Source organism: Teichococcus globiformis (assembly GCF_042646265.1).
GTDB classification, from domain to species: domain Bacteria; phylum Pseudomonadota; class Alphaproteobacteria; order Acetobacterales; family Acetobacteraceae; genus Pseudoroseomonas; species Pseudoroseomonas globiformis.
Map to the genome: position 1 here is coordinate 55,551 of NZ_JBHRTN010000007.1, position 111,599 is coordinate 167,149.

Sequence of the window (111,599 nt, forward strand, 5' to 3'; positions counted from 1 at the left end):
GTTGCCGTCGCCGCCACGACGCAGCGGCGCCCGGCCCGTAAGGTACATGGCGATGCCGCCGCCATCCCGGGACGCTTCGGCCACCATGAGGTTCTGCGGTGGTGAGGTGATGCGGGACGCGGCGGCCCTGGCCTCGGCCAGGGTGGTGGCGCGGTTCAGCGCCAGCAATCCATCGGCCGCCGTGTCGCCCTCAGCCAGGTTGGCCATGGCAACGGCCAGCACATGACCATCGGGCGCAGCCGACACCCCGGCCAGGTCGCTGACCACCGGGCCATGGCGCGTTTCGCGAACCTGCAGCACCTCATCCTCCTGCCCGCGGATGGCGATGCGCTCTTCCCTCGTGGCGAAGGGGCGCGGGCCGCCCGGCGTCTCGTAGCCACCCCCCACCAGCCGCTCCACGAAAACGTCCTGGGTGTCGGAATGGGTTGTGGTGAAGCCCCAGGCGATGCGTTCGTTGCGGCCGATGACGATGAAGGGCACGCCGGGAGAGGATGCGCCGGTCCGGAAGCGACCATCCGGCAGCTCGATCCTGACCAGGTACCACAGGATCGGCGCGCTGAAGCCGAGATGCGGGTCGGAGGCCAGCAGCGGTGCACCGGTGATCGAGCGTGACCCCGCCACCGCCCAGGCATTCGAAGCCGATGCCGGAAGCGGTGCGTCGACCGGGAAGCGCGGGATCGCGTCGGCCAGCCGCGCCAGCATCGAGGGATCGAGGGCGGCTCGCCGGTCCGGCTCGCCGGCGCTCTCATCCGCGGGCCACAACTCGGCCAGGCGCTCCGGCGGCAGGGTGGCGGCCAGCCGCGCCCGGTCGATCTCCGTGCGCCAGTTCCCCGACAGCCACAGCCCCATGGTCTTGGCCCAAAGCAGCGCGTCCGAAGCGCGCCAGGGTTCGGGCGTGCCGAGGGCGATGAATTCCGGTGCCGCCATGCGCCCGCGCGCGCCGATCCAGGCATTCACCCCGGCCGCATAGGCTTCCATCAGGTCGCGCGTCGAAGCCGGCAACGCGGCGAAATCGGCTTCCGCCCGGGGCGCCAGGCCCAGCGTGCGGTTCATCCGGTCGAGGCGCAGCGCCGCCGGCCCCGCAATCTCGGCCAGCCGGCCGGACGCGTTTCGGCGCATCAGCTCCATCTGGAACATACGGTCGCGCGCATGCAGCCAGCCCAGCGCCGTGGCGGCATCGTGCTCATTCGCGGCGGTGATGCGGGGGATGCCGTGCTCATCCTCCAGCACCGTCACCTGGGCGGAAAGGCCGGGAAGCGCGATCTCCCCTTCGCGCGGCGGCAGGCTGGCCCAGAGCAGGGCCCCGGCGCCAAGGACCAGGGCGGGGATCAGGATGGCGGCGGTGAGGAGGCCGCGCCGGAAGAAGCGGCCCATCCGGCCGGGGCGTTTCTGCATGCTCCGGATTTAGGGGCGATGCGGTCCCGGCACAGCCCTGGCCATGTTAAATCACCTGCCATGCGCGACGCCACCCAACGACAAGCCGCAGAATCCCGTGGCCGCAGCGCCGAAGACCGGGTGGCCTCCCGGCTGGAGGCCGAGGGCTGGACCGTGCTGGCCCGCCGGTTCCGCAACAAGGGCGGAGAGATCGACCTGGTCGTGGAGCGTGACGGGCTACTGGCCTTTGTCGAGGTGAAGGCGCGCGCCGCGCTGTCGGACGCCGCGCTGTCCGTTTCGCCGCGGCAGCAGGCGCGACTCCTGGCAGGGGCCGAGGCCTGGCTGGCGATGCATCCAGGCCATGGTTGGGCAGGCATGCGCTTCGATGTGGTGCTGGTGGACGGGCAGGGGCGCATGCGGCGCATTGCCGACGCGATCCGGGCGGGTTGAGGCTGCACAGCGGGGGCGGGAGCGCTTATGACCGGACCATGCCCCGTTCTGCGATTCTCGGGCGCCTGCGGCATGCGGCGTCGATTGCCCTGGGACGCCACCTTTGGCGTCCACCCGCCCAGTCTTCCCGAGCCGGGCACCCGGCAGAGGATGGCTTCCTCTGCGTCATTGATCGCTTCTCCTTGGCGCAGGGGCGGCTGCGCCTGGCCGGCTGGACGCACCATCCGGGCAAGACCCTAGCGAGGATGACCCTGAGGCTGCCCGGCGGGGCCGCCCATCCGGTGGCTGCCACCGGCCTTCCAAGCCCAGATCTGGTGCCGAGACTCGGTGCCGGTGCGGGACGGGCGCGGTTCGACGAGACGCTCAGCCTGTCCGGCTCTGTGGGCGAGGTGGCCGACGCGGTGCTGATGCTGCGTTTCGCCGATGGCTCCGAGCGGGGGGTCACCGGTTTGGGCGCCGCCGAGGACGATCCGGCCAAGGCGCTTACGCCACGCTTTGCCGCCATGTTGAAGGAGCAAGGGCCGGGCCAGCTGCTCGAGGTCGGCTCGCGCGCGCGGTCTGGCAATGTGAACCGGCATCTGGTGCCGGAAGGCTGGGGCTACACTGGCATGGATGTGCTGGCCGGACCCAATGTCGATGTGGTGGGCGACGCCCATCGCCTGTCCACGCTGTTTCCCGAGCGGCGCTTCGACGGGGTGATGGCCTTCTCGGTGCTGGAACACATCCTGATGCCCTGGCGCTTCGCAGTGGAGCTGAACAAGGTGATGAATCTGGGCGGCGTCGCCCTGTTCACCACGCACCAATCCTGGCCCATGCACGATCAGCCCTGGGATTTCTGGCGCTACTCCAACACCAGCTGGGCCGCGCTGTTCAACCACGCCACCGGCTTCGAGGTGGTGGCCGCTGGGCTGGGTGAGCGCGTTTTCCTGACCGCCGAGCGGCTGCATCCGGTAACGGCCTTCACCGACACCGACCTGCATTCGGGATGGGGCATGTCGGCGGTGCTGATCCGCAAGACGGGCGAGACAGCCCTGGAATGGCCGGTGGAACCCGAGGACGTCATCCAGTCCAGCTATCCGGCCTGAAGGGCGTCCCGCTCCACAGCCATCAGTGTCTGAAGCGCCGAATCTCGTAGCGCATCGGAAAGGGAAGGGAAATGACGGCGCCGTGCTCCAGCAGGGAGTCCGGCGGGGCAGGGTATGGCGCGGCGGGGAGCACGGCGCTCAGGGCCGCGGCATCCAGCAGCGGGCTGCCTGAGCTTCGCGAGATCCGTGGCGTGAAGGGCCGGCCTTCCCGGTCCATGCTTGCGCTTAGCATCGGCGCCTTGAGGGCGCATCAACAGGAAATCAATCTGTGCCTTGCCGTGATGTCAGGCCGGCACGATGCGCACCGCCGAGATGATCACCACCGCCTGGGCGTATGGGTACTCGTCGGTCATCGTCAGGCTGACCTGCGCGCCGTACCCGTTGGGCGTGATGGCGTCGAGCCGCTTCGCCGCTCCGCCGGTGAGCCGCAGGGAGGGCTGGCCGGTGGACAGGTTCACAACACCGAGGTCGCGCCAGAACACGCCCTGGCGGAAGCCGGTGCCGAGCGCCTTGGCCGCCGCCTCCTTGGCCGCGAAACGCTTGGCATAGGTCGCCGCGCGCAGCTTCTCCGTCCGGCTGTCAGCCTTTCTGCGTTCCAGCGGCGTGAAGACGCGTTCCAGGAAGCGCTCGCCATAGCGCTCCAGCGAGCGCTCGATGCGGCGGATATCGCAGATGTCGTTGCCGAGGCCGATGATCATGCGGAACGCCTAGCGCCGGGTGCGGCGCCTGTCATCCCTTGTTGCGCTCGACCTGGATGATGCCAGGACAGGCACGTAGGGCGGCAACCACGTTGGACAGGTGCCGCAGGTCGGATACCTCCAGATCCACCACCACCTCGGCGAAGTCGGCGGCGCGATGGGCGAAGCGAAGGTTGTGGAGCTTGCCGTTCTGCTTGGCGATGGCGACGGTGAGCGCGGCGATCGCTGCATCCTCGTTGCTGGTCACCACATCGAGCCGGCCCAGATGCGCGCCGCCGGAGCCGGCCTCGTAATCCCAGTCGATGTCCAGGAAGCGCTCGGGCGTCGCCGCCAGAGCCTCGAGGTTGTGGCAATCATGCTGGTGGACAGTGACGCCCTTGCCGGTCGAGACAATGCCGACGATGCGGTCCCCTGGTACCGGATGGCAGCAGCCGGCGAACTGCACCGACATGCCGGCGATCAGGCCGGAAATGCCGTGACTCGCCTCGCGCCGGCGCTCGGTGCGCATGACGGTGCTGCCGGGCTTGCCGCGGGCGCGCGCCAGCGGCAGGTGGTCCATCGGCCTCGGTGGGCCACGCAACTCCGGAATGGCTGCGTGCAGCACTTCCCGCGCGCCGATGTTGCCGTTGCCGACAGCGACGCAGAGATCCTCGAAGCTCGCGTATTTCAGCGGCTTCAGCGCCGGCTCCACCAGCTTCTCGGCGAAATCCACCCCCTCCTGGCGGAAGGCACGGGCAATGGCGGAGCGGCCGGTCTCCTGGAACTCGGAGCGCTGGCGAGCCATCGCGAAGCGCTTGATGCGTGCCTTGGCCTTGCCGGTGACGACAAAGCGTTCCCAGGCCGGGTTGGGCGTGCCGCCGCGCGCAGTGATGACCTCGACCTGGTCGCCATTCTCCAGCTGGTGGCGCAGCGGCACGATGCGGCCGTTGATCTTGGCGCCGACACAGGCATCGCCCACCTGACTGTGCACCTGGTAGGCGAAGTCGATCGGCGTGGCGCCGCGCGGCAAGGCGATCAGGTCGCCCTTCGGCGTGAAGCAGAACACCTGATCCTGGTGCAGGGCGAGCTTGGTGTGCTCCAGGAAGTCCTGCGGCTCGGCAGCCGTTTCCAGGATCTCCAGCAACTCTCTGACCCACGGGTAGCGGCGCTGCTTCGGCACCTCGGCGCCGGGCGAGCCGCCCTGCTTGTACATCCAGTGCGCGGCGACGCCGTATTCCGCGATTTCGTGCATGTCCGGCGTCCGAATCTGCACCTCGATCTTGGCGTTGCGTCGCTCCGGCACGGTGACGCCGGTGTGCAGCGACTGATAGCCATTCGGCTTGGGAGTCGAGATGTAGTCCTTGAACCGTCCCGGAACCACGCGATAGGCCGAGTGGATGGCACCCAGCGCGGCGTAGCAATTCGCCTTGTCGGTGGTGACGATGCGGAACGCCATGATGTCGGAGAGCTGCTCGAACTCGACCTTCTTCTCGTGCATCTTCATCCAGATGGAGAAGGGCGACTTTTCGCGTCCCGTGACTTCCAGGATGGGAATGCCGGCTTCGCCGAGCTGCGCCTTGAGGTCGGTGGCGATCTCGTCGATCAGGTCGGCGCCCTGGCCGCGCAGAAAGGCGAGCCGCGCTGTGATGGTCTGGTAGGCGTCCGGCTGCAACTCGCGAAAGGAAAGCGACTGCAGCTCCGTCTTCACGGCATCCATGCCGATGCGCTGGGCCAGCGGCGCGTAGATCTCCATCGTCTCGCGGGCGATGCGGGCGCGGCTGTCCGGCTTCGGCTTGAAGTGCAGCGTCCGCATGTTGTGCAGGCGATCGGCGAGCTTCACCAGCAGCACGCGAATATCCTCGCTCATGGCGAGGACCAGCTTGCGGAAATTCTCCGCCTGCTTGGTGCGCTCCGATTGCAGTTCCAGCCGCGTCAGCTTGGTGACGCCATCGATCAGCCGGGCGATGTCGCTGCCGAAGCGCTTCTCGAGTTCCGCAAGGCTGTAGGTGGTGTCTTCCACCACGTCATGCAGCAGAGCGGTGGCGATGGTCGCGGTATCGAGGCGGTATCCGGCCAGGATGCCAGCCACGGCCAGCGGATGGGTGATGTACGGGTCGCCATTTTCCCGCGACTGCGAGGCATGGGCGGTGGCGGCGATGTTATAGGCCGCCTCGATCAGCGGCATGTCGGCGCGCGGGTCGTAGGCAGCGACGCGGCGGGCCAGTTCGGTGCCCGGTGTTTCCACAATGGGAGGCTTCGCCGTCAGGTTCTCCGGCGCCGTGCCAACGCCTGCCGACGACGCTGTGGGCGGCAGGGCGGGGGCATCCGGGGCCGGTGCGGCCAGCCCCGTTTCAGGCGCGCGGGGCGCCGGGGTGTCTCGCATCCCCGCCGCCGCTTTCAAGCGCCCCTCCCGTTCAGCGGCGGCCGCCCCCGAGCTCGGCGGCAATCGCGGCCTCGATGTCGTCGCCCGAGAGATCGTCGCCGGCGGCATCCGGCAGCGGCTCGTCGTTCACATCCATCACGCCAAAGATGTTCTCGTCGGTGGCGATCAGGTCGATCACCTCCTCTTCCACCGGCTCCGGCTCCGGCGCCCGCAGCAGGGACTTGATGATGTCCTGCTCCAGCGCAGCGGTTTCCACCGTTTCGTCGGCGATCTCGCGCAGGGCGACAACCGGGTTCTTGTCGTTGTCCCGATCAAGGGTCAGCTCTTCGCCGCGGCTGATGTTGCGGGCACGCTGCGCCGCGATGAGCACCAGCTCGAAGCGGTTCGGGATCTTCAGGATGCAGTCTTCGACCGTGACGCGGGCCATGGGCGGCCTCCAACTTCCAGAAATGCGCTGAACCCGTGAGATAACCACCGCACCCGCGAAAGGCAAGGTTTACGGGGCCGCTGGCCTCAAAGGCGGCGCATGGCCGCTTCCGGCAAGGCCGCCAGCAGCGCCTCCACCCCGTGGCCCAGCACGGGGTGCACCCAGCCCGGTGCCACCTCGGCCAAGGGCTGCAGCACGAACCGCCGCAGATGTGCGCGGGGATGCGGCAGGATCGGATCGGGGACGTCCCGCACCATGTTGCCCATGGCGATGATGTCGAGGTCCAAGGTGCGGGGCGCATTGGGATATGGGCGTTGACGCCCCGCTTCCGCTTCCAGCGCTTGCAGGGCGGGAAGCAGCGCCTCCGGTCCGATGTCGCCACGGCAGCGGGCGACTCCGTTGACATACCAGGGCGAACGCGGATCGGGCGGGTCCGGCTCGGTCAACCACCAGCCGGACACGGCCTCGACCATCAGTCCCGGGATCGTGCCCAGCGCCGCCGCCGCGTCACGGCAGGTGGAAAGGGGGGCAGTGCCATCCGCCCCCGGCAGGTTTGCGCCCAGGGCAATCAGGATCATGGGCGGTTGAAGTCGGGGGCGAGCTTCAGCGCGTCCGTGGTGTCGAAATCGCGCAGCACGGCGTCGTCCGACATTTCAACCTCCACCACCCGGTCGGCGTACTTGCCGGCCAAGTGGCGCGCACCGACATCGCCGGTGATGGCCAGCATCTCCGGCAGATATTCGCGGGACCACAGCATCGGATTGCCTTGCTTGCCGCGAAAGGTTGGCATGACGATGGAGCGGCCTTCCTCGGGGTCGAAGACGGCCAGCATCCGGTCGAGCATGGCGCCTGTGACCAGCGGCATGTCGCCCAGGCAGATCAGCACCCCTTCCGCTTCCGGCGGCAAGGCAGCGAGGCCGGCCTTCAGCGAGCCGGAAAGGCCGTCGGCATAATCCTCCGTCTGTACGATGCGAACGGGGCGGCCGGCCAGCGCCTCCTCCACCCGCGCGGCCTCGTAGCCAGTGACGGCGATCACCGGCCGGGCGCGGCTGTCCAGCACGTTGGACACCACCCGGGCGACCATCGGCACCCCCGCCTTGTCGGTCACCAACAGCTTGTTCAGCGGTGCCATCCGCCGGGAGCGACCAGCGGCCAGGATCAGCGCCGCCACCTGGCGCGGACGGCGGGGCGGGGTGCCGCTGGAGGGCTGGCTCGCCGCTTGCTCGCGCGGCAGCGGCCGGGTCTCGATCTCCTTCAGCAAGCCGCCCACACCCATGCCGGCAATGTCGCGCCCCGTCACCGGCAGGCCGGCGAAGAGGCGCTGCAACACCCAATCGAACCCGTTCAACTTGGGAGAACGGGCGCAGCCGGGGAGCACCATGGCGGGAATGCCGCCGAGTTCGCCCAGGCAGATCAGGTTGCCGGGATCGACCGGCATGCCGAAATGCTCGATGCGGCCGCCGGCGCGGGTGATGGCGCCAGGGCCGGCGTCACGGCGGTCCACCACCGCCGAGGCCCCGGCCACCAGCAGCAACTCTGCCGCCTGGCGCTTCAGCTTGCCCAGTGCCTCGGCAATGGCGCCTTCCTCATGCCGGCAACGCAGCGGCGGAAGCAGAGTGCCGGACAGCGCGGTGATGCGGTCCTGGGTGGCTTCAATCGTGCCTTCCAGGATCGAGTCCTTGAGCCCCGGCAATTCGCTGAGCACCAGCCCGACCTTCAGCGGACGGAAAGGATGCACGGCCAGCGCACGCCCGCCCCGCGCCACCATCTCCGCCAGGCTGAGCACGCTCGCAGGGGCGCTGAAGGGGATGACTTTCACCGTTGCCAGCATCTCCTTCGCCGAGACGGGTGTGTAGTTCGGCAAGGTGGCAATGGTCAGGCTCTCATCCAGCCGGTTCAGCCGGTGGATCATGGACTCATCCACCACGAACAGCCCGGCCGCATCGGCCAGGATGTTCACCCGGCCAGTGGCGGCGCGCGAGCGCGCCAGAAGTGGGCCGAGCAGCGCCTCGCCCAGCCGCTGCGCCGCCTCATCCTCCGGCACGTCGCCGGATTCGAGCCGGGCAGCGATCACCTCGGCGCGCCCTGCCTCTCGCAGCGTGGCCAGGGCGGAGGCGTCGAGCGTGGTGCCCTTTTTCAGAATCTTGGTGCCGCCGCCGGTGGAGAGCCGCAGCGTGTGCGCCAGGATGCAGCCCTCGGCCTCGGCGAGGGGAACCGGCCCGAACCTCATGGCCGGTCCGCCACGGAAGCGCCACGGCGCCGGGCGACGATCTCTGCCAGCACGGACAGCGCGATCTCGGGCGCGGTGACGGCGCCGATCGACAAACCCACCGGCGCGGCGATGCGCGCGGTGTCCGCCGGCGTCAGCCCGGCTTCCGCCAGCCGTTCCAGCCGCTTGGCATGAGTGCGGCGGCTACCCAGAGCGCCAACATAGAAAGCAGGGCTTTTCAACGCGACCTCCAGCGCCGGGTCGTCCAGCTTTGGATCATGGGTCAGGGTGACCACCGCGGTGCGGCTGTCGGGCTTGAGCTGGGTCATGGCATCGTCCGGCCACTCATCGACCAGGGTGATGCCGTTGCCGAATCGCTCTTCGGTGGCGAAGGCGCGCCGCGGGTCGATCACCGTGACGGCGAAGCCCATCTGCCGCGCCATGGGCGCCAGGGCCTGGGCCACATGCACCGCGCCCACGACCAGCAGGCGCAGCGGTGGGTTGTGCGGCTGAATGAAGAATTCAGCGTCATCCTGCGCCAGATGGGCGGCGCGGTCGGCGCGTATGGCCGCATCAGCGGCTTCCGCCAGAGGAGCGGGCGCCGTGTCATCAGGGTGCAGCCATTGCGTTCCATCGGCCAGCCGGGTGATCAGGGCCACCGGCCGCGTCGCCTCGCGCGCCGCCTGCAGCCGGCTCAGCATCTCCGCCTTCACACCAGCTTCTCCACGAACACCTTCAGCTTGCCGCCGCAGGCCAGCCCGACCTCCCAGGCGCGCTCGTCGCTGATGCCGAAATCCAGAAGCTGCGGCTGGCCATCCTGCATCGTCTTCTGCGCGACCTCCGCCACCGCCCCCTCAATGCAGCCGCCCGAGACGCTGCCTGCCATGCGGCCGCTGGCGGTGACGGCGAGCTGGGAGCCTGCCGGGCGGGGCGAGCTGCCCCAGGTTTCCACCACCGTGGCCAACGCCACCGTTTCCCCCTGGCCGAGCCATTCGGCGGCCGTCCCGAGGATGTCCTCCTGATCGCTCATCACCGTCGCTCCGTCCCTGGATGCCGCGCTGGCCGGGCCGAGAGCGTCTCGACCAGGGCACGCAGGCTGTCGATGTTGTGGACCGGGCGGTGCTCATGCACCAGCGGCAGCATGACCCGGATGCCCTGGGATTTCGGCCGGAAGCCGGCATAGCGCAAGAGCGGGTTCAGCCAGATCAGCCGCCGGCACGAATCGCGCAGCCGCCGGGTCGCGGCGCCAAGCCGCTCCAGCTCGCTGGCGCCGCCCCGCTCCAGCCCGTCCGTGATCAGCAGCACCACTGCGCCCTGGCCCAGCACGCGGCGCGACCATTGCTTGTTGAACAGGTCCAGGGCCTCGCCGATCCGGGTGCCGCCCGACCAGTCGGGCACGATATGGCTGACCATCTGGAAGGCCGCCTCGGGGTCGCGGTGGCGTAGCTGGCGCGTGATGTTGGTCAGCCGCGTGCCGAACAGGAAGCAGGAGACGCGGTCACGATCGTTGGTCACCGCGTGCAGGAAGTGCAGCAGCACCTGGGCGTAGCGGCCCATGCTGCCGGAGATGTCACACAGTACCACCAGTGGCGGCGGACGCGTGACCCGCTGCAGGCGCCGCAATTCCAGGATTTCGCCACCCTGACGCAGGCTGGCCTTCAGCGTGGCGCGCAGGTCGGTCCGGGCGCCGGACGGGTGCGGGCGGAAACGGCGGGTCGGGCGGGCATCCAGCGGCAAGGAAAGCTTGCGGATCTCCGCCTTGGCATTGGCGATCTCCTCCGCGCCCATCGCTTCGAAATCCATGCTTCGCAGCTGCTCGGCGGCGCTGAAGGACAGGGCGGTGTCGGTGCGGCGCGATTCGCCTTCGGGCGGAGGCGGGGCGCCGCCAGTCAGCGCCTCGCCCAGGCGACGGGCACCGGGGGGTGGCGGCGCGCTGTCCGGCGCGGTGGCATCGGCACCCTGCGGTCCCCCCGCTGCCGGGTCGCGCCACCACAGCAGAAAGGCCTGGTCGAAGATCGGCGCATGCTCGTGCCGGTGCACCATGGTGGCGCGCAGCGCCGCGCGGAACTGATGCCGGTCGCCGATCTCGATGTGGCGCAGTGCCTCCGCCCCGGCCAGCAGCTCGGTCGGCCCAACAGGCAGGCCGGCGCGGCGCAGCAGCCGGCCGAAGCCCATCAGGTTCTCGGCCAAGGCGGGGGCGGCGGTGGCCATGTCAGAGGGGCAGGGCAGGGCGTGGGCTGGCGGCCTGTTTCGCGGCCTCGACCAGCCGCGCCGCCTCCTCGCCGCGCAGCCGGGCGATGTCGTCCTGGTATTTGAGCAGCGCGCCCAGCGTTTCCTCCACCAGCACCGGCTCCAGTTCCCGCGCCTGCAACGCGGACAGCGCCGCCGCCCAGTCGATGGTCTCGGCGACGCCCGGATACTTGAAAAAATCCCCCGCCCGGATCGCCTGCACGAAGGCGACCACCTGGGACGCCAGGGTATCCGCCAGACCGGGAAGGCGGCGGGACAGGATGGCACGCTCCCGCATCGCGTCGGGGTAGTCCACCCATTGGTACAGGCAGCGGCGACGGATGGCGTCGTGCACCTCCCGCGTGCGATTGCTGGTCAGCACCACGATGGGGGGTGTATCGGCGCGGATGGTGCCGAGCTCGGGGATGGAGAGCTGGAAGTCAGCCAGGATCTCCAGAAGGAAGGCCTCGAAAGGCTCGTCGGCGCGGTCCAGCTCATCGATCAGCAGCACGGCTGGCGGACCGGAGAGCGCCGCCAGCAGCGGCCGTTCCTGCAGAAAGCGGCGATCGTAGATCCCGGCCTCCAGCGCGGCGCGGTCGCGTTCGTTCCTTGTGTCCCCGGCGGCCTCCGCCAGGCGGATGGCCATGAGCTGCCGCGCATGGTTCCATTCGTAGGCGGCAGCCGAAAGGTCGAGCCCGTCATAGCATTGCAGCCGCACCAGCCGCCGCCCAAGGCCGCTGGCCAGCACCTTGGCGATCTCGGTTTTGCCGGTTCCGGGTTCGCCTTCCAGAAAAAGCGGCCGGCCCATGGCCAGCGCCAGATGCACGGTGGTGGCCAGTGCCCGGTCGGCCACATAGCCGCCGGCCTCCAGGAGGCGCTGGGTTTCTTCGACCGAGGTGGGAAGCGCGGCCACGCTCAGCCCAGCACGAACAGCAGGAACAGGATCACCAGGAACACCGCCGAGCCACCCCAGAACAGGGTGGGCAAGCCGAAGATCTCCTCCGGGATCAACGAGAAGGCCGAGAGCGCCGGAGCCGGACCGGGCACCGGCCGCCGCGCGGGCGGAGCAGGGTGTGCGGCCGCGCCGCTGGAGGGCTCCTGCTGGCGGCCACCCGGCGGCACCTCGCCGGCATGCTCGGCCAGTCCTGCACCCAACAGGGTCGCCGCTCCGAGCCTTTCGGTGGTGGAGGCATCGCCGATCTCGGTGCCGGGGGCGGGGGTGGGCACTGTGCCCTCGGGCAGCACCGGCTCGGCCGAAGGGCGTGGAGCGGCGGGCTGGCCGCCAGGGCCCCGCGGGGCTTCGGCGGTTCCATCGGCACTCCCGGCAAGGGCGGCCGGGTCGGCCGCGGGGGCGACATTGGCGGCGAAGCGGTCGAAGAACTGGTCGGCCATCTGCTTGGCCGTGCTGTCGATCAGCCGGGCGCCGAGCTGCGCCATCTTGCCGCCCACCTGCGCCTTCACAGCGTAGCGCAGCAAGGTGGCGCCGGGGCCGGATTCCTCCAGGCTGACATCGGCACCTCCCTTGGCAAAGCCCATGGCGCCGCCATTGCCCTCGCCGCTGATGGTGTAGGAGGTGGGCGGGTTCAGGTTCTCCAGCTTCACCTTGCCGTTGAAGCGGGCAGCCATGGGGCCGATCTTGATGGCAACGCGGGCGGAGAAGCCGTCATCCCCCGTCTTCTCGATCTGCTCGCAGCCGGGGATTGAGGCGCGCAGGATCTCCGGGTCGTTCAACCCCTCCCATACGGTCTGGCGTGGGGCCGCGATGTTGCGTTCGCCTGTCATTTCCATGCTGCGTCTCTCCCTGCTCACCCGGTGCGGCGGCGCGCGGCAGGCGCCCACCCCGGCGCCAAGCTAGGACGCATGCGCCCCGGGGGAAAGCCCGTGCCTGACGGTGGCGGAACCTGTCTGGCGCCTGCGGGGGCGGTGGTGTAGGCCGAGCTCCAGCCCGTTCGGCCCGCCCCTTTTGTCCGGGTGGCATGATGGAGAAGAAGTTGCGATGCCCCATAACCCTCAAGCGCGGTCCAGCCGCTTCAAGGACGGGTGGGGCACGGCGCGGCGCATCGGTCTCGCCGCTTCGCTGTTGCCGATGCTGCTGGACGCGGCGCCGGCCTTTGCCGCCGCATCAGGCAGCGCCGAGGGGAACGCGGCGCCAGGGCTCATCTGGGCGCTGCCCTTTGTCGGTGTTCTGCTGTCCATCGCGCTGATGCCATTGCTGGCGGCACGGCTTTGGCACCACCATTATGGCAAGGTGGCGCTCGGCTGGTCGCTGCTTTTCCTTGTGCCCTTCGCCGTGTTGATGGGCCCTGCCGCCGCGTTCGGGGAGTTCACCCATGTTCTGATGGGCGAATACCTGCCGTTCATCACCCTGCTGTTGGCGCTTTACACGGCAGGGGGCGGGGTGCTGCTTCGCGGAACGCTGGTTGGCACACCCGCCACAAACACCGCGCTGCTGGCTGTGGGAACGGCCATCGCCAGCATCATGGGAACCACCGGTGCCTCCATGGTGATGATCCGGCCACTGATCCGGGCCAATGCCGGGCGCCGGTACAAGATGCACAGCTTCGTCTTCTTCATCTTCCTGGTCAGCAACATTGGCGGCAGCCTCACGCCCCTGGGTGATCCGCCGCTTTACCTCGGCTTTCTCGCAGGCGTGTCGTTCTTCTGGCCGACCACCCACCTGTTCAGCCCTTTCCTGTTCTGCGCCGTGCTGCTGCTGGCGGTGTACTGGGTGATCGACCGCTTTGCCTACGCACGGGAGCGCAAGGGCCTGATCGCTGCAAAGGCGGAGGAAGCAGCCGAACGCGACCATGTGGAAAGCACCCCGCGCGAGCCCCTGGGCATCGACGGCTGGGTGAATGTGGCCTTGCTCGGCGTGGTGGTGGCCACGGTGCTGATGCAGGGGATTTGGCTGCCCGGCAGCGTCATCGTTCTGGGGCAGAGTGTTGGCATCGAGCGGCTGGTGGCGATGGCGCTGTTCCTGTTGGTGACGCTGGTCTCGGTGCAACTGACCCCCAGCTCGCTGCGCGCGGCGAACGGCTTCACCTGGGCCGCGATTCTGGAGGTCGCCAAGCTGTTCGCTGCCATCTTCGTGACCATGGCACCGGTGCTCGCCATGCTGCGCGCCGGGCCGGACGGGCCGATGGCGGGGTTGGTGGCGCTGACCACCGATGCGGCCGGCCAACCGATTCCAGCCATGTATTTCTGGCTCACCGGCGCCTTGTCGTCCTTTCTCGACAATGCGCCCACCTATCTGGTGTTCTTCAACCTGGCCGGTGGCGATGCGGCATGGCTCATGGGCGCCGGCGCCCCGGTGCTGGCGGCGATTTCCTGCGGTGCCGTGTTCATGGGAGCCAATTCCTATATCGGCAACGCGCCCAACTTCATGGTCAAGGCCATCGTGGAGGAGCAGGGGGAGCGGATGCCGAGCTTCTTCGGCTATTGTGGCTGGGCCGCGGTGTTTCTGATCCCCTGCTTCGCGCTGATGACGCTGGTCTTCTTCTAGCACCGGAACAGGACCCGGCCGGCCGTTGGCCCTGGTTTCGGATCCAGGGCGCCAGCCTGTATTCTGCGGCAGCCGCTCGTGGCGGCGCATCAAGAAAGGACCGTCCATGCCCTATGTGATCGCCGATGACCTGACCGACGCCCCCGCCGGCCTGCGCTTCCGCGCGCTGCTCGACCGGCCGCAGATCCTGCGCATGCCGGGAGCGCATCTGGGCATCGCCGCATTGCTGGCCAAGCGGGCGGGGTTCGAGGCGTTGTACATGTCGGGCGCGGCGATGTCGGCCACGATGGGCCTGCCCGATCTCGGCATGATCACGGTGGATGACGTGTCCTGGCACATCCGCCAGGTCAGCCGCGCCTCTGGGCTGCCGGTGCTGGTGGATGGCGACACCGGCTATGGCGAGGCGCTGAACGTGATGCATATGGTGCGCTCCTTCGAGGAGGCCGGTGCTGGCGCCGTGCACCTGGAAGACCAGCTGCTGCCCAAGAAATGCGGGCACCTGAACGACAAGAAGCTGGCCGATGCGCGCGACATGGCGGCCAAGATCGCCGCGGCCCGCAAGGCGCGGCGGCACCTGTACCTGATCGCCCGGACGGATGCCGCCGCCAGCGAAGGCATGGACGGCGCGGTAGCACGCGCCAAGCTGTATCTGGAGGCGGGGGCGGATGCCATCTTCCCCGAGGCGCTGACCAACCGCGAGATGTTCGAGGAATTTGCCCGCCGTATGCCGGGGGTGAAGCTGCTGGCCAATATGACTGAATTCGGCCGCACACCCTTCTTCACGGACCAGGAATTCGAAGCCATGGGCTATGCCATGGTGATCTGGCCGGTCAGCCAGCTTCGCGTCGCCGCGAAATCCATGGAGGAGCTCTACGGCGCCATCAACCGCGATGGCGGGACGCACAAGATGGTTGACCGCATGCAGACCCGCGCCGAGCTTTACGAGACCATCGACTACCTGGCCTATGAGTCGCTGGACAAGACGCTGGTGCAGACCGTGGTGCCCGAGGCCATGCCGCAGCGAGGATAACGGGGTCCGCGAACAACCCCCAGGATCGGGGAGGCGGGTGGTGCCCCGGCCCGCCCTGCGGCCATGGGCCCGCGCGACGAGCCCTGGCACCATCCTGGCTGGATTCCGCCAGGGCTCTGGCAGGAAGGGACAGGCTCCATGCCGCCTTCAGGCTTCTGCCACGCCCAGCAGGCCGAGCACCGCGTGGTCGATGCCGCCGGCGGGCGACAGCCCGGCCTCGGCCCGCAGGGTGGCGAGCGCGCCCAGGCTTTCCCTGCCGATGATGCCATCGACCGAACCGCTGTAGAGGCCGCGCTGCCGCAGTGCCGCCTGCACCGCCTTCAAGGTGGCGACGGGCCACGCGCCGGGAGCCGTCCAGGGAATGAAGCGTTGCGCGCGTTGCAGCCACGCGAAGCGATCCTGCAGACCGATGAGCCCGCCATTGATGCGGCGCGTCAGGGCCATGTAGTCGCCGGCGTCGCACAGGGTGTTCAGCCGCTTCCAGCTCCAATAGCCGCATGCGACAGCCAGGGCGTGGCGGGGATGGTTCACCTGGTCCGGCTCAGCTTCCAGCTCAAGCCCCGCGCGGCGACCGACCTCCCGATAGGCTTCACGGCCGGTGAGCTGGATGTAGCCGCGCCCTCGGAACCGCCAACCATCTCCGCGCTCCGTGTTGCCCATGCGGCTGCCATAGACGCGCTCGGCCAGGGCCTGGGGGTTGCCGGCATAAGGCGCTGCGGCGGCCAGCGAGGGAAAGCGGCTTGGCCAGACCTGCATCAGCCGCGGTGCCGAATAATTCAGGTTCTCCGAGCGGGTCCGCAGCCCCTCCGACTCGTGCCCTGTCTGGGCCAGAAAGAAGTGACAGCGCTGCGGAGACACGTCGAGCCCCGTCTGCCGGAACAGGTCGGGAGCCTGTTCGGCAAAGGCGGCGAGGTGGTCCGGCGCGGCCTGGGGATAAAGGAGGCGAAGTTGGGGGAGGGCGAACATGGCGAGGGCTTCCGTCGCAACAATAGGTCGAAATACCTATAGCAGCAGCAACCTCAGCAGTAAAGGAATAAAAACCTATATAGTTGCGGCGCAAGCCTTGCTGCTTCTGCCGACACCTCGCCCCTGGACCTTGCCAGCCCCCTCAGGCAGCCGGCAGTTCCGCGGCATAGCTGGCCAGCGACGGCACTGAACGGATCATCTTCCGCCCCTGAAGGAAGCGGGCGAAGCGCTCGTAGCGATTGGCATCCAGCGCCGCCGGGCTCAGCGAGAAGCGGTTCAACGTGTCGCGGAAGGCGCGGCGGTTCAGCTCGTTGTCCAGTTCGCGACGGGGCCCGGCAATGAACATGCGCCAGGATTCATCCGGATTGTTGACCAGAAAGGCAGTGGCTGCTTCCACCGCATCCATGAAGCGGCGGAGCACCGGGTCCTTCACCCGATCGCTGTGCGCGACATAGATCAGCTCGTCATAGATCGGCATGCCGTGCTGCTCGGGATAGAAGGCACGGCCGGGCCGGCCCTCGATCTCCAGTTGGTGCAGCTCGAAATTGCGGAAGCCACCGAGGATGGCGTCAACCTGCCCCGACATCAGCGCCGAGGACAGGCCGAAATTGACATTGATCAGGGTGACATCGCGCGCCGACAGCCCGACCGTGCCGAGGATGGTGTCGATTGCCACCTCCTCGAATCCGGCGGTGGAAAAACCGATCTTCCGGCCCTTGAGGTCGCCCAGCTGCTTCACCGGGCCGTCGCGCAACACGGAGAGGGTGGAGAGCGGTGTCGCCACCAGCGTGCCGACACGGGCCAGAGGCAGGCCCTGATCGACCGCGAGGTACAGGGTCTTCTGGTAGTACACCCCCAGATCGGCCTGCTTCGCCGCGACCAGCCGGGGCGGGTCGTTCGGGTCGGCCGGCGCGACGATCCGCACATCGAGGCCGGCGGCCGCGAAGTGCCCGCCCTCGCGCGCCACGATGATCGGCGCGTGGTCCGGGTTGACGAACCAATCCAGCATCAGGGTCAGCGGCGCGGGTGTGCCCGGTGCGGCAGGGGTTGTGGGCGCCGCGGCGGGCGCCTGTGCATGGGCCACGGCCGGCAATGCCAGAGCGGCCAGGCCAGGCAGGGCGCGTCGGGTGATAGTGGTCATGCGATTCCTCCGGAGTTGCTTTGCGCGTCGCGGTCGGCCAGTGCATCGGGCTGCCAGGGCAGGGCGGCGCGCAGGATGCGGTCGATGACGAACCACAGCGCCATGGCCATGCAGGCCAGCACAGCCAGCGCCGCGAACATCATGTCGGTCTGGCTGCGGCCATTGGCCTGCAGCATCACGTAGCCCAGTCCGGCGGAGGCGCCGACCCATTCCCCGACCACCGCGCCGATCGGCGCCACGGCGGCGGCCACGCGCAGCCCGGAGGCGAGGCCGGGCAGCGCCGCGGGCACGCGGATGCGCCAAAGAACGGACAGGCGCGACGCGCCCATGGTGGTGGCGAGGTCGAGCCAGCCAGGCTCCGTCCGGCGCAACCCGTCGTAGAAGGCGGTGGCGACGGGAAAGAAGATGATGATGGTGGCCATGGCGATCTTGCTGGCCAGGCCGAAGCCGAGCCACAGCGTCAGCAATGGGGCAATGGCGAAGACTGGCACCGCCTGGCTGGCCACCAGCAGCGGCAGCAGCCAACGACGCCCCTCGCGCCAGATCGTCAGCGTCAGCGCCACCGACACGCCCAGCAGCGTGCCGAGCAGCAGCCCCAGCAGGATCTCCGACCCCGTGATCAGCGCGTGGCCCCACAGGATGTCCCACCGTGTCACCAGCACATCCGCCACCCGCAGTGGCGAGGGAAGCAGAAACGGCGGCACGGCGCTCCAGCGCACAAAGCCTTCCCACAGCAGCAGCAGGCCAAGGGCGGCCAGGAGCGGCCTCATGCCGCCTCCGCCAGCCGCTCCAGCAGCGCGGCCTGGGACGCCATCAACGCCGGCTCGTGCGCGGCACGCGGCGGGACGCCGTGCGGGAGGGGGTGGTCCTCGGGCCACGCACCACCCGGGGCCGGACGCAGCACCAGGATGCGGTGGGCCAGGCGCAGCGCCTCCAGCGGATCATGCGTGACCAGCAGCACGGTGCGGCCGCGCAGCAGTCCGGCCGCCAGACTCTGCAGCCTGTGGCGGGTGGGGGCATCGATGGCGGAGAAAGGCTCGTCCATCAGCACAAAGGGACGGTCTTCCATCAATGTGCGGGCCAGCGCTGCCCGCTGGCGCATGCCGCCGGAAAGCTCGGACGGACGGGCGGCTTCTCGCCCATCCAGCCCGACGGAGGCAATCAGCGCCCGGGCTCGTTCCCGGTCGGGGCGCCGGCCTCGCAGCCGGGCGCCGAGGGTGACGTTGCCCAGCAGGTCGAGCCAGGGCAGCAACAGGTCCTGCTGGCCCATCCAGGCGATGCGTCCGGCCAGCCGCCCACCATCCGACGCTTCGAGCCGCGCGCCTTGCGGTAGCGGCATCAGGCCGGCCACCAGGCGTAGCAAGGTCGACTTCCCGACACCGGAAGGTCCGAGCAGCGCGGTGGTCTGGCCACCGGCAAAGTCGAACCGTGCGGCACCGAGCACGGCACGGCCGCCGAGGCGCAGTCCAGGCAGGGAAAGGGCGACAGAAGGCGCCATGCGAAACCACCGATCCCTTCGCCGGCATGACCCGGATCAGGTTCAAGGGGTCGCAGGGCCCATCCCTGCCTCTCAGCCCAAGCACGGGCTCCCCCCGGAGACAGATTCACTCCTATGGCCGGGCGCGGCTCGTGGCAAGAGGGGCCATGCTTGGAAGCGCATGAGGGGAAGACTGGTAAGAAAGGGTTGACCGGACGTAGCTCCGGGCCACAGTCAGCCGTTTAGATGAAGATGGTGCCGATCCGCTCTCTCAGGTTGAACTTGCCTGGGCGGCAGAACACGCCGCCACCGATCAAAGCCACGCCCTTGGCGAACTCCCGCTCGGCCACCTTGAAGGGTGCCAGGGGAGCGTCACCGCGCTTCTCTAGGTCCGCCTTGCTGGCGATGCAGATCACATCAACATCGTGCAGCGTGTAGAGCAGTTGCTGCATGGCGGCGAAAACGGGGCCACCCACGGGCATGGCGCTTCGGGTGATGTAGCAGAATGGCGGCTCCGCCCAGTGGCCATAGGCTGTGGCCGCGAAGCTAGCCAGAGCCGCCTCGATCTGCTTGGCATGCTCCGGTTCATCGCGGGCATTGAACAGCCCCTCCGGCAGCAGTGCAGGGTTGACGATGTGCGAAGGGCTGAGGCGTCGCGCTTCCTCGAAGGTGACGACCTCGTGGCCGGGGTCGAAGGCAACTTCCTGACGCGGAAAGGCGCTCAGCATTGCCCATTGATCGACGGTGATGTCACGACGGCGTGCTTCGCGGAAGGCCGCTTCGTCGAACTTGTCCAACAACATCGGCTTGTTCGGAGCATTGCGAACATTGCTGTACCAGTCGCGATACTTAAAACACCATTTGTCGTCGTCGGTTTGACTGATCCAGAGGGTGGGCTTCCCGAGCGCTTCCGCGTAGATCAACCCATGCAGGCTCTGTGAGATCACGATGTCTGCATCCGCGATCTGCTCGATCGGTTTCATGGAGCTGTCGCGCATCTCGACCATGACAATCTCAGGCGTGTGCGAGAGCTTCTTGAACACCGGCATCCAGGCTGACGCCCAGTGCGGGATGATGGCGGCGCGGTAGCGTGGACGTCGGCCCGCCAGATGACGCAGTGCCGGAAGTGCGGCGATAAAGGAGCCAGCATCGCCCTGCGGCACGTCACCAATCTTGATGCCGCGAGAATGCAGCCAATCCCGCGTCAACGTTCCCCGGACCGCGCGCACCTTCTTTGCGTCCAGATCCGGCGTATAGGTCGAAGGATCGATGACCCCGCTGCCCCAGACATAAGAATTCTGGTTGGCCATGAACATGATGCTGCCGACACCCAGAACATGAGGGCGGTTGCCCGGCACCAGAAAAGGCTGAGTGCCGACGAGGTCGCGGATCAGCTCGGCCGTGATGGTGTCGCCGTTGTTAGGCACGCCGTTCCAGAAGCGGTAAGCGGCGAATGGAGGCCTCGGCATGTCGAGATGTCCTTATGCGGTCCGCAACAGGGACTGGCTGAGAGCCAGTGTCTCAGGGGAAGGGATACGTGCTTGCGCCCATTCGGCCACTTGCGGCTGGCTTGCGGCATCGAGCTTGCGGGCGAACAGAGCGGAGCTGGCCGTGAGCTCGGGAATCAATGACTCCGTCAACGTCACCGGGTCGCCATGGCGGAACCGCATGTTGCTCTCCACGATCTTGAGCTTCAGGCGTTCGCCTTCATTGCGGATCCAGGTCTGCACGAATAGCTCGTCGCCGCAGAACATGCCGTTCAGGTAGTTCTGGAGCTCCCGGGTGAAGGGGCTCCGGACGAACGCCTCGACGAAGCGGCGGCTCAACACGTACCAGGCACGCCCGCCATGGCTGCCATGACGCTCAAGAAAGGCGCGGCGGTACTCGATCTCCGCGATGGATGGCTTGTCGATCCGCAATTGCTTGCGGGCGTAGTTGTTCTGACAAAGAAAAAGCGGTCGGCAGTAGTACCGCATCTCGGGATCGGTGGCGTCGTCGAAGAAGCGGCGGCGAGCTTGGCGCGAGAACTGCGCCATGACACGGCCCTTAAGATGGACATTCTCGAAGTCGTTGGGGTCGCTGTCGGGCACCCCGTCCCAGATGGAGAACCGTTCTGCCACACCAGCCATCTGGCCGTAGTAATTGATGAAGGCATCGTGGCCCCGCGCTAGCGCGCGACGTTCGAAGTCGGCGAGTTGAGCCGGCGTTTTCAGCGGAACGTCCTGGCCGGACAGGTTGATGAGGTAATTCCACCTGTGGGGTAGGCTCAGGGCGTGGGTAAACATTTCCAGCAGCGCCGTGACCTGGCTTCCGCCGCCCCAGGTGATAGGGCCGGAACTCCGTAACATCAGGCGTGCTGGCAAGTTCGTGACGTTCGGCCACGGTCCGGGACAGTCATAGGATATGACGCAGGCAGATCCCTCGCTACGCAGAACAGAAGCCAGGTAATCGACCCATGGGTTCACCTGATGAATCTGGACGTAGTAGAGAAGCATATGCACTCCATGGGCGCTGGATCGAGCGAATGAACCTAGTTTTTACTCAAATCCGACGAACTTCTTTCGTGACGCCCCTTGTGACGCGAACAGCTGTCTTCAAAGCAAGCCGTCGCAGAACCGACATTATGCAGATGCAGCCAGCCAGCCGGTTCTACTTATGCGGGTAGGAGGTCCAAATGGCAAGCAAAGTGATCGCGCGTTCTTGAGCGATGCGCCGGGCTTGCAGATGCTGTAACTCGGCCGATGCTGAGGAGGTGACCGTCCGTGCCCCAATCCTCATCGGCTCCGAGATCTACCGCCGCTCCACCTATGGGCCGAAACACCCGCTGGCTATCCCACGCGTTTCCACGGCGCTCGACCTGATCCGTGCCATCGGCTGGCTTGATCCGGCGCGCTACCTCGACAGTCCCCGCGCGACCCCGGCGCAGCTCGCGCGGTTTCATCACCCTGACTACATCGCGGCGCTGGCGGCGGCGGAGGCCGATCAGTCGGTGCCTGACGAGGTCCGCTCCCGCTTCAACATCGGTGCGCAAGGCAACCCGGTCTATCGCGAGGTATTCCGCCGTCCCGCCACCGGGGCGGGCGGCACCATGCTGGCGGCGCGCACCACGGCGGAGAAGGGCGGGGTGTTCCACGTGCCCGGCGGCGGCACGCATCACGGCCGGCCGGATCGCGCCAGCGGCTTTTGCTACCTGAACGATGCGGCGCTGGGCCTGCTCACCTGGCTCGACCATGGCCTCACCAACATCCTCTACCTCGACATCGACGCGCATCATGGCGACGGGGTGCAGGACGCCTTCCACGACGATCCACGCATCTTCACCCTGTCCATCCACGAGGCCGGGCGCTGGCCCTTCACCGGCGGGCTGGAGGATCGCGCGGGCGGCCATGCCCGCAACATCCCCGTGCCGCAGGGACTGAACGACAGCGAGTTCGCCTTTCTCTGGCGGCAAGCAGTGATGCCGGTGGTCCGTCACCTGCGGCCCCAGGCCATCATGCTGCAATGCGGCTCCGATGCGTTGGAGGAGGACCCGCTCGCGCGGCTCTCGCTGTCCAACAACGCCTACTGGGATGCGGTGCGCGCAGTGATGGGTCAGGCGCCGCGGCTGATCGTGCTGGGCGGCGGCGGCTACAATCCATGGTCCGTCGGGCGCTGCTGGGCCGGAATCTGGGGCGTGCTCAACGGGCATGAGCCGCCCGAACACCTGCCGCCGGCTGCGGAGGCAGTGCTGCGCGCCCTCAGCTTCCACCGCGCCGCGGGCCGCAATCCGCCGGAGCACTGGTTCACCACCTTGCGCGACGCGCCGCGTCCGGGCCCGGTGCGCGGCGAGATCCGCCACCTGGCGGCCGCGACGTTGGAAGGGCTGCCCGAGCCAGGGCAGGTCATGGCATAAGGGGCGCCATGCACCGACGATTGCTTTTCGCCCTGCTGGGCCTCGCCGCTTCCGCCGCTCCCGTCCTCGCGCAGGAGGGACCGCAGCCGCGCCTGCCGACCGAGCCGCTGGCCATCGTCACCCGGGAGGGAACCCGGCATGACTTCACGGTGGAAATGGCGCTGACACCGGACCAGCAAACCGTGGGGCTGATGTTCCGGCCCGAAGTGAAGCCAGACGAGGGCATGCTGTTCGACTGGGGTCGTGCACGCGAATCGACCATGTGGATGCGCAACACGATTGCCTCGCTGGACATGCTGTTCATCGCCGAAGGCGGCCGCATCCACCGCATCGCCGAGCGCACCGTACCGCAAAGCCTCGCCACGGTGGAAAGCCGCGGCCCTGTGCGCGCCACGCTGGAGCTGGCGGCCGGCACGGCGGAACGGCTGGGCCTGCGGGTCGGGGACCGGGTGGAAAGCAGCATCTTCGGCAACCTGACCGCTCGGTGAAGCCGATGCGGGGGCTGGTCCTGGCCGCGCTGCTGGCCCTTGGAGCCGCTCCGGCCGGCGCGGCGAGCCTTGATTGCAGGCGTGCCGCCACCGCGGCGGAGCGGATGATCTGCGCCGATCCCGTGCTCTCGGCGCTGGATCAGGAGATGGCGGCGGCGTGGTGGGTGGCGGAAGCGAACCGGCGCGCGGGGCAGCGCGAGTGGCTGGCCAGGCGGGACCGCTGCGCCGATGCCGCATGCCTGGCGGAAACCTACCGTGGCCGCATCGCCGCCCTGCGTCCTGCCGCGACCTGCCGCGAGGAAGCCGGCACCGATCAGGCAAACGAGTGGGTGCGGCAATGCATCCAGGTCTCGCCGGCGACCCATCCGCCCTGCAACATAGCCAATCGCTGCTCGCTGATCACGGATGAGATCGCCCGGGGCTGCGGCATGATCCCGGCGGCGGAACGGCCCGCCTTTTGCGGCCGATAGGTGACCGAGACCATAGGCGGGAGCTGTTAGCCCGCGGGTTCCACCAGAAAGCTTTCCCCGTGGCCGGGCACCATGAAGCGCCGCGGGTCGATGCCGGCGGCGGCCAGCGCCTCGTGCAGCCCCTGTGCCGGCGCATCGATGGCTTCCTGGGTCAGCTTGAACGTCCCAAAATGCATCGCCAGGGCGCGGCGCGCGCGGAGGGCGGCGAAGGCCTGAACCGCTTCCTCGGGATTGATGTGCACCGCCCGCATGAACCAGCGCGGCTCGTAGGCACCGATCGGGATCAAAGCCATGTCGAACGGCCCGCACTGCGCGCCGATCTCAGCAAAATGCGCTCCCCAGCCCGAATCGCCAACGAAGCATAGGGAGCCGCCGGTGGCGTCCCGCAGGGCGAACCCGCCCCATAGCGAGTGTGCACGGTCATGCAGCCCGCGCGCGGCGAAATGCCGTGCCGGAAGGAAGCGTGCCACGACGCCGCCAGGGAGTGGGGCGTCCTGCCACCAATCCAGTTCCACCACGTCACGCAGGCCATGTTTCGCCAGCAGCCGCGCATTGCCGAGACCGGTGACGACGCGCGGCGCATCGCGCCATGCGAGCCGCTTCAGCGTCGGAATATCGCAGTGATCGTAATGATTGTGACTGAGCAGCACGGCATCGATCTTCGGCAATGCGTCGAAGGCGAGGCCCGGCGCCCGGACCCGTTTCGGCCCGGCAAAGGCGACTGGCGAGCAGCGTTCGCTCCAGATCGGATCTGTGAGCAATGTTGGTCCTTCCGGATAGCGGATCAGGAAGCTGGAATGGCCGATAAATGTCACGGCCACCTGCCCCCGGGCGGGTTCCGGCGGAGGCGGGAAGGGCGGATCCTCGATCCGGAGAGGCCATGGCGTTCCCTTGCCCTCGCGCATCATGCGCCAGACATTGCGCAGCGGCTGGCCGGGAGCCGTGCCGTCCGGGTTCAGAAAGATCCGGCCGCGCCTCGTGGCGCCGCGGGGTGGCGCCTCGGGGGCTGCCCGCCGGTGTTCATGTCCAGGCAACACACTTGTCCTAGCTCGGTTGAGGCGAACCCCGGAGGGCGATTGTGAAGGCCATACCGCTTGTCATTCTCGGCTGGCATCTGGTGATGCTGCCGGCTTCTGCAAAGGCGCAGCTCCGCTGCCAGGTGCCGGTGCAGCCGGCCTGCGCGGCGCAGTTCGGCGGCTTCTTCGACGAACGCGACCTCGGCCGCTGCCGGCGCGAGGTCGAGACTTATCGTGACGCGGTCCGAAGCTATCTGGCCTGCCTGCAAGATGAATCCGCGCGCGCCATGGATGATCTGGATGAGGCGATCGGAGGCTTCAACCGGCGGGTGCGGGTGGGTTGAAGCCGCGCGAACTGCTCAGCCCGGCAGCGCTACCCCAAGCCGCCCGGCGAGGTCGGTGATGAACTGCCACGCCACGCGGCCGGAGCGTCCACCGCGTGTCACCGACCATTCCACCGCCTCTTTGCGCAGGGCCTCCGCCTCCATCGGCAGGCCGAGAGCCTGGGCATAGCCTTCCACCATGGCGAAGAAGGTGGACTGATCGGCGTTGTGGAAGCCGATCCAGAGGCCAAAGCGATCGGAAAGGGATACTTTTTCTTCCACCGCCTCGCCGGGGTTGATGGCGGTGGAGCGCTCATTCTCCATCATGTCGCGCGGCATCAGGTGTCGGCGGTTGGAGGTGGCGTAGAACAGCACATTGGAGGGCCGCCCCTCGATGCCGCCATCCAGGACCGATTTAAGGGCCTTGTAGTCCTGGTCCTCGCGCTCGAAGGACAGGTCGTCGCAGAAGACCAGGCAGCGTCGGGTACCGGCCCGCAGAATATTCAGCAGCTCGGGCAGGGTGCGGATATCCTCGCGGTGGATCTCGATCAACGCGAGGCTGGCCGGGTGCGCCGCGTTGGCTGCCGCATGCGCGGCCTTGACCAGCGAGGATTTTCCCATCCCCCGCGCGCCCCAGAGCATGGCGTTGTTGGCTGGCAGGCCGCGGGCGAAGCGCAACGTGTTTTCCAGCAGCAGGGCCTTCTGCCGCTCCACCCCCTGCAGCAGCCCGATCTCCACCGCCGCCACCCGTGCCACCGGAGCAAGCCGTGCCGCTTCCCCGGCTGCTGCAGGATGCCACACGAAGGCGTCCGCCCCTTCCGGTGCGGACGGCGAGACCGGACGTGGCGCCAGACGGTCCAACGCCTCGGCGATGCGCGTCAGGACAGGGAGCAGGTTATGATCGTCGGACGAGGACAAGGCGGGGAATGCTCCTGAACTTCTGGAACCATGCTAGGCAGGGGCCCGAACATGACGGCCATGTCATGGCTGGGTTGACGGCAGGGTGGGGGAGGCTAGTTTCGCGCGCCGGACACGGCAAGACACACGGCAAGACGGAAGCCCCTCGATGTTCATCTCCCCCGCCTATGCCCAGGACGCCGCAGCCGGCGGCGCCACCGCCATGATCATTCAGCTCGCGCCGCTGATCCTGATCTTCGTGGTGTTCTATTTCCTGCTGATCCGCCCGCAGCAGAAGCGCGCCAAGGAGCACCGCACCATGCTGGGCGCGCTGAAGCGCAATGACCGCATCATCACGTCGGGCGGCATCCTCGGCACCATCACCCGGGTCAAGGAAGGCTCCGAGGAGATCGAGGTCGAGATCGCGCCCAACGTCCGCGTGAATGTGGTGCGCGGCACCATCGCCAGCCTGGTGAAGCCGCCTTCCGCGGCCAATGACAGCAAGCCCGCCACCTGAGGCGCGCAAGGCGTAACGGAAAAAGGGCGCCGGGGTCATCCCCCGGCGCCCTTTTTGCTGGGCGGGAGCGGCGCGCGCTCCCCGCCACAATCGATCAGGCGCTCTGGCCGGATTTCAGCCCGCCACTGAGCATCAGCTCCTCGACCTTCTCCCAGTTCACCAGCTTGTTGAGGAAGTTGTCGAGGTAGTTCGGCCGGACGTTGCGGAAGTCCAGGTAGTAGGCATGCTCCCAGACATCGGCACCCAGGATCGGCGTGCCTTCGCCGGTGGAGAGCGGGTTGGCGCCGTTCGGGGTCTTGGTGACCTTGAGCTTGCCCGAGCCATCGACGACCAGCCAGGCCCACCCGGAGCCGAACTGCGTCACGCCCGCCTGCTTGAAGGCGTCCTTGAACTGCGCGAGGCCACCGAAATCCTCATTGATCTTGGCGCCGATCTTGCCGGGCAGGCTATCGCCGCCGCCATTCGGCTTCATCACCTGCCAGAACAGGATGTGGTTCCAGTGCTGCCCCGCCTGGTTCAGCACGGGCAGGCCATCGGCGCCAGCCTTGCCGGCCTCGGAGACGATCTGCTCCAGCGACTTGCCGGCCAGGCCCTTGCTCTCCACCAGCCCGTTCAGCGCGGTGACGTAGGCGTTGTGGTGCTTGCCGTGATGCAGTTCCAGCGTCTCCTGACACATGCCGGAACCGGCGAGGGCGGAAGCGTCGTAGGGAAGCGGCGGAAGGCTGAAGGCCATGGTGGCTGTACTCCCGTAGGTGAGAATCGGATCGTCGATTCAACAGCGGCGCCGAACGGCGCCGGGCGCTCCACAGCTAGGGGTGCGGTCGTGGAGCGTCAACCGGGGCCGGGTTACATTCGGGCCGCAACGGTTTGCGTGCGCCTGTTCCGGCGGCATAACCCCGCCATGGCCGAACTTCCCCCCATCGCCGAGGCTGCACGCCGGCATGACCCGGACCGCTTCCTGTGCACCCTGTTCGCTCCCCCGGCGAAGCGCGAGGCGCAATGGGTGCTGATCGCCTTCAACCACGAGATCGCACGGGCGCGGGAAGCCGCCACCAACCCGATGGCGGCGTTGATCCGGCTGCAATGGTGGCGGGACGCGGTGGAGGAAGCGCGCAGCGGCGCTCCCGTCCGCAAGCATGAGGTGGCCGAGCCACTGGCCGCCGCTATCCGGGCCGGCGCTCTGGATCCGGATGACCTGCTTGGCATGATCGACGCTCGCGAGGCCGAGACGGAGGAGGAGATGCCTTCTCGCGGCGCGCTCCTGGCCTATCTGCGGGGTACGGCAGGCGGATACGCCGTGACTTCAGGCCGGGCTCTGGGCGCATCGCCGGACAGCCTGCCTGCGCTGCAGTCACTTGGCGCGGCCTATGGCATGGCGGGGCTGCTGCGCTCGATCCCAGCCATGGCGATGCGGGGCCGCTCCCTGCTGCCCGCCGACATGCTGGCCGAACGGGGGCTGACGCCGGCGGATGCCGCCCGCGACCCCCGACAGAAAGGCATTGCGGCGGTGGCGCAGGCACTTGCGGCGGAAGGGCTAGGCTTGCTGCCCCCGCGGCGCCCAGGTGGAGCGGCGGCACTGCCCGGCGTGCTCGCGCGGCGCGATCTCACCCGGATGGCGAGGTCCGGCTTCGATCCTGCCGAGCCGCCTCGGCCGCGCGGGCTGGGCGACCGGCTGGCCATGTTCTGGGCCGGGTTGCGAGGTTAAAACGGGCGCGGACGGGCCGTCGATCTTCCCTGTTCAGACGGTGGAGGACACTTCCCGCCGTCGAACCTGTTCAATCCGCCGCGAAGCAGTAGATCAGTCCGGCCCCTCCGGTGGTTCTCAACGCGGGAAGGCTGCAGCCGCGGCTGGCATGGGAAGAGTTCCAGGACCTGGCCGGCTCATTATCTTGCAGCCCCAGCCGGTCATGATGGCCAACCATCGCTGAGCCCTCTGCGCCGCCGAGGGTCCAGTTGCCGCAGCTCCGGTCCTGTTCCCCGGCGAAAGCGGTTCCGTCGGGCTGCGAGCCGGTCAGGATGTCGTGGTTGTTCGGAGTGTCGCCGCGGCCGTTCACGGGCTCGCCCTTTTCCGTCAGCGCCGTCTGCTTCGAAAGGCGGTTGCCGGGGCCGTGCAGCGAGGCGACGTCCTGCGCGATCACCTCACCCTTGGCATTGCGCCAGGGGCCGGGCCCGATGCGGTCCCGCGCGTGCACGGCCGGGGCGTTGCCGGTGGCCGAGCTGCTGAGATACGCCCGCCATCCACGGTTGCCGGCCCCTGCCGCCAGTGCCAGGGACTGGCAATGTGCATCGGCCCCGGCCAGCCCACCCAGATTGGCGCCCTCGCCAGGATTGGCCGAGGTGACAAAAAACGTCATCTCGCCCGCGCCCTGGCTACGGGCATCGGGCGCGGCGACAAGCAGGGCCGCAGCCAGCCCGAGCATGGCGGTGGAGTGCATGGTGTGTTCCCCCTGTTCCTGGACCCCGGACAGGACAAGGCGATTTTTGTCCTGCGGCAGGCTCCGTTTGGCCAGCTCCGCGCAGAGAACCGGCGGCACAGGCGGGTACGAGGCTACAAACCTCAAGCTCCCTCCGCCATCAGTTTCGCCACAGGGCGGGGGGAGGTGCCCTGTCATGCGGGCACCGTTTCCGCCGGGAAATCCACAACGGCACGGATGCGCGCTTCCAGATGCTCGTGCCCGGCGAAGACGGCATGGATCAGCTCCATGTCTTCCGGGTTCCAGGGCTGGAGCACTGCCCGGCATCAAGATCCGGCTGCACCAGGAACTGTCCCACCCGTACGAGTCCCGCGCCGTCGAGGCAGAGCTGCCGCAGGATGGTGCCGTTGCTGGCCAGCACATTGCCCTGCGTCGCCTGCAGCCAGCGCCGCCTGCTGGCGGGGCCGTGGAAGGGCCAGCCATCCAGGCTGCGGCGGAAGTTGAAGCCCAGACAATGATGCTGTGCCAGCTCCTTCGGCTGAAGCGACGTGCCGTGCGGCAATAGGTAGCTTGGGCAGATCGGGCTGCTGAACGAGGTGCGGCAGGCCGGCATGACGCGGCATATCGGCGTCAGCAACTACAGCACCGCGCTGATGGCCGAAGCCGTGGGGCTCAGCGCCGCTCCGCTGGTCACCAACCAGGTCGAGTACCATCCTTACCTGAACCAGGGGCCGGTGCTGGCCTGACCGCTTATTACGCGATGGCCGACGGCAAGGTGCAGCTGGACCGGTGCTGCGCGAGATCGGCGCCTGATACGGGAAGTCGGCGGCGCAGGTGGTGCTCCGCTGGCTCGTGCAGCAGGAGGAGGTGATCGCGCTGTCCAAGACGGTGACGCCGGCACGGCTGGCCGAGAACGCGGCCATCCTCGACTTCGCTTTGTCGGCGGACGAGATGACGGCCATCCACGCCCTGGCGCGGACGGATGGCCGTATCGTCAGCCCGGCCGGCCTGGCACCGGACTGGGACTGTGACCCGCCCGGGCGCGAAGCTACCCACTCGCGCCCATCACTCCTCCACCCAGGCCGGCGCCGCGCCTTGCACCACGGTGCGGATGGCGAAGGCCGACTGGATGCGCGACACCCCCGGCATGCGGGATAGCTGTTCCTTGTGGATGCGCTCGTAATCCGCCGCGTCCCGCGCCTCGACCCGCACCAGGTAATCCGACGCCCCTGTCATCAGATAGCACTCGCAGATCTCCGGGCATTGCCTCACGGCGGCCTCGAAGCGGTTAAAGGCATCCTCTGTCTGCTTCTCCAGCGTGATCTGCACGATGACCACGGTGCGTGAGGATGCGTCGGGCGCTGCCAGGATGGCGGTATAGCCGCGGATGGCGCCGCCCTGCTCGAGCAGCCGCAAGCGCCTGAGGCATGCGGAGGGGGAGAGCCCTACCGCTTCCGCCAGGGCGGCGTTGCTCATGCGGCCATCCGCGCGCAGCAGCCGCAGCATCCTGCGGTCTATCGCATCCAGGTTCGGGGACTGCATGATCTTCCATGAAGTGGCAAGAAATGCGGATTTCCCGCGTATCATTCCTACGAAGTTGCGCCGATCGCAAGCACCTGCGGGTAGTTCCGTTCTAGCATTTCGGGATTCCGCCCGCGCATCGGGCGGCCTGGCGGAGCATCCCTGCGATGAAGGTTCTTGTTCTTGGCGCCGGCGTGGTGGGCGTCACCTCGGCCTATTACCTTGCCCGTGCGGGGCATGAGGTGGAGGTGGTGGACCGTCAGCAGGGAGCGGGCCTGGAGACGAGTTTCGCCAATGCAGGGCAGGTGTCTTTCGGCTACTCCTCTCCCTGGGCGGGGCCCGGCATTCCTGCCAAAGCAGTGAAGTGGATTTTCCAGAAGCACAGCCCATTGGTGATCCGGCCGAAGCTGGACCCCGTGCAGTGGACCTGGCTGTGGCAGATGCTGAAGAACTGCAACGAGGCCGCCTACAAGACCAACAAGTCGCGCATGGTGCGGGTGGCCGATTACAGCCGAACCGCCTTGGCCGACCTGCGCTCCGAGACCGGCATCGAGTATGATGGGCGGGAACAAGGCACGCTGCAGCTGTTCCGGACGCAGGCACAGCTCGATGGCATTGGTGGCGACCTGCGCGTGCTGGAACAGTATGGCGTGCCATACGAGGTGCTGGACCGTGCTGGATGCATCGCCGCCGAGCCGGCCCTGGCGCGCGTGGGCGAGAAGTTCGTCGGAGGGCTACGCCTGCCGCAGGACGAGACGGGGGATGCGCACCTCTTCACTCAGCGCCTCGCCACGATCTGCGAAGGAATGGGAGTTGTTTTCCGCTACGGCACGGAGATCGAGCGGCTGGTTATGCAGGGCGACGACGTCGCGGGCGTCGCAACTGGCGACGGGGTGATCTCGGCAGACCGCTACCTGCTGGCGCTGGGCAGCTATTCCCCGCAATTATTGACGCCGCTGGGACTCAGCCTGCCAGTCTATCCGGTGAAGGGCTATTCCATCACTCTGCCCGTGGCTGATGAAGCAGCGGCACCCGTTTCCACCGTGATGGACGAAACCTACAAGATCGCCATCACGCGGCTGGGCAGCCGGATCCGCGTCGGCGGCACGGCGGAAATCGCGGGCTTTGACACCAGCTTGCGGGAGGAACGCCGCCAGACGCTGCTGCATTCGGTGATGGATCTCTACCCCGGCGGCGGCGACCCGGCCCGGGCAGTGTTCTGGTGCGGATTGCGGCCGATGACCCCCGATGGCACACCAGTGATCGGCCCTACCCGGTACCCGAGCCTGTTCCTGAACACCGGGCATGGCACCTTGGGCTGGACGATGTCCTGCGGCAGCGGAAAGCTGGCGGCTGATCTGGTGACCGGCCAACGGCCAAACATCGAGCACGAGGATCTGGCGGTCTCGCGTTACGCGGCCTGAACCGGCTTCAACGTTCATACGAGCGGGCGTGCTTCAGCGGGCACGCCCGGCTCTTTGTGCCCAGTCTCGGTAACGTTTCCGGGCCAGCGCGGACACGGCGGCTTGCCAGCCGGCATTGCTCTCTTCTAATGAGAATGATTATCAATCGCTGAAAGAGACGGACTGGTGAACAAACGCCTGCTGCTTGCCGCCACGCCTTCCCGCCTTGCCTTGCTCACTGGTCTGACGCTCGCCGCATTTCCGGCAGGGGCGCAGGAGCAGCCCTCGGGATCCGCCGGAGCCGCAACGCTGCAATTGCCGATGGTGGATGTGGTGGCCACGGCAGAGCAGCAGCTGAAGCAGGCGCCCGGGGTTTCCATTATCGATCGGCAGGACATCGAGCGGGAGCCGCCGGCCAACGACATCAGCGAGCTCGTCCGCAAGATGCCGGGGGTGAACCTGACCGGCAATTCGTCCTCCGGCCAGTACGGCAACAACCGCCAGATCGACCTGCGCGGCATGGGGCCGGAAAACACGCTGATCCTGATCGACGGCAAGCCCGTTCGCAGCCGAAACTCGACCCGTATGGGGCGCAGCGGCGAGCGCAACACGCGTGGCGATTCCAACTGGGTGCCTGCCAACGCCATCGACCGCATCGAGGTGATCCGTGGCCCGGCCGCGGCACGATACGGCTCGGGCGCGGCGGGCGGTGTGGTCAACATCATCACCAAGCCGCCGACCGACACCTATACCGGTTCTGTATCCGTCTACATGAACCAGCCGGAGGACAAGGATGAAGGCGACACCAAGCGGATCGGCTTCACCCTGGCCGGGCCACTGTGGGAAGCATTCAGCTTCCGCCTGTTCGGCAATTTCGCCAGAACCGACGCCGACAGCCTGAGCCTGAACCAACCCTTCGCCGTTGATGGCGGAGTGCCGCCGGCCGGCCGCGAAGGCGTCGAGAACCGCGACCTCGACGGTCTGCTGCGATGGGACCTGACGCCCAATCAGGCGCTGGAGTTTGAGGCGGGCTACAGTCGCCAGGGCAACATCTATGCCGGTGACCGCGCCGTAAACGAGGAGGGAACGGCGCTGCTGGAGCAACTGGCGAATGAAGGTGCCGAAACGAATGTGCTCGACCGCACCTCCATCGCGCTTACCCATCGGGGTGAATGGGGGGGGACCGAGAGCCGTCTGCTTCTCTACTATGAGGGTACGCAGAACAAACGGTTGAACGAAGGCCTTGCCGGAAGTGGGGAAGGCAGCATCAACACCAACTCTGCGCGCTCCACCTCTGTGCTGAACAATTACGAGATCAATGGCGACATCTCGATCCCGATCGATTTTGTGGTGCCGCAGCGTCTGACGATGGGGGCCGAGTATCTCAAGGAGAATCTCAGCGACCCGTTCTCCGTCACGCAGAGCACGGGCTTGGGTGGCGTGCCTGCCGGGATCGATCAGAACAATCGCAGCGGCAAAGACAACGCCGAAACCTATGCCGCCTTTGTGGAGGACAACGTCTATGTCACCGAGCGGCTGACGGTGACGCCGGGCGTGCGCTTCGACCACCACAGCAAGTATGGCAGCAATGTCAGCCCATCACTGAACGCGGCTTACGAGGTATTCAACGGCTTCTCTGTCAAGGGCGGTATAGCCCAGGCCTACAAGGCGCCTAACCTTTATCAATCAAACCCGAACTATCTTTACTATACGATGGGATTCGGTTGCCCTATCGGCTTTCCGAGCCTCGGCGCCGGCTGCTACGTCCAGGGCAATCCCGACCTCAAGCCGGAAACCAGCCTGAACAAGGAAATCGGCGTCGTCTATGATCAGGCTGGCTGGAATGCGAGCGTCACCTACTTCCACAATGACTACAAGGACAAGATCCAGTCCGGACTGGTTCCCGTCGGACAGACTGCCGCGAACGGACGTGTGTTCCGCTGGGAGAACACGCCGGAAGCGGTTGTTGAAGGTATCGAGGGCAATCTCCTGGTGCCGCTGATGGAGACGCTCTCCTGGAACACCAACCTGACCTACATGATCCAGAGCAAGGACAAGACCACAGGCGAGCCTCTGTCTCTGATCCCGGAATACACGATCAACTCCAGCCTCGACTGGAACGCGACAGAGCAGCTCTTCTTCAGGCTGGGCCTGACCCACTACGGCAAGCAGGAGGCCCGCACGACCAACATCCAGGGTACAGCCGCCACCGGGACCCAGTTGCTGGAGAGGAAGCCGTATTCGGTTGTCGATGTCAGCGCCACCTACGACATCAACGCCAGCACGCGGCTCACCGCCGGCATCAGCAACCTGCTTGACGAGCAACTGCTCCGCCAGGCCGTATCGAACGGCTACGGCGCCAACAGCTACAACGAGCCGGGCCGAGCCTACTTCGTCAGCTTGACGGCCTTCTTCTGATCGCAACGGGCGCGCGGGGCCAGTTCCGCGCTCCACTCCGGACGAGCCTATGACACAGGACTACGTCGAGGGGGTCGCCTACCCCCCGCAGTTTCACCGCGAGATGACGCCGCCCTGGATCGATGCCGTGCTGCGCGGGCTCGGCCGGCAGGGACCAGATTTCGCCCGACCGTTCCGCTGGTGTGAACTGGGCTGCGGCAGCGGCCTGAATGCCTTGATCCTGGCGGCAACCCATCCGCAGGCTGAAGTCGTCGCGGTGGATGCCGACGCCTCGGCCCTGGCTGAGGCACGGATCGCGGCGGACGCGGCGGCATTGCGCAACATCGTCTTCCTGCCGCTGCGCTTTGACCAACTTCGGGCCGGGAGCCTGGGCTTCTTCGACGTGATCGCGACGCATGGCGTGCTGTCGTGGATCGCACCGGCGCAGCGAAGCGCCATGCTCAACCTCATCGGTGCCGCGTTGAGGCCTGGCGGCGTCGCCTACGCCCACTACATGACCCATCCCGGCATGAGCGCCGCCGCCGCAGGGCAGTCGCTCATGCTGCGCTACGCTGCCGGACAGCCGGGTGCGGCACGGCATCGGGCACGCGCGTCCCTCAACATCATGCAGTCCCTGGCCGATGCCGGCGCAGGCTATTTCGCCGCGTACCCGCAGGAGCGGCAAAGGCTGCAATGGGCCGCGCGCCAGGAGGATGCGGCGCTGGCGCATGAGGTGCTGCCGCCGAACTGGCAGCCTTTCCATGTTGCCGAGATGATGGAGGCTTTCGCAGGTTCAGGCTGTGCCTATCTCGGCAGCGCCACGCCGCCCGACAACATCGATGCCGTGTCGCTGCCAGCGGCCACCCGCCCGTTGCTCGCCGGCGTTGAGGACGCCGCGTTGGCAGAGAGCCTCCGCGACATGGCGCGCAACCAGTCCCTGCGACGCGACCTGTATGGCAAGGAGCTTGCCCCGATGTCCGCGGATGCGCATAGGACCGCACTGCACGCGCTCCGGCTGGCTGGCCTGCCCGGAGCGCCCGAGGCCGGGCGGCTGCGCTTCGACTTGCCGCTGGGGCAGGTCGAGGGCGAGGCGGCCCTGTTCGACCCGCTGCTCCGCGCGCTACGCAACCGTCCGCGTCGCCTGGGCGAGATGGAACGTCCCGGCCTGCATCCGGCCATGTTGAACCAGGCGGCGCAAATGCTGATCTGGAGCGAATGCGCACATCCTGTAGCCGCCGCCCCTGCGCCGCCCCAGGCCGCCTGGGCGCTGAACCGCCACCTGGCGACAAGGGGCGGGGCAGGGTGGCTGGCCGCGCCCGCCCTGGGTGGCGCCGTGGCGGCTGATCCGGCAGCGATGCTGGGGGCACGGATCGCGCTGGAGGAGCCGGGCCTGGACGACGTCGCGCTGGTCGAACGCGCCGCTCACCTGCTCGACACGGAACAGTCCGCCTCGCGCGACTTGCTGGCCGACTGGGCGCAGAAGCGGCGCCAGGTCTGGGTTAACTTCGGCGTTCTGCCGGCGGCCTGAAGCCCCTCAGGCGCCGACGATCACCGCGCCACCAAAGGTTTTCTCCACGAACGCCTTCACCGCCGGATCGGAGTAGCCGCGCGCCAGGGTCTGCGCCCAGGGCTTGCTCTCATCGCCACGCCGCGTCACCACCAGCACGGTGTAGGCGCTGTCGGTTCCCTCGACCGCGATGCCATCCTTCAACGGGTTGAGTCCGGCCGGCACGGCGTAGTTGCCGGTGATGGCAGCGGCATCCACGTCGTCCAGCCCACGCGCGATCGACGCGGCCTCCAGCTCCACAATGCGGATGCGCCTCGGGTTGTCGGCGATGTCGGCCACCGTGGCCCGGTAATCGGATCCCGGCGTCAGGCTGAACAGGCCGGCCTTGGCCAGCAGCAGCAGGGCGCGGCCGCCATTGGTCGGGTCGTTCGGAATGGCGACGCGCGCGCCATTCGGCAGGTCGGCGACCGTGCGGTGCTTCTTGCTGAACACGCCCATCACCGTCAGCACCGTCTTGCCCACGGGCACGAAGTCGTAGCCGCGCTGCTGCTTCTGCGCCTCCAGAAAGGGCAGGTGCTGGTAGGTGTTGATGTCGATTTCGCCCGCGGCCAATGCAGCATTGGGCTGGATGAAGTCTGCGAACTCCGTGATGCGAAGGGCGAAATCCTGCTTCGCCAGCACATCGCGCACGGCTTCAAGAACCTGGGCATGCACGCCTGAGGTCACGCCGACCCGCAGCGGCCGATCAGCGCTGCCGATCTGGGCGCCGCTCTGCGCGCGCAGGGTGGCGGGAAGGATCAACATGCCGGCCGTGGCCAGCAGAAGCGAACGACGCTGCATGGTTTCAGCTCCTCAGAAGCCGGGAATGACCGAGCCGGAAAAGGTCTCGGCGACGAAGTTTCTTACCTCGTCATTCTGATAGGCGCGGACGAGCTTTCCCACCCAGGGCTTCTCTTCATCGCCCTGCCGCACAACGATGCGGTTGCTGTATGGGCTGTCCTGCCCCTCGATCGCGATGGCGTCCCGGGTCGGCTGCAAGCCGGCCGTGATGGCGAAGTTGGTGTTGATGGCGGCAGCGTCCACATCATCCAGCGCACGGGGCAGCTGCGCTGCCTCCAGCTCCAGGATGCGCAGGCGCTTCGGGTTCTCGACGATGTCGGCCACGTTGACGCTGACATCGGGGTTGGGTGGAAGTCGGATAGCTCCGGCCTGAGCGAAAAGCAGCAACCCGCGCCCGCCCTGGGTCGGATCATTGGGGATGGCGATGCGTCCCCCATTCGGCAGCGCGTCCACCGACTTCAGGCGCCGGGAATAAATCCCCATGGGAAAGGTCAGGGTCTTGGCGACCGAGACCAGCCTGAGGCGACGGTCGCGGACAGTCTGATCCAGAAAAGGCTGAGTCTGGAAGGAATTGGCATCCAGATCACCTGAATCAAGCGCCATGTTGGGCTGCACATAGTCGCTGAACTCGAAGATGCGGATGATCAGCCCGTCCCGCGCGGCGATGTCACGCACCTTCTCCATGACCTGAGCATGAGGGCCGGCGGTGACTCCTATCCTCAACGGGCGCGCCTCGGTGCCGATCCCCGCCTCCTGGGCCTGGACTGGGCGCCCTGGCAGCAAGAGCGACGGGATCAGGGCCGGCAGCATCAGCGCACCACCGGCCAGCAACAGGGAACGACGATCCGGCATGCCCATTCTCCTCAGAAGGCCGGAACCACGGAGCCCTGGAAGGTCTCCTTCACGAACGCCTTGATCTCTTCGTTCTGGTAGGCGGCGACAAACTGCTTCACCCAGGCCGCGTCCTTGTTGTCGTCATGCACGGCGATCAGGTTGGCATAAGGGCTGTCGGCGCTTTCCAGAGCGATGGCATCGCGCACGGGGTTCAGCCCTGCCGGGATGGCGAAGTTGGTGTTGATGGCGGCGGCATCCACCTCGTCCAGCGTGCGCGGGATCTGCGCTGCCTCCAGCTCGATGATGCGCAGACGCTTCGGGTTCTCCGTAATGTCGGCGACGGTGGCGCGGAAATCGGCGCCCTCGGTCAGCTTGAAGGCACCGTTCTTCGCCAGCAAGGCCAGGGCACGGCCGCCATTGGTCGGGTCGTTCGGAATGGCGACGCGGGCGCCATTCGGGATGTCCGACACGGCCTTCAGCTTCCGCGAATACACTCCCATCGGGAACACCATGGTCTTGCCCACGGCCACGATGCGGAAGCCGCGATCCTTCACCGTCTGGTCCAGGAAAGGCTGGTGCTGGAAGGAGTTGGCGTCGAGATCCTTGGCAGCCAGGGCGGCGTTGGGCGTGATGTAGTCGGTGAAGGGAACGATGCGGATGTACAGCCCGTCGCGGCGGGCGATCTCCACGACCTTTTCCATCACCTGGCTGTGCGGACCGGCAGTGGCGCCAACCCGGATCGGGCGTGCCTCGGAGCCGATGGCGCCCTGCGCCAGGGCAGGCAGGGTGGCGGCGAAGGGAAGGGCGAGGACGCTGCCGAGCAGGACGCGGCGATGGGTGGTCATGAACGATCTCCTTGTCGATGTCGGTTCAGCGGCGGCGGACACGGCGGACCAGCCAGTCGCCCAGTGATTGAAGCCCTTGCACGAAGAGGATGAGCACGATCACGACACTGGCCATCACCTCCGGCATGAAGCGCTGGTAGCCGAAGCGGATGCCGAGATCGCCCAGGCCCCCGCCGCCGACCGCGCCGGCCATGGCCGAATAGCCCATCAGGCTGACCAGGGTGACGGTGACCGCGGCCACCAGCCCGGGCATGGCCTCGGGCACGATCACCTTCCAAAGGATCTGCAAGCGGGTGGAGCCCATGGCGCGCGCCGCCTCCACCACGCCACGGTCGACCTCGCGGAAGGCTGTCTCGAACAGGCGGCTGATAAAGGCGGTGGAGGCCAGGGCCAGCGGCACGATGGCAGCCCCGGTGCCGATGGATGTCCCGGCGACAAGCCGGGTGAAGGGCACGATGGCGACCATCAGGATGATAAAGGGAGTTGAGCGCACGGCATTGATCAGCAGGCCGAGCGGCCGGTTGACGAAGCCGTTCTGCGCCAGTCCGCCACGGTCGGTGGCATGCAGCAGCAGCGCCAACGGCAGCCCGATGATGATGGCAATGGCGGCGGCGCCGGCCACCATGGTCAGCGTCTCAACCGTGGCGTCGAGAAAGAGCTGCTGGAGCGTCGGTGTCATCCACGGGATCATGGCGTCAGTTCCCTTCATCCAGCGGCGTCACGGTCAGCCCCAGCTCGCCGAACCAGGCAATGGCGGCATCGATGCGCCCGGATGGTCCATAGGCCGCCAGCGCCATAAGGCCGAAGGGCTCCTCGCCGATGGCGTCGATGCGGCCGGAAATGATGTCGAGGTCGAGGCCGTAGCGGCGCGAAGCCTCGCTGATCACCGCGCGGGTGCTGTTGGGCCCGGCGAAGAGCACCTGCAGGAGCCGCCGCTCCTCATCCGCGCGGGGCGCCGGCAGGCGGGCGACCGTACCGCGCGGCACGGCATAGCCGATGGTGTCTGCGATGAAGCGGCGCGTGGTCGGGTGACGCGGCCGGGTGAACACGTCGAAGACGCGGCCCTGCTCCACAATGAGCCCGGCCTCCATCACCGCCACGCGGTCGCAGATCTCCTTCACGACCGCCATCTCGTGCGTAATCAGCAGCACGGTCAGGTCGAGCTTCTCGCGCAGGCGCTTGATCAGGCCCAGGATCTCCTGCGTCGTTTCGGGATCGAGCGCGCTGGTGGCCTCGTCGCAGAGCAGGATCTGCGGGCGCGGCGCCAAGGCACGGGCGATCCCGACGCGTTGCTTCTGCCCACCCGAAAGCTGCGCCGGATAAGCCCCAGCCTTCTCGGTCAGCCCGACCAGCGACAGCGCCTCGGCCACGCGCGGCGCACGCTCCGCCGCCGGCACGCCGGCGATTTCCAGCGGGTAGGCGACGTTGTCGGCCACGGTGCGGGAAGAAAGCAGGTTGAAGTGCTGGAACACCATGCCGATGGCCCGGCGCCGCTCGCGCAGCGCCCTGTCCCCCAGCATCAGCATGTCCTGGCCAAGCACCCGCACTTCGCCGCTGTCAGGCCGTTCCAGGAGATTGACGCAGCGGATCAGCGTGGATTTGCCGGCTCCCGAGCGACCAACGATTCCATAGATCTCGCCCGGCGCGACGTCCAGGGAAACGCCGTCCAGCGCCTTGGTGCCGGCGCCGCCGCGGCCGGCGAAGCGGCGGTGTAGGCCCCGCAGACGGATGGCGGAATCGGACGAGGCCGGGTGGTCCCGGTCTTGGGTGGTCTGAGGCATCGGCATTCCAGGATCAGGCGGGACGGGCCAGGATCGGGTGGGCGCATATCATGCGGGCCCCGATCAGTCGGGAAGGCGTACCCGGCACGGGCACGGGGCGAAGATCAGATCCGCGGCATTCGACAGGACATAAACACTCGGCAGATCCCCAACATGGTCGGATGACCCACGAAGCGTTGGGCGGCGAGGTAAGTTGCCCCGATGGTCCGCGGTCCGGCTTCCCGGCGCTTTAGCCCTTGATGTCGCGGCGCAAGCTGCATCCGTCAAATCCCGCGGGAAGCAATTCGCGCTTCCGCGGCGGAGAATGAACAATTCACAATCCGTTCGCAAGACTCCAACCGCTCCGGTGATGCATGCGTCTGGCGCATAGCTCACCACCAGCCTCGCTGATCCCGTGCAAAGCCGCGCCAAACGTTCTACATAGTCCTCACAACCCGCAGTACCGCCACTTGGAGCCCTCCTGGCTCCCGATGAGAGGTGGAGCTGCCCTTGGCGGCCCGGACACCCGGCCCGCCCCACCCTCAAGACTTGGCGGATCATTCGACACATGCCTTTTCCTCAGATGCCCGAGGCGCTGCTGCGCGCCCTCACCGAGCGCGGCTACAACGAGCCCACCTCCGTCCAGGCGGCGGTGCTGGAGCCGGAAACGAGCGGCCAGGATCTTCTGGTTTCCGCTCAGACCGGCTCGGGCAAGACCGTGGCCTTCGGCCTAGCCCTGGCGCCCGAATTGCTGGGGGACGCGGACCGACTGCCGCAAGCCGGGCTGCCGTTAGCACTGGCCATCGCTCCCACCCGTGAACTGGCGCTTCAGGTGAAGGCAGAGCTGACCTGGCTGTACGCCGCTGCTGGCGGGCGCGTGGTGTCCTGTGTCGGTGGCATGGATCCGATGACCGAGCGCCGCGCCCTTGCGGCCGGTGCGCATATTGTGGTCGGCACTCCCGGCCGTTTGCGCGACCATCTGGAACGCGGCAATCTCCGGCCCGACGCGCTGCGCGCCGTGGTGCTGGACGAGGCCGACGAGATGCTGGATCTCGGCTTCCGCGAGGAGCTGGAAGCCATCCTGAATGCCGCGCCGGCCGAACGCCGCACCCTGCTGTTCAGCGCCACCGTGCCGCGCGACATCGAGCGTCTGGCGCAGAGCTTTCAGCGGGACGCGCTGCGCATCGCGGTTAAGGGCGAGGGCGGACAGCACGGTGATATCGAGCATCGTGCCGTGGTTGTCGCGCCGCATGGCATCGAGCGCGCGGTGGTCAACCTGCTGCGCGCTTCGGACAGCCCGCGGGCCATTGTGTTCTGCTCCACCCGCGCCTCAGTAGCGCGGCTGCACGGCAACCTGACCGAGCGCGGCTTCTCCGCCGTCGCCATTTCCGGTGAGCTGACCCAGCCCGAGCGGTCGCGCGCCTTGCAGGCGCTGCGCGACGGGCGCGCCCAGGTCTGCGTCGCCACCGACGTGGCCGCGCGCGGGATCGACCTGCCGGATCTGGGCCTGGTGATCCATGCCGAGCTGCCCAAGGAGCCCGAGGTGATGCTGCATCGCTCGGGCCGTACCGGCCGGGCCGGCCGCAAGGGCGTGTCCGTCCTGGTGGTGCCCGCCAACCGCCGCCGCACGGCCGAGCGGCTGTTGATGGGCGCGCGCGTCCAGGCGGAATGGGGGGCGCCGCCTTCCGCCGAGGTCATCCATGCCCGCGATGCCGAGCGCCTCACAACCCAGGCCACGGCGCTGCTGGAAGAGGAGGCGGAGACCGCCGACCGCGACGTCGCGCGCGAGCTGGCAGCACGCCACAGTGCCGAGGATCTGGCTGCCGTGCTGGTCAAGGTGTTGCGCGCGCCGCTGCCGGCACCCGAGGAGCTGGCGGCGGTGGATGCCGGGCCGCGCCGCGCCGCCAATGGCGAGCGGGGTGCCCCGCCGCATCGTGACGGTCCGGAAGGCGTCTGGTTCCGCATGAATGTAGGCCGCGATGGAAGGGCCGATCCGCGCTGGGTGCTGCCCTTCCTGTGCCGCCGCGGCGAGGTGCGTCGCGAGGAGATCGGCCGCATCCGCATCCTCGGCCGCGAAACGCAGTTCGAGATCGCTCCGGCGGCGGCTGGCCGCTTCGCCGCGGCTTCGCGCCGTCCGGATCAGGATGACCCGCACATCCGGGTCGAGCCGGTGACCGGCGGTGCGGCGAACAGCAACGCGTGGCGCGGCGCGCCTGGTGGGCGCGGCCGCAGGGAGGCTCCACGCAGCCGCACCGCCTGATCGGCACGCCGCGCCCTGCCTGGCCAGGACCTCAGCCTTCAAGACTCTGTGCGACGCGCGGTCGTGCAATGCAGGACCTCCGCGCTGCTGGTAATGCGCTGGCAGGTTTGAAGGTGCGGAAGAGTGGCCGGAAAAAGGGCGGCCCGGTCGGCACAAGCGGAGGGATCGGGCTTGATGCCGTGGGATGAGCAGAACTCGTGGAATGCAATCCACGAGACCTCCATCGATCGGTTGAACATGGCCGCCCCTTTGCTGGGTGCGACGGGGTGGATCGACGAGCTGGCGCAATTGGTGGCGGTGGATACCAGCGCACCGGATGCGCCTGGCTGTGAGCGGTTCACTGCCGTGCTGCAGGATCAGTTCGCCCCGCTGGGGTTCGCGCTGCGCCGTCTGCCGCCCGACGACGGCGTTGCGGGTGAGGGCGGGCCTCGCCCGCAGATGATCGCCGAGCGCCGCACCGGTCGGCCCGTCTGCACCATCCCGTTGCTGATGGACACCGCGGCCCCGGGTGCGCTCTGGAGTCGCCAACCCTTCAGCCTGACGCGGCAGGGTAATCGCTTGTTCGGGTTGGGCACCGTCAGCATGAAGGGTGCCATCACCGCTGTCTGGGCGGCATTGCGGGTCGCGGATGCGGTAGGCCTGCCGCTGCGCTTCGATCCATTGCTGCTGTTCACCACCGACGGGGCCGCGCGCCGCTGGCCCGGTCTGCGCCACCTGGCCGAGCAGCGGGTGGCGGAAGGCCATGTGCTCTGGCTCAACGGTCCCGTGGCACCACGAATCTGGGCCGGCAGCCTCGGCAGCCTGGAACTGGAAATCCGGGTTTCCGATTGCGGTGGCTGTACGCCGGGGCAGAGCCCCGCCTCAGTGGCGAAGCCGATCCTGTCTGCCCTGGCAGGGCTGCAATCCGATCTGCGCCGCCGTTCGTCCCGCCTGCCGGCGGCGCCCGATGATGGTGGCGGTATGCTGCGGCCCAGGCTGTCGGTGGTGTCGGTGCGCGCCAACACCGAACAGGCGGGACCACCCGGCTGCACCTTGTTGATCAACCGCAGCTTCACCGCCGAGGAAGGCTATCCCGCGGCGCTGGACGAGTTGCAGGCGGCGGTGGCGCATGGGGCACGCGAGGTGCCCGGCTGCCAGGTCGAGAGCCACGTGTCACGCCGGTTGGAACCGGTCATCGATCCCGATCGTGGACCAAACTGGCCTCAGTGGCTTCGTGCCTTGAGCTGGGGCTTTGGCTATGCACCGTCCAGCTTCCGGCGTTGGGGCGGGATGGGTGGATCAGCCATCGGCTTCATGCAGCAGGCAGGCGTGCGCGAGATCCTGGCTGGCGGATTGCTCCGGCGGGGCCAGCGCCTTCATGCTCCGGACGAGCACACCACCGTTGAGGATGTCGAGGCGCTTTCGCGCTCGGTCCTTGCCTACCTGGCCGAGGTGCCGCAGATCCCAGACTACAACTAGGGTCGGTCGCCTCAGGCGTGATCCGCCGCTTCATCCCGGGCCGCTAAGCGGCCGGCCAATGCAGCGTATCGGTCGCGGCTGGCGCTGAGGTGAAGGCGCATCGCATTCCGCGCCGCTTCGGCCTCGCCCTGCGCGATGGCGCCGGTGATGCGGGCATGTTCGTCCCGCACGCGGCGCAAGTAGGCGGTGCGCGCCTCCGGTTCCTCCAGCTGCGGCCGCACCGTCTGGCGCGGGATGAGCATGGGGCCCAGGAACTCCAGGAAACGCGGAAAGAAGCTGTTGCCGGTGGCGGCGAAGATGGCCCGGTGCAGTTCCAGGTCCTGGGTCACGGCGGCCTCGCCCGCTTCCACTGCGGCATCGAAGGCCGCTGCCGCCGCCAGCACCCTTTCCAGAGCCTCCGGATCACGCCGCGCCGCAGCCAAGCCGGCCGCTTCGGTCTCCAGCGCGATGCGCAGCTCGATGACCTGCAGCACATCCTTCAGGGACCGCATCTCGGCAGGGTCGATGCGGACTTGGCCACGCAGCGCGGGATCGGCGACGAAGGCGCCGACGCCTTGTCGCGTCAGCACCAGGCCCTCCGCTCTCAGCGCGGCCACAGCCTCACGCACCACCGTTCGGGACACGCCGGCTTGGCGCATCAGCGCCTGTTCCGTGGGCAGGCGGTCACCCGCCTTGAGCCGCCCCGCGCGGATTTCGGCTGCCAAACGGCGCACCAGTTCGGCCGTCAGGTTGGCTGGAGGGGCAAGCGGCGACAATTCGATGCCGGGCGCCACTGCCGAGCTGCGTCCATCCATGCGCTGTTTCCTCCCGCGCCCGATGCGCCATGCCATCAGGTTATCGGATGAGGTATGCGGGCACGTGGTCCGTCGTCAAGCGGCCCATCGGTTCAGCTGGGCAGTTCGCCCGTGGGATGGGCAAGCCCATCCTGTTCCGTCAGGCGACGCAATTCGGGCAGGGTCTGCTGCAGGACCGCCAGCGCCGCCTCCAGAGCCGTCGCGCTTTCCCCCTCCGCGATGGCGGTCTGGAGCCGGTCCAGCGCCTGGGACAGCAAGGGTGCCCCAAAAGTCCGGGCAACGCCCTGCAGGCGGTGCGTCGCCGCACGCAGCGGCTCGGCCTGAGGCGCGGCGACCAGCGCGGCCAGCGCATCCGCGCCCCGCTCCATTTCGTGGATAAACTCCCGGATCACTGCCGGGGCGGCCGGCCCCAGATCGGTCCGCAGGGCTGCCAGTGCGGCGATGTCCACCAGAGGCGGGCCGTCGGCAGGTGCCGCGTCGCCTCGCTCCAACGGCATCGCCGGAACCACCGCAGCCAGGTTCCGGGGCGCGAAATGGGCCACCAGCCGCAGCAGCGTGTCTCGGTCCAGTGGCTTGGCCAGATGCGCGTCCATGCCGACGGCGCGGCAGGCCTCCACCTGCTCCGGCATCACCGAGGCCGTCACGGCGATCACCGGCACACGGCCATGTGGCTCGGACAGGGCGCGGATGTGCCGTGTCGCTTCGAGCCCGTCCATGACCGGCATCTGCAGATCCATCAGGATCAGGTCGAACTCCGTCTGGCTGGCGGCCCGCAAGGCGGCCAGTCCGTCCTCGACGCAGGTGACGTGATGTCCGGCGCTGGTCAGCATGGCTCGCGCCACCAGGCGGTTGGCAGGAACGTCATCAGCCACCAGCACCCGCAGCGGCACGCCCGCCGGCGCCGATGCGGCCGCCGCGTTCTGCCCTGGCATGATGTCCGGCGCCACCAGGGTGACTGCGGGCAGAGGCAGCTCCACCCAGAACAACGCACCCTGTCCTGGCGTGCTTTCGCAACCAATCTGTCCCCCCATCAGAGCGGCGAGCTGGGCGGCAATGGAAAGGCCAAGCCCGGTGCCGAACGCCATCTCCTCGCTGGCGGCACCGGGGGTCGCTAGCTGCACGAAGTCGCGGAACAGAAGGTGCCGTTGTTCGGCTGGCACACCGGGACCACTGTCCTGGACCTCGACACGGAGCCCCGCCCCGTCGCTGGCCGCGTTGGAGGAGGGCGCAGCGCGAAGCCAGACCCTGCCGCCCGCCGGGGTAAACTTCACCGCGTTGGACAGCAGGTTCAGCAACAGCTGCCGCAACCGTGTCGGATCGGCCAGAACCGCCTCGGGCGTGCCGGGCGCAATGTCGAGGGTGAAGCGCTGCGCCTTGCGCTGGATCTCCGGCGCCATCAGCGCCGCGGCCCGTTCCAGCATCGGCCGCAGCACGGTAGCAGCCGGTCGCAACTCCAGCCGCCCGGCCGCGATCTTGGACAGGTCAAGCAGCCCGTTCACCAGCTCCAGCAGATGCTGCGCCGCCTCCTGCAGGATGCGCAGCTGCTCGCGCTGGTCGGAAGCCAGGCGGGGATCATTGGACAAGACCTGCGCGAAGCCCAGGATGCCGTTCAGCGGTGTACGCAGTTCGTGGCTCATGCGCGCCAGGAACTGGCTCTTGGCCTCGGCCGCAGCGGCGGCAGCGTCGCGGGCCTCCGCCAGCTCCTGCATGGCGCGCTTCATCTCGGTAATGTCGGTACGGATACCGACGGTGCCTCCGCCGGGGGTGGCCCGCTCCGTCACCAAGACCCAGCGGCCATCGGGCAGCAACCGCTCCATGGGAGGGCTGTCGCCGCGGTGCCAGCGGTGCATCTCCGCCAGAAACGCGTCGAGATCTGTGCCGGCCTGCGGATACTGCCCGCGCAGAAAGCCTTCGCGCATGATGTCGTTGAAGTGCGCGCCCGGCTGGATGAAGGGGGCGCTGACCCGGTAGAAATCCTTGTAGCGCGCGTTGCAGGCCACCAGGCGACCTTCGGCGTCCCACATGACAAAGCCGTCGGTCATGGAGTCGAGCGCGTTCTCCAGCATGGCCCGCCAGCGGTTGCGTTCGGTTTCCACGCGCTCGCGCTGGCGCAGCGCCAGGATCAGTGCCGCTGCCAGAGCCGCGACGAGCAAAGCGAAGCCAGCCGAAATCCCCAGCGCGCGGACCCGCTCCTGCTGCCAGCCGGCCAAGGCCGGCTCAAGGCCCAGCGCGGCGGAGACGGTCATCGACGGGTACAACAGCGGGCGCTGGGCGGCGATAATGGTGGAACCATCGAGCCGGCTGCGTTCTTCTCGCGCGGTTCCGCCGCTTTCCGCCAAGCGCTGCGCGGCGGTAGGCGAAAGGCGGGAACCGATGCGGGTCTCGTCATGCGGAAGGCTGGCCAGCAGCGTGCCATCCTCGCGCTCCAGGGAGATTCGCATGCCGGTGGCCTCGCCGCTGGCCGCCGAGAGCTGCGTGCTGAGCACCGGCACCGGCATCTCCGCCACTGCCAGCAACTCGCCAAAGCCGGGCAGGGTGACGCCGCGTGCAATGTAGAGGGACCATTCGCCGGTTGACGGATTGCGGAACGGGCCGCCGATCAGCACCGCCCCTGTGCGCGGCGCCCCGGGAAAGAATGACTGGCTGATGGCGGGCGGGAGCGGACGGCGGCGCGACACTGAGAGCCCGGTGGCGACCGGCATTCCGTCCTTGCCGACCAGCAACACGTCGCGGAAGGCGAAATTCTGGTTGTTCAGCTCCCGCAAGACCCGATTCAGCTGCAGGGGGGTGAGGTCGTTCGTCTCGGCCAGGGGAGCCAGCAGCGCCGGCAGGCCCGCCAGCATCGCGTCCACCTGCACGAAGCTGCGGTTCAGCGAGGCCTCAACCGCGCGGGACACGCGGCTGACGGTTTCCGACGCTGTGGCCCAGGCCGCCTCCCGGGCACGCCCCACCAGAAGCGAGGTGGCCAGCCATTGAACAAGAAGCAGCGCGGCCGCGGCCAGCAGGATGGCTATGCGAAGTCGGCGGAAATTCTGCATGGATCAGGGGGGCTGGGTCTCGATGCCCAGCTGCGGGCCGAGATAGGCGTTCCAGGCCGCCGAGCATTCTGCGCCGCAGCGCTCCACCCAGCGCGGAAGCACAGTGGTCAGCAGCAGCTGGCGCCGTCGATCGATATCGGCCTTCGTCAGCGGAACCACGGTCAGGCGGCCGGGCTTGCCATCCACGCACCCCGGCCGTCCCGCACTGCAATCGAGCCCGTCGCCGGTTTCCCGCTCGGCACCGTTCCAGATCGACGTTTCCAGCTCCGCCAGCCCGGCGCGAAGCTGTGCGCGGACGGTTTCCGGCAAGGCTTGCCATGCTGTTACATTGGCACCGAACACAGACACGCCCCAGGTGATGGCCATGGCATGCACATGGGTGGTGACCGCCGGCAGACCGATGGTGTTGCCGGACATGGTGCCGGTGACGGCGCATTCGACGACGCCGTCGCGCATTGCTGGCACGATGTTGGCGAAGGGGATGACAACGGCGGTGGCGCCAAGCGCCTCCACCATCTCCGCCTGTCCCACTGAGGATGTGCGGATGCGCCGGCCGGCAAGATCGCCCAGACCGGAAAACGCTCCTGAGCACCAAAGCACCTGCGCCGGGTAGGTATAGACTGAGAGCAACTCGACATTGTAGCGCTCGAGCAGAAGCTTGCGCAGATGCGGGCGGTAGCTCTGCACGGTTTCGCGTAGCGTGCCGATGTCCGGGTTCAGGGCCGGGAGGTCCACGGCGTTGAACTCGGGCTCTTCCCCGGAGACCACAGCCAGCAGGGCAGTGCCGAAGGGTACTACGCCGAGTCGCATCAGCGGCAGCATCTCCTCGGCGCGGAAGCCCGCCCGGTCGAACGGGGCGATCTCGGCATGGACAACGCCGCCAGTCAGTTCGGTCACGCGGCTGCGCCAGAATGGCTGCTCGTACCGCTCATACTGGCTCACGCCACCCAGGCCGCCCACAACCTTGAGATCGATTCGCCCGGTTGGCGGTGCATCGCCGGCGGCCCAGCCATCACCGGCCCAGCCCAGCATCAGCGCCACGGCGGCCAGCAACGGCCACGCAGGGACGTAGCGCGCAAAGCGGGGCCTGGGCAGCGTTTCGGAAAAAACTCCTGACTTCGGCATGGTCAGGCCAGGCGGGCCCGCATCCACTCTTCCGCCTCCGGAGACAGACCCTGCCAGCTGGCTTCGGCCACCGGGGTCACCAACAACGGACCGGCAATGCCGGCCCGGCGCATCGCGCCGCTCAGATGCTCCTGCAGGTAGCGCGGGGAAACACCGCTTTCCACGATCAGGGCACCAGGCAGAGTGAGATGCGATTCGGCCAGCTGCCAAACCGCGTCCTCCAGCGCTTGCGCGCCCTCCGCCGGCTGGTCATGCACCACCAGGAGAAGCGACATGTCGCGAACCTCACCGAGCAAATTTTCGTCATTGTAGAGATCGTGAACGACTTGCGCCAGCAATGACCAACGGGCCAGTAGCAGGACCATGCAGACAAGATCCGGTCCCCGCACCCAAATCGTCAGCCACCGCGGCGGCGCTTTCCTTTGGCCCGAGAACAGCCTGGCGGCCTTCCGCAACAGTTTGGCCCTGCCGGTGGAGCAACTGGAATGCGATGTGCGGCTCAGCGCCGATGGCGTGCCGGTGGTGCATCACGATGCTGAATTGCAGCGAACCACTGAGGGGCAGGGGCCATTGGCTCTGCAGCCGGCCAGCGTGCTGGCGGCGCTACGGCTGCGTGGTGCCGGACAGGAGCGGGTGCCGCTGCTGGCCGAGCTCGCGGCGCTGATGCGGGACCAAGCGCAGGAATTACAGGTGGAGCTGAAGGCACCGCCGGGCCAGTTGCCTTCGCCCGACCTTCTGAGCCGTAGCCTTGGGGTCCTGGATCACGCCGGCGTCCGAAGTCGCTGCCGCATCATCGCCTTCGAGGCGGAGGTCGCCGCCGCCGCATCGCGTGCCGGTGGGCTGGCCGGTGTCATCTGGCTGTTCGGCGCCCCGGTGTTAAGGGCGATCGGCACGGAGGGCGTGATCGGGACCGCGCGGGCGCATGGCTTCGCCATGGTGGAAACGGAGATCGGCACGCTGGATGTGGAACTGTCGGGCCGCTTGCGGGAGGCCGGGCTGAAGATCGGCGTCTGGGGCGCCAATCATGCACCACAGATCGAGAAGGCATTGGCGCTCGGCGTGGACGCCATGGCGACGGACGATCCGGTGCTGGCACTCGCCCTACGCGAAGGCACCTGACGCAGCGCACCGGCCCCGGCGGGGCTCGCCGGGGCGGTTGGAGGTCAGCCGCCGGAGAAGCGGAACGCGTCCGATGCGGGAGGGGCCTCCGCTTCGCCTTCCGGCCGGGGTGGCTGGACCTGCTGCGCCTGGCGCATCTTGCTTTCGAACTGCTGCAGCAGGCTTTGCAGGCTCTTGGTGAAGCCGGGCAGCTGCATCACCGGGATAGCCAGCTGGCCGGCGGCCTGCGGCTTGCCGTCCGGTCCCGACTGACCGAGGGTGATGCGCGCCACCCCGAAATGCACGCTGGCCTCGATCACGCCATCGGCGAAAAGGACGGGCTGGCTCATGAAGGAATCCTTTGTCACTGCTCGCGGAAAGCGCGGTGGAAGCTGTCGAGCACCGGCTGCATCATGTAGCGGAAGAAGGAACGCTCCCCGATCTGGATCTGCGCTTCCACCGGCATGCCGGGCACCAGCTGCACATTCTCGAGCCTGTCGATCTGATCCTGGTCCACCGCAACCTGAACGCGGTAATAGCTCTGGCGGGTGCGTTCATCCATGGTGACGTCGCTTGCCACGTAGGTCACGTGGCCATGGACGTAGGGCACCAGCCGTTGCTTGAAGGCTGGCAGGCGGATCTCGGATTGCAGCCCGGGATAGACGACGTCGATATCGTTGGGCTGCAGCTGCACCTCGGCCACCAGGCGGTCAGCAGCAGGAACCAGCTCCATCACCGGCTCGCCGGGGCGCACGACGGCGCCGGTGTTGAAGAACTTGCTGCCCAGGATGGTGCCGTCCTCGGGCGCGGTGATGTCGCGCCGGGTCACCATGTCATGGGCGCCGCGGAGCTTTTCCTCGGCCTCGTTCAGCCGGCCGCGGATCTCGCGCGCTTCCGTCGAGATCTCCGCCATGCGCTGGTCGCGCGTCTGACGAATCTGGTTCCGCGCCTCGGCCACCGACGCCTCGGCCCGCTCCACCTGGCCGCGCAGGTCGACCATGTTGCCTTCCAACGAGGCCATGTTGCGCTGGAGGCCGAGCAGCCGGGGCATGCGCTCCAGCCCTTGGCGCACCAGAACCTCGACATCCCGCGCCTCGCGGTTGATCAGATCAAGCTGACGGCGCTGGCTGGCGATCTGACCCTGGGCCGAGGCGGCGGTCGCCTCATGCTGAGCAATGCGCGCCTCCAGGACCTGGAGCTGGCTGGTCAGGCTGGTCTGCCGCGCGGCGAACAGGGTGCGCTGACCGGTCATCGCCTCCAGCGCCCGGGGATCGTCGCTGTTCAGCAACTCGGCCGGAAAGGCGATCTCGGTGGCCCCCCGGGCCTCCGCCGCCAGGCGCGCATCCTGCGCCAACAGGGCCCAGCGCTGGGCCCGCACGGTGCCGAGGCCGACATCCGACTGCACCTCGTCGAGCCGCATCAGCACCTGGCCGGCTTTCACCTTGTCGCCGTCGCGCGCCAGGATCTCGCGCACGATGCCGCCTTCCAGGTGCTGGATCACGCGGCGCTGTCCTTCCGCGCGGATCTGGCCGGGGGCGATCGCCGCCTCCGACAGCGGGGCCAGGAAGGACCAGGCCGCGAAGCCGCCGAAGAAGACACCAATGGAGACGAGGCCGAGCAACATGGCGCCGCGGGTGCGCGGACGCGGCGTATCAAGCAGCGCTTCCGGCGCGGACACCGCCGGCAAACCAGGGCCGCGCGGCTTGGCGAGCGCGCCGCCTGCGGGAACGGTGGTGACGCTCATGCGGCATCTCCCGGCTGGGCATTGTCAGGGTGGGGCGGCTCTCCGCCGCGGCTTTCCGGGCGGGCGGGACCGGCGACCTTGGCCGGCTCGGGCGCCGGGCGTGGGCCCATCAGGCGCTTCAGCACGTCGGCGCGCGGGCCGAACATCTCCACCGCGCCATCCTTCAGCAGCAGCACCTTGTCGACGCCCTGGACCAACTGCGGCCGATGCGAAACCAGCACCACGGTGCTGCCCTGCGCCTTCAGCCCCTCCAGCGCGCGACCCAGCGCCGCTTCCGAATCGCCGTCTAGGTTGGAGTTCGGCTCGTCCAGCACGATCAGCTTGGGCTGGCCGAACAGCGCACGGGCCAGGCCCACCATCTGCCGCTGGCCCCCCGAGAGGTGCTGGCCGCCATCGCCGATCTCGGTGTCATAGCCGAGGGGCAGCCGCAGGATCATGTCGTGGCACCCGGCCTGCTTCGCTGCGGCGAACACCGCGTCCGGGTCGGCCTCGCCCATCCGGGCGATGTTGTCGAACACCGTGCCGTCGAACAGCTCGACATCCTGCGGAAGGTAGCCGACATGACGGCCGAAATCCTCGCGCTTCCAGGTGTAGACGTCGGCGCCATCCAGGCGCACGGCGCCCGAGGAAGGCGCCAGCGTGCCGATCAGCAGGCGGATCAGCGTGGTCTTGCCGGCGGCGGACGGGCCGATGATGGCCAGGCTCTCGCCCGCATTCAGGCCAAAGGCCACGCCCTTGATAATGGGAACATTCTGGCCGGGGAGGGCGTAGGCGACGCGCTCCACAGTCAGCTTGCCGGTGGGCTCGGGCAGCGGCAGGCCAGGGGGGCGTAGCCGGGGCAGGGACAGGAAGACCTGCAGGCGCTTCAAGGATTGCCGCGCCTGAACCAGCCCCTTCCAGCCGCCGATCAGCTGCTCCACAGGGGCGAGGGCACGGCCCATGATGATGGACCCCGCGATGGAGGCGCCCGCCGTCAGCTCCTGTTGCAGCACCAGATAGGCGCCGGCGCCCAGAATGCCGAGCTGCACGGCGAGCCGCAGGAACTTGGTGGCCGAGAGCAGGATGGCGGCGCGGCCAGCGGCCTTCTCCTGCGGCGTGACGCCTTCGGCCACCGTGCTGCGCCAGCGCGTCATGACCGCGGGCACCATGCCCATGCTGTCGATCACCTCGGCATTGCGGCCGATGGCGTCCGCACGGCGCTGACTCAGCATGTTGGCGTTGTTGGCCTGCTTCAGCAGGTTGGAGGTGGTGTACTCGTTCAGCATGGTCAGGGCGAACAGCAGCACCGCGCCGCCCAGCGCGATGAAGCCCATCACCGGGTGAAGCAGAAAGATGGCGGCCAGATAGATCGGCACCCAGGGCACGTCGTAGACTGCCAGTGAGCCTGGCGACCCGAGCCAGGAGCGACAGAAGCCGAGATCGCGCAGCGCCTCCATCCGGTAGGGGCGGCCGCGGAGCTGCGCTTCCAGGGCGCGCTCGAAGCCTTCCGGCGCGACGCGTGCCTCGATCCATCCCGCCGCGCGCTGCATCATGGAGCCGCGCACGGCCTCCAGAAGCGCCAACAGCAGGATGGCGGCAACGGCGATCACGGTCAGGAAGAGCAGGGTGTCGGTCGAGCGAGTGGCCAGCACCCGGTCGAAGACCTGCATCATGTAGATGGAAACGGTGAGCTGCAGCAGGTTGACCACGCCGCTGAACAGCCCGACTGCGACGAAGTCGCGGCGGCAGGCGGCGATGGCGCGGGCGAGGGGAGTATCCCGCTCTCCGCTCCCAGGGGCACGCGGTGCAATGGACATGTGGATCAGCCCGAAACGTGAAGAGGGGTGAAGGTCGGGCCGGGCCAGGATGCGGCGCGGGCCGGGACGAGGCTGGAGAAGGCCGGAGGTCGAGGCTGCCTGATCTTCAGGGACCGGAGCGCGACCTTATGGCCACGTCGCCGCTGGAGGGGCTGCAAGAAAGACATTCCGGCCGGTTACTCCTGAAAATGCGGCCCAACCGGGGCCGCCGGCGGGCGCACCATAGTGCGGCCTGCCGAAGAAAGCACAGGAAATTTACCGTCTCTTTTATTGACACAGAGTAGATTATTTGAGCGTCGGCCAATTGTCCCGCCTTGGCTATATCTTGTTCTTTTGCGGTCGCGTGTGAAGACTTGAAGTTGATTGTCCTTCCAGCGCCCTGTTCTGCTGCGAGGTCCCAAAGACCAGCCAGCGGTTGAGAATGAAGTTTCCCGTCATGCCAGCTATGGAACCGGCTGCAACTCCGAGCACCGGATGCGTCGACACAAGGGAGCTCTGGTTGAACAGGACAGCATAGGTTCCATAATTCACCGCAAACCCGATCAGATTCACCAACAGGAACAGCAGCCACTGACGAACCGGGCGCTGCCGGCCGGCCCCCCGGAACGTCCAGAGCCGGTTCAGCAGCCAGTTCGCGGTGGCAGCGACCACATAGGACGCAACGCGCCCCACATAAGGTCCGGCACCCAGCCAAAGCGCGGCGTATAGGACGGCGCTGTCGATCAGGAAGCCAATGCTGCCCACGGTTCCGAACCGCAGGATCTGCCCGGCGAGAACCGAGTGCGGCGGGCTGAGGGGGATCATGCCGTTGCAATAAGACGACAGCTGAGCATCGCCAAGCGCTGACCCCCCTTGCGCTGGCCGCATGGCTCGGCTTCCCTTTCGGCACAGGGAAGGCCCGCCTAGGGAGTTTGCAATGAACCGACGTCAATGGCTCACCAGCGCGGGCGCGATCACCGCAGCGACGGCGCTGCCGCGCTTCGCGATCGGGCAGGGTGCAAGCCCCGGCGGCGCATCACGGGTGCTGAAGTTCATCCCTCAGGCGGACCTCGCGGTGACGGACCCGATCATCACCACCGCCTATGTCTCGCGCAACCATGGCTACTGCATCTGGGACACGCTCTACGGCTTCGACCAGGATTATCGTCCGCAGCCCCAGATGGTTCGCGGGCACACGGTGGAGGAGGATGGGCGGCGCATCACCATGGTGTTGCGCGATGGCCTGAAGTTCCACGATGGCGAGCCTGTCCGCGCCCGTGACTGCGTCGCTTCGATCCGCCGCTGGGCGGCGCGCGACGCGCTGGGTCAGGTCATGATGACGGTGGTGGACGAGTTGTCGGCTCCGGACGACAAGACCATCCTGTTCCGCTTCAGCCGGCCGTTTCCGTTGTTGTTCGAGGCGTTGGGCAAGCCCGCGACGCCTGTTTGCTTCATCATGCCAGAGCGCATGGCGAAAACCGATCCTGCAACGCCGGTCAAGGAGATGATCGGCTCAGGGCCGCTTCGCTGGAAGGCCGATGAACGGATTCCGGGTGCGCGCATCGTTTACGAGCGTTTCGCCGACTACGTTCCGCGCGAGGACGGGCCGGTGAGCTGGACCGCCGGTCCCAAGCGCGTGCATTTCGACCGCATCGAGTGGAACGTCATGCCGGATGCGGCCACCGCCGCGAACGCCATGCAGAATGGCGAAGCGGATTGGTACGAGCAGCCGCCCGGCGACTTGCAGGAGTTGCTGCGCCGCAACCGCAACTTGACGCTGGAGATCCAGGACCCGACCGGGTTGATGGGCATCGCGCGCTTCAACCATCTGCACCCCCCCTTCAACAATCCGGCTATCCGGCGAGCCCTGCTGGGCGCCGTCAGTCAGGCGGATTTCATGACCGCTGTGATCGGCACAGATCGCAGCCTCTGGCGCGACAATGTTGGCATCTTCACGCCCGAGACGCCGCTGGCGAATGACGCCGGCATGGACGTGTTGACCAGTCCGCGTGACTACGACAAGGTCAAGCGTGACCTCGCCGCCGCCGGTTACAAAGGCGAGAAGGTGGTGCTGATCGCGGCTGCCGATTTCCCGTCGCTCAATGCGTTGGCGCAGGTCGGCAACGACATGCTGCGTAAATGCGGCATGAACGTTGAATTCATCTCCACCGACTGGGGCAGCGTTGTGCAGCGCCGCGCCAGCAAAGAGCCCCCGGGGAAGGGCGGCTGGAGCATGTTCTTCACCTTCTGGGCGGGGGTCGACATGGTCAACCCCGGCGTGCAGCAGGCACTTCGGGGACATGGCCAGGCCGCTTGGTTCGGCTGGCCCACGGCGCCCAAGCTGGAAGAACTGCGCAATGCCTGGTTCGCGGCACCTGACCAAGCAGCGCAGCAGGAGATCGCAAGGCAGATCCAGCTCGATGCCCTGCAGCAGGCTGTGCCTTATCTGCCGCTTGGGCAGTACTTCCAGGCCTGGGCTTACAGGCGCGGCCTGACCGGCGTCCTGAAGGGGCTGCCGATGTTCTGGAATGTCCACCGCAGCTGAGAAACAGTTCGAACGGAAAAGCCGACTTGATGATACGGTGATTTCGTCGGATGCTGCCTTTTTAGGCAGATGTGACATGCAATCCGCTTCTGGGGAGGGAGCGGAAGCGGCCGAGAAAGGTGGCCGTGTCGTGGCACGATCCGTGCTTGCAGCGTTGCGCGGAAGATGCGCGCTGCACGTCGCACGCGCCTCCCTTCCGTCGCCCGTTTGCCTTGCGGCAATTCGGGCTTTTCGCCAATTGAGGCCGCGCATCGCGAGGCCGGAAGAGAGAGGGTAACGATGCTGCAGCGCCGATCGTTCTTGACCCATGCCGCCGCGGGTGCAGCCCTGGCTGGCCTTCCTGCCTTGCCGCGGCCCGCCTTGTCTCAAGGGGCTGCGGCCCGCACGCTGCGTTTCGTGCCACAGGCCAACCTCGCGAACTTCGATCCGATCTGGGGCACCCAGTACGTCGTCCGCAATGCGGGCATGCTGGTGTGGGACACGCTCTATGGCATTTCCGCCAGTTTCGAGCCGAAGCGGCAGATGGTGGAGAGCGAGGAAGTTTCGGCCGATGGCCTCGTCTGGACCTTCCGGCTGCGTCAGGGCCTGAAATTCCATGACGGTGAGCCGGTGCGCGCCAAGGACGCCGTGGCCAGCCTGAGCCGCTGGGCCGTGCGTGATCCCATGGGGCAGATGATCCGCGCCATCCAGAACGAACTTGTGGCGCTGGATGATCGCACCTTCCGCTGGTCGTTGAAGCAGCCCTATCCGAAGATGCTGCTGGCTCTTGGCAAGACCAATTCGCCTTGCAGTTTCATCATGCCGGAACGGATCGCCAAGACCGATCCGTTCCAGCAGATCACCGAGTTCGTCGGCTCCGGCCCCTTCCGCTTCATGCGCGAGGAGTGGGTGCCGGGCGCCAAGGCGGTGTTCGTCAAGTTCGCGGACTACGTTCCGCGCGACGAGGCTCCGGACTGGATGTCGGGTGGCAAGCGGGTGATGGTGGACCGGGTGGAATGGGTGGTGATGCCCGATCCTGCGACCGCTGCCGCCGCGTTGCAGAATGGCGAGGTGGACTGGTGGGAGAACCCGATCGCCGATTTGGTGCCCGTGTTGAAGCGCAACCGGAACTTGAACGTCGACATCGCCGACCCACTCGGAAACATCGGCACCTTCCGCATGAACCACCTGCACCCGCCTTTCAACGATGTGCGGGCTCGCCGCGCCGTGCTGATGGCGATGAGCCAGGAAGACTACATGCGGGCGCTGGTGGGCGACGAGACTGACCTTTACAAGTTGCTGCCCTCCTTTTTCACCCCCGGCGCACCGCTCTACACCGAGGAAGGCGGCGACATCCTCAAGGGCAAGCGGGACTATGAGGGCGCCAAGAAGCTGCTGGCGGAGGCCGGCTACAAGGGAGAGCCCATTACCCTTGTTGTGGCGCAGGACCAGCCCATCACCAAGGCTTTCGGCGACGTCAGCGCAGATCTGCTCAAGCGCATGGGCATGAACGTGGATTTCGTTGCCACGGACTGGGGAACAGTGGGATCCCGCCGTGCCATGAAGGCGCCGCCCGCGCAGGGCGGCTGGCACGTCTTCCACAGCTGGCATGCCGGGGCGGATTGCGTGAATCCCGCCAGCTACACCGCCATGCGCGCCAACGGCGACGGTGCGTGGTTCGGCTGGCCCAAGAGCGACCCTGTTGAGGCCGCGCGCGACAAGTGGTTCGCTGCTGCCGACCTGGAGAGCGAGAAGGCGGCGGTCGCCGAAATGAACAAGCTGGCCATGGAATATGGATTGTGGGCGCCGACAGGCTTCTTCATGTCCTACCAGGCCTGGCGGAAGAATGTGGATGGCGTCGTCAAGGCGCCGATCCCGTTCTTCTGGAACGTCACCAAGAGCTGATAGAGAGAGATGTTCGCCTACATCATACGACGCGTCCTCGCGACAATCCCCGTAATGGTGATCGTTGCCCTGTTTGTCTTCAGCCTGCTTTATCTGGCGCCGGGGGATCCGGCGGCCGTGATTGCCGGCGACCAGGCGACGCCCGCCGATGTGGAGCGCATCCGCGCCAGCCTCGGCCTGGATCGTCCATACCTGGTGCGCTTCGGTGAATGGGCCTGGAACATCGTCCGGGGAGACCTCGGCGTGTCTATCTTCACCAACCTGCCGGTTGCGCGAATGATCGGACAGCGTATCGAGCCGACCCTGTCGCTCATGGTGATCACGCTGATCCTGGCGGTGATCGTGGCTGTGCCGCTGGGCGTCGCCGCCGCTTGGAAGCACGGCTCCTGGATCGACCGTGGCGTGATGGCCTTCGCGGTGCTCGGCTTCTCGGTTCCGGTCTTCGTGGTGGGCTATGTGCTGGCCTACTACTTCGCGCTGCAGCTCGACTGGCTGCCCGTGCAGGGCTACACGCCGATCTCCCAGGGTTTCTGGCCATGGCTGAGCAACCTGATCCTGCCGGCAGTGGCCTTGTCGAGCGCGTACATCGCGCTGATTGCCCGCATCACCCGCGCCACCATGCTGGAAGTGCTGCAGCAGGACTACATCCGCACGGCGCGGGCCAAGGGCGCCGGGCAGCGCACCATCCTGTTCCTGCACGCCTTGAAGAACGCCGCGATCCCCATCGTCACCGTGATCGGCATCGGCATCGCACTGCTGATCGGCGGCGCGGTGATTACCGAGAGCGTCTTCGCCATCCCCGGCCTTGGTCGCCTGACCATCGACGCGATCCTGCGCCGCGACTACCCGGTGATCCAGGGCGTCGTCCTGCTGTTCTCCTTCGTCTACGTGCTGGTCAACCTTCTCATTGACCTGAGCTACACCCTGTTCGACCCGAGGATCCGGTATTGAGCACCACCACCTCTCCCCGGGATGTCGCGGCGGCGGCACCGCTGCCCGATGTCATGCAGCCGAAAACAGCCCGCAAGGGCTTCATCGGCTACATCATGCGCCACCCGAACATCGGCATCGGCGGCTTCCTGCTGCTGCTGATCGTCGCTGTCGCGGTCTTTGCCCCGTTCCTGTGGACCAAGGACCCGACGGCGCTGGCACCGGTGATGCGCACGCGCAACCCTTCCGCCGCAGCCTGGTTCGGCACCGACATGCTGGGACGCGACGTTTATTCGCGCGTGGTTTATGGAGCCCGGGTGTCGCTGATCGTGGGCTTCGGCGTTGCCTTCTTCGCCTCGATCATCGGGCTGGCGATCGGCCTTGTTTCCGGCTTCGTGCGGTGGGCCGACAGCATCATCATGCGGATCATGGACGGGTTGATGTCGATCCCGTCCATCCTGCTCGCCATTGCGCTGATGGCGCTGACACGTGGCTCGGTCGGCAACGTCATCCTGGCGATCACCGTCGCCGAGATCCCGCGCGTCGCCCGCCTGGTGCGCGGTGTGGTGCTGTCGCTGCGCGAACAGCCCTATGTCGATGCTGCGATTGCGTCCGGCACGCGCACACCGGTCATCATCTGGCGCCACATCCTGCCCAACACGCTGGCCCCGATGACCGTGCAGGCGACCTATATCTGCGGTGCCGCCATGCTGATTGAGGCAGGCCTCTCCTTTATCGGCGCCGGGACGCCGCCAATCATTCCATCCTGGGGCAACATCATGGCCGAGGGTCGCGCCCTCTGGCAGGTCAAGCCCTACATCGTCTTCTTCCCGGCGATCTTTCTGTCCATCACCGTGCTGGCGGTGAACCTGCTGGGCGACGGCCTGCGGGATTCGCTCGACCCACGCATGGCAAAGCGAGTGTGATCCCTTGGCACTGCTCGAAGTCGACAACCTGCAGACGCATTTCCGGACTCCCGACGGCGGCGTGAACCGCGCCGTCGATGGCCTCTCCTTCTCGGTGGAGGCGGGGGAGACCGTCGCCATCGTGGGCGAGTCCGGTTGCGGCAAATCCGTCACCTCCATGTCGATCCTGCGCCTCATCCCCGAGCCGCCCGGCCAGTTGGCCGGCGAGATCCGCTTCAACGGAAAGAACCTGCTGAAGGCCACGGACCGCGAAATGCGCGCGATCCGCGGCAACGAGATCAGCATGATCTTCCAGGAGCCCATGACCTCGCTGAACCCGGTGCTCAGCATCGGCAAGCAGATCGGCGAGGCGCTCCGGTTGCACCAGGGACTCTCCAAGCAGGAGGCCGAAGCCAAGGCGGTCGAGATGCTGACGCTGGTCGGCATCCCGGCGCCGGCAAAGCGCGTGAAGGAATATCCGCACCAGCTATCGGGCGGGATGCGGCAGCGCGTGATGATCGCCATCGCTCTGGCCTGCAACCCGAAGCTGCTGATCGCCGATGAGCCGACCACCGCGCTGGACGTGACGATCCAGGCGCAGATCCTCGATTTGATGCGGGACCTGAAGCACCGTGTGGGCGCTGCCATCGTGCTGATCACCCACGATCTTGGTGTGGTGGCCGAAGTCGCGGAGCGCGTCATCGTCATGTATGCCGGCCGCAAGGTGGAGGAAGCGCCGGTCGCGGAGCTGTTCCGGGCCCCGAAGCACCCCTACACCCAGGGCTTGCTGGGCGCAGTGCCGAAGCTCGGCTCCTCGCTGGAAGGCAAGACGGAGCGGCTGGCCGAGATTCCCGGCCTGGTGCCGAGCCTGAAGACCAAGATCAAGGGCTGCGTCTTCGCGAGTCGGTGCCCCAAGGTGACCGATCTTTGCCGCGAGATCCCGCCTGCCTTGGAAGAAAAGGCCCCGCGCCACGTCGCCGCCTGTCACTACGCCGAGATGGAGGCCGTCGCAGCATGAGCGCCAGCCTGAACACAAAGATGCCCCCGAGCAGCCAGCCGCTGCTCGCGGTGAACGACCTCAAGAAGCACTTTCCCATCAAGGCAGGCTTCTTCGGCAGCACCACCGGCTACGTTTATGCCGTGGATGGCGTGTCCTTCCATATCGAGAAGGGCGAGACTTTGTCGCTGGTGGGCGAGTCTGGCTGCGGCAAGTCCACGGTCGGCAAGGCGCTGCTGCGTTTGTTCGCGCCAACGGCCGGTCAGGTGGTGCTGGACGGCAAGCGCATCGACGACCTGTCGCAGGGGCAGCTCCGGCCGATCCGGCGACGCGTCGGAGTGGTGTTCCAGGACCCGTTTTCCTCGCTCAATCCGCGAATGCGGGTGAAGGACCTGCTGGCCGAACCGATCCGCAATTATGGCCTGGCGAAGAACTCCGCCGATCTGGACAGGCGTCTGGCCGAATTGATGGATCTGGTGCGATTGCCGCGCGACGCGGTGAATCGCTGGCCGCATGAATTCTCAGGTGGGCAACGGCAGCGCATCTGCATCGCCCGTGCCCTGGCCGGGGAGCCCGATCTGATCATCTGCGACGAGGCAGTGTCCGCGCTGGACGTCTCGGTCAAGGCGCAGATCGTCAACCTGCTGCAGGATCTGCAAAAGCAGCTCGGCCTCGCGATGCTGTTCATCAGCCACGACCTTGCCATCGTGGAGCACATGACGCACCGCGTCGCGGTGATGTATCTCGGAAAGATTGTCGAGATCGCACCGCGTCGTCCGCTTTTCGGTGCTCCGAAGCACCCCTACACGGAGGCGCTGCTGTCGGCGGTGCCGGTGCCAGTTCCGGGAGCGGGACGGCAGCGCATCGTGTTGAAGGGCGACGTTCCGAGTCCGATCAATCCGCCTTCGGGCTGCCGCTTCCACACGCGCTGCCCCTATGCGTTCGACCGGTGCAGAACGGATGAGCCCGAGTTGAAGCAGACGGAACCGGGCCAGTGGGCGGCGTGCCATCTGCACGATCTGCCCGAGGCCAAGAATCCGCTGGCGCGGAGCATGCCCACGGCGGCGTGAAGTGCCGGGCCCGGGGTAGCGCCGCTGCCCCGGGCTTGCTTTACCTTCTCAATTGCAAACGCATCGCATTTGCGATAGAGGAATGCTGCCGGACCCCGCTTGACGTGGTGCGCCGGCCTGGACAACGCTGCCTGAAAGGGCGGCCGCGTCGTTGCCGCCTCCTGCGAATTGGGGAGAAACGGCATGCCGCAAGTCAGTCTGACAGTGAACGGCGCGTCCCATACGGTTGAGGTCGAGAACCGAACATTGCTGGTCGAGTTGTTGCGGGAGAAACTGCGGCTGACCGGCACGCATGTCGGCTGCGACACCAGCCAGTGCGGCGCCTGTGTTGTGGATATGGGCGGCGACAGTGTGAAGGCCTGCACCATCCTGGCCGTGCAGGCCGAAGGTGCCGAGATCACCACGATCGAGGGGCTGGCAGCGCCCGACGGCACGCTTCATCCCATGCAGGAGGCATTCCGTGAATACCACGCTTTGCAATGCGGCTTCTGCACGCCGGGCATGGTCATGAGTGCCATCGACCTCGTCAGGAAGCATCCCTCGGGTCTCACCGAGCAGGAGATTCGCGAAGGGCTGGAGGGCAACATCTGCCGCTGCACCGGCTATCACAACATCGTCAAGGCAATCGCAGCTGCGGCTGATGTGATGAACGGCAAACGGGCTGAACTGGCCCGGGCTGCTGAGTAAGGGGGAGGCGCGAAATGTACGAATTCCAGTTCCACCGCCCAACCAGCATCGCCGATGCCGTGAAGCTGTTGGCCGCCGATCCAGATGCCAAGGCGATTTCCGGCGGAATGACCCTGTTGCCGGCGCTGAAGCATCGCCTGAACCAGCCCAGCTACCTTGTGGACCTGTCCGGCATTGCCGAGATGAAGGGTGTGCGGCGGGAAGGCGACGCCATCGTCATCGGCGGTCTGGTAAAGCATTACGAGGTGGCCACACATCCGCAGATCCTGGCGGCAATCCCGGCTCTGGCCCGCATGGCGGTCACCATTGGCGATACCCAGGTGCGAAACCGCGGCACCATCGGCGGTTCCATCGCCAACAACGATCCGGCGGCCGATTACCCGGCCGCGGCCATCGCCCTCCGAGCCACGATCGAGACGGATCGCCGCACCGTTCCGGTAGACCAGTTCTTTCTGGGCATGTTCACCACGGCGCTGGAGCCGGATGAACTGGTCACCGGGATTTCCTTTCCCATCCCTGAGAAGGCCGGTTATGCCAAGCTGCGCAACCCGGCGAGCCGCTACGCCATGACGGGGGTCTTTGTTGCCAAAGGGCCGCACGGTGTGGGCGTCGGTGTGAACGGGGCGGCGCCTTGCGCTTTCCGGCAGACAGCGATGGAGGGGGCACTGACCGCGAACTGGTCCGTCGATGCATTGGCGGGCGTTCAGCAATCGCCGGATGATCTGAACAGCGACATCCATGGCAGCGCCGCTTATCGGGCGCATCTGGTCTCCGTCATGGCCCGGCGCGCCGTTCAGGATGCGGGGTGAAATCCCGGTTTGCACCGCCATGCGCTGTCCGTTTGGGCTAGCAATCACGGCGCGGCGGTGCGAGGATGAAGTATGCCGGCCCTGCATCCCGTCGGGCCGTGTGAATGATACAGGTTTAAGACGCAGTGTTTCCGGATAACGACTCGCAGGGCGGCAACGAGCCGATCGAGGCCGAGGTCAAGTGGTACAACGGCCGTAAGGGTTTCGGGTTCGTGCTTGGCCCGGATGGCCAGGACGTGTTCTTCCATGCCTCGGCCCTGACCGAGGCGGGCATTGAGCCCCCCGAGACCGGCGACAAGCTGGTCTGCGAAATCGGTGCCGACCGGCAGGGTCGGCGCCTCGTCACCCGTATTCATGAGCGCAAGCTCGGCCCGGGCGCCCCGGCCGGCGATCGTCCGCCCCGGCGTGACTTTGGCGGCGGTGGCTTCGGCGACCGTCCGCCCCGCCGCGACTTCGGCGACCGTCCGCCCCGCCGTGACTTCGGCGACCGCGGCGGCTTCGGTGGCGGTGGCTTCGGCGATCGTCCGCCCCGTCGTGATTTCGGCGACCGCGGCGGCTTCGGTGGCGGCGGCTTTGGCGACCGTCCGCCGCGCCGTGACTTTGGTGGCGGCGGCGGTGGTTTCGGCGCGCCCCGCTCCTTCGGTGATCGTCCGCCTCGTCGTGACGAGGGTGGCCCGACCTATGCCGTCGGCGGCACGGTGAAGTGGTTCGACCAGGTCCGCGGCTTCGGCTTCGTGACTCCCGATGACGGCGGACAGGACGTGTTCCTGCACTCTTCCGTATTGCAGCGTGCCGGCAAGCAGGATGTGCAGCAAGGCGAGAAGCTGAGCCTGGAAGTTCGCGACGGCCAGCGCGGCCGTCAGGCTGTGGTGCTGAAGGGCGAGTAACCTGCCGGGGCCGAAAAGGCCCTGGATCCAACAATCTGGGGCTCCGGTGCTGAATCAGTGCCGGAGCCTTGGCTTTTTTAGCGTCATGTTCATTCCCCTGCCGCAAAGTACGGGCATCAGCCGGATTGCTCCGGCAAGAGGAAGAATCCGATGCACCTTCAGTCAGCCGCCTGCACGGCGTCACGGGCCGCACGCAATGCCTCGCTTCAGTCCGGTGACGTTGCGACCTCGATCCACAAATGCAGCGTGCTGCGAGGCGTCATCCGCGATTGCGGCCTGGCTGCGGGCATGTTGCGCGAGGCAGGGGAAAGGCTGCAGGAGCGGGATGGCTGGCCGGAAGGCACGCCAGCGGAGCGTTACCGTCACGCGACGGCCGAAGCCACCGGTCTCTGGCGCGCTGCATGGGCACTTTGCGCGGTCACCTTGCCGGAACAACCGGGCGGAGAGGACGCCATGCAGGCCCTGGATGCGGCCGGTACGGCACTTGCCGCCAGCACGCCTTCGTGCGTTCCATGCCTATCTCTCGCCGCCAGGGTGTTGGAGCGGATGCGGGCGGACGCTGTTCAGGCCCTGACGCAGCGGTTGACGGTTTTGGACCGGCTCGCGGGCGAGGTGGGTCCTCTCGCCGGCACCGATCTGGCGCGGGAAGCCGCCCGGCTGCGGGCGCTGCAGATCCGCCAGAACCTGTCTGGCCAGGCTATCGGCCTTGCAGGGATGATCCCGGCCTGTCTGCGCGACGAACCGGTGCAATTGGATGAGGGATCCGCCCCCACGGACTGGACAGGTGATCGCTGGTCGCCTGATTGGGGCGCGCAGCACCAGCCTGTCGCTCCGGATGCCGGCCTCTGGCGCTGAAGCTGCCACGCCGCCGGAGGCTGCCCAAGCTCTGAGCCGACGTGCCTGCTTCCACGGCAAAGGCGACGCAGGATTGGCCTATTGCCGTGCATGGCCGCTGTGCGGCATCGGTGGGGATTGATAGCCTGCTCAGGCTCACGAGACAGGATCACCGCCCGATGCGTCACATTCTGCTTGGCTTGGCTGCGGCCGGGCTGCTCTTCTCCTTGCCCGCTCAAGCGCAGGAGGCTTGGCCCAGCCGCGTCATCACTCTGATGAGCGGGTTTCCCAATGGGTCGGGCGTCGACATCTATGCGCGCAAGCTCGCCGAGCCGTTGTCGCGGGCGCTGGGCGTCACTGTTGTGGTGGACAATCGCACCGGGGCGGGCGGCAACATCGGTAGCGACATGGTCGCGAAGGCGGCGCCCGATGGCTACACCTTCCTGTTCGGCACAGCCGGGACCCACGCCATCAACGCGTCTCTCTACCGCAAGCTGCCTTTCGACGTAGTCAAGGATTTCACACCCGTCATCCATCTGGGAGACGTGCCGAATGTGCTCACCGTCAGCCCGGAGAAGCGGCCGGCCCTGAGCAGTTGCGCCGCGTTGGTGGCAGCGGCAAAGGCGAGCCCTGGCAAGCTGAACTATGCTTCCACCGGCAATGGCGCCTCTACCCATTTGGCCGCAGCGCAGTTCGCGCAGGTGGCGCAGCTGGATGTTGTGCATGTGCCATTCCGCGGCCAGCCGAGCGCGCAGACGGCGCTGCTGGCAGGCGATGTGGACTTCTTCTTCAACCAGTCCGGCCCGGCGATCGGCTACATCCAGCAGGGCCAGGTGAGGGGCCTCGCGGTCAGCACGGCGGAACGCCTGGCGGCCCTGCCGGATGTGCCGACCGTGGCCGAGGCTTGCGGCCTGCCCGGGTTCGACAGTTCCACTTGGTACGGCATCCTGGCGCCGGCCAACTTGCCGGCATCGATCCTGGAACGGGTCAACAAGGAGATCCACCGGATCATCTCGGCGCCCGACTTCCGGCAATGGCTGATCCAGACCCAGGGCATCACGCCGACGGACGTCGTTACGCCCGAAGCGTTCCGTACCGTGCAACTGCGGGACATCGAGCGGTGGGCCGAAGTGGTGCGGCGCTCCGGCGCTCAGGTGGACTGACTGGCGGGGCTGCGTCCAGGTGGAAGCAGCCCGGCCTTTCTCAGCCGCGGCCGATGAAGGGCATCTTGGTCGCCATCACGGTCATGAACTGCACATTGGCATCCAGCGGCATGGACGCCATGTGCAGCACCGCCTCGCCGACATGGCGCACATCCATGCGCGGCTCCACCATCATGGTGCCGTTGGCCTGCGGCACGCCGTTGGTCATGCGCTCCGTCATCTCGGTGGCCGCATTGCCAATATCGAGCTGGCTGCAGCAGATGTCCCATTTGCGGCCATCCAGGCTGATCGACTTGGTCAGGCCAGTGATGGCGTGCTTGGTTGCCGTATAGGGAGCCGATCCGGGCCGCGGGGCATGCGCGCTGATCGAACCGTTGTTGATGATCCGCCCGCCGCGTGGCGATTGCCGCTTCATCATCGCGTAGGCCTGCTGGGCGCACAGAAAGGCGCCGTGCAGGTTTGCGGCGACCACCCCGTCCCAATCTTCCGGTGTGATCTCATCGAAATCCACTGACGGGCTGCCGCGTCCGGCATTGTTGAACAGCATGTCGCAACGACCCCACTTCTTGTCCACCGCGGCAAAGAGGGCGGCGACGGATGCGCGGTCGCCCACATCGGTGGGAACAGGCAGGCAGCGGCTGGCCACGTCGCCGGCGGCGCTGACCGTGCCTTGCAGCGCGTCCTCGCGGCGTCCGGCCAGGGCCACGCTCCACCCGGCCCCGAGCAGCGCCAGGGCGGCGGCGCGGCCGACGCCGCTCCCGGCGCCGGTGACAACGGCGATCTTGGTCATGGACGGTTCCTCTTCTCTTGCAACGGGATGCAGACAGGGTGCGTCCGCCCGCGTTACAGCGCAAGCGAGCGGACAGCAGAAGGATCGCCTGCCATGCAACCCATCACCGTTCTTCGCGGTCGCCGTTCCGCGTTTCGCCTGGGCGCTTCGCTGGTGGCGGTCTGCGCTGTGGCGTTGCCCGGCCCGGCGGAGGCCCAGGCCAGCCCGCAGAACCTGCGGCCGGTGCGCGACGTCGCCGTGACTTATGATGTGCGGGTCGGTCAGCGTCCTGCGCGCCAAGTGCCGGTTTCCTGGCAAGCCGCGACCCAGCGTGTGCGCGCCGAGCCACCTGGTCTTCCTGGCTGGATCCTGGTTGCCCTGCCGGAAGGCCGTGCGCAGATGGTGATGGACGCCGCCGGCATGGTGGTGGACCTGCCAGCGGGCGACATGGCGCCGTTCCTCGGCGGCGTACCGCCCGGCACCAGGCTGATCCGCCAGGGTGAGGCCACGATCGCCGGGCAGCGATGCACCGATTGGCGCGTCACCCGCAAGGATGGCGAGGGCACGGTTTGCCTGACTACCGACGGGGTGGTTCTGCGGGCCGAGGGAAGGCACAAGGGACAGGAAGGCCGAATCGAGGCCTTGACGGTATCCTATGCCACCCAGCCGGACGGGCGCTTCAGCGTCCCGGCAGGATACCGGCCCCTTGCGCTGCCGCCGGCGTTGCTTTCCGGCCTGCTCGGTGGCGGCTGAGCGGATCAGCCTGCTGGTGGCCGTTCATCGGCGGCGAGGCATGCGAGAAGCGTCAAGGCAGCGGCATAGTAGTGCGGCGCGTCTGCCACACGCGGGAGCCTTTCCGGCGTGACGCCGCGATCGCGTAGAAGGCTGGCGATGGCTTGGAAGCCGCTATTGGCGGAGTAGGGCGCCAGACTGTCCTGAGACACATCGGTCCAAGCCGGCACATGCTGCGGCGCATGGTCCCAGAAGCGGATGGCGGCTTTGGCCGCCGGCTCGTCCTCCAGCCCTGCCCAGGCCAGGTAAAGTGGGACGCGAACCGCGTCGTAGGAGAAGCGTGGCGGCCACCCCGGCGCGGGCACCGGCGGTGTGCTGCCTTCACGCGGCAGGCGCACCCAGTCTGCAGGTAGCCCCCAACGCCCGAAGCGGGCCTCGCGCAGCAAGGCCAGGCCGTCGCGCCGCACGGCATCCCATCGCCCTTCAGGCTGAAGCCTGGACAAGGTGCCGAAAGCCGGCATGACATAGTAGGACGGATTGACCACCACATGGTCCCGATGTTCGAAGCCGAAGGCGGCGGGCAACAGGAGATGGCGGCCATTCACGGTGCGCACGCAGGCGGCGTGAAGATCCCGGGCAATCCTTTGCGCCAGTTCCAGCAACTCGGGTCGATCCCAGCGCCGCGCCCCGCGTTCCAACGCCCACGCCATGAACACGTCTCCGTCCGTGGCGTTGTTGAGGTCTTCGACAGGGTGGGCCCGGTTGGGCCGCCAGCCCCATGCCAGCAGAAAATCGCCGGGCCGGCGCAGCACTCGCCGTGACCAGCCGAGAATGCGGTTGAAGGCTGCTTCGTCGTTGAACGCTTCGGCCAGCAGCAGAGCCCAGCCTTGCCCCTCGGAATGGGAAGAACCGCCATTGGCGGTGTCCACCACCCGCCCTTCATCGGTCATGTAGAGGCGCTTGAAGCCGGTCCACTCAGAACGGGGCGCGGGAGGCGGGCGGGCCACCGGCTGCCCGGAGGCAGGGCGCAGCGGAAGGAGGGCCGTCAGCGCGGCGGCCAACGTTGCGCGTCGCGGCGGGAGCATCCGTCCTCCTTCGCCGCGCCGGCAGGACGCGGCATTCTATCGATGCGTGCTTAGCATAACGAACAAGAACCTTAAAGTTGCAGACACGCGGTCGGATGCCCGTTGTTACACTTCGTTCACCGGGATGCTGGTCGCAGGCCGGCGGCCAAACAGAGAGCCAAGGCGGCCGCGCAGAGCCACCAGCTTTGCCAGGCGCCGAAGCTGCTCAGGAAGCTGACGAAGGCCGAAGCGAGGGCACCTGAAGCTGCGGCCGGCGACGCGACGCCTGCCGCCGCCTTTCCCAGCAGGAACCACATCACCGCCGCCAAGGCCACGCCGATCCATCCCAGCTCGATCCGGATCTGCAGCGGCCCATTATGCGGGTGAAGGGGCATCAGCTCCAGGTGGGGAGCCTGGAACCAACTCATCATGGCCTCGCTGCGAACGCCAAGCCGTGCCAGCCTTTCAGGCTCCGGCTGTTCATCGCCGCCAGGCAGGGCACGTGATGCCTCCATTCCCCAGCCGAGCCATGGATGCTGCGCCGCGCGCTCCAGCCCGAAATCCCAGATCGCCAGCCGGTGCACGGCGGAAGGCGGAAGACGGTCCACCAGCGGTGCCAGTCTTCCCATGGCCAGACCGAGCAGCAGCGGCACCAGAAGCACGGTCGCTGCCATCCCTCCACCAAGCCAAATCGGCAGGCGGGGAAGGGCGGCCGGGCGCAGGCGTTGCTCCAGCGCCACCAGCGCTGCGGTGGAGAGCCCGGCCACGGCGGCGATGCGAGCCGTATCCCCCGGCACGATCATCAACAGGACCAGTCCCAGCAGCATGGCTGCGGCTCGGCCCCGGCCCGGCCACCCAATGCCGGCCAGAAGGGGCAGCATCAGCGCGATCACCGAGGCCGCAGGCTTCAGTCCAAAGGTGAGTTGCGGCGGAATGCGGTCCAGTCCGCGAACGGCAGCCCGGATCTGGGAGCCGCTCAGATGGTCCGTCACGGCCATGACGAGGCCGATCAGCAGGCCCCACAGCACTGCTTGGCCCAGCCTTCGCCGTGTGTCAGGGAGTTCCGATCCGACCAGCCGCGCGGCGGCTGCCGCCAGCAGGGTCAGCCCGGCCACGGAAAGACCGTTGGAGACAGCCCTCCCAGGCTCAATCGCCCAGAGTGAGGAGGTCACACCCCAGGAGCCGAGAAGCAGAGCCGCCCAGCACGCCGCTCCGCCAGGCATTGGAAAACGGCCGCGAGCGCGCCAGCCCAGCAGCAGCATTGCCGCAAGGGTGAACAGCGCGAGCGGCGCCATGGCTTTGGATTGCAGCACCGCGATGCCGGGCGCGAGAAGCGCCGCAGCCATCAGCGGAACGGAAGGCGCGCCCCATTCAAGGCGGGCGCGCGATTCAGCCTGGTTCAAACGACGGCCAGTCCCTCACGCCGCAGCTGCACCGACAGCGCGTCCAGCGCCTTGCTGAAGCGGGTCACCATGATCTCCACCTCGTCCGGCGTGATGATCTGCGGAGGCGAGAAGGCGATGCTGTCATTCGGCAGGGCGCGCAGGATCAACCCGTGCTCCTCGCCCAGTGCCACCAGCTTGGCGGCAACCTTCTTCGCAGGGTCGAAATTGCGATGCTCAGCCTTGTTTTCCACCAGCTCCACCGCACCGATCAGGCCGATGCCGCGTACCTCGCCCACCAGCGGGTGGTCCGCCACCGCCTCGCGCAGCCTCTTCTGCATCACCGCGCCCGAGGCCGCAGCATGGCTGACAATATCCATCTCGTCATAGATCTTCAGTGTTTCCACCGCCACTGCGGCGGCCACCGGATGGCCGGAATAGGTGTAGCCGTGGCCCCAGGTGCCGATCTGGCTGGAGCCTTCCGACAGCGCCTCGTAGACCCGCTCATTGACCAGCACGCCCGAGATCGGCAGGTAGGAGGAGGAGAGGGCCTTGGCGCAGGTCAGGATGTCCGGCTGCATCCCCATGGTCTGGCTGCCCCAATAGCTTCCAGTGCGGCCGAAGCCGCAGATCACCTCGTCGGCGACCAACAGCACGTCATACTTCCGCAGCACCGCCTGGATCTTCTCGAAGTAGGTGGCCGGCGGCACGATCACGCCGCCCGCACCCATCACCGGCTCGGCGAAGAAGCCGGCCACCGTGTCCGGACCTTCGCGGACGATCATCTCCTCCAGCTCGGCGGCAAGGCGGGTGGCGAATTCCTCCTCGGACTCACCGGGCTGGGCGTTGTGGTAGTGGTGCGGACGCGAGGTGTGCAGGATGCCCGCGATCGGCAGGTCGAACAGCTTGTGGTTCGCCGGAAGGCCAGTCAGGCTGGCCGCCGCCACCGTCACACCGTGGTAGCCGCCAATGCGCGAGATCACCTTCTTCTTCTGCGGCCGGCCCAGTGCGTTGTTCATGTACCAGATCATCTTCAGCGCGGTGTCGTTCGCCTCGGATCCGGAATTGGCGAAGAACGCCTTGCTCATCGGCACCGGCGCACGCTCGATCAGCATTTCGGACAGCTCAATCAGCGGCATGTGCGAACGGCCGGTGAAGGCGTGGTAGAATGGCAGCTTGCGCATCTGCTCCGCCGCCGCCTGTACCAGCCTCTCGTTCTGAAAGCCCAGTCCGGCACACCAGAGGCCAGCCACCGTCTCCAGGTATTCCTTGCCGTTCTCGTCCGAGACGTAGACGCCCCGCCCGCCGGTGATCACCAGCGGACCCTTTTCGCGATGCGCCTTATGGTCCGTGTAGGGGTGCAGCACATGGGCGATGTCGCGCGCGGCAGGTGAGTTGGCACCATGGGCGGGATTGGCGGGCGGAGGCGTCATTTGCGGCGTTCCTGCGTTGAACCGGGAAACGTCACACTACGCCTGCCACGCGCCGGCGCAACCGGCCCCGCGATGCAACCCCGCACCGCACCACCCTGTTCTGTTACCGATGGCCGGCCCGCCCGCCGGCCTCCAGATTGGAGGACCACACGCATGACCAACCACAGCACCGGCCAGCCCGGCGGCAAGACGCCGCCCTCCGAGAACGCCAAACCCGAGAACGAGCAGACGCGGGACGAAGGCAAGCTGCAGGAAGAGCTGGAGGATACTTTTCCCGCCAGTGATCCCCCGTCCAGCTCCGCCCCCGAAACTTCGATCGGTTGGGATGACCAGAAGAGCAAGGCGCCGGTCGGCAAGCCCTGATCAAGCGAACACTTGGCCGGGCTGCGCCGTGACGGAGCCCGGCAGGTGCAACCCGAAGCGGGCGACGGGATGGCGCAGGACCACCACTCTGCCCTCAGGCTGCCCGACGCAGCATTGCATCCGCATCATTCTGTAGCCACCAGCTCAGAGTGAGGCGGGCTCATCGAAGCCGGCGCCGTTATCCTCGACCCAGAGCAGGAAGCTGCCCGCATGTAGGCGGGTGCGACGGTCAGCAGGACCCTCGAACCCCGGGGCGAAAGCACGCTGCGCTGCGTCGCTGACCATCTCGATCAAGGCCATGCCGAGAAGCAGCGCATGGCAATCCGGCACAGCAGTCGAGCCGGTGCCCTTGCTGAACTCGGCGCGGAAGCCAGCGGTGACGATCAAGGCGCTCCTGGTAACCGAGTAAGAGCTCTCGACATCTTCGCCGGATGCACAAGGGTGTTGGGCTGACCGAGGCTGATCGGCCGGGTTCGGGCCGGACGTTCGAGAAGCTCCTACGCTACGGGGCAGAAGGTGAGGGCGGCGCCGTCTTCCTGCGTCGTCCACGTTCCAGGCCGTAAGAGCGCCGGCAGGGTCCAGGCTCGCTTCCGTTCTGGCTGCGCCTTCCTGGTTCGAGCGCAGCGATCCGGCCAGCAGCGGGATCAGCCACCAACCAATACCAAATCCCCGGTTCCGCCAGAGCCTGCCTGGTCGCGGCCTGACCCAGCGTCCGCCAACCATGCACCAGTGCCTGCAGCGCCAGAACGGCAAAGGTCCCCATCCGGCCGGCCAGCAAGCCCGCCAGTGCGGTGGTCGGACCAGAAGGTGAGGTTGGATGACCCGCCGGGAAGCGCCGCCGTGAGCAGGAAGCGCAGCAACAGGCCGATCATGGCCGGCAGAAGGGGCGCGGACCTCGCCACTTGCTGCGTGGTGGCGGCGGGTAGCGGCCGTAAGCGCGAGATACCCTGGGTAGAGCGGGTGAGCTCCTGGCCGGGTGAACCCGATGCGCTCCGGTGCCTCCTTGTCCGTGGCTTCGACGAGATGCCGGAAGAAGCCGTGAAGGGTGAACGCGCAAGGAAGATGTGTCACATTAGCTTCACAAAACTGAAATACACCGGTCGCGCATCGAACCTAGAACCCCGCCCACCGAACCGGTTCCGCGTCTGCTCTTCGCCGGCGCCTGGGCCAATGAACGGAGAGATATGGTGAGCAATCGGCTTCTGGCCCTGGCGGCTGGCATGGTGGCGGCAATCGGCGTGACGGCGGGCGCGTCTGCGCAGCAGGCGGGCATCACCGGCGCCGGCGCCAGCTTTCCCGCGCCCCTGTACCAGAAGTGGGGTGAGGCTGCCCGTCAGGCGACCGGCATCCAGCTGAACTACCAGTCTGTCGGCTCCGGCGCTGGCCAGACCCAGATCCGCAACCGCACTGTGGATTTCGGCGCGACCGACGCCCCGATGTCGGCCGAGCAGCTTGAGCAGAACAATCTGCTGCAGTTCCCGTCCACCATGGGCTCCATCGTGCCCATCGTGAACATCCCGGGCGTCACCGATCACCAGCTGAAGCTGACCGGCGAACTGATCTCCGACATCTATCTCGGCAAGATCACCCGCTGGAACGACCCCAAGATCGTCGAGCTGAACCGCGGCGTAGAGCTGCCAAACATCGCAATCGCGCCGGTTTACCGCGCGGACGGCTCGGGCACGACCTTTGTGTGGGTGAGCTACCTTTCCGCCGTGTCGCCCGAGTTCCAGCAGAAGGTCGGCATCGGCACTTCGGTGAAGTGGGCGGCCGGTACCGGTGCCCGCGGCAATGAAGGCGTTGCCGGAACGGTCCGCAACGTGCGCGGCGCGATCGGCTATGTCGAGCATGCCTACGCGGCGCAGAACAAGTTGACCACGACGCAGCTGCGCAACAAGGCCGGCAAGTTCGTCACCGGCACCTCGGAAGCCTTCCAGGCCGCCGCCGCGAACGCCGATTGGTCGGTGCCGAACTTCGCCGCCAACCTGGTGGACACCGGGGGTGAAACCTCCTGGCCGATCGTGACGCCGACCTTCATCCTGTTGCCCAAGAACCCGACCGATACCGCCAAGACGCAGAACGTCATGAAGTTCTTCGACTGGGCCTACAGCGCGGGCGACGGCGTGGCGACGCAGCTTGAATACATCCCGCTGCCGCCGGCAGTGGAGGACGCGGTGCGCAAGTCCTGGTCGAGCATCCAGGTGGACGGCAAGCCGGTGTGGCCTGCCAACTGAACACGGTTTGACAGACCGGACCATCGGACGGGCGGGCCGCAAGGCACCGCCCGTTTACGCCAGGACGGACCCGGCCTGACCGGCACGGGGGCCGATCATCCCGTTGGGATAGTGGAGTTTGACCTTGCAGCAGGCCGTTCCTGTCTCCGACCTTCCATCAGGGCCGCAACCGAGCCGGCGCGCCGATCTGCGCAGCGGCAAGAGTTCCGGCGCCCTCGGTGACGCGATCTTCGCCGCGGCCTGCCGCGGTGCGGGCGTTTTCGTTCTCTTGCTGCTGGGCGCGATCATCCTGCAGCTCTTTCTGGGCGGCCTCGATGCCTTCCGCGCCTTCGGCCTCGGCTTCGTCTTCAGCACGGAGTGGGACCCGGTCCAGGAGGTATTCGGCGCGGGCGTGTCGATCTACGGCACCGTCATCACTGCCGTCCTTGCGCTGCTGATCGCCGTGCCTTTCGCCTTTGGCGTGGCTTTCTACCTGACCGAGCTGGCGCCCGCGTGGTTGCGCCGCCCGGTCGGCACCGCGATCGAGCTGCTGGCCGCTGTTCCGTCGATCATCTATGGCATGTGGGGGTTCTTCCTGATTGTGCCCTTCATGTCGATGCACCTGCAGCCCCTCGTCATCGACACCATCGGCACCCTGCCGCTGATCGGCCGCTTGTTTGAAGGGCCGCCCTTCGGTACCGGCATCCTGACGGCCGCTGTGATCCTGGCGATCATGGTGCTGCCCTTCATCGCCGCGACCATGCGGGACGTCTTCGAGACCGTGCCGCCGGTTTACAAGGAAAGCGCCTATGGGCTGGGTTGCACGCAGTGGGAAGTGGTGCGCAACGTGGTGCTTCCGTACACCCGCGTGTCCGTGGTGGGCGGCATCATGCTGGGCCTCGGCCGCGCCCTGGGTGAGACCATGGCGGTCACCTTTGTCATCGGCAACGCCAACCGCATCTCTTCCAGCCTGTTCGGACCGGGCAACACCATCGCCTCGGTGGTGGCGCTTGAATTCGGCGAGTCGACGATGGGAAGCCTGAAGCTTTCGGCGCTGCTGGGCCTCGGCTTCATCCTCTTCGTCATCTCGTTCATCGTGCTCGCCGCGTCGCGCTTCCTGCTGCGCCAGCGTCTGAAGGGCTGAGTTCCATGAGTGCGACCACCATTCCCTCCGCCGGCCCGGCCAAGAACATGCGTGTGGCCGAGGCGCTCGGCCGCCGCCGCCGCAACTTCGCCAACATCATCAAGGTGCTGTGCTACGTGGCAACCGGCATCGCCCTTGCGCTGCTGTTGTCGATCCTGGGCACGCTGCTGGTGAACGGCGCCTCCGCCATCTCGCTCCGGGTGTTCACCGATGTGACCCGCCCGCCCGGCTCGGGCGGCGGATTGCTGAACCCGATCATCGGCAGCCTGATCCAGGCCGGCATCGGAACACTGATCGGCACCCCTATCGGCCTGCTCGTCGGCACCTACCTGGCCGAGTATTCCAAGGGCTCGCCACTCGCCAATGCCGTCCGCTTCGTGTCCGACATCCTGCTCTCGGCGCCATCCATTCTGATCGGCCTGTTCGTCTACCAGTCCCTGGTGGTGCCGATGGGCGGTTTCTCGGGCTGGGCCGGCTGCGCCGCGCTCGCCATCATCGTCATTCCCGTGGTGGTCCGCACCACCGAGGACATGCTGCGCCTGCTGCCCGACACGCTGCGCGAGGCGGTGATGGGACTTGGCGCGCCGAAGTGGAAGATGGTGACGCTGATCTGCTGGCGGGCGGCCATGAGCGGCATCGTCACCGGCGTGCTGCTGGCGGTCGCCCGGGTCGCCGGTGAAACGGCGCCGCTGTTGTTCACCTCGCTCGGCAACCTGAACTGGTCGCTTGACCTGGGCGCACCCATGTCCAGCCTGCCCATCACCATCTACTCCTATGCCGGCTCCCCTTACCCGGACTGGATCGCGCTGGCCTGGGCCGGTGCCCTTATCATCACGCTCGGCGTGCTCGGGCTCAACATCGCGGCGCGCAGCCTGCTGCGGAAGAAGTGAGGACATCATGGGCGATCAGATGACCCAGCAGACCACCACCGCCGAGGCCGCGGCGCAGAGCGGGCTTCAGGCGCGCTCCACCGCCGCGCTGAACGAGCCGCGGATCGCCGTGCGTGGCCTCGACTTCTTCTACGGCAGCAACAAGGCGCTGAAAGGGATCGACTTCGACCTGCCGGCCCGTCAGGTGACCGGCATGATCGGTCCTTCCGGGTGCGGCAAGTCGACGCTGCTGCGCGTGTTGAACCGGATGTACAGCCTGTATCCCGGCCAGAGGGCGACAGGCCAGGTGATGATGGACGGCCAGAATCTTCTGGACGACAGCATCGACATGAACGCGCTGCGGTCGCGCATCGGCATGGTGTTCCAGAAGCCGACGCCGTTCCCCATGACGATCTATGACAACATCGCCTTCGGCATCCGCCTGCATGAGAAACTATCCAAGTCGCAGATGGATGAGCGGATCGAGTGGGCGTTGACCCGCGCCGCCATTTGGGGAGAGGTGAAGGACCGTCTTCATACCTCTGCCATGGGGCTTTCGGGCGGGCAGCAACAGCGGCTGTGCATTGCGCGCACCATTGCCGTGCGGCCCGAGGTGATCCTGCTCGACGAGCCGACCTCGGCGCTGGATCCCATCTCGACGCTGCGCATCGAAGAGCTGATCGACGAGCTGAAGCGCGACTTCACCATCGCCATCGTCACGCACAACATGCAGCAGGCGGCGCGCTGCGCCGACCAGGTTGCGTTCTTCTATCTGGGCGAGCTGATCGAAGTTGCGCCGGCGGAGCAGATGTTCACGGCGCCCAAACAGAAGAAGACGCAGGAATACATCACAGGCCGGTTCGGGTGATCGACATGGAAGCCGACAAGACGACGAGCGAGCATATTGTCCGTGCCTATGAGGAGCAGCTGAAGCGCCTGCGTGAGCTGGTCGCCCGCATGGGCGGCCTGGCCGAGCGTCAGGTGGCCGACGCGGCCTCTGCCCTGATCCGCCGCGACACCGAGCTGGCCAGCGAGGTGGTCGGGCGCGACGGCGAGATCGACGCCCTGGAAACGGAGATCGAGAGCTTCTGCGTCCGCTTGCTGGCGCTGCGCCAGCCGGTGGCGGCCGATCTTCGCCTGATCGTCGCGGCGATGAAAGTTTCCACCGACATCGAGCGCATCGGTGACTATGCCCGCAATGCCGCCAAGCGCGCCATCGTGGTGTCCCAGCAGCCTCAGCTGGGCAGCCTGAACGGCTTCCAGTGGATGGCCAAGCTGGTTCAGGAGAACCTGAAGGACGCGATCGACAGCCTGGTGAAGGAGGATGCCGCGGGCGCCGAGCGCGTCTGGGCCGCCGATGCACCGGTGGACGACATCTACAACGGCATCTTCCGCGAGATGCTGACGCACATGATGGAAGATCCGCGCAACATCACTGCGGCAACCCATCTGCTCTTCATTGCCAAGAACTTCGAGCGCATCGGCGACCATGCGACCAACATCGCCGAAACCGTGCACTACGCCGTCCTGGGCCACATGCTGCCCGAGGACCGCCCGAAATCCGACGCGTCTGCCTACACAGTTGTGCGGCCGCCGGCGTAAGGTGTGAGAACCGCAACCATGGCCGAGCTGAATCCCAGCATGTCGCGCCCGACCATCCTGGTGGTGGAGGACGAGGCACCGCTCCTGACCCTGCTGCGCTACAACCTGGAGAAGCAGGGTTTCCGTGTCGACGAGGCCGCCGACGGCCAGGAAGCGCTGATGCGCGTAGCCGAGGCGCCGCCGGATCTGGTGCTGCTGGACTGGATGCTGCCGGCGCTTTCCGGGCTGGAGGTCTGCCGCCAGCTCCGCCGCCGGCCCGATACGCGCGACATGCCGATCATCATGGTGACGGCACGGACCGAGGACCAGGATGCGGTGCGCGCGCTGGACACTGGCGCCGACGACTACATCGCCAAGCCCTTTGTGATGGATGCGCTGCTGGCGCGCATCCGTGCGTTGCTTCGCCGTTCAGGTGGCATCGCCACCAAGGGCACCCTGTCCTGGCACGACATCGCCATGGATCAGGATGCCCACCGGGTGTCCCGTGGCGGCCGTCCTCTGCATCTGGGTCCCACGGAGTACCGGCTGCTGGAGTTCTTCCTGCAGCATCCGGGCCGTGTCTTCTCTCGCGAGCAACTGCTGGACGCTGTCTGGGGCCGCGACATCCATGTGGAGCCGCGCACAGTGGACGTGCATATTCGCCGCCTGCGCAAAGCGGTGAATGGCGACGCCGATGTGGACATCATCCGCACCGTGCGCAGCGCCGGCTACGCGCTGGATCTGGAGCAGCATTGAACCGAAGGCGCCTTCCCGGGACCGACTAGAGGTGGGAAGGCGCATTGCTTCACGGTCGCCAGGGCAGTGTCCCGGGCGGCAGGCGGCGGCCCAGCAAGGTGGCCGCGCCGATCAGGCCTCCCACGGTCAGCAATGCCAGGCATGAGACGGCCGCTGCCTGCGGCGATTGACCGCCATCCTGCAGATTGAACACCAGAACCCCGAGTGTCTGCGTGCCAGGCCCGTGCAGCAGGCTGCTGACCGTCACTTCGTTGACTGCCAACAGAACCACCAGGATGCCGCCTGCCGTCAGTGCCGGAAGCAGGGGCGGCAGGTGCACCCAGACCAGCCTTGCCCACAGCCCGGCTCCCAGGCCACGCGCTGCATCCTCCAGCGCCGGGTCCAGACGGGCGGCTGCGGCGGCGACGGGCCGCAAAGCCAGCGCTTGAAACCGGGCAAGATAGGCGAAAAGGATCAGCGCCATCGTGCCATAGGCCGCGCCGCCCCCCGGCAGGCTCAGGACCAGCAGGATCACCGACACTGCCGTGCAGGCTCCTGGCAGAGCATAAGGCAGGTCGGCACCCGTGCTTGCCCATCGCACGGGGCGGTGATGCAACGCCAGCGCCACGGGCAAGGCGGCGACCGCCAGGATCAGCGCCGCTCCGCCGGACAGCAGCAGCGAATTGCCGAAGGCTCCAAGCGTATGAGCGCCGGGTGACAGCATGGCGTCGAAATGTCTGAGCGTCGCGCTGTCGGCCGTCAGAGCCATGCCCATCGCCGGCACAATGGCCGAGGTCAGAAGCGACGCCAGAGGCAGGAGGAGGACAACCGCGAGATAGAAAGCCAATAGCAAAAGGGCGGCGCGGGCACGAGGCGTCGGGTCCAGCGGCACGAAGGGCCTGCCTGCCCGCCCACCACTGCCGCGCCGGGCGGCCAGGAACTGCGCCAGCAATCCCGGCAAAGCCAGCGCCGCCAGCAGCAGCGACAACGCCGCCACCTGCGACAATGCGGCAGGTCCCGTGGCTGACAGGCGCTGCCAGATCAGTACGGTCAGAACCGTGTAGCGGCCGGGAATGCCCAGCATGGCGGCGATGCCGAAATTGCCCAGGGCCGCCACGAAAGCGAGCCCGGCCCCGGCCAGCACGCCGGGCAGCAGCAGCGGCCAGATCACTTGACGCAGCGCCTGAGCCGGCGTCGCGCCCAGGCCGCGCGCGGCGGTCAGAAGTTCGGCCGGCAGGCGCCGCAGCAGCCCCGCGATGGCCAGCAGCACCAGCGGCGCGCCCTGAATGCCCAGCAGCAGGATCATGCCGCCCGGGCCATGAAACGGGTTTCCGCTGCCCAGTGGTGGTGCCAATCCCAGCGAGATCAGCAGGGGCGAGGATGGACCGCCCGTCTGAATGAAGGCCAGGGCCAGGATCTGCGGCGGAACCAGCAGCGGCAGGATGCAAAGGAACAGCAGCATGCCTCGTCCGGGCATGGCACGCAGAAGCAGCAGGCTGGCCTGCGCGGCACCGATCAGGGTTGCCAGCAAGGCGCCACCGAGGGCGACCACCAGGCTGCGGCCGGCGGCGCGCCAGATGCTGCCATCCTGCAACAGCGGCGGAAGCGCCGGGCCCGTGGCCTCCGCCAGAAGGCGCAGTGCGGGCGCCAGCCCGACCACCGTCAGCCACAGCAGCGCGAGAAGGGCGAGGGTCGGCAGGGGCGACCGGAAGGCGTTGCCCCTGGTGACGGGCTTACTGGCCGGCAAGCTGGTTGAAGCGCTTCAGATCCTGCTCGCCCTCCGCCACGGCACGCGCGGCGTCGAAGGGCAGGAGATTGATGCCGCGGCGGTCGGGAAATCCGGCAGGAGGCGCCACCTCCGGGTCGGCCGGCAGGAAGCCCTGGCTGGAGGCCAGTTCCTGCCCCTCGCGGGACAGCAGAAAGGAAACAAAGGCGGCCGCCGCCTCGGGGTTCCTGCTGGATTTCAGGATGGCGACCGGCTCGGTGATGGCGCTCGCGCCGTCCGCCGGGAAGATAAACTGCACAGGCGCCCCCTTGGCTGCCTCGCGGATCGGCATGTAGTCCACCACGATGCCAAAAGCCCTTTCGCCACCGGCCACCGCCTGCATCACCGCGCCATTGCCGCCACGCGGCTGGACCCCCGCTTTCAGCAGCTTTTCCCAGTAGTCCCAGCCCAGCCCCGGCGCCTGCGCCACTGTCTGCACATGGATGGCTGCTGCCCCGGAGACGCTGGGCGACGGCATGGCGGTCAGGTTCGCCGCTTCCGGCCGCAGCAGGTCGCCCCACCCCTTCGGGGTAAAGGGCGCGCGGGTGTTCATGACGATCCCGGTTGTCAGTAGCTTGGTGCCGAAATAGGTCCGTTCGGGATCATGCACGGTGTCCGGCGTGTTGCCGGTGGCCACGTCCGGACTGGAGCGCAGCAGGCCTTCCTTTTTGAGGCCCTCAAAGGTCAGGCTGTCGGCCAGCAGCAGCAGGTCGGCACGCGGGTTGCCGGCGGCGATCTCCGCCCGCAGGCGGGGCATGATCTGGTTGGTGCCGCCACGGATCCACTCCACCTGCACCTTGGGATGCTTCCCTTGGAAGAGCTGCACCGTGCGGGCCGCATCCGGCTCCAGCTGGCTGGTGTAGAGCACCAGCTTGCCGGCGGGCTCGGCCATGGCCGGAGCCAGCGGCGCTGCCAACAGGGATAGGCCAAGAAGCAGAAGGGCTTTGCGCCGCATGTCAATATCCTCGCGCACGGGTTCGGGTTTCCCGTAACGGCGCCGCCGCCGGCAGGGCAGGGGGGCATGATGAAGTTTCGATGAACCCGAGCATCGCCGTCCAGTTTACAGCCCCGCCGCCCATCCGTAAGACCGGAACAAGGGCATGATGCGCCCCTCCAAGGAAACCCGGGAAGGATCAGAGCATGGACGCCAAGGTAGTGGATACCCAGGACGACATCCTGTTCGAGCGGCTGGAAGGGGGCATCGCCCGCGTCACCTTCAACCGCCCGCAGGCGCGCAACGCCTTCACCTTCGCCATGTACGAGCGGCTCGGCCAGTTCTGTGCCGAGGCCGCTGAGGATCCGGAGGTCAAGGCCATCATCCTGACCGGTGCGGGCGACAAGGCCTTCGCCGCTGGCACCGACATCAACCAGTTCCGTGCCTTCAAGACCCCGCAGGACGCCATCGACTACGAGGCGCGGATCGGCAAGATCCTTTCCGCCATCGAGGCCTGCCCGAAGCCGGTGATCGCCGCCATCAACGGCGCCTGCACCGGTGGTGGTGGCGCGATCGCCGCCGTATCCGATATCCGCATCGCCACCGCCCATTCGCGCTATGGCTTTCCCATCGCCAAGACGCTGGGCAACATCCTGTCCATGGCTTCCTTCTCGCGGCTGGTGACCTTGATCGGCCCCTCGCGCGCCAAGGAAATGATCTTCACCGCCCGCCTGATCGGCGCGGATGAGGCGCTGCAGGCCGGGCTGCTGCACGAGGTGGTGCCCGAGGGCGGCGACCTGCAGGCGCGGGCCCTCGAAGTGGCCACCACCATCGCCGGCAACGCGCCGCTGACGCTGCGCGCCACCAAGGAGGCTATCCGCCGCCTGGCCCATAAGATCTCCGCCGAGGAAGGCGAGGATCTGGTGCTGATGTGCTATATGAGCGAGGATTTCCGCGAGGGGATGGACGCCTTCCTGAACAAGCGCCCGCCCCAGTGGAAGGGCCGCTGACCTTCACCGAAAGACCGCCTGCCCGATGATACCGCGTCTTGCCGGGGTTCCGGCGCCTGCCTCGCCGGCCGTGGCCTTTCTTGAAGAGCTGCGGCTGCGCGGTTTCTCCGGCGATCTGTCCCATGGGGACGGTGACCGCACGGTCATGGCGACCGACAATTCCATCTATCAGCGCCTGCCCCAGGCCGTGTGCTTCCCGCGCACGACCGAGGACCTGGTGCGGATCGCGAAGGTGTCGGCCGATCCGCGCTTCACGGGGGTCCATTTCGCGCCGCGGGGCGGTGGCACCGGCACCAACGGCCAGTCGCTGACGGACGGCGTGGTGGTGGACCTGTCCCGCCACATGACCCGCATCCTGGAAATCAACGAGAAGGAAGGCTGGGTCCGGGTCGAGCCGGGCCTGGTCAAGGATGCGTTGAATGCCGCGTTGAAGCCACTCGGGCTGTTCTTCGCGCCGGAATGCTCCACCAGCAACCGCGCCACCATGGGCGGCATGATCTCCACTGATGCTTGTGGCCAGGGCTCCTGCCTCTACGGCAAGACGCGTGACCATGTGCTGGCGCTCAAGGTGGTTCTGCTCGACGGCACGATCTGGGATTCGTCGCCCATAGACGATGCGGAACTCTCCGCCGTCGCGCGCCGGCAGGACATGGTGGGCGCCATCCACCGCGTGGCAGACGGGATTTCGCGAGAGCATGCGGCGCTGATCGCCGAGCGCTTTCCGCGGATGAACCGCTGCCTCACCGGCTACGATCTGGCGCATCTGCGCGACGCCGAGGGCCGGTTCGACCTGAACTCGGTGCTGTGCGGCTCCGAGGGCACGCTGGCGATGATCGCCGAAGCCAGGATCCGCGTGCTGCCGATCCCGAAGCGCAGCGTACTGGTCAATCTGCGCTACGGCTCCTTCGACGCGGCGCTGCGTGATGCGCGGGTGCTGATGGCGCTGGGTGCCGCCTCGGTCGAAACGGTGGACAGCAAGGTGCTGTCCCTGGCGCGCGGCGACATCGTCTGGGAAGGCATCAAGGAATATTTCCCCGACGATCCGGAAGGCATCGCCGCCGGCATCAACCTGATTGAGTTCGTCGGCGACAGCGAAAGCGAAGTGCGCGGGAGGCTGGCCCCGGTGGAGGCACGGCTGGCGGAAGAAGGGCGAAGCTTCGGCCGCTACGGCTATACCATTGCCTGGGACGAGGCGGGCGAGCGCATCCAGGGCATGCGCAAGCGGGGCGTCGGCCTGCTCGGCAACATGCAGGGCGAGAAGCGGCCCATCCCCTTTGTCGAGGACACGGCCGTCCCGCCCGAGCATCTGGCCGACTTCATCGCCGAGTTCCGCGCGGCGCTGGACCGGCGGGGGCTGGAGTACGGCATGTTCGGCCATGTGGATGCCGGTGTGCTGCATGTCCGCCCGGCCATCGACATGAAGGAGGAAGGCGCCGAGGCCCGCATCCGCGCCATTTCCGACGAGGTGTTCGCGCTCACCCGCAAATACAACGGCCTGCTCTGGGGCGAGCACGGCAAGGGCGTGCGCTCGGAATACGTGCCGGAGGTGTTCGGGCCGCTCTACCCGGCGCTGCAGGCCTTGAAGGCGGCCTTCGACCCGCGCAACCAGCTCAACCCTGGAAAGATCGCCGCCCCTGATGGCGAGGCGCTGCTGGCCATCGATACTGTGCCCATGCGCGGCCAGCGCGACCGCGTCATCCCTGCCGAGACCCGCGCCGTCTTCGAGGAGGCGCTGCACTGCAACGGCAATGGTGCCTGTTTCAACTACGACGCGCAGGATGCCATGTGCCCCTCCTTCAAGGGAACGGGCGACCGGAGGCATTCCCCGAAGGGACGTGCCAGCCTGATCCGCGAATGGCTACGCCAGCTCGCCGATGCAGGGGTCGATCCTTCGGCCGAGGCGAAGCGCATCCGCGCAGGCGGGTTCTTCACCGATTTGCCAGCGAAGATCCGCAACAGCCGGGAGCTGCGGCGGGGCAAGGCCGATTTCTCGGCCGAGGTAAAGCAGGCCATGGATGGCTGCCTGGCCTGCAAATCCTGCACCGGGCAGTGCCCGATCAAGGTGGATGTGCCGAGCTTCCGCGCCAAGTTCATGGAGCTTTACTACGGCCGTTATCTGCGCCCGTTGAAGGACCATCTGGTTGGGCAGCTTGAAGGCATGTTGCCGCTGGGCGCCCGGATGCCGAAGCTGGCCAATGCGATGATGGGCAGCGGCATCGGTCGTGCGCTCTCCGTCAAGGCCGGGCTGGTGGATGCGCCGCTGTTCAGCGGCATCGCTCTGGAAGCGGAGGCGGCGAAGCGTGGCGTCCGCCGCGCCATGCCGGAGGCCCTTCGCGCGGTGCCGGAGACGGAGCGCGAGCGCCATGTGGTCATCGTGCAGGATGCCTTCACCAGCTATTTCGAGACGCGGCTGGTGCTGGACCTGGCCGAGGCGCTCCAGCTCATGGGCTTCACCCCCTGGCTCGCGCCTTTCCGTCCCAATGGAAAGCCGTTGCATGTGCATGGCTTCCTTGGAAAGTTCCGCCGCCAGGCCGAGGCCAACGCCGCCATGCTGCGCGAACTGGCGCTCACGGGCATTGGCCTGATCGGCGTCGATCCCTCCATGACGCTGACTTATCGCAGCGAGTACAAGGCGATCGAGGGCGAGGTGGCGCCGGTCCTGTTGCCCCAGGAATGGCTGGCGAGGCGCCTGCACCTGATCCCGACTCTGGCCAGCGGGGAAGGCTTCGCTCTGCTGCCCCATTGCACGGAGCGCACCAATGCGCCGGGCTCGGTCAAGGATTGGCAGGCGGTGTTCGCGAAGCTGGGCACGCCATTGAAGGTTCTGGCCTCGGGCTGCTGCGGCATGGCAGGTACCTTCGGACATGAGGCGGAGCACAAGGCGCTGTCTGAAAAGCTCTACGGGCTGAGCTGGCAAGGACATGTGGCGAGGAATGGAGAGCGGCTGCTGGCCAGCGGCTATTCGTGCCGTTCCCAGGTGAAGCGCTTCGATGGAGTGACGCTGGCGCACCCGGTGCAAGCCCTGCTCCTGCGGCTGCGCGAGGCATCGCCGGCAGCGGAAAGGCCGGTTTTCCAGGCTGCCTAGTGGAGGAGGGGGCTTTGGCTCCCTCCGACGTTCCTGGCGAGAGACGCCCTGCGATCCTGTGGCGCTTCCCGGACGGTGTCCCGGTGGCCCTCGGAAACTTCAACGGCGACCACAAGCAATTGCTGCCCATCTACCTGTCAACGAGGTGAAGGGTCACCGCCCTCCGGTGTCCTGGAACCGACGCGGTGGATGTCGGGCGCTTGTCAGGCCGGTGGGGGAGGAATGGCACCTCTCGGGCCTTTCTGCCGCGGCGCCAGATGCACCCGGTTCTCTTCCCGAAGCTTTGCGGCCGCCTCGTCGTAGAGGAAGGGCAGAAAGGCGAAGCGCCGTCCATGCGTCACTGGCGAAACCGCATGGAGCAGCGAGCAGGAGAACACCACGCCGCCGCCGGCCGGCGCCTTGAAGCTGCGCGGCCCGTATTCCGGGAAGCTGACTTCGCCGCCCTCGAACGCATCGTTCAGGTTGACCGAAACGGCGAAGCGGCGGTGCGCCGTGCCCAGAGTGGTGTTGTCGCGGTGGGCACGGAAATGCCCGCCTTCCTCGGCGGCGTAGCAGGACACGATGTAGCGCTCCATCCGTGTGACCTGGAACTGAAAGGCCCTGGCGATCTCCGGCACCACGCGGCGATGGAACCGCTCCTGCAATCGCTTGATCAACGCGGAATCGGCGATGGTGCAATCCCGGCGCTTCTTGTGGCCTGCATCGGTCATGAGCACGGTGCGGCCACCCACATCGCGCATGAAGCCGGATTCCTCTCCGCCCTCGCTTTCATACAACGCGATCAGTTCCTGACACAGCGCCGGCTCGAAGAGCCCGGGCAGCACGAGAACCGGCGCCTGGAGCGGAAATCCCGCGAAGGCAGCGGGCGGTGGCAAGGCATCCAGCGCCGCCAGTGCCTCCGGGATATCGCCACGATCGGGCCTGAAGGGGATCACATGACGGATGCGAAGGGTAGGATCCATCACCACCCAGAGACGGCGCAGCGGAGCTGCCGTGTCGTCCTGCGCCGCAGCACCGTAGAGGCGGCTGACGGAACGATCCATGTCCCAGAGAAAACGATAGCCCGGGTAGCGGTCGCGCAGCTGGCCCCTGGCTTCGTCCGCCGGATCGGTGCTGACGCCGAAGAAGCTGGCATGCTCGTCATCGAACAGGTCCGTGCGGGCCGTTACGGCAGTCAGCGCGGCCTGGCTGTGAGCGTCGGCGGCGCTGCCCAGAAAGCAGAGAACCAGCCAGCGCCCGGCGGCCGTGTCGAAGGCGTAGTTCGGATTGGCCACAGAACGCTGGTGAAAATACGGCGCCGGATCGCCCGGTAGCCGATTGATGTAGGCCGCCATCGTGCTGGTAGTCTCCCACGCCGCTTTCTCAACCGCCATCTTGGCCGGAGGGATGTGGCTGGTCCAGCAGCGCCCGCACCAGCCGCAGCCGTGCCGGGTTCCGCGACCAGAGCAAGCCGATGCGGCGTGGCGGCACGGGCAGCGGAAGCGGCAGGCGCGAAAGGGAAAGGCCGGCCGGCCAAGGTGGCGCCCAGTCTGGCACCAGGGATACGCCGAGCCCGCGATCCACCATCACCGCGATGGCATCCAGCGCATCCAGCTCAAACCTCTCGCGTGGGCGGATGCGGGCCTCGCGCAGGTAGCGATCGGCGATCCTTCCCCCCCACTGATGGCGGTCGTAGCGGATGAACGGCTCGGCGCCGAGCAGCGCGTGCGGATCGGCGGTGCCAAGCCGCGCCGGAGCCAGGGCGATCAACTTCTCTTCCCGAAGCACGCGCCAGTCGCAACTCTTGGGCAGGGCGAACTCCGGTTGCACGATCAACGCCACGTCCAGGCCGCCCGCCACCACGCGCTGGTACAGGTCGGACGAGATGCCGGGCGAGACATGCACCTCCACGGCCGGGAAGCGCGCGGCAAGGCCAGCCAGCATCCCGGGCAGCAGCCCCGTCAGGCCGGTGGCAATGGCGCCCAGCCGCAACTCGCCCGCCACCACGCCTTCCTGGGCACTGTCCCGCAGATCCCGAAGGTCACGCAGCAGGGCACGGGCGCGCGGCAGGATGGCCAGTCCTGCCTCCGCCGGCACCACGGCACGGCCGGCGCGTTGCAGTAGTGGGCTGCCCAGATCGGCCTCCAGCGTCTGGATGCGTTGCGCCAGGGCGGCAGGCGTGAGGTTGAGGCGGCGGGCGGCAGCGGCGATCGAGCCTTCCTCCACCACGGCGACAAAGCTTTCCAGGAAACGCGTGTCCATCGATGGAAAACCTATCGCTCGAAAGCAGGAAAGAAAGGGTTTTCCGGTGGCGCGTGGTCCCGCAGGATAGGCGGAACTCCGACCCTATGAGAAGGCACCCCCATGGCGACCGAAGTCCAGCCGCTCGACCGCAAGGTCATCGAGATCCTGTCGGGCATCTCCACCGCCACCCTGACCACCGTGCTGCTGAAGAAGGGGCTGCGGAACGTGTGGATGCGCGGCACGCGGCCCCTCAAGCCCGGTCAGCCGCGCCTGGTGGGACGCGCCTTCACCCTGCGCTTCGTGCCGGCGCGCGAGGATCTGGCGACCCCGGCCTCCTGGTCGAACCCGATCTCCACCCGCTCGGCGATCGAGGCCATGCCGGAAGGGGCGATCGTGATCGCCGATGCCATGGGCGTGACCGATGCCGGCATCTTCGGCGATATCCTGTGTGCCCGCATGGCCAAGAAAAAGGTCGCGGCGCTGGTTACTGACGGCGTGGTGCGCGATGGGGCTGGCGTCATCGGCACCGGGCTGCCGGTTTGGTGCCAGGGGGCCGCGGCGCCGCCCTCGGTTGCCGGGCTCACCTTCATCAATTGGCAGGAGCCGGTGGGCTGTGGTGGCGTCGCGGTGTTCCCCAACGACGTGGTAGTGGTGGATGACGACGGTGCGGTGCTGATCCCGCAGGCGCTGCTGGACGAGGTGGTGGAGCAGGCCGCCGAGCAGGAGGCGCAGGAAAGCTGGATCATGTCGGAGGTGGAGGGGGGTGCCTCGCTGCCCGGCCTGTATCCACCGAACGCCGAGAACAAGGCCCGCTACGAGGCCAGCCGCAAGACCAAGGGCTGAAGCCCGGCCAATGCCACCCCGTTCAGGAACAGGGGCGGGTGGCGGGTGTGCCGGAGAATGGGAGAGGAAGACAAGAATGGAATGGACCCGCCGCGGCCTCTTGGCCAGTGGGGCGGGGCTCGGTGCCGTCACGGCGCTGGCTCACCCCACATTGATCAGGCACGCCGGCGCCGCAACGGCATGGCCCGAGCGGCCGATCGTGATCATCGTGCCCTTTCCGCCCGGCGGTGGCGTGGATCAGATGGCTCGGCTGGTCGCCGTGGCGGCGCAGCGACACCTGCCAGGCAGCAACTTCATCGTGGAGAATCGGCCCGGCGCCGGCAGCCAGATCGGCATGGAGGCCGCTTTCACCGCGCGACCCGATGGCTACATCCTGGGGGCGGTGACCTCGCCCGCCATGATGACCATCCCATTCGAGCGTCCGGTACGCTACCGGGTCGCCGAGTTCGATTACATCGCCAATGTGGTGGACGATCCGGGTGGCCTCTGGGTCAACAAGGATTCGCCGGTCAAGGATCTGGCGGACATGATCGAGCGCGCCAAGCGCGGCCCGTTGAGCTTCGGCACCACCGGTATCGGCTCGGATGACCATCTGGTGATGCTGGAACTGGAACAGGCGCTGCCGGGCATTCAGCTCAGCCACGTCCCCTTCAACGGCGCGGCGCCGCTGCAAACAGCGGTGCTGGGGGGGCACGTCGATATCGGCTGCTTCAATGTCAGCGAAGGCAATCCGGGATTCCGGGACGGGCGCTTCCGTTGCCTGGCGCAGGCCGGGGCACAGCGCGATCCCAATCTGCAGGAAATCGCCACGCTGACGGAGCAGGGTGTCAAGGTCGTGGCAGGAGCTCAGCGCGGCATCGTGGCGCCGCCAGGCCTGCCGGGAGAGGTGCGGGAGAAGCTGCTCGCCGTATTCAAGGCGGCACTCGCCGACCCGCAATTCCAGGCCGAAGCGCAGCGCACGCAGATGCCGCTGCGTCCCATGATCGGGGACGAATACCGCAGCGCCGTGCTGGGGCTGGATGCACGCTTGCAGGAAATGTGGGCCCGCAAGCCCTGGAAGGATCTGTAGCAGAGTTCAGCCGGAGCGCGGCTAGCCAAGCCTGGCCGGCCGCGCCCGCCGGGTGTCACACAGCCTTGCGGAGGTTGGGGGAGGGTTTGAAGCGTACAGTTTTGCCGGCCTTTACCTTCACCGCCTCGCCGGTGCGTGGGTTCATGCCTTTGCGGGCCTTGGTCTTGCGCACGGAGAAGGTGCCGAAGCTCGGCAGGGTAAAGCCGCCATTCCGTTTCATTTCGCGGACAATCGCGGCGATCAGCTCGCCGGCGGCACGGTTGGCGGCGACGCCAGTGCAGCCGGTGGATTCCTGGATGACCTGGGTCAGAAAGGCCTTGGACATGGTGTTCGTGACTCGCTTTGCGGCTGCGGGATCCTTGCCATGCGTCAGGTTCGATGTAGTCCAGTTCTACATCCGATATGACGCGGGGCGGAATGTTCTGCCCCACTGTGGCAGGAACAAGGCAACCCGCGCGCAAAAGTGAAGCGACGTTCAGCAAAGCCGGGCAGGGCCTGCGGAACTCTCGCGGCGCGCGTGCATGCGCGCCATGCGAGGTTGTTCTAACCGGCCTGTGCCAGACGCTCCGGCGAATAGTCCTTCTTCCAGGCACGCAGGCGTTGCAGCGCTTCTTCCAGAACAGATTCGCGTTTGCAGAAGGCAAAGCGCACATAGTGCCCCGGCGCATCGCCTCCCGCGTAGAAGGCAGAAACGGGGATCGCCGTCACCTTGGCGACCTCTGTTAGGTGTCGGCAGAACGCCACATCGTCGCCGTGGAAGCCAAGCGGGGTAAAATCGGCGGTGATGAAGTAGCTTCCGTTGCAGGGCAGCAAGGAGAAGCCCAGCGCCGTGAGTCCGGATGCCAGTTGATCGCGCCGGGCCTGCAGGCCTGTTGCCAGGCTGGTGAAGTAATCGTCATCCTTGGCAAGCCCTACGGCCACAGCGCGCTGCAGGTTGGGCGGCGTGGTGAAGGTCAAGTTCGTGTGCGCCTTGGCGACATTGCCGGCCAGCGAACGGTCACAGGTGATGTAGCCGACCTTCCATCCGGTCAGGCTGAAGGTCTTCCCGGCCGAGCCAATGCGCAGACACCGCTCCCGCATGCCGGGCAGGGTCATCAGCGGGATGTGGCGCCAGCCGTCAAAGGTCAGATGCTCGTAAACCTCGTCGCACACGGCATAGGTGTCGTGGCGCTGACAGAGATCGGCGATAAAGGCCAGTTCGGCGGCGGTGAACACCTTGCCCGCCGGGTTCATCGGCGTGTTCAGCAGGATCGCCTTGGTCTTCGGGCCGAAGGCGGCGGCAAGCTCCGCACGCGGCAATTCCCATTTCGGTGGTGCGAGCCGCACGAGACGCGGCACACCGCCTAGCAGCCGCACTACTGGCAGGTAAGTGTCATAGAGCGGCTCCAGGAGCACAACCTCGTCGCCGGGGTTCAGCACCGCCATCAGGGAAGCCGTGATCGCCTCTGTGGCGCCGGAAGTAACGACCACCTCAGCGTTGGCGTCTATTTCCAGTCCATAGAAGCGGCGGTTGGCGTCGGCGACGGCCTGGCGCAGCTCCGGCAGGCCGGTCAGGGGCGGGTACTGGTTACGGTTGTCCAGCAGCGCTTCGGCGGCGGCGCGCACCACATCTACGGGCCCTTCCTCGTCCGGGAAGCCCTGGCCGAGGTTGATGGCGCCATGCTGCATGGCAAGGGCCGACATCACCGTGAAAATGGTGGTACCGCTGGCGGAAAGCAGTTCGTTCTGGTTCTTCATGGGAAAGGATACGGCTTGTCCAGGTAGGGCCGACGGCGTCGAGTCCGCCGGCACTGCGCAGCCCGCTGATCCGGAGCGCTCTCATCCTCACAGGGCGCGCGCCCCCGCCCCGGCCCCGGGCGGCGGCGGATCATGCCGCCCGCCACCCCGGGATGCAACAGCAGGCTGGGCATGGCTGCCACTTCCTGAGGCAGGATGCCTGCTTCCGAGGCGCGGCCATGTCTCGCGGAGCGGAAAAACCGTCACGCTCCCATTGCCCGCGAAGGCTGCCCCATGCGACACAGCGGTTAAGCCGCCCCGACGCCCGTGACAGTCAGGCGTGGGCGGAAAACCCGGGAGGATGGAAGGACGGTCTGTGATCCGCGTCGGTCCCCGCCGCCCCGGGTCGCAACCGTGAACGGAGCCGATGAAGAAGATCGAGGCGATCATCAAGCCCTTCAAGCTCGATGAGGTGAAGGACGCGCTGCACGAGATCGGGCTTCAGGGCCTGACAGTTCTGGAGGCCAAGGGCTTCGGCCGGCAGAAGGGCCATACCGAGCTGTACCGCGGCGCCGAGTACGTGGTCGACTTCCTGCCCAAGGTGAAGATCGAGGTGGTCTGCGCCGACGATCTGGCCGAGCGTGCCGTGGAAGCGATCCAGAACGCCGCCCGCACGGGCCGCATCGGCGATGGCAAGATCTTCATCTCCGACGTGCAGGAAGTGATCCGCATCCGTACCGGGGAGCGTGGCGAGGACGCCGTCTGAGCTCCAAAGAAAATTTCTGCCGCAGTCGCCTCCGGCGCGCTGCGTGCATGAGGACGACCCGGCGAATGGTCTGGCCAGCGCCAGCGATATGCCGACGTGGTTCCGGCACTGACCGGGGCCGCGAAGTGGTTTGAGCGTTGATTAGGGAAACAGGACAGCACGATGGCGAAGAAGCCCGCAGCCGCTGAATCAGGCGCCGTTGCCAAGGTCATGGAGATGATCAAGGAGAACAGCGTCGAGTACGTTGATTTCCGCTTCACCGACCCGAAAGGCAAGTGGCACCACACCGCCCAGCATGTCTCCACCATCGAGGAGGAGATGTTCACGGACGGCATCATGTTCGACGGCTCCTCGATCGCCGGCTGGAAGGCGATCAACGAGTCCGACATGATCCTGATGCCGGATGCTGACACGGCCTGCATGGACCCGTTCGCCGCCAAGCCGCAGCTGATCCTGATCTGCGACATCATCGAGCCTTCGACGGGCCAATCTTATTCGCGCGACCCGCGCTCCACGGCCAAGAAGGCCGAGGCCTATGTCGCTTCCACCGGCATCGGTGATGCCGCGCTGTTCGGCGCTGAGGCCGAGTTCTTCATCTTCGACAACGTGAAGTTCGGCACGGGCGGCAATTACGGCATCTATCAGCTCGACAGCATCGAGGGTCCGGGCTCCAGCCTGAAGGACTACCCCGAGGGCAACATGGGCCACCGCCCGGTGGTCAAGGGCGGCTATTTCCCGGTGAACCCGGTCGACAGCGAAGTCGACCTGCGCGCCGAGATGCTGTCCACCATGATCGAGATGGGCGTGGCCGGCGAGAAGCACCATCACGAGGTGGCGCAGTCGCAGCACGAGCTGGGCACCCGCTTCGGGCCCCTGGTGCAGCATGCCGACCACATGCAGATCTACAAGTACGTGATCCACAACGTCGCGCACAGCTACGGCAAGACCGCGACCTTCATGCCGAAGCCGATCTACGGCGACAACGGCTCGGGCATGCATGTTCACCAGTCGATCTGGAAGGGCGGCAAGCCGGTCTTCGCCGGCAACGGCTACGCCGACCTGTCGAACGAGGCGCTGTACTACATCGGCGGCATCATCAAGCACGCCAAGGCGCTGAACGCCTTCACCAACCCTTCCACCAATTCCTACAAGCGCCTGATCCCGGGCTTCGAGGCACCGGTGCTGCTGGCCTATTCTGCCCGCAACCGCTCGGCCTCCTGCCGCATCCCGTATGCGACGAACCCGAAGGCCAAGCGCGTCGAGGTCCGCTTCCCGGACCCGACGGCCAACCCCTACCTGGCCTTCGCCGCGATGCTGATGGCCGGCCTTGACGGCATCAAGAACAAGATCCACCCGGGCGAAGCCATGGACAAGGATCTGTACGACCTGCCGCCGGAGGAGCTGAAGGGCATTCCGACGGTGTGTGGCTCGCTGCGCGAAGCGCTCGAGGCGCTGGCCGCCGACCACGAGTTCCTGCTGGCCGGCGACGTGTTCTCGAAGGACCAGATCGAGAGCTACATCGAGCTGAAGTGGCAGGACGTGTACCGTTTCGAGCACACGCCGCACCCGGTCGAGTTCGAGATGTACTACTCGGTCTGATCGCCCCGCGATCAGCCGGACAGGACGCCCCGCCCCAGGCGGGGCGTTTTGTTTTGGACCATCCGGTGCCCGCCACCGGCGGCGACTCCTCGGGCATCGGCGGCTCCGGCGTCTGGTTAAACGGGAGGACCCGATTCTCAGTCCGCGGCCTCTGCTGAGGCTGCCTGATAGGCCGGCCTGGCATGAATACGGTGCAGCCAGTTCCACAGCCCCGGCCTTGCCGCGTCGAGTCCTCCGATCTGCGTCGAGACTTCCAGTGGAAAGCTCATCAACACGTCGGCGGCGGTGAATTCGCGCCCCGCGAACCAGTCCCGGACGGACAGCTCGTTCTCCAGCCAGTCGAGATGGTTGTCCAGCATGGCCTGGCGCTGCGGCATCGCCGGTGCGCCGGCCTCACCCAACTGCCGCAGCACCAGGATGTTCAGCAGGGCCGGCATCAGCGAGCCCTCGGCGTAGTGCAGGAACTGCCGGTACAGCAGCCGCTCGCCCGGCACGGCCGGCGCGCCAAGCTGGCCACCGGCCCGATCCACCAGGAACTCGGCGATGGCGCCGCTCTCCGCGATGCACAGGCCATCCACCGTGATGACGGGCGCTTTGCCCAGCGGATGAACCTGCTTCAACTCGGCCGGTGCCAGCCTGGTCACCGGGTCGCGCTTGTAGCGGCGGATCACATGCGGGAGGTCCAACTCCTTCAGGAGCCAGAGCACCCGGAGCGAGCGTGAGCGCTCCAGGTGATGCAGGATGATGGTCATGGCCTCTTCCTCATTCCAGGCGCAGCAGCTTGCCGGGGAGCGAGGGGAGGGAACAAGCGTGGCGTTTACCCGGCCGTGGCCAGATGCTTCGCCCCGTGCTTCAGTGAGTGCTCGCTGACGCGGATGCCGAGGCCCGGTGCTTTGGGCACGATCACCGCGCCATTCTCATGCGGGATGCGCTCTTCCAGCACGTCTTCGGTCAGCACATGGTGCGGCATGTAGAACTCGCAGCCTAAAGAGATGCCCGCCGACGCGGCAATCAGCTGCGTGCCGGCAGCCAGCGCGATCCCGCCTTCCCACAACGTGCCGCCATAGCCCGGCAGGCCGGCTGTATCAGCAATCGCCATCATTGCCTGTGCCTTCAGCATGCCGCCGCATTTCATCAGCTTGACGCTGATGGCATCGGCGGCTTGGCGCCGCACCACTTCCAGCAGGTCTGTTGCGTCGAAGCAGCTTTCATCGGCCAGGATGGGCGTGTCCAGCGCCTGGGCGAAGCCGGCCATGGCGTCCAGATGCCTTCGCGGCACGGGCTGCTCGATAAAGGTGGGGCGGAAGCGGTCGACTTCGCGCAGCACCGTCATGGCGCGGAACGGCTCCAGCGCTTGGTTGTAGTCGAGCCGGAGGTCAACCGTATCGCCAAAGGCATCGCGGATCGCCTCGAGATGCGCCATGTCCTCGGCATGTGGCTTCACGCCGGTCTTCACCTTGAACAGCCGGTTGCCCGCTGGAACCATGGCGTGCATGCGCGCGAGGTCGGCGGCGAAATCCGGGTCGGCAATGGAGAAGGAAAGGGGGATGCTTTCGCGCACCCGCCCGCCCAGCAGGTCTGCCACCGACACCCCTTGCGACTGGCCCAGGATGTCGAGCACGGCCATCTCGATGCCCGCCTTGGCATCGGTGCAACCCGTCACGGTACGGTCCAGCTTCGCCATGAGCGCGCGCACATGCCGCGCCGGATGGCCGATCACGACAGGGCGAAGATAAAGATCCAGCGCCGAGAAGGCGCTTTCCGGCGTGTTGGTGAAGACCTCCCAAGGTGCGGCCTCGCCCCAGCCGGTGACGCCGCAGCGCGTGGAAAGCTCGATCAGCACGCGCTTGACGCTGCCCCTGACAGAGCCGACGCCCTGGGCACGGGCCATCTTGATCGGGCTCTCGACCAGGAACAGGCGCATGCGGTCGAGGATGGGGCCTTCTGTCACGGCTCAGGATTCCCGCTGGCGATGGAAGTGGGAAAGGAAGGCACGCGTTGCCTCCTCGCGCGGCGCATCGATCACCTGCCGCGCCGGTCCGTCCTCGATGATGATGCCGTCGCGCAGGAACACGACGCGGTCGGCAACATCGCGGGCGAAGGCCACCTCGTGCGTCACGATCACCATGGTCATGCCCTCTGCGGCGAGGGCTTGCATCACGGCCAGCACTTCGCCAACCAGTTCGGGGTCGAGGGCGCTGGTCGCCTCGTCGAACAGCATCACCTCGGGCTGCATGGCGAGGGCGCGGGCGATGGCCACGCGCTGCTTCTGCCCACCCGAAAGGCGCGAAGGATACTGGTCCGCCTTGTCCGACAGCCCGACCTTGCCGAGCAATTCGCGCGCCAGCGTCTCCGCCTCGCCCCTTGCCATGCGGCGGACCACGACGGGCCCTTCCATGACGTTCTCCAGCGCGGTCTTGTGCGGGAACAGGTTGAATTGCTGGAACACCATGCCGGTCGCGGCGCGGAACTTCGCCAGTGCCTGGGTGCCGGGCAGAGCAGCGCCGCCGCCAAAGGTGAAGCGCCGCTCGCCCATGCGCACGGCACCACCATCCGGCACCACCAGCAGGTTCAGGCATCGCAGCAACGTCGACTTTCCGGATCCCGACGGACCGATCAACGCTACCACCTCGCCACGCCCGACCTTCATGTCGACACTGCGCAGCACCGTGTTGTCGCCGAAGCGCTTCTGCAGGGCAGCGACCTCGATCATTGCTTCGCTCATCGCCGCCTCCTCAATCCGCGCGAGCCAGCCGGCGTTCCAGCCGCCCGACCAGCAGGGTCAGCGGGAACAGCACAACGAAGTAGATCACCGCGATGAGGCTGTAGATCTCCAGCGGTCGGTAGCTGTCATGCGCCGCCGCCTGCCCCTGGTAGAGCAGATCCGGGACAGCCAGCACCGAGACCAGCGAGGTGTTCTTGAGCTGGATGATCGACTGGTTCATCAACGGCGGAACCATGCGCTTCAGCGCCTGCGGCAGCACGATGCGGCGCATGGATTGCGCAGGCGTCATGCCCAGCGCCAGCGCCGCCTCGCTCTGCCCGGCCTCGATGGAGTTGATGCCGCCGCGGATGATCTCCGCGTAGAACGAGCCGCCATAAAGGGAAAGGGCCAGCACGGCCGCGGTGGTCGCCGTCATCTCGATGCCGGCCAGGATCGGCAGGGCGTAGTAGAACCAGACCAGCTGCACCAGGATCGGCGTGCAGCGGAACACCTCGACATAGCCTTGGGACAGCCAGCGCAGCGGCGCGAAGCGCGACAGGCGCATCAGCCCGGCCAGCAGCCCCACGCCCAGCCCCAGCACCACGATGGCGACGGTGAACGCCAGCGTGACCCAGAGCCCGTTCAGGAACAGAAAGCGGTATCCCCAGAGGATGCCGAAATCCCATTGGTACATGCGTAGAGTCCGGAAGGGGACGCGCTGTCTTGGCAGCGCGCCCGTTCAAGTCAGAGCGTGATGCCCGGCGGGAAATCGGCCTCGGTGATGCCAACGAGGTCCATGTTGGACACGATGGCGGAGCGTACCGCGCCCAGGCCCTTGTTGAACTCGATCCAGGTGTTGACGTAGTCGCGCCAGGTCTTGTCGGCCTCGCGGCGGAACCCTGCATTGGAGGTGGTGGCGAAGACCGGGCTCGGCACGAACACGTCCATGCCGGGGATCTTCTTCTTCGCCGCCAGCGACAGCATCATCACCAGGCATTGCGCGTTCACCCGGCCGGACTGCACCGCCATGGTTGCCTCGTCCGCGCTCTTGAAGCGCGACACACTGGCCTTGGGCAGCAGCCGCGTCACGACCTGATCCTGCGAGGAGCCGGTATCGACGGCGATCTTGACTTCCGGCTTGTTCAGCTCGTCCCAGGTCTTGGCCTGGAAGCCGCTCTTGGCCAGGAAGGAAAAGGCGTTGTTGAAGCAGGGAACGGAGAAATCCACGACGAGGGCGCGCTTCGGCGTCGGGTTCAGCCCGAAGAAGATGTCGATCTTGTTGGACTGCAGGTCGAGTACCGCGTTGCCCCAGGTCGTCTCAGCCAGCTCCAGCTCGGCCTCCAGCTCTTCCGCCAGCATCCGCAGCATGTCGATGTAGAAGCCGCGCCACTGCCCGCTGGCGAGGTCCTTGTGGTAATAGGGCGCGGCGCCGATGACCGCCGCGCTGCGCAGCTTCTTGGTGCGGCGGATGCGGTCGAAAGTCGTCTCGCCGGCCTGTGCGGCGGCAGGGCCCGCGCCCAAGGAGGCCGAGCCCACCACGGCCAGGGCGAGGCCGGCGGCGGTTCCCATCATGCGGCGTGACACCATTCGTCTGGTCTCCTGATCTGCGCAGATCGCGCCTTCTGGTAGGCCGGGGGCTCGCGGGTGTGCGGCGTTGCGGCTTCTCGACCTTCTTTAGACCGGCTCGGGGCCGGGTGGGAGAGCACCTGGCCGGCGAATAACAAATCTGGGACAAGCTCTGCCTCGTACTGGCATGCCTATTGCCTCATTCTTGGGCCACAGCAGGGAGATGGTGCCTTGGAACGTTTCTTCGGCCTCGCCGAGCGCGGAACAACCCCGCGCCGCGAGGTGCTGGCCGGCCTCGCGACTTTTCTGACCATGGCCTACATCGTCGTGGTCAACCCCGGCATCATGGCTGCCGCCGGCATCGACCATGGCGCGGCCTTCGTGGCCACCTGCCTCGCCGCCGCCATCGGCTCCGCGCTGATGGGGCTGCTGGCCAATTATCCCATCGCGCTGGCGCCGGGCATGGGGCTGAACGCCTACTTCGCCTTTGCCGTGGTCGGCGCCATGGGCGTGCCATGGCAGGTGGCACTGGGCGCGGTGTTCCTGTCGGGCATCATCTTCTTTGCCGTTTCGCTGGCCGGCTTCCGCGAGTGGCTCATCAACAGCATTCCCATCTCGCTGAAGCTGGGAATTGCCGCAGGCATCGGGTTCTTTCTGGGCCTGATCGGCTTGCGCGGCATGGGGCTTGTGGTGGACAACCCGGCCACGCTGGTGAGCCTGGGCCCGCTGGGCGAGGCTGCGACGCTGATCTCCTGTGCGGGCTTCGTGTTGACGGCCGGCTTGGTGGCACGGGGCGTCACCGGAGGCATCGTCATCGGAATCCTGGTGACGGCGCTGCTGGGCCTTCCTTTCGGACTGACCCAGTTCAATGGCATTTTTTCCCTGCCGCCTTCCCTGGCACCCACCTTCCTGCAGATGGACCTGGCCGGAGCTCTGGGGCTCGGCTTGGTGGGCATCGTCTTCACATTCTTTATCGTCGATCTTCTCGACAATGCCGGCACGTTGATCGCGACAACGCACCGCGCCGGGCTGATGCGCAAGGATGGCTCGGTGCCGCGGCTTGGACGGGCGCTGATGGCCGATTCCGGCGGCGCGATGATCGGCGCGGCACTCGGCACCTCGACCACCGTGTCCTACATCGAGAGTGCGGCGGGGGTCCAGGCAGGCGGCCGCACCGGCCTCACGGCGCTGACCGTTTCGGCGCTGTTCCTGCTGACGCTGTTCCTGGCGCCCTTGGCGACCTCGATCCCCGCCTTCGCCACGGCGCCGGCGCTGCTGCTGGTGGCCTGCCTGATGACGCAAGGGCTGCGGGACATCGACTGGGACGACGCCACCGAATTCATGCCGGCCGCGATCACCGCGCTGTCCATGCCCTTCACCTTCTCGATCGCCACCGGCATCGGCCTCGGCTTCATCAGCTACGCGCTGATCAAGCTGGTGGCGGGAAAGGGGGCGCAGGTCGGCGGGGCCGTCTGGCTGATCGCGGCGGCGTCCGCGCTTAAGTTCTCACTTCAGGGATAATGTTGGGCCGGAGCGGCATGCTCCAGCCCAACCATCGTTCAGCCGGGCGCCTCGGCCAGTTCCAGTAGCGCTTCGCCGTTGCGCCGCTCGCGCGCCATCTGGTTCTGGCTGCCGCACCGCGGATCACCGAGTGCGCTGCTGCCAGGGCTTACCGCCTGCAGCTTGGCCTCCACGCGGCAGACCAGCTTGTTGTCCTTGGACCCCGCGCCATTCCAGCGCCGGACCGCCGCGGCCCAGTCGCCCGCGGCCTCGTAATGCCCGCGCAGGTAGCGCGCCGCCCAATCCGCGGCGCGTCGGGGATCAAGTGGCCAGTCGCTGCCATTGCGTGCGTGCACTTTGGCATTCACCTGGACGCAGCCGGCCATGACCGATTCCCCGGCCGAGGACCGGGCCAGCAGCGCCCGGGCTTCAGCCCGTGAATCGGGATAGTAGGCCTGACCGCCGATGTTCAGCGCGTGAGCATGCAGGCCGGATTCGGCCAATGCCACGGCCACCAGCAGGCCATCAGGCAAGTCGTACTTCGCCTCAGCCGCACGGACGGCATCGAGGCATGCCGAACGGGGCCCGGCTTCCGCGGGGCGGCTCAGCATCAGAGGTGCGCAAAGCAGGGCGACACCCATTGTTAAACCCGTCAGCCACTGATGTGGGATCCTACGGGGGAAAGCGGTGTTGCCTCTCGGGCGAGGCGGTAAGGCGCTCCTTGCCTCATGGCAGTGGAACGCCGCGGGGCTTGGGCGGCGCGCAAGCGCCGTCCTGCGGATCGCGGACGTCATCCCTTCTCGCTACCATGGCGCGCATGCCAGGGGAACCTCAATCGCAAAGAGCTCAGCTTTTCAGACGAATGTCTACGGAAGGCTAAGAGCGCTTGCTCAGGCAGGTGCCGCCGCACGCCGGCGATCTCGCGCACCAGCTTGACCCTCATGGCGCGGGCGAAATCCTCCCGCCCTGCCGCGGTGACAACGAAGCAGCCCGGCCCACCGATCACCTCCGCCTCGTACTGCGCGGCCAGGCCGGGTCGGTAGGCATTCTCGATCGCCAGCGCATTGATGGTGAGCCCCTGCGCCACCGCGGCGTCGCGCGCCACGGCGGCCGGGCGGCGGCTGCGCATGTCGCCGGCATCGCCGGAAAGATCGATGACGCCGCGCATCGCCTCGAAGGGGCAGCCGGCAATCTCCGCCACGGCATGATCGATGGCGTCGCCGATCGCGTTGTAACTCTGCAGCGACCGTGGCGCTTCGCGAAAGGCCGCGGCCAACTTCCCCGCGGAGGCAGCGTCGCGGACCGTGCGCCAGGGCACCACTGTCACCGCGCCGCCCGGCGCGCCCCATTCCACCATGGCCAAGGCGACGCCGCCCAGCGGGCCGCCCGTGATGGCGGCCAGAACGGCCGGGTGTGTCACCGCTTCGGCACAGCCCTCGCGCTGCAGCTTGAACTCCGCCTCGGCAATGCTGCCCGAAGCATCCACTGCCAGAACAAGTGCAACATCGACCTGATCCGCAGCGGTGGCGGAACGGACTGGCGGCGCGCTTAGGCCGAGCATGGCGGCGCCGAGTAGGGGACGTCGCAGCATCCTGTCGCTCCCGAGGGTGGCACCGGCGAAACACGGCACTGGAAGAAGTTTGGGTCCAGGTCGTTGGCCCCGCAAGGCGGTGGGTCCCAGCTTCCGGCCCCTTGGTGCCCCTTTGCCGAGGCCGGCAACGCCGTCGCCGGATGCACGCATGCCGCTGCGTTGGGCAGGCCAGGGTCGTTAAGGCCAAAGCGGGGTGAAATCTCGCGTGAAGGCAGCTTGCGCGGAGAGGTTACGCGCGTTCAACTCGCAAGAGACTTCCAGAGGGCCCGATCCGCGAGGGGCCATTGCCTGATCCTTGCGTGATCTTTCATGAGGACGCCGGAACGAACGTGCCCGAACGCACCACCCCCGCTTTCGACGAGATGCATGCCGATGGCGGCATCCGCCCTCCCTACGAGGAGATGGCCCGATTTCTCGAAGCGGCCGGTCAGCCCGCGCTGGAACAGAAGCGGCGGGAAGCGGAGGTGCTGTTCCGCCGCATCGGCGTCACCTTTGCCGTCTACACAGAGGGTGGCGATCCCGAGCGGCTGATCCCCTTCGACGTGATTCCGCGCATCCTGTCGCGCTCCGAGTGGGACCGTTTGTCGCGTGGGCTGGAGCAGCGGGTGCGGGCGCTGAACGCTTTTCTTGCCGATGTTTACGGACCGCAGGAGATCATCAAGGCGGGCCGCATTCCGGCCGAGTTGGTGTTGCAGAACGAAGGCTATCTGCCGCAGATGGCGGGTTTCACCCCGCCGGGCGGCGTCTACACGGTGATCTCCGGCATCGACCTGGTGCGTACCGGGCCGGACCAGTTCTATGTGCTGGAGGATAATTGCCGCACCCCTTCAGGCGTCTCCTATATGCTGGAGAACCGGGAGGCGATGTTCCGTCTCTTCCCCGAGATCTTCTCCCGCCACCGCGTGGCGCCCGTGTCCCACTACCCCGAGGAATTGCTGGAAACGCTGAAGAGCCTGGCGCCGCCCGCGTGTCAGGGCGATCCGCGGGTGGTGGTGCTGACGCCGGGCTCCTACAACAGTGCCTATTACGAGCATTCCTTTCTGGCCGACGAGATGGGCGTCGAGCTGGTCGAGGGCGCGGACCTGTTCGTGCGCGACAAGGTGGTGTTCATGCGCACAACCGCCGGACCCCGGCGGGTGGACGTCATCTATCGCCGCATCGACGACGATTACCTGGACCCTCAGGCCTTCCGGCCCGACAGCGCTCTGGGCGTCGCCGGGCTGATGGAGGCATACCGCGCAGGCAACGTCACCCTGGCCAACGCACCGGGCGCCGGGATTGCCGATGACAAAGGCATCTACCCTTATGTGCCCGAAATGGTCCGCTTCTACCTCAAGGAGGAGCCGATCCTGGCCAATGTGCCGACCTTTATGTGCGAAGGGGAGGCGGACCGGGACTATGTTCTGGCTAATTTGGACAAGCTTGTTGTGAAGCTTGCGCGGGGCTCCGGAGGCTATGGAATGCTGGTGGGGCCGCATGCGACGGAAGCGCAACGGGCCGATTTCGCCACCCGCATTGCTGCCCGGCCGGGAGACTACATCGCGCAGCCGACCCTGGCGCTCTCCACCGTGCCCACCCTTTGCGAAGCCGGCATCCAGCCGCGCCATGTCGATCTGCGACCCTTCATCCTGTTCGGCCGCCGCATCCGCATGGTGCCGGGCGGGCTCACCCGGGTGGCGCTGCGGGAAGGCTCGTTGGTGGTGAATTCCAGCCAGGGCGGCGGCACCAAGGATACATGGGTTCTGGATGAGGGAGCCTTCCAGTCGCAGGGACCGGGCGGCATGGTGCAGAGCCTGGGCGGCATGACGCAATCGCTTGCCGATCCGGGTGCCGCTCCGCCGGACGACGCCGCCGGGCAGGAGGCGCGCTGATGCTGTCGCGCACCGCGGACAGCCTGTTCTGGCTGGGCCGCTATTCGGAGCGGGCGGGCAATGTGGCGCGCGGCCTTGGCGCCACGCTACGCATGGCGCTGATGGCCGAATCGCACGGTGCCGCCGAGGGAGAATGGCGCGCACTGATGGTGGTAGCGGGCTGCGAGTCGGAATTCCGTGAACGTCATTCCGCCATGGCCCAGGCTGAATCCGTCCGGTGGCTGACGCTCGACCTTGCCAACTCTTCTGGCATCGCGGCCAGCATCGAGGCGGCACGTCGCAATGCCCGCTCGGTCCGCACCGCGCTGACCGTGGATATGTGGGAGGCGATCAACGACACTTGGATCGAGTTCCGCCGCTTCGATTCGGCCGCCATCATGGGCGACCAACTGCCGGGATTCCTGGAATGGGTGAAATCGCGCACCCTTCTGTTCAATGGCGCGGTGGGCGACACCATGCTCCGCGACGACGCCTGGCGCTTCACCCATCTCGGCACCATCCTGGAGCGGGCCGACAACACGGCGCGGCTGCTGGATGCCCGCCACGGCTCGTTCGGCCCGGATGCGGGGGAAGATGCCGCCTGTTATGCGCATTGGCAGGCAGTGCTGCGTTCTGTGGGTGCCCTGAGAGCCTACCAGCATGTGTATCATGCCCGTCTGGAACCCGGCCGGGTGGCGGAGTTGCTGTTGCTGCGGCCGGAACTGCCTCGCTCTCTGCTGGCCTGCTACGGCCGTGTGGAGGCAACCTTGCAGGAGATTGCCGTCGCGAATGGCGGCGACAGGGGCGAATGCCACCGCCTGGCCGGTGCCTTGCACGCCCGGCTGCGCTTCGGCCGGGTCGAAAGCATCATCGGAGCTGGCCTGCACGACTTCCTGACCGAAGTCATTGACGACAACATCACCTTGGGTCAGGAAATCGCCGCGCACTATTTGAACGGCCGGGAGCCCTGAAGCGCGGCGTCGGCGCCAAGTCTCCCTGTCGGGACGGAACGGCCGGGAGACTTGCATGACCTATTGCGTCGGTCTGTGGCTGCGGCAGGGGCTGGTGATGCTGGCCGATACCCGCACCAATGCCGGGGTGGATCACATCTCGAGCTATTCCAAGATGTACACTGCGGTGGTGCCGGGCGAGCGTATGCTCTGCCTGATGGCGGCCGGCAATCTTGCCATCACCCAGGCGGTTTGGAGCCGATTGCAGGAAGGTGTGAGGCTGGATGGCGAGGTGCACACGCTGAGCAGCGTCGGCAGCATGTTTCGCGCGGCGCAGCTGGTGGGTGCGGCCATCCGCTCAGTTTACGACACCGATGGCGAGATGATGGAGAAGCAGGATGTGCGGTTTTCCGTGTCCATGTTGCTGGGAGGCCAGATCGCCGGCGGGGCGATGAAGCTTTACCTGCTCTATTCCGCCGGCAACTTCATCGAGGCGACGGTCGACACGCCCTTTCTGCAGATCGGCGAGCACAAATACGGCAAGCCGATCCTGGACCGGGCCCTGAAGCATGACACCGGCCTCGATGACGGGGTCAAGCTGGTGCTGGTCAGCATGGACAGCACGCTGCGCTCCAACCTGACGGTCGGTATGCCACTCGACCTGCTGGTCTATCAGGCTGGCAGCCACCATGTACGGCTGCAGAGGCGGATCACTGAGGACGACGCTTACTTCCGCGGTTTGCGCGATTGCTGGTCCGTGGCTTTGCGGGACTCCTACCGCCGGATACCGGATCCTGGTTGGCTCTAGGGTCGATCAAAGCCAAGTCTCACTTCCGCGTGCAGAGCCAGGTCAAAATGCGCGCGGCGTCTCACATTTTGCGCCGGATTGGCCTACTCCGGCACCACCCCACTTGCCGCAGGAAAGGCCGAGCCGAGATGCGCCGAGCAGCCCCGACCCATGCCTACCGAAACCCCAAGCCACGGGGACGCCGCGCGCCCCGTTTCCTTGCCTCCCTTCTTGCCCCGTTGGTGTCGCTGCCCTTGTTGGCAGCACCGGTCGCCGCGCAGGCGACGCCACTCAGCACCTATGCCGCGAACGACCCTGCGCTGGTGGGCAAGTTCGAGAACTGGCTGGGCTGCCGGGTAGACTTTCTGATGGTCTTCACCGACCAGGCCAGCTGGGAAGGCATCGGCTGGCCCTCCTGGTTCATCAACCAGTTCAAGGCGCTGAACAAGCCGACCCTGTGGTCCGTCGCCATGATCCCACGGGGTTCCAGCCTCAAGGAAGCCGCTACCGGCAAGTATAATCGCTACTACGTCTCGGCCGCCAAGTTGCTGGCGCAAACCAAGCCATTTCCGGACGGAACCATTCCCATCCGCATCGGCTGGGAAATGAACGGTGACTGGTTTCCCTGGGCTGCCCAGGGCAAAGAGGCCGACTTCGTCGCCACCTTCCGCCACATCGTGGATTCCTATCGCTCCGTTTCCGATAAGTTCCGCTTCGAGTGGAACGTCAATTACGGCCAGCGCATGGACGTGATGAAGGCTTATCCGGGCGACAACTACGTCGACATCCTCGGCATGGATTTTTACTGGAAGCCGCAATACGAGGGGAATGATCCGGTGAGCGCCTTCGAGAAGATGCGCGACCACCGCGTCGGGCTGCGCTGGCTCGAAGAGATGGCGAAACAGAAGGGCAAGCCGACGGCCTATTCGGAATGGGGGGTCCAGGGCAACAACGCCGCGCCTTTCATCAAGCTGGTGCGCGACTGGATCGCCCAGCATCCCAACGTGCTCTACACCAACTACTGGAACCATGACGCCGACTACGCCGGCACCCTGTCCAGCGGGCGCTGGCCGGCCTCGGAGGCGGCGTTCAAGCAGGCCTTCTGCCCGGCGCAGGGCGGCCCGGCGGAGATCCGACGCTAGGGCAATAGCGAGGCCGGGAGGAGCAGTCCCTCCCGGCCAGCCGAATGCCGACGCTGCCCGAGGCAGCCAAAGCGCGGCCCATGCATTGTGCCGCTATGGCCGCGCCGCACCCTGAGACCTGGATCCGCATCACCCCCGAGGGGCTGTATTGCGAACCAGGCGATTTTCACATCGATCCAGCCCGGCCGGTGCCGCGCGCCATCATCAGCCACGGCCATTCCGACCATGCCCGGCCCGACCATGGCGCCGTGCTCGCCACGCCGGAAACTCTCGCCATCATGACAGCCCGGCTGGGTGAGGGCCGGGCGGGGCTTCAGCAGCAATCCATCGCCTATCACCAGCCTCTGATGCAGAACGGGGTGCGCGTCACCCTGGTTCCAGCCGGTCATGTGTTGGGCTCGGCGCAGGTGGTTATGGAATGGCAGGGCAGCCGTCTGGTGGTCTCGGGCGACTACAAGCGCGAGCCGGACCCGACTTGCTTGCCCTTCGAGCCCATCCCCTGCGACGTGTTTGTCACCGAGGCCACCTTCGCGCTCCCCGTCTTCCGCCACCCGCCAATCGGGCATGAGATCGCGCGGCTGCTGGACAGTGTCGCCCTGTTTCCGGATCGCGCGCATCTGGTCGGGTGTTATGCGCTGGGCAAGTGCCAGCGCGTGATCGCCGCGCTGCGCGAGGCGGGCTTCGACCGGCCGCTCTATCTGCATGGAGCGCAGGCCTCGATGTGCAGGCTCTATGAACGCTTCGGCGTGGCGTTGGGCGAGTTGCGCCCCGTGCCGCGCCCGGCAAAGCGCGGCGAGACGGTTCTGCCGGGTCAGATCGTGCTGGCGCCGCCCTCCGCCGAGAGCAACCCCTGGGCGCGCCGCCTGGCCGATCCGGTGACAGCCGTAGCTTCGGGCTGGATGAGGGTACGCCAGCGTGCCAAGGCACGTGGCGTCGAACTGCCCCTGGTGATCAGCGACCATGCCGACTGGGACGACCTGCTTGCCACCTGCGCCGAGGTCGACGCGCCGGAAGTGTGGGTAACGCACGGGCGGGAGGAGGCCCTGATCCATGCCCTGGACGGGCGCGGGGTGCGCGGCCGGGCCCTGCATCTGGTCGGGCGGGAGGAGGATGAGGGCGGCGATCCCGAGCCGGCTGCTGACACTGCCGAAGGCGAGGAGGCGGCATGAGCCTGCCCGCCTTCGCCGAATTGCTGGAGCGCCTGGTCTTTACCCCCGGCCGCAACGCCAAGCTGGCCCTGCTGAAACGCTGGTTCGCCACGCAGCGCGACCCCGACCGTGGAGTGGCCCTGGCGGCCATCGCCGGGGAGTTGTCGCTGAGCACGGCCAAGCCTTCCCTGGTGCGGGAACTGGTGGCCTCCCGTACGGATCCCGTTCTGCTGGCCTGGAGCCATGACTATGTGGGTGATCTGGCCGAGACGGTGGCGCTGATCTGGCCAGAGCCGGAACACCGGCCCAATCGCCCGCCACCCGATCTGGCAGAGGTTGTGGAGGCGCTGGAACTCGCCGCCAAGGCCGATATCCCCGGGATGATGGCGGAATGGCTGGATCTGCTCGACCCCGGCGGAAGGCTGGCGCTGATCAAGCTGGTGACGGGTGGCTTGCGCGTCGGCGCCTCCGGCCGGTTGGCACGTCAGGCCCTGGCCGACTGGTCCGGGCAGCCGGTCGAGGAGATCGAGGAAGTCTGGCACGGCGTGCCGCCGCCCTATCTGCCGCTCTTCGCCTGGCTGGAGGGCAGGGGGGAACGCCCCGACCCGCGCGACGCGCCGGTGTTCCGCTCTCCCATGCTGGCGCAACCGCTGGAGGCGCCCGACATCGCAGCGCTGGACCACACCGCCTTTCGAGCCGAATGGAAGTGGGACGGCGTGCGCGTGCAGGCCTCCGCGGGGCCTGGCGGGCGGCGGCTCTGGACCCGCACCGGCGAGGACATGTCCGGCGCCTTCCCGGAGATTTTGGAGGCTTTGAATTTCCACGCCGTGGTGGATGGCGAACTCCTGGTGATCCGCGATGGCGAGGTGGCGCCGTTCGCCGACCTGCAGCAGCGGCTGAACCGCAAAGTGGTCGGCGCCAAGATGCTCAAGGACTACCCGGTCGGGCTGCGCCTCTACGACCTGCTGTTTGAAGCCGGCGAGGATCTGCGTGCCCTGCCATTTGACTCACGGCGGGAACGGCTGGAAGACTGGTTTGCCCGCGTGAAGCCGGATCGCATGGACCTGTCGCCGCAGGTCGCCTTCGCCTCCATGGAGCAGCTCTCGGCACTGCGCGACGGTGCCCGCGCCGCTGGCATCGAGGGGCTGATGCTGAAGCGCGGCGACGCCCCTTACATTGCTGGCCGTCCCAAGGGGTTGTGGTGGAAGTGGAAGCGCGCGCCGCTTTCCGTCGATGCCGTGCTGATGTACGCGCAACGCGGCCATGGCAAGCGTTCGAGCACCTATAGCGACTACACCTTCGGCCTGTGGCGTGCCGATGCAAGCGGGGCTGAGGAACTGGTGCCGGTGGGCAAGGCCTATTCCGGCTACACGGATCAGGAACTGGTCTGGCTGGATCGCTGGATCCGCAATCACACCACGGCTCGCTTCGGCCCCGTGCGGGAGGTGGAGAAGGAGCTGGTCATGGAGATCGTGTTCGACGCCGCGCAGCTTTCCTCGCGCCACAAATCCGGTGTCGCCATGCGCTTTCCCCGCATCGCCCGCCTGCGCGCCGACAAGCCCGCCGCCGAGGCCGACCGGCTGGAGTCGCTGATGGCCATGGTCGAAAATCGTCGCGGCACCTGAACAACGCCTTGGCGGCCGATTGGGCGGAACCCGCCGCAGGCTCTGGCGTTGCCATGCGAGACGCCTGAGCCGGAGACCACCATGCTGAAATGGGCCCTGATCTTTCTGGTTATCTCGGTGGTGGCCGGCGCGCTGGGCTTCACCAGAATTTCCTCGGCCGCCGGCAAGGTCGCCCAGATTCTGTTCGCCGTTTTCCTGCTGTTGTTTGTGGTGCTGCTGTTGCTGGCGCTTCGGGCGGGTGAGATCGCCTTCTGAGCGACCTTGGCCGCCACTAGCCTCATTCGCCCTGTTGACGTGCGGCGGCCCGGGGATTATTTCCCGGCTCCTCGGCGCCGCATGGTGCTGAGGATTGTATGGCGGCCTTAGCTCAGTTGGTAGAGCGCCACGTTGTGGTCGTGGATGTCACGGGTTCGAGTCCCGTAGGTCGCCCATCCTTCCCTCACTTCTTCCCGTTTGATCGATACGCTGGCTCGTTGCGTCACCGACGGACCCGCTCCAGCGCCATCAGCAGCGCGCCCGCCAGCAATCCCCAGAACGCCGCGCCGATGCCTAGAAGGGCCAGCCCCGACGCCGAGGTGGCGAAGGTCAGCGTGGCCGCCAGCCGGTGTCGTTCGTCGGCAAGTGCAGCCGTCAGCGCCGCACCCAGCGCGCCCAGCAGCGCCAGACCCGCCACGGCCGTGATCAGCAGCGGCGGCGAAGCGGCGATGAAGGCTGCGGCAAAGGCGCTGCACAAGCCCAGCACGCCGTAGGAGAGAGCCGCGGAGAGCGACGCGATCCAGCGCTGCTTCCGGTCCGGATGGGCGTCCGAGCTGGCGCAGAGCGCCGCCGTGATGGCCGCCAGATTGACGGCATGGCCACCAAGCGGTGCGATCGCCGCGGTCGCGATGCCGGTTGTGGCGAAAAGCGGCCCTGGCTCCGGCCTGTAGCCCTGGCTATGCAGCACCGCGAGGCCTGGCACGTTTTGCGACGCCATGGTGACAATGAACAATGGCACGCCGATACCGATGGCGGCACCGATCTCTGGCCGCGGCATCACCCATTCCAGATGTGGCGCAACATGGCTGAGCGCCGGGATCGGGGTCGCCAGCAGGATCAGCGCCGCGGCTACCGCCACCGCCGCCGGCACGGCGTAAAGCCGGGCGAAGCGCCAGGTGACGGCCCAGACCAGCACCACGGGGAGGGCCAGCGCCGGCATGGCACCCACGGCCCGCATCGGTGCTAGGCAGATCTCCAGCAGCACGCCAGCCAGCATCGCATTCGCGAGGCTCGACGGGATCGAGGCGACCGCGCGGCCGAAACCCTTCCAAAGCCCCGCCAGCAGCAGCAGCAAACCGGCCACCAGAAAGGCGCCGCAGGCCACCGCGAAGCCACCTTCGGGCTGTCCGGTGGCAGCCAGCAGCGCCGAACCCGGTGTGGACCACGCAAGCACGATGGGCATCCGGCGCTTCACGCTGAGCCACGTGCCGAAGCCGGCCTGTGCCAGGCAAAGCGCCGTCAGCCCAGAGGCCGCCTGCCCCGGCGTGGCGCCCATGGCGAGGAAACCCTGCAGCACCACGGCGAAGGAGGAAGCAAAGCCCACCAGCGCCGCCAGCACGCCGGCGACAATCGGCTGCGCCAGGCCTGGGGAAACGTCGGGATGAGGTGGAGCAGACAGGGAATGCTTGGCCATGACGCGCAGCCTAGCTTAGGATTGGATCCAATCAACGATGGGATTTTGGATGGCTGCATCGCCGCTGGACAGGCTGGCCGGCATGACGACGCCGCGCAGAACAGCCGCCGAGCATGTCGAGGCAGCACTCCGCTCGGCCATTCTGGAAGGGCACCTGCCCGCCGGGCTGGCCTTGCGGCAAGAAGATCTGGCTGCACGCTTCGGATTGTCCCGCATGCCTGTGCGTGAGGCGCTCCGGCGCCTGGAGGCGCAGGCCCTGGCCGAATCGGTGCCGCACAAGGGAACGGTGGTGGCCGAGATCTCGGCGGCCGCCATCGCCGACAGCTTCGCCATTCGGGCCGGCTTGGAGCCTGAGGCATTGCGCCTCTCCGCACCCCGGCTCACACCGAGCGATCTCGACGCCGGAGCGGATCTGATCACGCAAATGGAAGGCGAAGACGACTTGGCCCGGCTCGGCGAGTGGAACCGGCGCTTCCATTGCCTGCTCTACGCGCGGGCCGGGCATGCCCGGCTGTTGCGGCTGATTGACCAGGAACTGGCCGTGTTCGACCGGCATCTGCGCTTTTTGCTTGCCATGCGAGGCCGCGAAAGAATGGCGCAGGACGACCACCGCGCCATGCTGCAGGCGCTACGCCTGGGTGATGGAGCGGCGGCGGTGGCGGTGCTGCAACACCATATTCGCGGAGCCGCAGCTGAAATGGCTTCCCTGCTGGAAGCCGAGAAGCATGGGGCGGGCCGGTGCTCCGGATGACCGGATCGTAGCACCGCAGCTGTCTTCGTTCCGTAACAGGATCAACCGAAAACCGTCACCGGAATCACCTATTCGCGCGCTGAAGCGCTGCGCCCCTGCGGCCGCTCACTCAGATAAGCGGAGTCCTGCCATGCCTGAACACACAAAGCCGCTGGAGATCGAGGACATCGGCAGCAACCCCGCGCCGCGTGAAACGATCGGCGAGCTGATCGAACGTCGCCTGTCCCGACGCGCCGCTCTCGGAGGCTTGTTCGGCGCCGCCGCGGCAATCACCTTGTCCGACCAGCTTCTGGCCTCCGGCAGCAGGGCACTCGCCCAGGGCGTCTCGCCAAGCACCCTGGGGTTCCGCGAGATCGCCCACCAGCTGGGCGAGCGCGATGCGGTGCCCGAGGGCTACGAATCACAAGTGGTGATTCGCTGGGGTGACGCGGTGCTACCTGACGCTCCCGCCTTCGACCCCCGCGCGCAAACCGCTGCCGCCCAGGCGACCCAATTCGGCTACAACAACGACTATGTAGATTTCTTTCCGCTGCCGCGCGGCAGCCGCACGGCCACGCACGGCCTGCTTGTGGTCAACCACGAATACGCCGACACGCAGCTGATGTTTCCCGGCATGGGCGACGATGAAACCTCGAGACTGCGTGCCTCGCGCGAACAAGCGGCCGTGGAGATGGCATCGCACGGCCTGTCGGTGGTCGAGATCCGGCGGGACAACGGGCGTTGGGCACCGGTTGCCGAAGGCCGGCTGAACCGCCGCATCACAGCCTCCACCCCCATGCGCATCAGCGGCCCCGCCGCCGGGCACGACCGGTTGAAAACCAGCGCCGACGCCACCGGGACGCGAGTGCTCGGCACGCTGAACAACTGCGCCGGGGGCAACACGCCCTGGGGCACGGTTCTGACCGCCGAGGAGAACTTCAACCAGTATTTCGGCGGCGCCGCGG

Annotated in this window: 109 protein-coding genes, 1 tRNA gene and 1 riboswitch (2 of these 111 cut by a window edge); of the genes, 54 read left to right on the forward strand and 56 right to left on the reverse strand. The window is 67.1% G+C overall.

Annotated features, from left to right (window positions below; genetic code table 11):
* Positions 1-1,395, reverse strand: the 5' portion of a protein-coding gene (locus ACFOD4_RS05480) for a penicillin acylase family protein (protein WP_379594931.1). The gene continues 1,002 nt to the left of window position 1, outside the view; the window shows 1,395 of its 2,397 coding nt (coding positions 1-1,395); its start codon is at positions 1,393-1,395; the stop codon falls past the left edge of the window.
* 60 nt (positions 1,396-1,455) lie between these two features.
* On the opposite strand from ACFOD4_RS05480, the gene ACFOD4_RS05485 reads away from it, so the two are divergent.
* The gene (locus tag ACFOD4_RS05485) at positions 1,456-1,824 is read left to right on the forward strand and encodes a YraN family protein (RefSeq protein WP_379594932.1); all 369 of its coding nucleotides are present in this window, start codon (positions 1,456-1,458) and stop codon (positions 1,822-1,824) included.
* Positions 1,825-1,862: 38 nt separating this feature from the next.
* A complete protein-coding gene (locus ACFOD4_RS05490; RefSeq protein ID WP_379594933.1) occupies positions 1,863-2,909 on the forward strand; it encodes a methyltransferase domain-containing protein in 1,047 nt (348 codons plus the stop codon).
* Between the two features lie 22 nt (positions 2,910-2,931).
* Here ACFOD4_RS05490 and ACFOD4_RS05495 read toward each other — a convergent pair whose 3' ends face one another.
* From ACFOD4_RS05495 to ACFOD4_RS05545, 11 genes are all read right to left on the reverse strand, one after another.
* The gene (locus ACFOD4_RS05495) at positions 2,932-3,141 is read right to left on the reverse strand and encodes an energy transducer TonB (RefSeq protein WP_379594934.1); all 210 of its coding nucleotides are present in this window, start codon (positions 3,139-3,141) and stop codon (positions 2,932-2,934) included.
* Positions 3,142-3,193: 52 nt separating this feature from the next.
* A complete protein-coding gene (acpS, locus tag ACFOD4_RS05500; RefSeq protein WP_379594935.1) occupies positions 3,194-3,607 on the reverse strand; it encodes a holo-ACP synthase in 414 nt (137 codons plus the stop codon).
* Positions 3,608-3,638: 31 nt separating this feature from the next.
* Positions 3,639-5,969, reverse strand: coding sequence for a RelA/SpoT family protein (locus tag ACFOD4_RS05505; protein ID WP_379594936.1), 2,331 nt, complete (start codon positions 5,967-5,969; stop codon positions 3,639-3,641).
* Between the two features lie 31 nt (positions 5,970-6,000).
* Positions 6,001-6,396: a DNA-directed RNA polymerase subunit omega gene (gene rpoZ / locus ACFOD4_RS05510; protein ID WP_379594937.1), complete on the reverse strand. Its 396-nt coding sequence runs from the start codon at positions 6,394-6,396 to the stop codon at positions 6,001-6,003.
* 86 nt (positions 6,397-6,482) lie between these two features.
* The gene (gene folK / locus ACFOD4_RS05515) at positions 6,483-6,974 is read right to left on the reverse strand and encodes a 2-amino-4-hydroxy-6-hydroxymethyldihydropteridine diphosphokinase (protein WP_379594938.1); all 492 of its coding nucleotides are present in this window, start codon (positions 6,972-6,974) and stop codon (positions 6,483-6,485) included.
* A complete protein-coding gene (locus tag ACFOD4_RS05520) occupies positions 6,971-8,626 on the reverse strand; it encodes an NTP transferase domain-containing protein (RefSeq protein WP_379594939.1) in 1,656 nt (551 codons plus the stop codon). Before ACFOD4_RS05520 ends, folK begins: the two co-directional genes overlap by 4 nt.
* A complete protein-coding gene (locus ACFOD4_RS05525; RefSeq protein WP_456316874.1) occupies positions 8,623-9,306 on the reverse strand; it encodes an XdhC family protein in 684 nt (227 codons plus the stop codon). Before ACFOD4_RS05525 ends, ACFOD4_RS05520 begins: the two co-directional genes overlap by 4 nt.
* 8 nt (positions 9,307-9,314) lie before the next feature.
* Positions 9,315-9,635 (reverse strand): XdhC family protein, encoded by a 321-nt coding sequence (locus tag ACFOD4_RS05530; RefSeq protein ID WP_379594941.1) that lies wholly within the window; start codon positions 9,633-9,635, stop codon positions 9,315-9,317.
* Entirely contained in the window at positions 9,635-10,816 is a 1,182-nt protein-coding gene (locus ACFOD4_RS05535) for a vWA domain-containing protein (RefSeq protein ID WP_379594942.1), read from the reverse strand. The genes ACFOD4_RS05530 and ACFOD4_RS05535 overlap by 1 nt, the downstream gene beginning before the upstream one ends.
* A 1-nt stretch (position 10,817) precedes the next feature.
* Positions 10,818-11,753: an AAA family ATPase gene (locus tag ACFOD4_RS05540; RefSeq protein ID WP_379595260.1), complete on the reverse strand. Its 936-nt coding sequence runs from the start codon at positions 11,751-11,753 to the stop codon at positions 10,818-10,820.
* The gene (locus ACFOD4_RS05545) at positions 11,750-12,622 is read right to left on the reverse strand and encodes an SRPBCC family protein (protein ID WP_379594943.1); all 873 of its coding nucleotides are present in this window, start codon (positions 12,620-12,622) and stop codon (positions 11,750-11,752) included. Before ACFOD4_RS05545 ends, ACFOD4_RS05540 begins: the two co-directional genes overlap by 4 nt.
* A 208-nt stretch (positions 12,623-12,830) precedes the next feature.
* On the opposite strand from ACFOD4_RS05545, the gene ACFOD4_RS05550 reads away from it, so the two are divergent.
* Both ACFOD4_RS05550 and prpB read left to right on the forward strand, forming a co-directional pair.
* Positions 12,831-14,336, forward strand: coding sequence for a sodium:proton antiporter (locus ACFOD4_RS05550; protein WP_379594944.1), 1,506 nt, complete (start codon positions 12,831-12,833; stop codon positions 14,334-14,336).
* 106 nt (positions 14,337-14,442) lie between these two features.
* Entirely contained in the window at positions 14,443-15,366 is a 924-nt protein-coding gene (gene prpB, locus ACFOD4_RS05555) for a methylisocitrate lyase (protein ID WP_379594945.1), read from the forward strand.
* Between the two features lie 147 nt (positions 15,367-15,513).
* Here prpB and ACFOD4_RS05560 read toward each other — a convergent pair whose 3' ends face one another.
* From ACFOD4_RS05560 to ACFOD4_RS05585, 6 genes are all read right to left on the reverse strand, one after another.
* Positions 15,514-16,332, reverse strand: a complete 819-nt coding sequence (locus ACFOD4_RS05560) for a glycoside hydrolase family 19 protein (protein ID WP_379594946.1) — start codon at positions 16,330-16,332, stop codon at positions 15,514-15,516.
* Positions 16,333-16,474: 142 nt separating this feature from the next.
* Positions 16,475-17,473 carry an ABC transporter substrate-binding protein gene (locus ACFOD4_RS05565; RefSeq protein ID WP_379594947.1) on the reverse strand — a complete coding sequence of 333 codons (999 nt, stop codon included), beginning with the start codon at positions 17,471-17,473 and terminating at the stop codon, positions 16,475-16,477.
* A complete protein-coding gene (locus ACFOD4_RS05570) occupies positions 17,470-18,243 on the reverse strand; it encodes an ABC transporter permease (RefSeq protein WP_379594948.1) in 774 nt (257 codons plus the stop codon). Before ACFOD4_RS05570 ends, ACFOD4_RS05565 begins: the two co-directional genes overlap by 4 nt.
* The gene (locus tag ACFOD4_RS05575) at positions 18,240-18,971 is read right to left on the reverse strand and encodes an ABC transporter ATP-binding protein (RefSeq protein WP_379594949.1); all 732 of its coding nucleotides are present in this window, start codon (positions 18,969-18,971) and stop codon (positions 18,240-18,242) included. The genes ACFOD4_RS05570 and ACFOD4_RS05575 overlap by 4 nt, the downstream gene beginning before the upstream one ends.
* A riboswitch (TPP riboswitch) is annotated at positions 18,967-19,076 on the reverse strand. (Overlaps the previous gene by 5 nt.)
* A gap of 116 nt (positions 19,077-19,192) precedes the next feature.
* On the reverse strand, positions 19,193-20,419 hold the full coding sequence (locus ACFOD4_RS05580; RefSeq protein ID WP_379594950.1) for a polysaccharide pyruvyl transferase family protein: 1,227 nt from the start codon (positions 20,417-20,419) through the stop codon (positions 19,193-19,195).
* A 12-nt stretch (positions 20,420-20,431) separates the two neighbouring features.
* Positions 20,432-21,445 carry a beta-1,6-N-acetylglucosaminyltransferase gene (locus tag ACFOD4_RS05585; protein ID WP_379594951.1) on the reverse strand — a complete coding sequence of 338 codons (1,014 nt, stop codon included), beginning with the start codon at positions 21,443-21,445 and terminating at the stop codon, positions 20,432-20,434.
* A 257-nt stretch (positions 21,446-21,702) separates the two neighbouring features.
* On the opposite strand from ACFOD4_RS05585, the gene ACFOD4_RS05590 reads away from it, so the two are divergent.
* The 3 genes from ACFOD4_RS05590 to ACFOD4_RS05600 are packed head-to-tail and all read left to right on the forward strand — an operon-like array spanning position 21,703 to position 23,800.
* Entirely contained in the window at positions 21,703-22,842 is a 1,140-nt protein-coding gene (locus ACFOD4_RS05590) for an acetoin utilization protein AcuC (protein WP_379594952.1), read from the forward strand.
* Positions 22,843-22,850: 8 nt separating this feature from the next.
* A complete protein-coding gene (locus tag ACFOD4_RS05595; RefSeq protein WP_379594953.1) occupies positions 22,851-23,330 on the forward strand; it encodes a DUF192 domain-containing protein in 480 nt (159 codons plus the stop codon).
* Positions 23,331-23,335: 5 nt separating this feature from the next.
* Positions 23,336-23,800, forward strand: a complete 465-nt coding sequence (locus ACFOD4_RS05600) for a lysozyme inhibitor LprI family protein (protein ID WP_379594954.1) — start codon at positions 23,336-23,338, stop codon at positions 23,798-23,800.
* Between the two features lie 26 nt (positions 23,801-23,826).
* On the opposite strand, the gene ACFOD4_RS05605 is transcribed toward ACFOD4_RS05600, so the two are convergent.
* Positions 23,827-24,834: an MBL fold metallo-hydrolase gene (locus ACFOD4_RS05605; RefSeq protein ID WP_379594955.1), complete on the reverse strand. Its 1,008-nt coding sequence runs from the start codon at positions 24,832-24,834 to the stop codon at positions 23,827-23,829.
* Positions 24,835-24,878: 44 nt separating this feature from the next.
* On the opposite strand from ACFOD4_RS05605, the gene ACFOD4_RS05610 reads away from it, so the two are divergent.
* Entirely contained in the window at positions 24,879-25,160 is a 282-nt protein-coding gene (locus ACFOD4_RS05610; protein ID WP_379594956.1) for a hypothetical protein, read from the forward strand.
* 15 nt (positions 25,161-25,175) lie between these two features.
* On the opposite strand, the gene ACFOD4_RS05615 is transcribed toward ACFOD4_RS05610, so the two are convergent.
* Positions 25,176-26,057, reverse strand: coding sequence for an ATP-binding protein (locus tag ACFOD4_RS05615; RefSeq protein ID WP_379594957.1), 882 nt, complete (start codon positions 26,055-26,057; stop codon positions 25,176-25,178).
* Positions 26,058-26,205: 148 nt separating this feature from the next.
* On the opposite strand from ACFOD4_RS05615, the gene yajC reads away from it, so the two are divergent.
* Complete coding sequence (gene yajC, locus ACFOD4_RS05620; RefSeq protein WP_379594958.1) at positions 26,206-26,553, forward strand: preprotein translocase subunit YajC; 348 nt, start codon at positions 26,206-26,208, stop codon at positions 26,551-26,553.
* Positions 26,554-26,647: 94 nt separating this feature from the next.
* Here the strand turns inward: yajC and ACFOD4_RS05625 are convergent, their stop codons facing one another.
* Entirely contained in the window at positions 26,648-27,286 is a 639-nt protein-coding gene (locus ACFOD4_RS05625) for a superoxide dismutase (RefSeq protein ID WP_379594959.1), read from the reverse strand.
* Between the two features lie 168 nt (positions 27,287-27,454).
* Here ACFOD4_RS05625 and ACFOD4_RS05630 point away from each other — a divergent pair, with 168 nt between their 5' ends.
* The gene (locus ACFOD4_RS05630; protein ID WP_379594960.1) at positions 27,455-28,258 is read left to right on the forward strand and encodes a phytoene/squalene synthase family protein; all 804 of its coding nucleotides are present in this window, start codon (positions 27,455-27,457) and stop codon (positions 28,256-28,258) included.
* A 70-nt stretch (positions 28,259-28,328) separates the two neighbouring features.
* On the opposite strand, the gene ACFOD4_RS05635 is transcribed toward ACFOD4_RS05630, so the two are convergent.
* Both ACFOD4_RS05635 and ACFOD4_RS05640 read right to left on the reverse strand, forming a co-directional pair.
* Positions 28,329-28,988, reverse strand: coding sequence for a hypothetical protein (locus tag ACFOD4_RS05635; RefSeq protein WP_379594961.1), 660 nt, complete (start codon positions 28,986-28,988; stop codon positions 28,329-28,331).
* 259 nt (positions 28,989-29,247) lie between these two features.
* The gene (locus ACFOD4_RS05640) at positions 29,248-29,580 is read right to left on the reverse strand and encodes a type 2 periplasmic-binding domain-containing protein (RefSeq protein ID WP_379594962.1); all 333 of its coding nucleotides are present in this window, start codon (positions 29,578-29,580) and stop codon (positions 29,248-29,250) included.
* On the opposite strand from ACFOD4_RS05640, the gene ACFOD4_RS05645 reads away from it, so the two are divergent.
* Positions 29,579-29,713 carry an aldo/keto reductase gene (locus ACFOD4_RS05645; protein ID WP_379594963.1) on the forward strand — a complete coding sequence of 45 codons (135 nt, stop codon included), beginning with the start codon at positions 29,579-29,581 and terminating at the stop codon, positions 29,711-29,713. The two genes, ACFOD4_RS05640 and ACFOD4_RS05645, sit on opposite strands and share 2 nt — an antisense overlap.
* Positions 29,714-29,834: 121 nt before the next feature.
* A complete protein-coding gene (locus ACFOD4_RS05650; protein ID WP_379595261.1) occupies positions 29,835-30,125 on the forward strand; it encodes a hypothetical protein in 291 nt (96 codons plus the stop codon).
* Here the strand turns inward: ACFOD4_RS05650 and ACFOD4_RS05655 are convergent.
* Complete coding sequence (locus tag ACFOD4_RS05655; protein WP_379594964.1) at positions 30,033-30,509, reverse strand: Lrp/AsnC family transcriptional regulator; 477 nt, start codon at positions 30,507-30,509, stop codon at positions 30,033-30,035. The two genes, ACFOD4_RS05650 and ACFOD4_RS05655, sit on opposite strands and share 93 nt — an antisense overlap.
* Before the next feature lie 146 nt (positions 30,510-30,655).
* On the opposite strand from ACFOD4_RS05655, the gene ACFOD4_RS05660 reads away from it, so the two are divergent.
* From ACFOD4_RS05660 to ACFOD4_RS05670, 3 genes are all read left to right on the forward strand, one after another.
* The gene (locus tag ACFOD4_RS05660) at positions 30,656-31,912 is read left to right on the forward strand and encodes a D-amino acid dehydrogenase (protein WP_379594965.1); all 1,257 of its coding nucleotides are present in this window, start codon (positions 30,656-30,658) and stop codon (positions 31,910-31,912) included.
* Between the two features lie 165 nt (positions 31,913-32,077).
* Complete coding sequence (locus tag ACFOD4_RS05665) at positions 32,078-34,309, forward strand: TonB-dependent siderophore receptor (protein ID WP_379594966.1); 2,232 nt, start codon at positions 32,078-32,080, stop codon at positions 34,307-34,309.
* A gap of 49 nt (positions 34,310-34,358) precedes the next feature.
* Positions 34,359-35,816 carry a class I SAM-dependent methyltransferase gene (locus ACFOD4_RS05670; protein WP_379594967.1) on the forward strand — a complete coding sequence of 486 codons (1,458 nt, stop codon included), beginning with the start codon at positions 34,359-34,361 and terminating at the stop codon, positions 35,814-35,816.
* 6 nt (positions 35,817-35,822) lie between these two features.
* Here the strand turns inward: ACFOD4_RS05670 and ACFOD4_RS05675 are convergent, their stop codons facing one another.
* The 5 genes from ACFOD4_RS05675 to ACFOD4_RS05695 are packed head-to-tail and all read right to left on the reverse strand — an operon-like array spanning position 35,823 to position 40,095.
* Positions 35,823-36,635 (reverse strand): MetQ/NlpA family ABC transporter substrate-binding protein, encoded by an 813-nt coding sequence (locus ACFOD4_RS05675; RefSeq protein WP_379594968.1) that lies wholly within the window; start codon positions 36,633-36,635, stop codon positions 35,823-35,825.
* Positions 36,636-36,647: 12 nt separating this feature from the next.
* Entirely contained in the window at positions 36,648-37,487 is an 840-nt protein-coding gene (locus tag ACFOD4_RS05680) for a MetQ/NlpA family ABC transporter substrate-binding protein (RefSeq protein WP_379594969.1), read from the reverse strand.
* Positions 37,488-37,498: 11 nt separating this feature from the next.
* A complete protein-coding gene (locus tag ACFOD4_RS05685; RefSeq protein ID WP_379594970.1) occupies positions 37,499-38,314 on the reverse strand; it encodes a MetQ/NlpA family ABC transporter substrate-binding protein in 816 nt (271 codons plus the stop codon).
* A gap of 25 nt (positions 38,315-38,339) precedes the next feature.
* Positions 38,340-38,993 carry a methionine ABC transporter permease gene (locus tag ACFOD4_RS05690; RefSeq protein WP_379594971.1) on the reverse strand — a complete coding sequence of 218 codons (654 nt, stop codon included), beginning with the start codon at positions 38,991-38,993 and terminating at the stop codon, positions 38,340-38,342.
* A 16-nt stretch (positions 38,994-39,009) separates the two neighbouring features.
* Positions 39,010-40,095, reverse strand: a complete 1,086-nt coding sequence (locus tag ACFOD4_RS05695; RefSeq protein ID WP_379594972.1) for a methionine ABC transporter ATP-binding protein — start codon at positions 40,093-40,095, stop codon at positions 39,010-39,012.
* 547 nt (positions 40,096-40,642) lie between these two features.
* Here ACFOD4_RS05695 and ACFOD4_RS05700 point away from each other — a divergent pair.
* Together ACFOD4_RS05700 and ACFOD4_RS05705 are read left to right on the forward strand one after the other, a co-directional pair.
* A complete protein-coding gene (locus tag ACFOD4_RS05700; RefSeq protein WP_379594973.1) occupies positions 40,643-42,334 on the forward strand; it encodes a DEAD/DEAH box helicase in 1,692 nt (563 codons plus the stop codon).
* A 174-nt stretch (positions 42,335-42,508) separates the two neighbouring features.
* The gene (locus tag ACFOD4_RS05705; protein WP_379594974.1) at positions 42,509-43,792 is read left to right on the forward strand and encodes a M20/M25/M40 family metallo-hydrolase; all 1,284 of its coding nucleotides are present in this window, start codon (positions 42,509-42,511) and stop codon (positions 43,790-43,792) included.
* An 11-nt stretch (positions 43,793-43,803) separates the two neighbouring features.
* On the opposite strand, the gene ACFOD4_RS05710 is transcribed toward ACFOD4_RS05705, so the two are convergent.
* From ACFOD4_RS05710 to ACFOD4_RS05725, 4 genes are all read right to left on the reverse strand, one after another.
* Positions 43,804-44,586, reverse strand: a complete 783-nt coding sequence (locus ACFOD4_RS05710; protein WP_379594975.1) for a FadR/GntR family transcriptional regulator — start codon at positions 44,584-44,586, stop codon at positions 43,804-43,806.
* A 92-nt stretch (positions 44,587-44,678) separates the two neighbouring features.
* On the reverse strand, positions 44,679-47,624 hold the full coding sequence (locus ACFOD4_RS05715; protein WP_379594976.1) for an ATP-binding protein: 2,946 nt from the start codon (positions 47,622-47,624) through the stop codon (positions 44,679-44,681).
* A 3-nt stretch (positions 47,625-47,627) separates the two neighbouring features.
* Positions 47,628-48,776 carry a TRAP transporter substrate-binding protein gene (locus tag ACFOD4_RS05720; RefSeq protein ID WP_379594977.1) on the reverse strand — a complete coding sequence of 383 codons (1,149 nt, stop codon included), beginning with the start codon at positions 48,774-48,776 and terminating at the stop codon, positions 47,628-47,630.
* Complete coding sequence (locus tag ACFOD4_RS05725) at positions 48,752-49,114, reverse strand: hypothetical protein (RefSeq protein ID WP_379594978.1); 363 nt, start codon at positions 49,112-49,114, stop codon at positions 48,752-48,754. The genes ACFOD4_RS05720 and ACFOD4_RS05725 overlap by 25 nt, the downstream gene beginning before the upstream one ends.
* Here ACFOD4_RS05725 and ACFOD4_RS05730 point away from each other — a divergent pair.
* Positions 49,113-49,868 carry a glycerophosphodiester phosphodiesterase gene (locus ACFOD4_RS05730; RefSeq protein ID WP_379594979.1) on the forward strand — a complete coding sequence of 252 codons (756 nt, stop codon included), beginning with the start codon at positions 49,113-49,115 and terminating at the stop codon, positions 49,866-49,868. The genes ACFOD4_RS05725 and ACFOD4_RS05730 overlap by 2 nt on opposite strands.
* Positions 49,869-49,912: 44 nt before the next feature.
* Here the strand turns inward: ACFOD4_RS05730 and ACFOD4_RS05735 are convergent, their stop codons facing one another.
* From ACFOD4_RS05735 to ACFOD4_RS05750, 4 genes are all read right to left on the reverse strand, one after another.
* A complete protein-coding gene (locus tag ACFOD4_RS05735; RefSeq protein ID WP_379594980.1) occupies positions 49,913-50,197 on the reverse strand; it encodes a hypothetical protein in 285 nt (94 codons plus the stop codon).
* A gap of 14 nt (positions 50,198-50,211) precedes the next feature.
* Entirely contained in the window at positions 50,212-51,591 is a 1,380-nt protein-coding gene (locus ACFOD4_RS05740; RefSeq protein ID WP_379594981.1) for an HlyD family type I secretion periplasmic adaptor subunit, read from the reverse strand.
* The gene (locus tag ACFOD4_RS05745; RefSeq protein WP_379594982.1) at positions 51,588-53,387 is read right to left on the reverse strand and encodes a type I secretion system permease/ATPase; all 1,800 of its coding nucleotides are present in this window, start codon (positions 53,385-53,387) and stop codon (positions 51,588-51,590) included. The genes ACFOD4_RS05740 and ACFOD4_RS05745 overlap by 4 nt, the downstream gene beginning before the upstream one ends.
* A gap of 318 nt (positions 53,388-53,705) precedes the next feature.
* Entirely contained in the window at positions 53,706-54,191 is a 486-nt protein-coding gene (locus ACFOD4_RS05750) for a GtrA family protein (protein WP_379594983.1), read from the reverse strand.
* 112 nt (positions 54,192-54,303) lie between these two features.
* Between ACFOD4_RS05750 and ACFOD4_RS05755 the strand changes: the two genes are divergently transcribed.
* The 11 genes from ACFOD4_RS05755 to ACFOD4_RS05805 all read left to right on the forward strand — a co-directional run bounded on the left by ACFOD4_RS05755 (position 54,304) and on the right by ACFOD4_RS05805 (position 66,077).
* A complete protein-coding gene (locus tag ACFOD4_RS05755; RefSeq protein WP_379594984.1) occupies positions 54,304-55,911 on the forward strand; it encodes an ABC transporter substrate-binding protein in 1,608 nt (535 codons plus the stop codon).
* A 279-nt stretch (positions 55,912-56,190) separates the two neighbouring features.
* A complete protein-coding gene (locus ACFOD4_RS05760) occupies positions 56,191-57,795 on the forward strand; it encodes an ABC transporter substrate-binding protein (protein ID WP_379594985.1) in 1,605 nt (534 codons plus the stop codon).
* Between the two features lie 9 nt (positions 57,796-57,804).
* The gene (locus tag ACFOD4_RS05765) at positions 57,805-58,746 is read left to right on the forward strand and encodes an ABC transporter permease (RefSeq protein WP_379594986.1); all 942 of its coding nucleotides are present in this window, start codon (positions 57,805-57,807) and stop codon (positions 58,744-58,746) included.
* Positions 58,743-59,651, forward strand: coding sequence for an ABC transporter permease (locus tag ACFOD4_RS05770; protein ID WP_456316875.1), 909 nt, complete (start codon positions 58,743-58,745; stop codon positions 59,649-59,651). The genes ACFOD4_RS05765 and ACFOD4_RS05770 overlap by 4 nt, the downstream gene beginning before the upstream one ends.
* A gap of 4 nt (positions 59,652-59,655) precedes the next feature.
* Positions 59,656-60,648: an ABC transporter ATP-binding protein gene (locus ACFOD4_RS05775; RefSeq protein ID WP_379594987.1), complete on the forward strand. Its 993-nt coding sequence runs from the start codon at positions 59,656-59,658 to the stop codon at positions 60,646-60,648.
* The gene (locus ACFOD4_RS05780; RefSeq protein ID WP_379594988.1) at positions 60,645-61,697 is read left to right on the forward strand and encodes an ABC transporter ATP-binding protein; all 1,053 of its coding nucleotides are present in this window, start codon (positions 60,645-60,647) and stop codon (positions 61,695-61,697) included. The genes ACFOD4_RS05775 and ACFOD4_RS05780 overlap by 4 nt, the downstream gene beginning before the upstream one ends.
* Before the next feature lie 183 nt (positions 61,698-61,880).
* The gene (locus tag ACFOD4_RS05785; protein WP_379594989.1) at positions 61,881-62,384 is read left to right on the forward strand and encodes a (2Fe-2S)-binding protein; all 504 of its coding nucleotides are present in this window, start codon (positions 61,881-61,883) and stop codon (positions 62,382-62,384) included.
* 14 nt (positions 62,385-62,398) lie between these two features.
* Entirely contained in the window at positions 62,399-63,193 is a 795-nt protein-coding gene (locus tag ACFOD4_RS05790; protein ID WP_379594990.1) for an FAD binding domain-containing protein, read from the forward strand.
* Positions 63,194-63,318: 125 nt separating this feature from the next.
* On the forward strand, positions 63,319-64,080 hold the full coding sequence (locus ACFOD4_RS05795) for a cold-shock protein (RefSeq protein WP_379594991.1): 762 nt from the start codon (positions 63,319-63,321) through the stop codon (positions 64,078-64,080).
* A 150-nt stretch (positions 64,081-64,230) separates the two neighbouring features.
* Positions 64,231-64,935: a hypothetical protein gene (locus ACFOD4_RS05800; RefSeq protein ID WP_379594992.1), complete on the forward strand. Its 705-nt coding sequence runs from the start codon at positions 64,231-64,233 to the stop codon at positions 64,933-64,935.
* 158 nt (positions 64,936-65,093) lie between these two features.
* Entirely contained in the window at positions 65,094-66,077 is a 984-nt protein-coding gene (locus ACFOD4_RS05805; protein WP_379594993.1) for a Bug family tripartite tricarboxylate transporter substrate binding protein, read from the forward strand.
* Positions 66,078-66,117: 40 nt separating this feature from the next.
* On the opposite strand, the gene ACFOD4_RS05810 is transcribed toward ACFOD4_RS05805, so the two are convergent.
* Positions 66,118-66,867: an SDR family oxidoreductase gene (locus tag ACFOD4_RS05810; RefSeq protein WP_379594994.1), complete on the reverse strand. Its 750-nt coding sequence runs from the start codon at positions 66,865-66,867 to the stop codon at positions 66,118-66,120.
* Between the two features lie 93 nt (positions 66,868-66,960).
* Between ACFOD4_RS05810 and ACFOD4_RS05815 the strand changes: the two genes are divergently transcribed.
* A complete protein-coding gene (locus ACFOD4_RS05815) occupies positions 66,961-67,599 on the forward strand; it encodes a hypothetical protein (protein WP_379594995.1) in 639 nt (212 codons plus the stop codon).
* 5 nt (positions 67,600-67,604) lie between these two features.
* Here ACFOD4_RS05815 and ACFOD4_RS05820 read toward each other — a convergent pair whose 3' ends face one another.
* The 3 genes from ACFOD4_RS05820 to ACFOD4_RS05830 all read right to left on the reverse strand — a co-directional run bounded on the left by ACFOD4_RS05820 (position 67,605) and on the right by ACFOD4_RS05830 (position 71,457).
* Positions 67,605-68,663 (reverse strand): glycosyl hydrolase family 8, encoded by a 1,059-nt coding sequence (locus ACFOD4_RS05820; RefSeq protein WP_379594996.1) that lies wholly within the window; start codon positions 68,661-68,663, stop codon positions 67,605-67,607.
* 116 nt (positions 68,664-68,779) lie between these two features.
* Positions 68,780-70,045, reverse strand: coding sequence for an O-antigen ligase family protein (locus tag ACFOD4_RS05825; protein WP_379594997.1), 1,266 nt, complete (start codon positions 70,043-70,045; stop codon positions 68,780-68,782).
* Positions 70,042-71,457 (reverse strand): aspartate aminotransferase family protein, encoded by a 1,416-nt coding sequence (locus tag ACFOD4_RS05830; protein WP_379594998.1) that lies wholly within the window; start codon positions 71,455-71,457, stop codon positions 70,042-70,044. The genes ACFOD4_RS05825 and ACFOD4_RS05830 overlap by 4 nt, the downstream gene beginning before the upstream one ends.
* 153 nt (positions 71,458-71,610) lie before the next feature.
* Between ACFOD4_RS05830 and ACFOD4_RS05835 the strand changes: the two genes are divergently transcribed.
* On the forward strand, positions 71,611-71,820 hold the full coding sequence (locus ACFOD4_RS05835; RefSeq protein ID WP_379594999.1) for a hypothetical protein: 210 nt from the start codon (positions 71,611-71,613) through the stop codon (positions 71,818-71,820).
* 144 nt (positions 71,821-71,964) lie between these two features.
* Here the strand turns inward: ACFOD4_RS05835 and ACFOD4_RS05840 are convergent, their stop codons facing one another.
* A complete protein-coding gene (locus ACFOD4_RS05840) occupies positions 71,965-72,207 on the reverse strand; it encodes a hypothetical protein (protein WP_379595000.1) in 243 nt (80 codons plus the stop codon).
* Positions 72,208-73,004: 797 nt separating this feature from the next.
* On the opposite strand from ACFOD4_RS05840, the gene pstS reads away from it, so the two are divergent.
* The 6 genes from pstS to phoB all read left to right on the forward strand — a co-directional run bounded on the left by pstS (position 73,005) and on the right by phoB (position 78,383).
* Positions 73,005-74,054, forward strand: coding sequence for a phosphate ABC transporter substrate-binding protein PstS (gene pstS / locus ACFOD4_RS05845; RefSeq protein ID WP_379595001.1), 1,050 nt, complete (start codon positions 73,005-73,007; stop codon positions 74,052-74,054).
* A 118-nt stretch (positions 74,055-74,172) separates the two neighbouring features.
* Positions 74,173-75,177 carry a phosphate ABC transporter permease subunit PstC gene (pstC, locus tag ACFOD4_RS05850; RefSeq protein WP_379595002.1) on the forward strand — a complete coding sequence of 335 codons (1,005 nt, stop codon included), beginning with the start codon at positions 74,173-74,175 and terminating at the stop codon, positions 75,175-75,177.
* A gap of 5 nt (positions 75,178-75,182) precedes the next feature.
* Positions 75,183-76,067, forward strand: a complete 885-nt coding sequence (gene pstA / locus ACFOD4_RS05855; protein ID WP_379595003.1) for a phosphate ABC transporter permease PstA — start codon at positions 75,183-75,185, stop codon at positions 76,065-76,067.
* A gap of 19 nt (positions 76,068-76,086) precedes the next feature.
* Positions 76,087-76,914 (forward strand): phosphate ABC transporter ATP-binding protein PstB, encoded by an 828-nt coding sequence (pstB, locus tag ACFOD4_RS05860; RefSeq protein ID WP_379595263.1) that lies wholly within the window; start codon positions 76,087-76,089, stop codon positions 76,912-76,914.
* A 5-nt stretch (positions 76,915-76,919) separates the two neighbouring features.
* Positions 76,920-77,648, forward strand: a complete 729-nt coding sequence (gene phoU / locus ACFOD4_RS05865) for a phosphate signaling complex protein PhoU (RefSeq protein ID WP_379595264.1) — start codon at positions 76,920-76,922, stop codon at positions 77,646-77,648.
* Positions 77,649-77,666: 18 nt separating this feature from the next.
* Positions 77,667-78,383 (forward strand): phosphate regulon transcriptional regulator PhoB, encoded by a 717-nt coding sequence (gene phoB / locus ACFOD4_RS05870; RefSeq protein ID WP_379595004.1) that lies wholly within the window; start codon positions 77,667-77,669, stop codon positions 78,381-78,383.
* 49 nt (positions 78,384-78,432) lie between these two features.
* On the opposite strand, the gene ACFOD4_RS05875 is transcribed toward phoB, so the two are convergent.
* The gene (locus ACFOD4_RS05875) at positions 78,433-80,109 is read right to left on the reverse strand and encodes an ABC transporter permease (protein ID WP_379595005.1); all 1,677 of its coding nucleotides are present in this window, start codon (positions 80,107-80,109) and stop codon (positions 78,433-78,435) included.
* A complete protein-coding gene (locus tag ACFOD4_RS05880) occupies positions 80,096-81,082 on the reverse strand; it encodes an ABC transporter substrate-binding protein (protein WP_379595006.1) in 987 nt (328 codons plus the stop codon). The genes ACFOD4_RS05875 and ACFOD4_RS05880 overlap by 14 nt, the downstream gene beginning before the upstream one ends.
* Positions 81,083-81,267: 185 nt before the next feature.
* Here ACFOD4_RS05880 and ACFOD4_RS05885 point away from each other — a divergent pair, with 185 nt between their 5' ends.
* Together ACFOD4_RS05885 and ydiJ are read left to right on the forward strand one after the other, a co-directional pair.
* Positions 81,268-82,071, forward strand: coding sequence for an enoyl-CoA hydratase/isomerase family protein (locus ACFOD4_RS05885; protein ID WP_379595007.1), 804 nt, complete (start codon positions 81,268-81,270; stop codon positions 82,069-82,071).
* Between the two features lie 25 nt (positions 82,072-82,096).
* Entirely contained in the window at positions 82,097-85,156 is a 3,060-nt protein-coding gene (gene ydiJ / locus ACFOD4_RS05890) for a D-2-hydroxyglutarate dehydrogenase YdiJ (protein WP_379595008.1), read from the forward strand.
* A 203-nt stretch (positions 85,157-85,359) separates the two neighbouring features.
* Here ydiJ and ACFOD4_RS05895 read toward each other — a convergent pair whose 3' ends face one another.
* Together ACFOD4_RS05895 and ACFOD4_RS05900 are read right to left on the reverse strand one after the other, a co-directional pair.
* Positions 85,360-86,490, reverse strand: coding sequence for a 2OG-Fe(II) oxygenase (locus ACFOD4_RS05895; protein WP_379595009.1), 1,131 nt, complete (start codon positions 86,488-86,490; stop codon positions 85,360-85,362).
* 28 nt (positions 86,491-86,518) lie between these two features.
* Entirely contained in the window at positions 86,519-87,397 is an 879-nt protein-coding gene (locus ACFOD4_RS05900; RefSeq protein WP_379595010.1) for a LysR family transcriptional regulator, read from the reverse strand.
* A gap of 102 nt (positions 87,398-87,499) precedes the next feature.
* On the opposite strand from ACFOD4_RS05900, the gene ACFOD4_RS05905 reads away from it, so the two are divergent.
* Both ACFOD4_RS05905 and ACFOD4_RS05910 read left to right on the forward strand, forming a co-directional pair.
* Positions 87,500-88,222, forward strand: a complete 723-nt coding sequence (locus ACFOD4_RS05905) for a ribonuclease activity regulator RraA (RefSeq protein WP_379595011.1) — start codon at positions 87,500-87,502, stop codon at positions 88,220-88,222.
* A 76-nt stretch (positions 88,223-88,298) separates the two neighbouring features.
* Entirely contained in the window at positions 88,299-89,291 is a 993-nt protein-coding gene (locus ACFOD4_RS05910; protein ID WP_379595012.1) for a Bug family tripartite tricarboxylate transporter substrate binding protein, read from the forward strand.
* A gap of 55 nt (positions 89,292-89,346) precedes the next feature.
* Here ACFOD4_RS05910 and ACFOD4_RS05915 read toward each other — a convergent pair whose 3' ends face one another.
* Together ACFOD4_RS05915 and ACFOD4_RS05920 are read right to left on the reverse strand one after the other, a co-directional pair.
* Positions 89,347-89,616, reverse strand: a complete 270-nt coding sequence (locus ACFOD4_RS05915; RefSeq protein ID WP_379595013.1) for an HU family DNA-binding protein — start codon at positions 89,614-89,616, stop codon at positions 89,347-89,349.
* 218 nt (positions 89,617-89,834) lie between these two features.
* A complete protein-coding gene (locus tag ACFOD4_RS05920; protein WP_379595014.1) occupies positions 89,835-91,028 on the reverse strand; it encodes an aminotransferase in 1,194 nt (397 codons plus the stop codon).
* A gap of 406 nt (positions 91,029-91,434) precedes the next feature.
* Between ACFOD4_RS05920 and ACFOD4_RS05925 the strand changes: the two genes are divergently transcribed.
* Entirely contained in the window at positions 91,435-91,773 is a 339-nt protein-coding gene (locus ACFOD4_RS05925) for a P-II family nitrogen regulator (RefSeq protein ID WP_379595015.1), read from the forward strand.
* Positions 91,774-91,935: 162 nt separating this feature from the next.
* Positions 91,936-93,372 (forward strand): type I glutamate--ammonia ligase, encoded by a 1,437-nt coding sequence (gene glnA, locus ACFOD4_RS05930; protein WP_379595016.1) that lies wholly within the window; start codon positions 91,936-91,938, stop codon positions 93,370-93,372.
* A 137-nt stretch (positions 93,373-93,509) separates the two neighbouring features.
* On the opposite strand, the gene ACFOD4_RS05935 is transcribed toward glnA, so the two are convergent.
* The 5 genes from ACFOD4_RS05935 to ACFOD4_RS05955 form a co-directional block, all read right to left on the reverse strand.
* Entirely contained in the window at positions 93,510-94,124 is a 615-nt protein-coding gene (locus ACFOD4_RS05935; protein WP_379595017.1) for a glutathione S-transferase family protein, read from the reverse strand.
* Between the two features lie 65 nt (positions 94,125-94,189).
* Positions 94,190-95,323 carry an enolase C-terminal domain-like protein gene (locus tag ACFOD4_RS05940; protein WP_379595018.1) on the reverse strand — a complete coding sequence of 378 codons (1,134 nt, stop codon included), beginning with the start codon at positions 95,321-95,323 and terminating at the stop codon, positions 94,190-94,192.
* A 3-nt stretch (positions 95,324-95,326) separates the two neighbouring features.
* On the reverse strand, positions 95,327-96,097 hold the full coding sequence (locus ACFOD4_RS05945; RefSeq protein ID WP_379595019.1) for an amino acid ABC transporter ATP-binding protein: 771 nt from the start codon (positions 96,095-96,097) through the stop codon (positions 95,327-95,329).
* Between the two features lie 10 nt (positions 96,098-96,107).
* On the reverse strand, positions 96,108-96,770 hold the full coding sequence (gene ehuC / locus ACFOD4_RS05950; RefSeq protein WP_379595020.1) for an ectoine/hydroxyectoine ABC transporter permease subunit EhuC: 663 nt from the start codon (positions 96,768-96,770) through the stop codon (positions 96,108-96,110).
* A gap of 50 nt (positions 96,771-96,820) precedes the next feature.
* Positions 96,821-97,663: a transporter substrate-binding domain-containing protein gene (locus ACFOD4_RS05955; protein WP_379595021.1), complete on the reverse strand. Its 843-nt coding sequence runs from the start codon at positions 97,661-97,663 to the stop codon at positions 96,821-96,823.
* A 210-nt stretch (positions 97,664-97,873) separates the two neighbouring features.
* Between ACFOD4_RS05955 and ACFOD4_RS05960 the strand changes: the two genes are divergently transcribed.
* Entirely contained in the window at positions 97,874-99,163 is a 1,290-nt protein-coding gene (locus tag ACFOD4_RS05960) for an NCS2 family permease (protein WP_379595022.1), read from the forward strand.
* 38 nt (positions 99,164-99,201) lie between these two features.
* On the opposite strand, the gene ACFOD4_RS05965 is transcribed toward ACFOD4_RS05960, so the two are convergent.
* Together ACFOD4_RS05965 and ACFOD4_RS05970 are read right to left on the reverse strand one after the other, a co-directional pair.
* Entirely contained in the window at positions 99,202-99,753 is a 552-nt protein-coding gene (locus ACFOD4_RS05965) for a transglycosylase SLT domain-containing protein (protein ID WP_379595023.1), read from the reverse strand.
* Positions 99,754-99,932: 179 nt separating this feature from the next.
* Positions 99,933-100,733, reverse strand: coding sequence for a DUF1194 domain-containing protein (locus tag ACFOD4_RS05970; RefSeq protein WP_379595024.1), 801 nt, complete (start codon positions 100,731-100,733; stop codon positions 99,933-99,935).
* A gap of 329 nt (positions 100,734-101,062) precedes the next feature.
* Between ACFOD4_RS05970 and ACFOD4_RS05975 the strand changes: the two genes are divergently transcribed.
* From ACFOD4_RS05975 to ACFOD4_RS06010, 8 genes are all read left to right on the forward strand, one after another.
* Positions 101,063-102,604 carry a circularly permuted type 2 ATP-grasp protein gene (locus ACFOD4_RS05975; RefSeq protein WP_456316876.1) on the forward strand — a complete coding sequence of 514 codons (1,542 nt, stop codon included), beginning with the start codon at positions 101,063-101,065 and terminating at the stop codon, positions 102,602-102,604.
* Positions 102,604-103,554, forward strand: coding sequence for an alpha-E domain-containing protein (locus ACFOD4_RS05980; protein WP_379595025.1), 951 nt, complete (start codon positions 102,604-102,606; stop codon positions 103,552-103,554). The genes ACFOD4_RS05975 and ACFOD4_RS05980 overlap by 1 nt, the downstream gene beginning before the upstream one ends.
* Positions 103,555-103,609: 55 nt before the next feature.
* On the forward strand, positions 103,610-104,341 hold the full coding sequence (locus ACFOD4_RS05985; RefSeq protein WP_379595026.1) for a peptidase: 732 nt from the start codon (positions 103,610-103,612) through the stop codon (positions 104,339-104,341).
* Between the two features lie 128 nt (positions 104,342-104,469).
* Positions 104,470-105,462, forward strand: a complete 993-nt coding sequence (locus ACFOD4_RS05990; RefSeq protein WP_379595027.1) for a glycoside hydrolase family 26 protein — start codon at positions 104,470-104,472, stop codon at positions 105,460-105,462.
* Positions 105,463-105,542: 80 nt separating this feature from the next.
* A complete protein-coding gene (locus ACFOD4_RS05995) occupies positions 105,543-106,631 on the forward strand; it encodes a ligase-associated DNA damage response exonuclease (RefSeq protein ID WP_379595028.1) in 1,089 nt (362 codons plus the stop codon).
* Positions 106,628-108,235 carry a cisplatin damage response ATP-dependent DNA ligase gene (locus ACFOD4_RS06000; RefSeq protein ID WP_379595029.1) on the forward strand — a complete coding sequence of 536 codons (1,608 nt, stop codon included), beginning with the start codon at positions 106,628-106,630 and terminating at the stop codon, positions 108,233-108,235. Before ACFOD4_RS05995 ends, ACFOD4_RS06000 begins: the two co-directional genes overlap by 4 nt.
* Before the next feature lie 81 nt (positions 108,236-108,316).
* Complete coding sequence (locus ACFOD4_RS06005; RefSeq protein WP_379595030.1) at positions 108,317-108,490, forward strand: DUF1328 domain-containing protein; 174 nt, start codon at positions 108,317-108,319, stop codon at positions 108,488-108,490.
* A gap of 101 nt (positions 108,491-108,591) precedes the next feature.
* Positions 108,592-108,664 (forward strand) — tRNA-His (locus ACFOD4_RS06010).
* A 49-nt stretch (positions 108,665-108,713) separates the two neighbouring features.
* Here ACFOD4_RS06010 and ACFOD4_RS06015 read toward each other — a convergent pair.
* Positions 108,714-109,904: a benzoate/H(+) symporter BenE family transporter gene (locus ACFOD4_RS06015; RefSeq protein WP_379595031.1), complete on the reverse strand. Its 1,191-nt coding sequence runs from the start codon at positions 109,902-109,904 to the stop codon at positions 108,714-108,716.
* Positions 109,905-109,953: 49 nt separating this feature from the next.
* Between ACFOD4_RS06015 and ACFOD4_RS06020 the strand changes: the two genes are divergently transcribed.
* Together ACFOD4_RS06020 and ACFOD4_RS06025 are read left to right on the forward strand one after the other, a co-directional pair.
* Positions 109,954-110,655, forward strand: coding sequence for a GntR family transcriptional regulator (locus ACFOD4_RS06020; protein ID WP_379595032.1), 702 nt, complete (start codon positions 109,954-109,956; stop codon positions 110,653-110,655).
* 130 nt (positions 110,656-110,785) lie between these two features.
* Positions 110,786-111,599 carry the 5' end (the start) of a PhoX family protein gene (locus tag ACFOD4_RS06025; RefSeq protein ID WP_379595033.1) on the forward strand. Its footprint extends 1,142 nt past the window's final position, so the window shows 814 of its 1,956 coding nt (coding positions 1-814); the start codon lies at positions 110,786-110,788; its stop codon lies off the right edge, out of view.

Coding starts and splice junctions, on each gene's coding strand:
- ACFOD4_RS05485 (WP_379594932.1), top strand. CDS start 1,456: ATGCGCGACGCCACCCAACGACAAGCCGCAGAATCCCGTGGCCGCAGC.
- ACFOD4_RS05490 (WP_379594933.1), top strand. CDS start 1,863: ATGCCCCGTTCTGCGATTCTCGGGCGCCTGCGGCATGCGGCGTCGATT.
- ACFOD4_RS05495 (WP_379594934.1), bottom strand. CDS start 3,141: ATGCTAAGCGCAAGCATGGACCGGGAAGGCCGGCCCTTCACGCCACGG.
- acpS (WP_379594935.1), bottom strand. CDS start 3,607: ATGATCATCGGCCTCGGCAACGACATCTGCGATATCCGCCGCATCGAG.
- ACFOD4_RS05505 (WP_379594936.1), bottom strand. CDS start 5,969: ATGCGAGACACCCCGGCGCCCCGCGCGCCTGAAACGGGGCTGGCCGCA.
- rpoZ (WP_379594937.1), bottom strand. CDS start 6,396: ATGGCCCGCGTCACGGTCGAAGACTGCATCCTGAAGATCCCGAACCGC.
- folK (WP_379594938.1), bottom strand. CDS start 6,974: ATGATCCTGATTGCCCTGGGCGCAAACCTGCCGGGGGCGGATGGCACT.
- ACFOD4_RS05520 (WP_379594939.1), bottom strand. CDS start 8,626: ATGAGGTTCGGGCCGGTTCCCCTCGCCGAGGCCGAGGGCTGCATCCTG.
- ACFOD4_RS05525 (WP_456316874.1), bottom strand. CDS start 9,306: ATGCTGAGCCGGCTGCAGGCGGCGCGCGAGGCGACGCGGCCGGTGGCC.
- ACFOD4_RS05530 (WP_379594941.1), bottom strand. CDS start 9,635: ATGAGCGATCAGGAGGACATCCTCGGGACGGCCGCCGAATGGCTCGGC.
- ACFOD4_RS05535 (WP_379594942.1), bottom strand. CDS start 10,816: ATGGCCACCGCCGCCCCCGCCTTGGCCGAGAACCTGATGGGCTTCGGC.
- ACFOD4_RS05545 (WP_379594943.1), bottom strand. CDS start 12,622: ATGGAAATGACAGGCGAACGCAACATCGCGGCCCCACGCCAGACCGTA.
- ACFOD4_RS05550 (WP_379594944.1), top strand. CDS start 12,831: ATGCCCCATAACCCTCAAGCGCGGTCCAGCCGCTTCAAGGACGGGTGG.
- prpB (WP_379594945.1), top strand. CDS start 14,443: ATGCCCTATGTGATCGCCGATGACCTGACCGACGCCCCCGCCGGCCTG.
- ACFOD4_RS05560 (WP_379594946.1), bottom strand. CDS start 16,332: ATGTTCGCCCTCCCCCAACTTCGCCTCCTTTATCCCCAGGCCGCGCCG.
- ACFOD4_RS05565 (WP_379594947.1), bottom strand. CDS start 17,473: ATGACCACTATCACCCGACGCGCCCTGCCTGGCCTGGCCGCTCTGGCA.
- ACFOD4_RS05570 (WP_379594948.1), bottom strand. CDS start 18,243: ATGAGGCCGCTCCTGGCCGCCCTTGGCCTGCTGCTGCTGTGGGAAGGC.
- ACFOD4_RS05575 (WP_379594949.1), bottom strand. CDS start 18,971: ATGGCGCCTTCTGTCGCCCTTTCCCTGCCTGGACTGCGCCTCGGCGGC.
- ACFOD4_RS05580 (WP_379594950.1), bottom strand. CDS start 20,419: ATGCCGAGGCCTCCATTCGCCGCTTACCGCTTCTGGAACGGCGTGCCT.
- ACFOD4_RS05585 (WP_379594951.1), bottom strand. CDS start 21,445: ATGCTTCTCTACTACGTCCAGATTCATCAGGTGAACCCATGGGTCGAT.
- ACFOD4_RS05595 (WP_379594953.1), top strand. CDS start 22,851: ATGCACCGACGATTGCTTTTCGCCCTGCTGGGCCTCGCCGCTTCCGCC.
- ACFOD4_RS05600 (WP_379594954.1), top strand. CDS start 23,336: ATGCGGGGGCTGGTCCTGGCCGCGCTGCTGGCCCTTGGAGCCGCTCCG.
- yajC (WP_379594958.1), top strand. CDS start 26,206: ATGTTCATCTCCCCCGCCTATGCCCAGGACGCCGCAGCCGGCGGCGCC.
- ACFOD4_RS05625 (WP_379594959.1), bottom strand. CDS start 27,286: ATGGCCTTCAGCCTTCCGCCGCTTCCCTACGACGCTTCCGCCCTCGCC.
- ACFOD4_RS05630 (WP_379594960.1), top strand. CDS start 27,455: ATGGCCGAACTTCCCCCCATCGCCGAGGCTGCACGCCGGCATGACCCG.
- ACFOD4_RS05635 (WP_379594961.1), bottom strand. CDS start 28,988: ATGCACTCCACCGCCATGCTCGGGCTGGCTGCGGCCCTGCTTGTCGCC.
- ACFOD4_RS05645 (WP_379594963.1), top strand. CDS start 29,579: ATGACGCGGCATATCGGCGTCAGCAACTACAGCACCGCGCTGATGGCC.
- ACFOD4_RS05640 (WP_379594962.1), bottom strand. CDS start 29,580: ATGCCGGCCTGCCGCACCTCGTTCAGCAGCCCGATCTGCCCAAGCTAC.
- ACFOD4_RS05655 (WP_379594964.1), bottom strand. CDS start 30,509: ATGCAGTCCCCGAACCTGGATGCGATAGACCGCAGGATGCTGCGGCTG.
- ACFOD4_RS05660 (WP_379594965.1), top strand. CDS start 30,656: ATGAAGGTTCTTGTTCTTGGCGCCGGCGTGGTGGGCGTCACCTCGGCC.
- ACFOD4_RS05670 (WP_379594967.1), top strand. CDS start 34,359: ATGACACAGGACTACGTCGAGGGGGTCGCCTACCCCCCGCAGTTTCAC.
- ACFOD4_RS05675 (WP_379594968.1), bottom strand. CDS start 36,635: ATGCAGCGTCGTTCGCTTCTGCTGGCCACGGCCGGCATGTTGATCCTT.
- ACFOD4_RS05680 (WP_379594969.1), bottom strand. CDS start 37,487: ATGCCGGATCGTCGTTCCCTGTTGCTGGCCGGTGGTGCGCTGATGCTG.
- ACFOD4_RS05685 (WP_379594970.1), bottom strand. CDS start 38,314: ATGACCACCCATCGCCGCGTCCTGCTCGGCAGCGTCCTCGCCCTTCCC.
- ACFOD4_RS05690 (WP_379594971.1), bottom strand. CDS start 38,993: ATGACACCGACGCTCCAGCAGCTCTTTCTCGACGCCACGGTTGAGACG.
- ACFOD4_RS05695 (WP_379594972.1), bottom strand. CDS start 40,095: ATGCCTCAGACCACCCAAGACCGGGACCACCCGGCCTCGTCCGATTCC.
- ACFOD4_RS05700 (WP_379594973.1), top strand. CDS start 40,643: ATGCCTTTTCCTCAGATGCCCGAGGCGCTGCTGCGCGCCCTCACCGAG.
- ACFOD4_RS05705 (WP_379594974.1), top strand. CDS start 42,509: ATGCCGTGGGATGAGCAGAACTCGTGGAATGCAATCCACGAGACCTCC.
- ACFOD4_RS05710 (WP_379594975.1), bottom strand. CDS start 44,586: ATGGATGGACGCAGCTCGGCAGTGGCGCCCGGCATCGAATTGTCGCCG.
- ACFOD4_RS05715 (WP_379594976.1), bottom strand. CDS start 47,624: ATGCAGAATTTCCGCCGACTTCGCATAGCCATCCTGCTGGCCGCGGCC.
- ACFOD4_RS05730 (WP_379594979.1), top strand. CDS start 49,113: ATGCAGACAAGATCCGGTCCCCGCACCCAAATCGTCAGCCACCGCGGC.
- ACFOD4_RS05725 (WP_379594978.1), bottom strand. CDS start 49,114: ATGGTCCTGCTACTGGCCCGTTGGTCATTGCTGGCGCAAGTCGTTCAC.
- ACFOD4_RS05735 (WP_379594980.1), bottom strand. CDS start 50,197: ATGAGCCAGCCCGTCCTTTTCGCCGATGGCGTGATCGAGGCCAGCGTG.
- ACFOD4_RS05740 (WP_379594981.1), bottom strand. CDS start 51,591: ATGAGCGTCACCACCGTTCCCGCAGGCGGCGCGCTCGCCAAGCCGCGC.
- ACFOD4_RS05745 (WP_379594982.1), bottom strand. CDS start 53,387: ATGTCCATTGCACCGCGTGCCCCTGGGAGCGGAGAGCGGGATACTCCC.
- ACFOD4_RS05750 (WP_379594983.1), bottom strand. CDS start 54,191: ATGATCCCCCTCAGCCCGCCGCACTCGGTTCTCGCCGGGCAGATCCTG.
- ACFOD4_RS05755 (WP_379594984.1), top strand. CDS start 54,304: ATGAACCGACGTCAATGGCTCACCAGCGCGGGCGCGATCACCGCAGCG.
- ACFOD4_RS05760 (WP_379594985.1), top strand. CDS start 56,191: ATGCTGCAGCGCCGATCGTTCTTGACCCATGCCGCCGCGGGTGCAGCC.
- ACFOD4_RS05765 (WP_379594986.1), top strand. CDS start 57,805: ATGTTCGCCTACATCATACGACGCGTCCTCGCGACAATCCCCGTAATG.
- ACFOD4_RS05780 (WP_379594988.1), top strand. CDS start 60,645: ATGAGCGCCAGCCTGAACACAAAGATGCCCCCGAGCAGCCAGCCGCTG.
- ACFOD4_RS05785 (WP_379594989.1), top strand. CDS start 61,881: ATGCCGCAAGTCAGTCTGACAGTGAACGGCGCGTCCCATACGGTTGAG.
- ACFOD4_RS05790 (WP_379594990.1), top strand. CDS start 62,399: ATGTACGAATTCCAGTTCCACCGCCCAACCAGCATCGCCGATGCCGTG.
- ACFOD4_RS05800 (WP_379594992.1), top strand. CDS start 64,231: ATGCACCTTCAGTCAGCCGCCTGCACGGCGTCACGGGCCGCACGCAAT.
- ACFOD4_RS05805 (WP_379594993.1), top strand. CDS start 65,094: ATGCGTCACATTCTGCTTGGCTTGGCTGCGGCCGGGCTGCTCTTCTCC.
- ACFOD4_RS05810 (WP_379594994.1), bottom strand. CDS start 66,867: ATGACCAAGATCGCCGTTGTCACCGGCGCCGGGAGCGGCGTCGGCCGC.
- ACFOD4_RS05815 (WP_379594995.1), top strand. CDS start 66,961: ATGCAACCCATCACCGTTCTTCGCGGTCGCCGTTCCGCGTTTCGCCTG.
- ACFOD4_RS05820 (WP_379594996.1), bottom strand. CDS start 68,663: ATGCTCCCGCCGCGACGCGCAACGTTGGCCGCCGCGCTGACGGCCCTC.
- ACFOD4_RS05830 (WP_379594998.1), bottom strand. CDS start 71,457: ATGACGCCTCCGCCCGCCAATCCCGCCCATGGTGCCAACTCACCTGCC.
- ACFOD4_RS05835 (WP_379594999.1), top strand. CDS start 71,611: ATGACCAACCACAGCACCGGCCAGCCCGGCGGCAAGACGCCGCCCTCC.
- pstS (WP_379595001.1), top strand. CDS start 73,005: ATGGTGAGCAATCGGCTTCTGGCCCTGGCGGCTGGCATGGTGGCGGCA.
- pstA (WP_379595003.1), top strand. CDS start 75,183: ATGAGTGCGACCACCATTCCCTCCGCCGGCCCGGCCAAGAACATGCGT.
- pstB (WP_379595263.1), top strand. CDS start 76,087: ATGACCCAGCAGACCACCACCGCCGAGGCCGCGGCGCAGAGCGGGCTT.
- phoU (WP_379595264.1), top strand. CDS start 76,920: ATGGAAGCCGACAAGACGACGAGCGAGCATATTGTCCGTGCCTATGAG.
- phoB (WP_379595004.1), top strand. CDS start 77,667: ATGGCCGAGCTGAATCCCAGCATGTCGCGCCCGACCATCCTGGTGGTG.
- ACFOD4_RS05880 (WP_379595006.1), bottom strand. CDS start 81,082: ATGCGGCGCAAAGCCCTTCTGCTTCTTGGCCTATCCCTGTTGGCAGCG.
- ACFOD4_RS05885 (WP_379595007.1), top strand. CDS start 81,268: ATGGACGCCAAGGTAGTGGATACCCAGGACGACATCCTGTTCGAGCGG.
- ydiJ (WP_379595008.1), top strand. CDS start 82,097: ATGATACCGCGTCTTGCCGGGGTTCCGGCGCCTGCCTCGCCGGCCGTG.
- ACFOD4_RS05895 (WP_379595009.1), bottom strand. CDS start 86,490: ATGGCGGCCTACATCAATCGGCTACCGGGCGATCCGGCGCCGTATTTT.
- ACFOD4_RS05900 (WP_379595010.1), bottom strand. CDS start 87,397: ATGGACACGCGTTTCCTGGAAAGCTTTGTCGCCGTGGTGGAGGAAGGC.
- ACFOD4_RS05905 (WP_379595011.1), top strand. CDS start 87,500: ATGGCGACCGAAGTCCAGCCGCTCGACCGCAAGGTCATCGAGATCCTG.
- ACFOD4_RS05910 (WP_379595012.1), top strand. CDS start 88,299: ATGGAATGGACCCGCCGCGGCCTCTTGGCCAGTGGGGCGGGGCTCGGT.
- ACFOD4_RS05915 (WP_379595013.1), bottom strand. CDS start 89,616: ATGTCCAAGGCCTTTCTGACCCAGGTCATCCAGGAATCCACCGGCTGC.
- ACFOD4_RS05920 (WP_379595014.1), bottom strand. CDS start 91,028: ATGAAGAACCAGAACGAACTGCTTTCCGCCAGCGGTACCACCATTTTC.
- ACFOD4_RS05925 (WP_379595015.1), top strand. CDS start 91,435: ATGAAGAAGATCGAGGCGATCATCAAGCCCTTCAAGCTCGATGAGGTG.
- glnA (WP_379595016.1), top strand. CDS start 91,936: ATGGCGAAGAAGCCCGCAGCCGCTGAATCAGGCGCCGTTGCCAAGGTC.
- ACFOD4_RS05935 (WP_379595017.1), bottom strand. CDS start 94,124: ATGACCATCATCCTGCATCACCTGGAGCGCTCACGCTCGCTCCGGGTG.
- ACFOD4_RS05945 (WP_379595019.1), bottom strand. CDS start 96,097: ATGAGCGAAGCAATGATCGAGGTCGCTGCCCTGCAGAAGCGCTTCGGC.
- ehuC (WP_379595020.1), bottom strand. CDS start 96,770: ATGTACCAATGGGATTTCGGCATCCTCTGGGGATACCGCTTTCTGTTC.
- ACFOD4_RS05955 (WP_379595021.1), bottom strand. CDS start 97,663: ATGGTGTCACGCCGCATGATGGGAACCGCCGCCGGCCTCGCCCTGGCC.
- ACFOD4_RS05965 (WP_379595023.1), bottom strand. CDS start 99,753: ATGCTGAGCCGCCCCGCGGAAGCCGGGCCCCGTTCGGCATGCCTCGAT.
- ACFOD4_RS05970 (WP_379595024.1), bottom strand. CDS start 100,733: ATGCTGCGACGTCCCCTACTCGGCGCCGCCATGCTCGGCCTAAGCGCG.
- ACFOD4_RS05980 (WP_379595025.1), top strand. CDS start 102,604: ATGCTGTCGCGCACCGCGGACAGCCTGTTCTGGCTGGGCCGCTATTCG.
- ACFOD4_RS05985 (WP_379595026.1), top strand. CDS start 103,610: ATGACCTATTGCGTCGGTCTGTGGCTGCGGCAGGGGCTGGTGATGCTG.
- ACFOD4_RS05990 (WP_379595027.1), top strand. CDS start 104,470: ATGCGCCGAGCAGCCCCGACCCATGCCTACCGAAACCCCAAGCCACGG.
- ACFOD4_RS05995 (WP_379595028.1), top strand. CDS start 105,543: ATGCATTGTGCCGCTATGGCCGCGCCGCACCCTGAGACCTGGATCCGC.
- ACFOD4_RS06000 (WP_379595029.1), top strand. CDS start 106,628: ATGAGCCTGCCCGCCTTCGCCGAATTGCTGGAGCGCCTGGTCTTTACC.
- ACFOD4_RS06005 (WP_379595030.1), top strand. CDS start 108,317: ATGCTGAAATGGGCCCTGATCTTTCTGGTTATCTCGGTGGTGGCCGGC.
- ACFOD4_RS06015 (WP_379595031.1), bottom strand. CDS start 109,904: ATGGCCAAGCATTCCCTGTCTGCTCCACCTCATCCCGACGTTTCCCCA.
- ACFOD4_RS06020 (WP_379595032.1), top strand. CDS start 109,954: ATGGCTGCATCGCCGCTGGACAGGCTGGCCGGCATGACGACGCCGCGC.